This is a genomic window from Bacillus sp. JZ34 (assembly GCF_053903205.1).
Genome location: NZ_CP096403.1, coordinates 4,020,988 through 4,136,330, shown reverse-complemented (window position 1 = coordinate 4,136,330; position 115,343 = coordinate 4,020,988). Strand labels below are relative to the sequence as shown.

Annotated in this window: 114 protein-coding genes and 1 other annotated feature (2 of these 115 only partly in view); of the genes, 73 read left to right on the top strand and 41 right to left on the bottom strand. The window is 45.8% G+C overall.

The window, feature by feature from the left end; genetic code table 11:
- On the top strand, positions 1 to 66 hold the end of the coding sequence (locus M1D90_RS20875; RefSeq protein ID WP_023857728.1) for a Na/Pi cotransporter family protein. 1,569 nt of this gene lie to the left of the window's left edge; the window shows 66 of its 1,635 coding nt (coding positions 1,570–1,635); its start codon lies beyond the left edge, outside the window; its stop codon occupies positions 64 to 66.
- Positions 67 to 215: 149 nt separating this feature from the next.
- Positions 216 to 476, top strand: a complete 261-nt coding sequence (locus tag M1D90_RS20870; protein WP_020449960.1) for a YiaA/YiaB family inner membrane protein — start codon at positions 216 to 218, stop codon at positions 474 to 476.
- 32 nt (positions 477 to 508) lie between these two features.
- Here M1D90_RS20870 and M1D90_RS20865 read toward each other — a convergent pair whose 3' ends face one another.
- From M1D90_RS20865 to M1D90_RS20840, 6 genes are all read right to left on the bottom strand, one after another.
- The gene (locus M1D90_RS20865) at positions 509 to 964 is read right to left on the bottom strand and encodes a hypothetical protein (protein ID WP_025810859.1); all 456 of its coding nucleotides are present in this window, start codon (positions 962 to 964) and stop codon (positions 509 to 511) included.
- A gap of 68 nt (positions 965 to 1,032) precedes the next feature.
- On the bottom strand, positions 1,033 to 1,479 hold the full coding sequence (locus M1D90_RS20860) for a hypothetical protein (protein WP_020449962.1): 447 nt from the start codon (positions 1,477 to 1,479) through the stop codon (positions 1,033 to 1,035).
- Between the two features lie 37 nt (positions 1,480 to 1,516).
- Positions 1,517 to 1,981 carry a hypothetical protein gene (locus tag M1D90_RS20855; RefSeq protein ID WP_025810857.1) on the bottom strand — a complete coding sequence of 155 codons (465 nt, stop codon included), beginning with the start codon at positions 1,979 to 1,981 and terminating at the stop codon, positions 1,517 to 1,519.
- 295 nt (positions 1,982 to 2,276) lie between these two features.
- Positions 2,277 to 2,696, bottom strand: a complete 420-nt coding sequence (locus M1D90_RS20850; protein WP_023857733.1) for a DUF2000 domain-containing protein — start codon at positions 2,694 to 2,696, stop codon at positions 2,277 to 2,279.
- Positions 2,693 to 3,601, bottom strand: coding sequence for a DMT family transporter (locus tag M1D90_RS20845; RefSeq protein ID WP_020449965.1), 909 nt, complete (start codon positions 3,599 to 3,601; stop codon positions 2,693 to 2,695). The genes M1D90_RS20850 and M1D90_RS20845 overlap by 4 nt, the downstream gene beginning before the upstream one ends.
- Positions 3,598 to 4,434, bottom strand: coding sequence for an AraC family ligand binding domain-containing protein (locus M1D90_RS20840; protein WP_023857734.1), 837 nt, complete (start codon positions 4,432 to 4,434; stop codon positions 3,598 to 3,600). Before M1D90_RS20840 ends, M1D90_RS20845 begins: the two co-directional genes overlap by 4 nt.
- Positions 4,435 to 4,684: 250 nt before the next feature.
- Here M1D90_RS20840 and M1D90_RS20835 point away from each other — a divergent pair, with 250 nt between their 5' ends.
- Entirely contained in the window at positions 4,685 to 5,152 is a 468-nt protein-coding gene (locus tag M1D90_RS20835) for a helix-turn-helix domain-containing protein (protein ID WP_025810853.1), read from the top strand.
- Positions 5,153 to 5,274: 122 nt separating this feature from the next.
- On the opposite strand, the gene M1D90_RS20830 is transcribed toward M1D90_RS20835, so the two are convergent.
- A complete protein-coding gene (locus M1D90_RS20830; protein ID WP_456283038.1) occupies positions 5,275 to 6,321 on the bottom strand; it encodes a helix-turn-helix transcriptional regulator in 1,047 nt (348 codons plus the stop codon).
- A gap of 111 nt (positions 6,322 to 6,432) precedes the next feature.
- Between M1D90_RS20830 and M1D90_RS20825 the strand changes: the two genes are divergently transcribed.
- The 3 genes from M1D90_RS20825 (at position 6,433) to M1D90_RS20815 (ending at position 9,309) form a co-directional block, all read left to right on the top strand.
- Positions 6,433 to 7,125 carry a class I SAM-dependent methyltransferase gene (locus tag M1D90_RS20825; RefSeq protein WP_456283037.1) on the top strand — a complete coding sequence of 231 codons (693 nt, stop codon included), beginning with the start codon at positions 6,433 to 6,435 and terminating at the stop codon, positions 7,123 to 7,125.
- Positions 7,122 to 8,156, top strand: coding sequence for a saccharopine dehydrogenase family protein (locus tag M1D90_RS20820; protein ID WP_456283036.1), 1,035 nt, complete (start codon positions 7,122 to 7,124; stop codon positions 8,154 to 8,156). The genes M1D90_RS20825 and M1D90_RS20820 overlap by 4 nt, the downstream gene beginning before the upstream one ends.
- A gap of 97 nt (positions 8,157 to 8,253) precedes the next feature.
- Positions 8,254 to 9,309 carry an iron-containing alcohol dehydrogenase family protein gene (locus tag M1D90_RS20815; protein ID WP_456283035.1) on the top strand — a complete coding sequence of 352 codons (1,056 nt, stop codon included), beginning with the start codon at positions 8,254 to 8,256 and terminating at the stop codon, positions 9,307 to 9,309.
- Positions 9,310 to 9,359: 50 nt separating this feature from the next.
- On the opposite strand, the gene M1D90_RS20810 is transcribed toward M1D90_RS20815, so the two are convergent.
- Together M1D90_RS20810 and M1D90_RS20805 are read right to left on the bottom strand one after the other, a co-directional pair.
- Positions 9,360 to 10,127, bottom strand: a complete 768-nt coding sequence (locus M1D90_RS20810; protein ID WP_456283034.1) for a SurA N-terminal domain-containing protein — start codon at positions 10,125 to 10,127, stop codon at positions 9,360 to 9,362.
- A 154-nt stretch (positions 10,128 to 10,281) separates the two neighbouring features.
- A complete protein-coding gene (locus M1D90_RS20805; protein ID WP_105979362.1) occupies positions 10,282 to 11,046 on the bottom strand; it encodes a sulfotransferase family 2 domain-containing protein in 765 nt (254 codons plus the stop codon).
- Between the two features lie 342 nt (positions 11,047 to 11,388).
- Here M1D90_RS20805 and M1D90_RS20800 point away from each other — a divergent pair, with 342 nt between their 5' ends.
- Positions 11,389 to 12,276: a Vgb family protein gene (locus M1D90_RS20800; protein ID WP_079289367.1), complete on the top strand. Its 888-nt coding sequence runs from the start codon at positions 11,389 to 11,391 to the stop codon at positions 12,274 to 12,276.
- A gap of 33 nt (positions 12,277 to 12,309) precedes the next feature.
- Here M1D90_RS20800 and M1D90_RS20795 read toward each other — a convergent pair whose 3' ends face one another.
- The 3 genes from M1D90_RS20795 to mmuM are packed head-to-tail and all read right to left on the bottom strand — an operon-like array spanning position 12,310 to position 15,118.
- Positions 12,310 to 12,690 carry a DUF2512 family protein gene (locus tag M1D90_RS20795; protein ID WP_003178548.1) on the bottom strand — a complete coding sequence of 127 codons (381 nt, stop codon included), beginning with the start codon at positions 12,688 to 12,690 and terminating at the stop codon, positions 12,310 to 12,312.
- 26 nt (positions 12,691 to 12,716) lie between these two features.
- Positions 12,717 to 14,171, bottom strand: a complete 1,455-nt coding sequence (mmuP, locus tag M1D90_RS20790) for an S-methylmethionine permease (RefSeq protein ID WP_020449975.1) — start codon at positions 14,169 to 14,171, stop codon at positions 12,717 to 12,719.
- Positions 14,171 to 15,118, bottom strand: a complete 948-nt coding sequence (mmuM, locus tag M1D90_RS20785) for a homocysteine S-methyltransferase (protein ID WP_059230754.1) — start codon at positions 15,116 to 15,118, stop codon at positions 14,171 to 14,173. Before mmuM ends, mmuP begins: the two co-directional genes overlap by 1 nt.
- A gap of 211 nt (positions 15,119 to 15,329) precedes the next feature.
- Between mmuM and chbG (M1D90_RS20780) the strand changes: the two genes are divergently transcribed.
- The 3 genes from chbG (M1D90_RS20780) (at position 15,330) to M1D90_RS20770 (ending at position 18,355) form a co-directional block, all read left to right on the top strand.
- Entirely contained in the window at positions 15,330 to 16,070 is a 741-nt protein-coding gene (chbG, locus tag M1D90_RS20780; RefSeq protein ID WP_023857746.1) for a chitin disaccharide deacetylase, read from the top strand.
- Between the two features lie 13 nt (positions 16,071 to 16,083).
- Positions 16,084 to 17,457, top strand: coding sequence for a PTS transporter subunit EIIC (locus M1D90_RS20775; RefSeq protein ID WP_025810842.1), 1,374 nt, complete (start codon positions 16,084 to 16,086; stop codon positions 17,455 to 17,457).
- Between the two features lie 121 nt (positions 17,458 to 17,578).
- The gene (locus tag M1D90_RS20770; protein WP_025810841.1) at positions 17,579 to 18,355 is read left to right on the top strand and encodes a MerR family transcriptional regulator; all 777 of its coding nucleotides are present in this window, start codon (positions 17,579 to 17,581) and stop codon (positions 18,353 to 18,355) included.
- Between the two features lie 18 nt (positions 18,356 to 18,373).
- Here the strand turns inward: M1D90_RS20770 and M1D90_RS20765 are convergent, their stop codons facing one another.
- The 5 genes from M1D90_RS20765 to M1D90_RS20745 all read right to left on the bottom strand — a co-directional run bounded on the left by M1D90_RS20765 (position 18,374) and on the right by M1D90_RS20745 (position 23,675).
- A complete protein-coding gene (locus M1D90_RS20765; RefSeq protein WP_023857748.1) occupies positions 18,374 to 19,096 on the bottom strand; it encodes a DUF421 domain-containing protein in 723 nt (240 codons plus the stop codon).
- On the bottom strand, positions 19,084 to 19,794 hold the full coding sequence (locus tag M1D90_RS20760) for a gamma carbonic anhydrase family protein (RefSeq protein WP_456283033.1): 711 nt from the start codon (positions 19,792 to 19,794) through the stop codon (positions 19,084 to 19,086). The genes M1D90_RS20765 and M1D90_RS20760 overlap by 13 nt, the downstream gene beginning before the upstream one ends.
- A 912-nt stretch (positions 19,795 to 20,706) precedes the next feature.
- Positions 20,707 to 21,105, bottom strand: a complete 399-nt coding sequence (locus M1D90_RS20755) for a ribosomal maturation YjgA family protein (RefSeq protein ID WP_035337363.1) — start codon at positions 21,103 to 21,105, stop codon at positions 20,707 to 20,709.
- 132 nt (positions 21,106 to 21,237) lie between these two features.
- Positions 21,238 to 22,668, bottom strand: coding sequence for an alanine/glycine:cation symporter family protein (locus M1D90_RS20750; protein ID WP_020449985.1), 1,431 nt, complete (start codon positions 22,666 to 22,668; stop codon positions 21,238 to 21,240).
- 23 nt (positions 22,669 to 22,691) lie between these two features.
- Positions 22,692 to 23,675, bottom strand: a complete 984-nt coding sequence (locus tag M1D90_RS20745; RefSeq protein WP_020449986.1) for a glutaminase — start codon at positions 23,673 to 23,675, stop codon at positions 22,692 to 22,694.
- A 387-nt stretch (positions 23,676 to 24,062) separates the two neighbouring features.
- On the opposite strand from M1D90_RS20745, the gene M1D90_RS20740 reads away from it, so the two are divergent.
- Together M1D90_RS20740 and M1D90_RS20735 are read left to right on the top strand one after the other, a co-directional pair.
- Positions 24,063 to 25,391 carry a sensor histidine kinase gene (locus M1D90_RS20740; protein WP_031305214.1) on the top strand — a complete coding sequence of 443 codons (1,329 nt, stop codon included), beginning with the start codon at positions 24,063 to 24,065 and terminating at the stop codon, positions 25,389 to 25,391.
- 6 nt (positions 25,392 to 25,397) lie between these two features.
- Positions 25,398 to 26,333, top strand: coding sequence for a DNA-binding domain-containing protein (locus M1D90_RS20735; protein ID WP_020449988.1), 936 nt, complete (start codon positions 25,398 to 25,400; stop codon positions 26,331 to 26,333).
- A 42-nt stretch (positions 26,334 to 26,375) separates the two neighbouring features.
- Here the strand turns inward: M1D90_RS20735 and M1D90_RS20730 are convergent, their stop codons facing one another.
- From M1D90_RS20730 to M1D90_RS20720, 3 genes are all read right to left on the bottom strand, one after another.
- On the bottom strand, positions 26,376 to 26,912 hold the full coding sequence (locus tag M1D90_RS20730) for a GNAT family N-acetyltransferase (protein ID WP_020449989.1): 537 nt from the start codon (positions 26,910 to 26,912) through the stop codon (positions 26,376 to 26,378).
- Between the two features lie 93 nt (positions 26,913 to 27,005).
- Positions 27,006 to 28,811, bottom strand: a complete 1,806-nt coding sequence (locus M1D90_RS20725) for a BlaR1 family beta-lactam sensor/signal transducer (RefSeq protein ID WP_146874291.1) — start codon at positions 28,809 to 28,811, stop codon at positions 27,006 to 27,008.
- 1 nt (position 28,812) lies between these two features.
- Positions 28,813 to 29,199 (bottom strand): BlaI/MecI/CopY family transcriptional regulator, encoded by a 387-nt coding sequence (locus M1D90_RS20720; protein ID WP_020449991.1) that lies wholly within the window; start codon positions 29,197 to 29,199, stop codon positions 28,813 to 28,815.
- Positions 29,200 to 29,563: 364 nt separating this feature from the next.
- Between M1D90_RS20720 and blaP the strand changes: the two genes are divergently transcribed.
- The 21 genes from blaP to M1D90_RS20615 all read left to right on the top strand — a co-directional run bounded on the left by blaP (position 29,564) and on the right by M1D90_RS20615 (position 52,913).
- Positions 29,564 to 30,487: a class A beta-lactamase BlaP gene (gene blaP / locus M1D90_RS20715; protein ID WP_023857755.1), complete on the top strand. Its 924-nt coding sequence runs from the start codon at positions 29,564 to 29,566 to the stop codon at positions 30,485 to 30,487.
- Between the two features lie 342 nt (positions 30,488 to 30,829).
- Positions 30,830 to 32,581, top strand: coding sequence for an alkaline phosphatase D family protein (locus M1D90_RS20710; RefSeq protein ID WP_020449993.1), 1,752 nt, complete (start codon positions 30,830 to 30,832; stop codon positions 32,579 to 32,581).
- A 21-nt stretch (positions 32,582 to 32,602) separates the two neighbouring features.
- Positions 32,603 to 32,815 carry a twin-arginine translocase TatA/TatE family subunit gene (locus M1D90_RS20705; protein WP_020449994.1) on the top strand — a complete coding sequence of 71 codons (213 nt, stop codon included), beginning with the start codon at positions 32,603 to 32,605 and terminating at the stop codon, positions 32,813 to 32,815.
- Between the two features lie 75 nt (positions 32,816 to 32,890).
- Positions 32,891 to 33,625, top strand: coding sequence for a twin-arginine translocase subunit TatC (tatC, locus tag M1D90_RS20700; RefSeq protein ID WP_026580462.1), 735 nt, complete (start codon positions 32,891 to 32,893; stop codon positions 33,623 to 33,625).
- 194 nt (positions 33,626 to 33,819) lie between these two features.
- Positions 33,820 to 34,746: a 5-dehydro-4-deoxyglucarate dehydratase gene (kdgD, locus tag M1D90_RS20695; RefSeq protein ID WP_456283032.1), complete on the top strand. Its 927-nt coding sequence runs from the start codon at positions 33,820 to 33,822 to the stop codon at positions 34,744 to 34,746.
- A gap of 20 nt (positions 34,747 to 34,766) precedes the next feature.
- Positions 34,767 to 36,233, top strand: a complete 1,467-nt coding sequence (gene gucD / locus M1D90_RS20690; protein ID WP_026580463.1) for an alpha-ketoglutaric semialdehyde dehydrogenase GucD — start codon at positions 34,767 to 34,769, stop codon at positions 36,231 to 36,233.
- A gap of 40 nt (positions 36,234 to 36,273) precedes the next feature.
- A complete protein-coding gene (locus M1D90_RS20685; protein WP_025810831.1) occupies positions 36,274 to 37,650 on the top strand; it encodes an MFS transporter in 1,377 nt (458 codons plus the stop codon).
- Positions 37,651 to 37,687: 37 nt separating this feature from the next.
- The gene (gudD, locus tag M1D90_RS20680) at positions 37,688 to 39,055 is read left to right on the top strand and encodes a glucarate dehydratase (RefSeq protein ID WP_145624645.1); all 1,368 of its coding nucleotides are present in this window, start codon (positions 37,688 to 37,690) and stop codon (positions 39,053 to 39,055) included.
- A 106-nt stretch (positions 39,056 to 39,161) separates the two neighbouring features.
- Positions 39,162 to 39,863, top strand: a complete 702-nt coding sequence (locus M1D90_RS20675; RefSeq protein ID WP_154495802.1) for a FadR/GntR family transcriptional regulator — start codon at positions 39,162 to 39,164, stop codon at positions 39,861 to 39,863.
- Between the two features lie 88 nt (positions 39,864 to 39,951).
- On the top strand, positions 39,952 to 41,478 hold the full coding sequence (gene garD / locus M1D90_RS20670) for a galactarate dehydratase (protein ID WP_033155080.1): 1,527 nt from the start codon (positions 39,952 to 39,954) through the stop codon (positions 41,476 to 41,478).
- Positions 41,479 to 41,789: 311 nt separating this feature from the next.
- Positions 41,790 to 42,500, top strand: a complete 711-nt coding sequence (locus M1D90_RS20665) for a hypothetical protein (protein ID WP_020450001.1) — start codon at positions 41,790 to 41,792, stop codon at positions 42,498 to 42,500.
- 1 nt (position 42,501) lies between these two features.
- Positions 42,502 to 44,424 (top strand): DUF6792 domain-containing protein, encoded by a 1,923-nt coding sequence (locus tag M1D90_RS20660; protein WP_145624646.1) that lies wholly within the window; start codon positions 42,502 to 42,504, stop codon positions 44,422 to 44,424.
- 15 nt (positions 44,425 to 44,439) lie between these two features.
- The gene (locus M1D90_RS20655; RefSeq protein ID WP_020450003.1) at positions 44,440 to 44,793 is read left to right on the top strand and encodes a hypothetical protein; all 354 of its coding nucleotides are present in this window, start codon (positions 44,440 to 44,442) and stop codon (positions 44,791 to 44,793) included.
- Between the two features lie 252 nt (positions 44,794 to 45,045).
- Positions 45,046 to 45,723 (top strand): response regulator transcription factor, encoded by a 678-nt coding sequence (locus M1D90_RS20650; protein WP_095292866.1) that lies wholly within the window; start codon positions 45,046 to 45,048, stop codon positions 45,721 to 45,723.
- 1 nt (position 45,724) lies between these two features.
- On the top strand, positions 45,725 to 46,660 hold the full coding sequence (locus M1D90_RS20645) for a HAMP domain-containing histidine kinase (protein ID WP_039073145.1): 936 nt from the start codon (positions 45,725 to 45,727) through the stop codon (positions 46,658 to 46,660).
- A gap of 94 nt (positions 46,661 to 46,754) precedes the next feature.
- Complete coding sequence (locus M1D90_RS20640) at positions 46,755 to 47,678, top strand: ABC transporter ATP-binding protein (protein ID WP_095292799.1); 924 nt, start codon at positions 46,755 to 46,757, stop codon at positions 47,676 to 47,678.
- A gap of 14 nt (positions 47,679 to 47,692) precedes the next feature.
- On the top strand, positions 47,693 to 48,376 hold the full coding sequence (locus M1D90_RS20635) for an ABC transporter permease (protein WP_026580469.1): 684 nt from the start codon (positions 47,693 to 47,695) through the stop codon (positions 48,374 to 48,376).
- A 15-nt stretch (positions 48,377 to 48,391) separates the two neighbouring features.
- Complete coding sequence (locus M1D90_RS20630) at positions 48,392 to 49,090, top strand: ABC transporter permease (RefSeq protein ID WP_020450008.1); 699 nt, start codon at positions 48,392 to 48,394, stop codon at positions 49,088 to 49,090.
- 96 nt (positions 49,091 to 49,186) lie between these two features.
- The gene (locus M1D90_RS20625; protein WP_020450009.1) at positions 49,187 to 50,260 is read left to right on the top strand and encodes a DUF3900 domain-containing protein; all 1,074 of its coding nucleotides are present in this window, start codon (positions 49,187 to 49,189) and stop codon (positions 50,258 to 50,260) included.
- Between the two features lie 150 nt (positions 50,261 to 50,410).
- The gene (locus M1D90_RS20620; protein WP_145929794.1) at positions 50,411 to 51,583 is read left to right on the top strand and encodes a DUF4885 domain-containing protein; all 1,173 of its coding nucleotides are present in this window, start codon (positions 50,411 to 50,413) and stop codon (positions 51,581 to 51,583) included.
- Positions 51,584 to 52,001: 418 nt separating this feature from the next.
- Complete coding sequence (locus M1D90_RS20615) at positions 52,002 to 52,913, top strand: macrolide 2'-phosphotransferase (RefSeq protein ID WP_035337346.1); 912 nt, start codon at positions 52,002 to 52,004, stop codon at positions 52,911 to 52,913.
- Between the two features lie 34 nt (positions 52,914 to 52,947).
- Here the strand turns inward: M1D90_RS20615 and M1D90_RS20610 are convergent, their stop codons facing one another.
- Entirely contained in the window at positions 52,948 to 53,367 is a 420-nt protein-coding gene (locus M1D90_RS20610) for a MarR family winged helix-turn-helix transcriptional regulator (protein ID WP_020450012.1), read from the bottom strand.
- 277 nt (positions 53,368 to 53,644) lie between these two features.
- On the opposite strand from M1D90_RS20610, the gene M1D90_RS20605 reads away from it, so the two are divergent.
- The 10 genes from M1D90_RS20605 to M1D90_RS20560 all read left to right on the top strand — a co-directional run bounded on the left by M1D90_RS20605 (position 53,645) and on the right by M1D90_RS20560 (position 61,984).
- Positions 53,645 to 55,156 carry a class I adenylate-forming enzyme family protein gene (locus M1D90_RS20605; RefSeq protein ID WP_020450013.1) on the top strand — a complete coding sequence of 504 codons (1,512 nt, stop codon included), beginning with the start codon at positions 53,645 to 53,647 and terminating at the stop codon, positions 55,154 to 55,156.
- Between the two features lie 107 nt (positions 55,157 to 55,263).
- Positions 55,264 to 56,478, top strand: a complete 1,215-nt coding sequence (locus tag M1D90_RS20600) for a serpin family protein (protein ID WP_023857768.1) — start codon at positions 55,264 to 55,266, stop codon at positions 56,476 to 56,478.
- Positions 56,479 to 56,589: 111 nt separating this feature from the next.
- Complete coding sequence (locus tag M1D90_RS20595; RefSeq protein ID WP_214485231.1) at positions 56,590 to 57,417, top strand: PPC domain-containing protein; 828 nt, start codon at positions 56,590 to 56,592, stop codon at positions 57,415 to 57,417.
- Positions 57,418 to 57,480: 63 nt separating this feature from the next.
- The gene (locus M1D90_RS20590) at positions 57,481 to 58,308 is read left to right on the top strand and encodes a DUF4885 family protein (protein WP_039073150.1); all 828 of its coding nucleotides are present in this window, start codon (positions 57,481 to 57,483) and stop codon (positions 58,306 to 58,308) included.
- Positions 58,309 to 58,426: 118 nt separating this feature from the next.
- Positions 58,427 to 59,179 carry a MerR family transcriptional regulator gene (locus M1D90_RS20585; RefSeq protein ID WP_020450017.1) on the top strand — a complete coding sequence of 251 codons (753 nt, stop codon included), beginning with the start codon at positions 58,427 to 58,429 and terminating at the stop codon, positions 59,177 to 59,179.
- Between the two features lie 211 nt (positions 59,180 to 59,390).
- A complete protein-coding gene (locus M1D90_RS20580; protein ID WP_023857771.1) occupies positions 59,391 to 59,570 on the top strand; it encodes a hypothetical protein in 180 nt (59 codons plus the stop codon).
- 15 nt (positions 59,571 to 59,585) lie between these two features.
- Positions 59,586 to 59,933, top strand: a complete 348-nt coding sequence (locus M1D90_RS20575; protein ID WP_023857772.1) for a PadR family transcriptional regulator — start codon at positions 59,586 to 59,588, stop codon at positions 59,931 to 59,933.
- A complete protein-coding gene (locus tag M1D90_RS20570; RefSeq protein ID WP_020450019.1) occupies positions 59,926 to 60,441 on the top strand; it encodes a DUF2812 domain-containing protein in 516 nt (171 codons plus the stop codon). The genes M1D90_RS20575 and M1D90_RS20570 overlap by 8 nt, the downstream gene beginning before the upstream one ends.
- 58 nt (positions 60,442 to 60,499) lie before the next feature.
- Positions 60,500 to 60,758 (top strand) — a binding site (T-box leader).
- A gap of 100 nt (positions 60,759 to 60,858) precedes the next feature.
- Positions 60,859 to 61,020 carry a tryptophan RNA-binding attenuator protein inhibitory protein gene (locus M1D90_RS20565; RefSeq protein ID WP_035337337.1) on the top strand — a complete coding sequence of 54 codons (162 nt, stop codon included), beginning with the start codon at positions 60,859 to 60,861 and terminating at the stop codon, positions 61,018 to 61,020.
- Positions 61,021 to 61,039: 19 nt separating this feature from the next.
- Positions 61,040 to 61,984: a DMT family transporter gene (locus M1D90_RS20560; RefSeq protein ID WP_456283031.1), complete on the top strand. Its 945-nt coding sequence runs from the start codon at positions 61,040 to 61,042 to the stop codon at positions 61,982 to 61,984.
- A gap of 53 nt (positions 61,985 to 62,037) precedes the next feature.
- On the opposite strand, the gene M1D90_RS20555 is transcribed toward M1D90_RS20560, so the two are convergent.
- A complete protein-coding gene (locus tag M1D90_RS20555) occupies positions 62,038 to 62,193 on the bottom strand; it encodes a hypothetical protein (RefSeq protein WP_456283030.1) in 156 nt (51 codons plus the stop codon).
- Between the two features lie 430 nt (positions 62,194 to 62,623).
- Between M1D90_RS20555 and M1D90_RS20550 the strand changes: the two genes are divergently transcribed.
- The 6 genes from M1D90_RS20550 (at position 62,624) to M1D90_RS20525 (ending at position 68,099) form a co-directional block, all read left to right on the top strand.
- Complete coding sequence (locus M1D90_RS20550; protein WP_128823239.1) at positions 62,624 to 63,691, top strand: YecA family protein; 1,068 nt, start codon at positions 62,624 to 62,626, stop codon at positions 63,689 to 63,691.
- A gap of 120 nt (positions 63,692 to 63,811) precedes the next feature.
- Positions 63,812 to 64,528: a lantibiotic protection ABC transporter ATP-binding protein gene (locus M1D90_RS20545; RefSeq protein ID WP_020450024.1), complete on the top strand. Its 717-nt coding sequence runs from the start codon at positions 63,812 to 63,814 to the stop codon at positions 64,526 to 64,528.
- Positions 64,525 to 65,283, top strand: a complete 759-nt coding sequence (locus M1D90_RS20540) for a lantibiotic immunity ABC transporter MutE/EpiE family permease subunit (protein ID WP_020450025.1) — start codon at positions 64,525 to 64,527, stop codon at positions 65,281 to 65,283. The genes M1D90_RS20545 and M1D90_RS20540 overlap by 4 nt, the downstream gene beginning before the upstream one ends.
- A 1-nt stretch (position 65,284) precedes the next feature.
- Positions 65,285 to 66,055: a lantibiotic immunity ABC transporter MutG family permease subunit gene (locus M1D90_RS20535; RefSeq protein ID WP_456283029.1), complete on the top strand. Its 771-nt coding sequence runs from the start codon at positions 65,285 to 65,287 to the stop codon at positions 66,053 to 66,055.
- Between the two features lie 20 nt (positions 66,056 to 66,075).
- Positions 66,076 to 66,738, top strand: coding sequence for a response regulator transcription factor (locus M1D90_RS20530; protein ID WP_020450027.1), 663 nt, complete (start codon positions 66,076 to 66,078; stop codon positions 66,736 to 66,738).
- The gene (locus M1D90_RS20525) at positions 66,729 to 68,099 is read left to right on the top strand and encodes a sensor histidine kinase (protein ID WP_020450028.1); all 1,371 of its coding nucleotides are present in this window, start codon (positions 66,729 to 66,731) and stop codon (positions 68,097 to 68,099) included. Before M1D90_RS20530 ends, M1D90_RS20525 begins: the two co-directional genes overlap by 10 nt.
- Before the next feature lie 56 nt (positions 68,100 to 68,155).
- Here the strand turns inward: M1D90_RS20525 and M1D90_RS20520 are convergent, their stop codons facing one another.
- On the bottom strand, positions 68,156 to 69,055 hold the full coding sequence (locus M1D90_RS20520) for a LysR family transcriptional regulator (RefSeq protein ID WP_020450029.1): 900 nt from the start codon (positions 69,053 to 69,055) through the stop codon (positions 68,156 to 68,158).
- 109 nt (positions 69,056 to 69,164) lie between these two features.
- Here M1D90_RS20520 and M1D90_RS20515 point away from each other — a divergent pair, with 109 nt between their 5' ends.
- From M1D90_RS20515 to M1D90_RS20505, 3 genes are all read left to right on the top strand, one after another.
- Positions 69,165 to 69,581: a tautomerase family protein gene (locus tag M1D90_RS20515; protein WP_020450030.1), complete on the top strand. Its 417-nt coding sequence runs from the start codon at positions 69,165 to 69,167 to the stop codon at positions 69,579 to 69,581.
- Positions 69,565 to 70,305, top strand: coding sequence for an SDR family NAD(P)-dependent oxidoreductase (locus M1D90_RS20510; protein WP_026580477.1), 741 nt, complete (start codon positions 69,565 to 69,567; stop codon positions 70,303 to 70,305). The genes M1D90_RS20515 and M1D90_RS20510 overlap by 17 nt, the downstream gene beginning before the upstream one ends.
- Positions 70,306 to 70,392: 87 nt before the next feature.
- Complete coding sequence (locus M1D90_RS20505; RefSeq protein WP_456283028.1) at positions 70,393 to 72,477, top strand: class I SAM-dependent methyltransferase; 2,085 nt, start codon at positions 70,393 to 70,395, stop codon at positions 72,475 to 72,477.
- A gap of 10 nt (positions 72,478 to 72,487) precedes the next feature.
- Here the strand turns inward: M1D90_RS20505 and M1D90_RS20500 are convergent, their stop codons facing one another.
- Both M1D90_RS20500 and M1D90_RS20495 read right to left on the bottom strand, forming a co-directional pair.
- Positions 72,488 to 73,564 (bottom strand): DUF4352 domain-containing protein, encoded by a 1,077-nt coding sequence (locus M1D90_RS20500; protein WP_020450033.1) that lies wholly within the window; start codon positions 73,562 to 73,564, stop codon positions 72,488 to 72,490.
- Between the two features lie 617 nt (positions 73,565 to 74,181).
- On the bottom strand, positions 74,182 to 75,582 hold the full coding sequence (locus M1D90_RS20495) for a YfcC family protein (RefSeq protein ID WP_195536986.1): 1,401 nt from the start codon (positions 75,580 to 75,582) through the stop codon (positions 74,182 to 74,184).
- A gap of 125 nt (positions 75,583 to 75,707) precedes the next feature.
- Here M1D90_RS20495 and M1D90_RS20490 point away from each other — a divergent pair, with 125 nt between their 5' ends.
- Together M1D90_RS20490 and M1D90_RS20485 are read left to right on the top strand one after the other, a co-directional pair.
- Positions 75,708 to 76,877, top strand: coding sequence for a M20 family metallopeptidase (locus tag M1D90_RS20490; protein ID WP_020450035.1), 1,170 nt, complete (start codon positions 75,708 to 75,710; stop codon positions 76,875 to 76,877).
- Positions 76,878 to 77,050: 173 nt separating this feature from the next.
- Positions 77,051 to 78,181 (top strand): type II asparaginase, encoded by a 1,131-nt coding sequence (locus tag M1D90_RS20485; protein WP_105980685.1) that lies wholly within the window; start codon positions 77,051 to 77,053, stop codon positions 78,179 to 78,181.
- 31 nt (positions 78,182 to 78,212) lie between these two features.
- Here M1D90_RS20485 and M1D90_RS20480 read toward each other — a convergent pair whose 3' ends face one another.
- Positions 78,213 to 78,665, bottom strand: a complete 453-nt coding sequence (locus M1D90_RS20480; RefSeq protein WP_020450037.1) for a GNAT family N-acetyltransferase — start codon at positions 78,663 to 78,665, stop codon at positions 78,213 to 78,215.
- Positions 78,666 to 78,765: 100 nt separating this feature from the next.
- Here M1D90_RS20480 and M1D90_RS20475 point away from each other — a divergent pair, with 100 nt between their 5' ends.
- Positions 78,766 to 80,265, top strand: a complete 1,500-nt coding sequence (locus tag M1D90_RS20475) for an amidase (RefSeq protein WP_456283027.1) — start codon at positions 78,766 to 78,768, stop codon at positions 80,263 to 80,265.
- A 22-nt stretch (positions 80,266 to 80,287) separates the two neighbouring features.
- Here the strand turns inward: M1D90_RS20475 and pepF are convergent, their stop codons facing one another.
- Together pepF and M1D90_RS20465 are read right to left on the bottom strand one after the other, a co-directional pair.
- Positions 80,288 to 82,123: an oligoendopeptidase F gene (pepF, locus tag M1D90_RS20470; protein ID WP_145654080.1), complete on the bottom strand. Its 1,836-nt coding sequence runs from the start codon at positions 82,121 to 82,123 to the stop codon at positions 80,288 to 80,290.
- A gap of 111 nt (positions 82,124 to 82,234) precedes the next feature.
- Positions 82,235 to 82,504 (bottom strand): GlsB/YeaQ/YmgE family stress response membrane protein, encoded by a 270-nt coding sequence (locus M1D90_RS20465; RefSeq protein WP_079289375.1) that lies wholly within the window; start codon positions 82,502 to 82,504, stop codon positions 82,235 to 82,237.
- A gap of 170 nt (positions 82,505 to 82,674) precedes the next feature.
- On the opposite strand from M1D90_RS20465, the gene M1D90_RS20460 reads away from it, so the two are divergent.
- Complete coding sequence (locus tag M1D90_RS20460) at positions 82,675 to 84,390, top strand: serine hydrolase (RefSeq protein ID WP_456283026.1); 1,716 nt, start codon at positions 82,675 to 82,677, stop codon at positions 84,388 to 84,390.
- A gap of 59 nt (positions 84,391 to 84,449) precedes the next feature.
- Here the strand turns inward: M1D90_RS20460 and M1D90_RS20455 are convergent, their stop codons facing one another.
- The 6 genes from M1D90_RS20455 to M1D90_RS20430 all read right to left on the bottom strand — a co-directional run bounded on the left by M1D90_RS20455 (position 84,450) and on the right by M1D90_RS20430 (position 90,558).
- Positions 84,450 to 85,772 carry a (Fe-S)-binding protein gene (locus M1D90_RS20455; protein ID WP_103750342.1) on the bottom strand — a complete coding sequence of 441 codons (1,323 nt, stop codon included), beginning with the start codon at positions 85,770 to 85,772 and terminating at the stop codon, positions 84,450 to 84,452.
- Positions 85,769 to 87,181: a glycolate oxidase subunit GlcD gene (glcD, locus tag M1D90_RS20450; RefSeq protein ID WP_456283025.1), complete on the bottom strand. Its 1,413-nt coding sequence runs from the start codon at positions 87,179 to 87,181 to the stop codon at positions 85,769 to 85,771. The genes M1D90_RS20455 and glcD overlap by 4 nt, the downstream gene beginning before the upstream one ends.
- 121 nt (positions 87,182 to 87,302) lie before the next feature.
- Positions 87,303 to 87,605 (bottom strand): PTS sugar transporter subunit IIB, encoded by a 303-nt coding sequence (locus M1D90_RS20445; protein WP_023857786.1) that lies wholly within the window; start codon positions 87,603 to 87,605, stop codon positions 87,303 to 87,305.
- Positions 87,602 to 87,934, bottom strand: coding sequence for a PTS lactose/cellobiose transporter subunit IIA (locus tag M1D90_RS20440; RefSeq protein ID WP_020450044.1), 333 nt, complete (start codon positions 87,932 to 87,934; stop codon positions 87,602 to 87,604). The genes M1D90_RS20445 and M1D90_RS20440 overlap by 4 nt, the downstream gene beginning before the upstream one ends.
- Before the next feature lie 16 nt (positions 87,935 to 87,950).
- Entirely contained in the window at positions 87,951 to 89,237 is a 1,287-nt protein-coding gene (gene celB, locus M1D90_RS20435; RefSeq protein WP_020450045.1) for a PTS cellobiose transporter subunit IIC, read from the bottom strand.
- Positions 89,224 to 90,558: a 6-phospho-beta-glucosidase gene (locus tag M1D90_RS20430; protein ID WP_456283024.1), complete on the bottom strand. Its 1,335-nt coding sequence runs from the start codon at positions 90,556 to 90,558 to the stop codon at positions 89,224 to 89,226. The genes celB and M1D90_RS20430 overlap by 14 nt, the downstream gene beginning before the upstream one ends.
- A gap of 162 nt (positions 90,559 to 90,720) precedes the next feature.
- Here M1D90_RS20430 and M1D90_RS20425 point away from each other — a divergent pair, with 162 nt between their 5' ends.
- From M1D90_RS20425 to M1D90_RS20410, 4 genes are all read left to right on the top strand, one after another.
- Positions 90,721 to 91,455 carry a GntR family transcriptional regulator gene (locus tag M1D90_RS20425; protein ID WP_456283023.1) on the top strand — a complete coding sequence of 245 codons (735 nt, stop codon included), beginning with the start codon at positions 90,721 to 90,723 and terminating at the stop codon, positions 91,453 to 91,455.
- Positions 91,452 to 92,186, top strand: a complete 735-nt coding sequence (chbG, locus tag M1D90_RS20420; protein WP_328067004.1) for a chitin disaccharide deacetylase — start codon at positions 91,452 to 91,454, stop codon at positions 92,184 to 92,186. The genes M1D90_RS20425 and chbG (M1D90_RS20420) overlap by 4 nt, the downstream gene beginning before the upstream one ends.
- Before the next feature lie 400 nt (positions 92,187 to 92,586).
- Positions 92,587 to 94,383, top strand: a complete 1,797-nt coding sequence (locus M1D90_RS20415) for a glycosyl hydrolase family 18 protein (RefSeq protein WP_456283022.1) — start codon at positions 92,587 to 92,589, stop codon at positions 94,381 to 94,383.
- Between the two features lie 90 nt (positions 94,384 to 94,473).
- Entirely contained in the window at positions 94,474 to 96,555 is a 2,082-nt protein-coding gene (locus M1D90_RS20410; protein ID WP_456283021.1) for a glycosyl hydrolase family 18 protein, read from the top strand.
- Between the two features lie 58 nt (positions 96,556 to 96,613).
- On the opposite strand, the gene M1D90_RS20405 is transcribed toward M1D90_RS20410, so the two are convergent.
- The gene (locus M1D90_RS20405) at positions 96,614 to 97,564 is read right to left on the bottom strand and encodes a trypsin-like serine peptidase (RefSeq protein ID WP_023857791.1); all 951 of its coding nucleotides are present in this window, start codon (positions 97,562 to 97,564) and stop codon (positions 96,614 to 96,616) included.
- Positions 97,565 to 97,735: 171 nt separating this feature from the next.
- Between M1D90_RS20405 and M1D90_RS20400 the strand changes: the two genes are divergently transcribed.
- From M1D90_RS20400 to M1D90_RS20390, 3 genes are all read left to right on the top strand, one after another.
- Positions 97,736 to 98,509 (top strand): glucose 1-dehydrogenase, encoded by a 774-nt coding sequence (locus M1D90_RS20400; RefSeq protein ID WP_020450052.1) that lies wholly within the window; start codon positions 97,736 to 97,738, stop codon positions 98,507 to 98,509.
- A gap of 157 nt (positions 98,510 to 98,666) precedes the next feature.
- Positions 98,667 to 99,497, top strand: coding sequence for a DUF1835 domain-containing protein (locus tag M1D90_RS20395; RefSeq protein ID WP_095292816.1), 831 nt, complete (start codon positions 98,667 to 98,669; stop codon positions 99,495 to 99,497).
- Positions 99,498 to 99,583: 86 nt separating this feature from the next.
- Complete coding sequence (locus M1D90_RS20390; protein WP_456283020.1) at positions 99,584 to 100,981, top strand: YcdB/YcdC domain-containing protein; 1,398 nt, start codon at positions 99,584 to 99,586, stop codon at positions 100,979 to 100,981.
- Positions 100,982 to 101,034: 53 nt separating this feature from the next.
- Here M1D90_RS20390 and M1D90_RS20385 read toward each other — a convergent pair whose 3' ends face one another.
- Entirely contained in the window at positions 101,035 to 101,886 is an 852-nt protein-coding gene (locus tag M1D90_RS20385) for a sulfurtransferase (RefSeq protein ID WP_033155084.1), read from the bottom strand.
- 154 nt (positions 101,887 to 102,040) lie between these two features.
- On the opposite strand from M1D90_RS20385, the gene M1D90_RS20380 reads away from it, so the two are divergent.
- Entirely contained in the window at positions 102,041 to 102,469 is a 429-nt protein-coding gene (locus M1D90_RS20380) for a cell wall hydrolase (protein WP_023857795.1), read from the top strand.
- A 46-nt stretch (positions 102,470 to 102,515) separates the two neighbouring features.
- On the opposite strand, the gene M1D90_RS20375 is transcribed toward M1D90_RS20380, so the two are convergent.
- Positions 102,516 to 103,508 (bottom strand): LLM class flavin-dependent oxidoreductase, encoded by a 993-nt coding sequence (locus M1D90_RS20375; protein WP_283931542.1) that lies wholly within the window; start codon positions 103,506 to 103,508, stop codon positions 102,516 to 102,518.
- A 297-nt stretch (positions 103,509 to 103,805) separates the two neighbouring features.
- Here M1D90_RS20375 and M1D90_RS20370 point away from each other — a divergent pair, with 297 nt between their 5' ends.
- Entirely contained in the window at positions 103,806 to 105,164 is a 1,359-nt protein-coding gene (locus tag M1D90_RS20370) for a C40 family peptidase (RefSeq protein ID WP_456283019.1), read from the top strand.
- A 51-nt stretch (positions 105,165 to 105,215) separates the two neighbouring features.
- On the opposite strand, the gene M1D90_RS20365 is transcribed toward M1D90_RS20370, so the two are convergent.
- Together M1D90_RS20365 and M1D90_RS20360 are read right to left on the bottom strand one after the other, a co-directional pair.
- Positions 105,216 to 106,028: an ABC transporter permease subunit gene (locus M1D90_RS20365; protein ID WP_023857798.1), complete on the bottom strand. Its 813-nt coding sequence runs from the start codon at positions 106,026 to 106,028 to the stop codon at positions 105,216 to 105,218.
- On the bottom strand, positions 106,025 to 106,912 hold the full coding sequence (locus M1D90_RS20360) for an ABC transporter ATP-binding protein (RefSeq protein WP_105980689.1): 888 nt from the start codon (positions 106,910 to 106,912) through the stop codon (positions 106,025 to 106,027). Before M1D90_RS20360 ends, M1D90_RS20365 begins: the two co-directional genes overlap by 4 nt.
- A 148-nt stretch (positions 106,913 to 107,060) precedes the next feature.
- Between M1D90_RS20360 and M1D90_RS20355 the strand changes: the two genes are divergently transcribed.
- Entirely contained in the window at positions 107,061 to 107,648 is a 588-nt protein-coding gene (locus M1D90_RS20355) for a TetR/AcrR family transcriptional regulator (protein WP_023857800.1), read from the top strand.
- Positions 107,649 to 107,761: 113 nt separating this feature from the next.
- Positions 107,762 to 109,657 (top strand): DUF2207 domain-containing protein, encoded by a 1,896-nt coding sequence (locus M1D90_RS20350; protein WP_456283018.1) that lies wholly within the window; start codon positions 107,762 to 107,764, stop codon positions 109,655 to 109,657.
- Between the two features lie 44 nt (positions 109,658 to 109,701).
- On the opposite strand, the gene M1D90_RS20345 is transcribed toward M1D90_RS20350, so the two are convergent.
- Positions 109,702 to 110,190: a DUF4188 domain-containing protein gene (locus M1D90_RS20345; protein WP_456283017.1), complete on the bottom strand. Its 489-nt coding sequence runs from the start codon at positions 110,188 to 110,190 to the stop codon at positions 109,702 to 109,704.
- Positions 110,183 to 110,746 carry a PadR family transcriptional regulator gene (locus tag M1D90_RS20340; RefSeq protein WP_026580493.1) on the bottom strand — a complete coding sequence of 188 codons (564 nt, stop codon included), beginning with the start codon at positions 110,744 to 110,746 and terminating at the stop codon, positions 110,183 to 110,185. Before M1D90_RS20340 ends, M1D90_RS20345 begins: the two co-directional genes overlap by 8 nt.
- A gap of 315 nt (positions 110,747 to 111,061) precedes the next feature.
- Between M1D90_RS20340 and M1D90_RS20335 the strand changes: the two genes are divergently transcribed.
- From M1D90_RS20335 to M1D90_RS20310, 6 genes are all read left to right on the top strand, one after another.
- A complete protein-coding gene (locus tag M1D90_RS20335) occupies positions 111,062 to 111,664 on the top strand; it encodes a TerD family protein (RefSeq protein ID WP_020450063.1) in 603 nt (200 codons plus the stop codon).
- A gap of 27 nt (positions 111,665 to 111,691) precedes the next feature.
- Positions 111,692 to 112,273 carry a TerD family protein gene (locus M1D90_RS20330; protein ID WP_020450064.1) on the top strand — a complete coding sequence of 194 codons (582 nt, stop codon included), beginning with the start codon at positions 111,692 to 111,694 and terminating at the stop codon, positions 112,271 to 112,273.
- A gap of 79 nt (positions 112,274 to 112,352) precedes the next feature.
- The gene (locus M1D90_RS20325) at positions 112,353 to 112,931 is read left to right on the top strand and encodes a TerD family protein (protein WP_020450065.1); all 579 of its coding nucleotides are present in this window, start codon (positions 112,353 to 112,355) and stop codon (positions 112,929 to 112,931) included.
- Between the two features lie 65 nt (positions 112,932 to 112,996).
- Entirely contained in the window at positions 112,997 to 113,770 is a 774-nt protein-coding gene (locus M1D90_RS20320) for a TerC family protein (protein ID WP_020450066.1), read from the top strand.
- A gap of 92 nt (positions 113,771 to 113,862) precedes the next feature.
- Complete coding sequence (locus M1D90_RS20315; RefSeq protein WP_020450067.1) at positions 113,863 to 115,044, top strand: HpcH/HpaI aldolase/citrate lyase family protein; 1,182 nt, start codon at positions 113,863 to 113,865, stop codon at positions 115,042 to 115,044.
- A 150-nt stretch (positions 115,045 to 115,194) separates the two neighbouring features.
- Positions 115,195 to 115,343 carry the 5' portion of a helix-turn-helix domain-containing protein gene (locus M1D90_RS20310; RefSeq protein WP_003178729.1) on the top strand. It continues 73 nt past the right edge of the window, so only the first 149 of its 222 coding nucleotides appear in the window; the start codon lies at positions 115,195 to 115,197; its stop codon lies off the right edge, out of view.

Below are 115,343 nucleotides of genomic sequence, written 5' to 3'. Positions count from 1 at the left end.
CTGGAAAGGATCGGCGACCATGCCGTCAATATTGCAGAAGCTGTTTTAGGCGAAGAAAAGCATTAAAAACCGGGAGACATTCTCGGTTTTTTATTTTGTAGGCCTTTTTTATCACTGTGTGACATATTTACTAAATTATGTGTGGGGAGGAAGAACATTCTTCTTCTGTTGACCTAAATAAAGTATAATAGTTTTATTCTTTAGGAGGTATTAAGATGCAGAAACACAGAAGAAGAAACACAACGGCCTTTACGGTTATGTCATATTTCACATTTTTTGCGGGGGTCTTTTTGTTCGGTATCGGCCTTTACAATGCGGACAACCTGCAGCTCAATGAAAAAGGCTATTACATAGCTGTGATGATTTTAGTGGCGGTCGGCGCGATTTTGACGCAGAAAGTGACGAGAGACAACGCTGAGGACAATGAAATCATCGCGGAGCAGGAGAGAAGACAGAATTTGTCTAGTGGTGAGTAAGCATAAAAAAAGCATCTTTAGGGATGCTTTTTTCAATTTAAAATATTTTTATATTTGTTTTCCAAAACGAAGTCAATCATTCCAATAATTTTTGTATGGTTCGATTTTTTTCTAAAGTGTAAGAAGTTTTGGTCTTTGTTTCTCTGTGATTTAGTGATCGTGCCGAACACCCAGATCGAGCTGGCTAAAAGTAATATTGTTAATATCAAAGGAAAAGAATTATGCTCGATGTCATATGAAATGGAAACGACTTGACCAGAAAATATAGCAGTTATAATGCTGGCAGTGAAGGAGCTGTAAAGCGAAGCTTTGATCACGTGGCTAATTTTTAGCGTAGGACCCGAAAAATAAACTTTCAGCCGGTTTAGCGTGGATAAATCTTGTTTTTCGAGGTATGCCATCAGCTCTTCATCGTTTTCAGTTTTCGATAATAATATAGCTTCTGCTATTTGTTTTGTTTTTTCGAATAATTGTTTGTCTGTTTGCATGTCATTTGTCCTTCTTTTTTTGTTTGATTGTTAGAGAATCAAAGCAGAGGTGAATGTTCCTCTGCTTTCTAATTGAGTTCTTTTTTTAAACGTTCTTCTAAAATAAAATCAATCATACCCGTGATTCTGGAATATTCCGCTCTTTTTTGGAAATGCAGGATTGTTTGCATTGGTCCTTTTCGCGAGGTGATTAGCATTTTGACGATCCAAAGCAAAGAGAACATCAGATAGAACATGAAGCAGAATGAAAAAAACCTTGAAAGGTCATGGGTGAAGGTGGAGACTTGACCAGATAAAAAGGCCGCCATAATTACAGCAGTCATACTACTAAAAAAAATGCCTTTAATAAAATATGTTAAAGTAAAGCTGGGGTTTGAAAAATAGATTTTTAGCTGATTTAATGCAACAGAATCTTGATTTGCAAGGTATGTAAGCAGCTCTTCGTCACTTTTGTGAGATTCAAGGAGTTTGGCTGTATGTTCGGCTTTTTCAAATAATTGTTTTTCGTTTCTCATTGGATTGTCACTCCTATTTCATAAAAAACATGAGAGTTTATTGGTACGGTGTATTCAATACCTTTTGGTATTTTTGTTGTAAAACATAATCAATCATTTTTATGATACGTGCAAACTCGGCTTTCTTGGAAAAGTGGGTAATGAATTGAATCGGCTTTTTTTTCAGGATGACAAGCTGTTTAAGCACCCAGAAGATACACCCCGCAAATATGACAGCTAATATTAGAATGGAGATGCCGGAAATGAAAGGGAATATCGAAGCTGCTTGACCAGAAAGAATTGCAGTTATGAAGGTAGCCAATATTATACTGAAAAAGGCCGCACTAATGAAATAATGAAGCGCAAATGAAGGATCTGAGTAATAGACTTTCAGTTGATTTAAGGTTAATGAATCTTGTTTAGCGAGAAAGGCTAATAACTCTTCGTCACTCTTATCGCGGTAAGTTTTAAGGGTTTTGGCTGTTTTTTGCGTTTCAATGAATACTTGTTTGTCTGTGTTCAATGTAATACCTCCACGATACTTTAATTTTGAAAAACTGAATAAATACATTATAATATGTATTTATTTAGCTTTCATTAAATAAGGAAATTAATGAGATATTAGTTATCTAAATATCACAGCAGACACCGCCGTGCCAATAGCGATTTCAGATGCTGAGTTCCAGCTAATTACACCAGCTGTTGTTATGATAATTCCTCCAACTGCAACCCCAATTGTTCCTCTTTTTACTATTGACAAAAAAATACGGAAATTGACTCCTTCATTAAATGAAGCGAAGTCAATTTCCGTATTTTGTTTATCTCAACAGCCCTAAGCTTCCTGTCAGCCGCGCGACTTTTTTCTTATCGCCACAAACGCCGATTCCAAAATAGCGGTAATCGGAAGCTGCGGTGCTTTGAAATGTTTCAATAAATTCTTCATATGTATGAATGCCTTGCGCGACATCGGTGAAATCGACCGTCAGAATATCGTTGAATTCGTCGGTCAACAGCTTTTGTCTTAATTGATGAAGCAGCTCGGCGTTGCCTTTTAAAATGGGGATTGGAAGTTTGACGATACCCAAATGGTCGATTCCCGAGCCGTCCGTTACATTTTCTCCGAGCAGGCCGGGGTTGTTTTTGCCGAGTGCAGCCCCCAGGATTGCAGCTGTATTGGCAATTAGCCCGAGTGGCAGGCTTTCATCGATGATCAGTGCGCATTTTGTCTCTTCTATCAAATTTGTTCCTCCTTCAGCTGAGGTTTTGGTTTTGTTTCAGAAATATAAAGACCGGCCAATGTGAGCGCTCCTCCGCAAAAAGCAACCCATGTCAGTTTTTCTTGCAGAATGACGACGGATGCGGCAATGGTGATGACGGGTACCATATAGATATAAGCGCTCGTTTTTACCGCCCCAAGCACACCGACCGACCAGTTCCATGTCACAAAGCAAAGCGCAGAAGCGCCCGCACCTAAGAACAGGATATTCAGCCAATTGGCGGGGGAGGCGAAAGGGCTTGCGTCGAAGCGGAAATCAAACAGGAACAGAGCGGGAACCATGAATAGCAAGCCGTACAGAAAGATCCGCTGTGTGCATTGGATTGTATGATAACCGAAAGTGCTGATTTTTTTCATCAAAATCGCATATGCCGCCCAGACGAATGCAGAGGCAGCAGCAAGAATGTCGCCGAGCGGATTCAGCTTGAGCATCATTTGTCCGTTAAAGAAAATGAGCGCAAGTCCTGTAAAAGCAGCGGCGAATCCAATGAAGAATCGGGGCTCCAACTTTTCGCCCGAAAGGAAAAAATGCGCCAATACCGCGGTGATCATCGGAATAACCGCGACGATCATGCCGGCGTTTGAGGCGTAGGTAAGGGTAAGCGCGATGTTTTCCAACAGAAAATAAAGCGTCACCCCGCATAAGCCTGCTCCCGCAAACAGCGCTTCCTGCCTCCAGCTCCGGAATGTCAGCACATGCGGATGCACCATAATCAGCACGATCAATCCGATGAGAAACCGGTAAAACAATATATCTACGGGCGCAAAATCCTCGAGCAACACCTTTGTCGAGACAAAAGTGGTACCCCAGATGATGATCGTGATAACAGCTGCGAGGTGTCCGGCGGTTTCGCGTCTTGTCTTCATCCTTTGATCTCCTGCCTGTCATATTCAAAGATTTTCATATATTGTTTCGGCGTCAGCCCGACCTGCCGCTTGAAAAATTTCGTCATATGGCTCTGATCGCTGAAGCCTGTTTGGAAAGCGGCATCGATTGGTTTTACGCCTTCTTCCAACAGCTTTTTCGCATGATTGATACGGACGGTTTCCAAGTAGCTGTAGGGGGAAATTCCTTTCTGCTTCGTAAACGACCGCAGGAGGTGATACTTGCTCCAGCCTGCCAGCTTGCTTAAATGTTCAAGCGTAATGTTTTCCTGGTAATGGGATTCCAAATAACCGCACACCGCTTTGACTTCGTCGGACGGTTCAGGCGCATTTTCGAGAAACGCAACATCAGAATACGTCCGAATCAACTCCTCGAGGAGGTTGAGAAAAAGCTCCTCTTTTTTCAAGGCTTTTTCTTTCTGCAATATTTGAATGTGAAGCTCCTTCAAGCTGGCGTTCAGCTCATGACGGAACAAGACATTTTCCGTGAAATATGGGAGGCTGTCGGTTCCGGTGATCTCCTTCACAAATTTTCTCATAACGTCAGGCATCACATTTATGCAGCGATAATCGAGCGCCTTTCCGTCAATCTGCTCGCAACTGTGCGTGTCATAAGGATTGAAAAGCACGAGGTCGCCCTGATTAATGATGTATTCTTCTCCTTTGCAAAGCAAATAGCGCTGCCCCTTCTCAATAAAACCAATCACAAAGTACTCGTGAAAGTGATTCGGAAACTTCTGCATAATGCCTTTAAAGCGGTAGGCTTCAACATTTAGATCAGGGTCGAGGAAAAGCGTGCGGGTTTCATTTCGCATGTCGGGCCTCCTTGGTGTGATGATGTTTAAGTTTATCATGTTTTTGAGAAATTTCTTGTATGATGTTGCTTAATGAAAAAATCGTATTTTGTGAAAAGAATGAGCAATTTAAAGCTGTCGTGGAATGGAATCACAATGGTGAAGATCATAAGGAGAGTGTTAAACTGACAGCAATTACAGGGTCATAAAAATTGAACCATTGTAACTTTTAGTGTAATATTACACTAAAAAGAACATCGGAGGTTCCTCCATGGATAAAGAATACATAACCGAACTCATTTCATCCAAGTTAAGATTAATCCGTGCGGAAAGCGGCTATACGCAGGAGAAAATGGCGAACGTGCTCGGGATGTCGAAGAAAACGCTCGTGCAAATTGAAAAGGGCAGGTCGGCAGCGGGGTGGGCGCATGTTGTCGCGGTATGCGCGCTTTTTCGGAACAGTGAGGTGCTGCAGGCCGTGCTCGGGGATGAGCCCCTTGAGGTGGTGGAGACTGTCGCTCACCGAAGCATCGACAGACCAAAAGGGAAGACGCTCGGCGGAAAAGTGTGGTGGCGGGACATTGAGAAAAAAGGCGAGTTTCGCCTTCAGCAAAACTTGATTTCTCACCATTACCGCATTTTGGATTCGTATGACGACCTATGGTTCAGCACCTTTGAAAAACAGGATGCTGTGGCGCGTTTGGACGAGCTGTTCAATGAACAGGATGGGGTGGAATGAAGAAAAAGTTAAGTCCTCTGAATTTGCTGGTCTTCATTCCTACAAGATAAGACATAGTGAAAAACACTTCGTGTCTCGTCTGTGGAATCGGAGTTGAGAACAGTTTTCCACCCGCTTTATTTTCACTCCAGCACATCATCAAGCAGCTTCCACATCAGCTCCCTCCGGTTTCCTGCGCCCGTCTTCAAAAAAATCGATTTCAAGTGGTCTTGAACGGTGTAAGCCGATATATGCAATTCGTCTCCGATGGCTTTTGTTGAAAGTCCGCGGATGACCCGGTACACGATGTCTTTTTCCCGGTCGGACAGGTTGTAGGCTTCTGCTATCAGCGGTATGGTTTCTGCCGGTGAAGCAGGCTCGAATGAAACGGCGATCTGGCCTGATGGACCAAAGCCGTCTAAACGACTCGCTTTAATGGATAGGCAGGAATGACCCGGAATCGAGATGACCGTTTTTGCCGGATCGGCAGTTTCAGCCGCTGCCCGCGTGCAGACGGCCCGGATAGGTCTCGGCACGGCATCGCTGCCGATCCTTTCCCAGCCGCGCAAGATATTTAGCCAATGGAGGGCCGCTCGGTTGCATGACAAGGGCTGCAGGTCTTCCGACAAAATTAGAATGCCTCCGACATGTTTCATGTGAAACACGTCTTTTTTTGACAGGTGGTGTCTGAATTGCTGAAGGTGCCGGCCGATAAGCGGTGCGAGTGAAGCGAGTAAGCTCTTATCCTTTTCTGTGAATAGCGGCTGTCCTCTTTTCCTCAATAGGGTAAGGTATCCCCGGCACTCCCCCTTGCTGAGCAGAACGGCGCGCAATTCATCTTCATAGCCTGCAGGCCCAAGAATGTTGCTGTAGCGTTTGCTTTGCCGGAAGTCTCCTTTGACCGATTCACTTAATATAGCCGCTGTCTGCCGTGTCTGAATTAAGGCTTCGAATCGATTCACATCCTCCTGCGTGTACTCAAGCTCGAATAATTGCGGATGGATCGCTTCAATTTGATCGTCTGTGACGGCTCCGATGGACAGTAAGGTCTTGGGGTCTACAGCCGTGCAGCATGATGCATCAAACGGAATCGCCTGTTTTAATGCAGACAGCATGGCTTCGATATATTGGGGCGAAGAACGGGTTGTGCGCTGCAGTTCGTTCAGTATGTCTTTTAACGGCCGGTTCATGTCGGTCCTCCTCTTTAAAAATCCCAGGTTTAAGGGATGGTGGTTTGTTGAAACTCCTTTATAATTGAGAACAATTCTTAATTAATTTTACTAAAAGGAGAACGGCTTGTCATGAACATGGACTGGAATCATCCTGATGTCTATCAATACGAAAAGAAAATCCCTTTAAAAATCCCATGCTATGAAATGCTCTACGATATGATGGATCGCTTGTTGACGGTCCGGCTTTCTGAAGATGCGGCTAATGTGATGGTCGTCGGGGCCGGAGGCGGGCAGGAGCTCGTGACGCTTGCAAAAAGACACCCGAATTGGTCATTTACAGGAGTCGATCCGTCTGCCAGCATGCTCGGTTTGGCGAGAAAAAGGCTGGAGCTCGCCGGAATTCAGCCTCAAGCCGATCTGATTGAAGGAGAAGTACATCAGCTTGAGTGCGGATTTCAATATGATGCTGCGACATGCATGCTTGTGCTTCACTTTGTCCGCCATAAGCTTGAATTTTTGCAGCAGATCGCCTCAAGATTGGCGGATGGCGCTCCGTTTTTCATTGCGGCCATTCAAGGCGACATGACGTCAGAGACATTCAAGTGGCAGATGTGTGCCTGGAAGGAGCATATGCTGGCAGGCGGGATTTCTGAACAGGAATGGGAGAGCTTTTCCGCTTCAATCGGCAGCCGCTCTCATCCGGTGCCGGCTTCAGAGGTGGAGGATCTGCTCGGCAAAGCAGGCTTTACAAACGCAACGAGATTTTTCAGCGCTTATGTAATCGACGGCTGGTTTGCTGTGAAAGGAGGCGGCAAACAATGAAGAAACATATTGTCGTGATCGGCGGGTACGGTCATGTCGGCGCCCAAATCTGCCGGAGTCTCGGAGAAAAATATCCGGGCCGTGTGTATGCTGCCGGAAGAAACCTGAATCACGCCGAGCGTTTTAGTCAGGAAACGGGCGGCCAAGTGAAGCCGATGCGTTTCAACAGAGATGCACCGGCTGACTGGGATTGGCTCAAAACGACGAAGCTGGTGATCGTGTGCATCGATCAGGAAAACATTGAGTTGGCAGAGGCTTGTCTGGCGAGCGGCACGGATTATATCGACATTACGGCGAACGGTTCATTTTTGGCTCAGCTTGAACAGCTGAATGACAAAGCATGCCGCGGCACGGGATTATTAAGCGTCGGCCTGGCTCCGGGGCTTACCAATTTACTTGCGCAGAAAGCCGCCCAGGCTCTCGATGAAACGAGCCGGATTGATATTGCGATTATGCTCGGTTTAGGTGACAGCCACGGACAAGCGGCGATCGAGTGGACAGTTGACCATCTGAATACGGTGTATGATGTGAAAGAAAATGGACGCTTGATGGAAGTCAGCAGTTTTACAGACGGCCGGCGGACAAACTTCGGCGGGCGATTGGGGCGCCGGACAGCGTACCGGTTTCCTTTTTCCGATCAGGTGACATTGCCAGGCACATTAGCCGTCCCTTCTGTTTCTACCCGGCTTTGCTTTGATTCAAGGCCTGCCACTGTGCTGATTGCGGCCATGCAAAAAATCGGCGCAGTCAAGCTCTTAAACAATAAGGGAATTCGAAATCTGGCGGTCCGTATGCTGGGGGCGCTCAACATCGGATCAGCGCAATACGCGGTAAAGGTGGATGCTGAAGGATTGAAAAACGGCCGGAGCACCGGGACAGGCATCGCGCTGTTCGGCGAAAATGAACCATCATTACCGCACAGACAGCCGCTGCAGCCGCGTCAGCTTTGTATACCGGAAGCTTTCCACACGGAATATTTCATTTGGAACAGCTGTTTGAGCTTGAATGGGAAGGAAGAGAGTCTTGCTTAATTCAGAAAGAAACCGGTGACCGGTTTGTGATATCGTTTGACATCTTGTTAGAAAGTGAGATGATAAATATTAGAAAATAATAGAAGGAGTGGGAAATATGCAGCCTGAAGATATTGTCAGAAGCGGTCCGAACCAGTACGTTTGCAGAGAGGGGATCGCGAAAGAACTGCCGTCATTTGCGAATGCATTCGAACGGCCCGTCATCATTACTGGAGTCAAATCGTTTAAAGCTTTTACGAGTTATACAACGCCTCCAAACGATTGGAAAGTCGTTCAGCATACGGGCTGCAGTTCCCTAAATAAGATTAAAAAAGCAGCAGAAGCAGCAGAATCGGCAGATGTCATCATCGGGATAGGCGGGGGAACCGTCTTAGATACGGCGAAGGCAGCCGCCGATTTGTTGAACATTGAAGTCATGATGATTCCGACGATCCCGGGAACATGCGCGGCAAGCACGCCGTTAAGCGTGATCTATGATGATGACGGCAACTTTTCGGGCGTCCAATACCATAAGCGCTCAAGCTATTTGACGCTGGTCGATCCGCTGCTTCTCCTTTCTTCGCCGGTCGCTTATGTGAAAAGCGGAATCGGTGATACGCTTGCGAAATGGTATGAGGCCGAAGCGATCATCAGAAATACGGCCGATTCGCTTTCCATCATGGTTCAGGCAGGGCTGAGACAGTCTGTCTATATTCGGGATATTTTGTTGACAGAAAGTCTGAAAGCCATAGAAAGTCTTGAAAAAGGCGAAACCTCCTCATCTTTCGCAAATGTCCTCGAAGCGGTTATCGCGCTGGCTGGCACAGTAGGCGGATATGCGGGACGCTATGGCAGAATGGCCGGAGCCCATGCCATTCACAACGGCTTAACGTTCATCCCCGAAACCCATCGTGTGCTGCATGGCCAAAAGGTAGCCTACGGGATACTCGTGCAGCTTGCTTTAGAAGGACGGACAGATGAAATTGCCGAACTGATTCCCTTTTATGAAGGGCTCGGTTTTCCGAAAAGACTTAGCGATTTAGGCATTTTAGAAAACGTTGAAGAGGCAAAACGGACCGTTGCCGCTCATGCCGTGCGTCCGGATGAATCTTTATGTCTGATGGGATCTTTTCATGAAGCTGATGTGATGGCGGCGATAGAGTCGCTTGAATAAACCTGATAAATAAAACGAGTCAGCCATCCTGTAACGGATGGCTGACTTTGTTAAATTTCCACTTTCACATCGGCGCTTTTTTTCAGTTTTTCAACCTGCTGTCCGAGTTTTTCCTGTCTTTTTTGCTGTTTGAGCATGTCTTGGATTTGTTTCTTGACATCGTCAAACGCAGGTGTGTTTTTCTGTCCGCTGTCTTTTTGCTGTGCGGCAAATTGATCATAGTAATCTTTGATTTCTTTGTCTGTGACCTGTTCTGCCGGCAGTTCTTTGTCAATATATTTTTCTGTTTTGATATTGTCGGCAATGTCACTTTTCAGCGTGTTCTTGTTTAAGCCGGCTTTTTTGACAGCTTCCTCAAAATCTTGTTCATTTTTATACTGCTTTTTGCTTTCGTCCAGCTGTTTTTCAATTTCTTTCTCAGATGCTTTGTAGCCTTTTTTGTCCGCTTCTTGGGTAATTAAAGCCTGTCCGACCAGGCTGTCGATGGCCTGCTTTTTGATTTGCTGTGCCGCATCTTTTGAAGTCGGATCCTGTCCTGTTTGCTGATACTGCATTTGTGCGGTTGATAATACGCTGTTATAGTCCTTGCCTGTGATCTTTTCATCGTTAACGACAGCCACTGTTTTTGTTTCATCGACTTTTTGTTGATCAAGCTTTTTCTGCATGGCTTTCATTTGCTTTTCTTGATCCTGCTGCCCGCTTTGGGCTGTTTTTTCTTGATTGTTTGCCTTGGATTGCTGATCATCATGATTTGAAGTGCAGGCGCCCAATACGACAGCCAATAATCCAATCATGAGAGATGATATGCCTTTTTTCATAATATATCTCCTTTCTTCAAACAGAAGTGATTCTTAAAATGACCTTTAGTGGGCATTCTAAACGATCGTCTCTGAAAAAGAAACCATTTGGAATCAATTTTCCAAAATGTAATCGAATTGAAAGGAGATCGTAATGTGATGGCCGAGTTCCGGTTTACTTGATATGTTTCGGATCAAAGCCGTAGACTTCGAAGTCCTTCGCAAAAATCTCCTGCACCAGCTCTTTTGTTTCGTCATTGTAAAAGCTCTCAAAAGTCGGTAACACCCAGTCGAAGGATGACATGGTGAAAACGGTGTCCGCGAATTTTCCTTTTTTGAGCATAGTATCGGAAAGATGGTGCGGTGATTTCGACAGCTGTGATATCGGAGATTTCAATAATTTGTATTTGTTTTCAATCTCTCTGATTTGCGCGCTGAATTGCTCGAGGTAAATATAATTGGTGACAAACTCTTCTTCTCCTTCGAGATACTGAGGACCAAGGTGCCGGTCAATGGCGCTGATTTCCGGCCCCAAATCTTTTAAATGATGCAAGAATTGGGTGAAAGACAGCCCTGTATTCATGTCACTGTTGAACAGACAGATAAAATTCGGGGAGCAAATTGCCGCCAGAAAGGAACTGACTGCTCTCCGGAAAGGGTTACGCACAAGCTTGTAAGTGTCCTTTTTTCCCTCTTTTAATTCTGCCAGAAGATCCTTCACATAATCCGGCTGCTGCGTATAGATCGTATTTCTGTAGTGATGAACCTCCCCCGCGCATCTTCGGTCAACATCTTCAAGCAGTCCGTTTTGGAAAAAGAACCAGCGATTCAGCGTCGTGCAGCCGCTTTTTGGAATCCAGAACAGAATGATCGGAAAATCTTTCGCAAAAAGAGGGGTATAAAGGTAAATCAAGCGATTCAGTCTCTCATCTTCAAACATGCAGAACACATCCACTTCTTTCTTTGTTTTGGTCCGCCTGAGACAGCGGTTGCCTTTATACACAAAGTATGCCGTCACCAATGAATTGATAGGGCGATAATATGAATATATTTCAAAATGATAAGATCTGGAAGATGGTTCCTTATTGAACCATATATAGAAAAATAAGTTTATGTTTTAAAACAATCTTATGATACTAGAGCATGCCTGTACAGTTTATATTTAATGGAACTTTCTGTTTCACTGCATGCTCCGCCTGAGGTAACATGAAAATGAGAAATGCCTGGGAGCGTTCTGAAAGGTCAGATGCTCAAGGAAAATGGAATAAAGGGAGGGTCGCTCATGCAGATTCGCATGACTGAATATCACGTTCCCGACCCCGAGTCGGGTCCGTACGGGATCGCCGTATGTGCAAACGGGCGCATTTGGTTTACTGAACAAAAGGGAAACCGGATCGGTATGCTCACAGAGTCTGGAGATATTACCGAATATACGATTCCGACGAAGAGCGCAGGCGCCTCGATTATTACTCCCGGGATTAGCGGTGAGCTATGGTTTACGGAGTATAAAGCGGGGAAAATCGGAAAAATGACGCCTCAAGGGGAAATAACTGAGTATGCCCTTCCTCCAGGTACTGCCCCGTTTGGGATCACCGTAGGCTGTGACGATGCCATGTGGTATACCGATATGGCCGGACATCAAATCGGCAGGCTGTCATCTTCAGGCGAAATAACTGAATATAAACTGCCCAAACCGGGAGCCTTCCCGTCATTTATTACAAGGGGAGCAGACGATGCACTCTGGTTTACACAAAATCAAAGCGGCTCCATCGGGCGAATAACGGCAGATGGAGACATCAGCGAGTATCCGCTTCCTGGAGAACAATCCGGACCGGTCGGAATCACTGCAGGCCCGGACGGAGCTTTGTGGTTTACAGAAATAAACGGAAATCAAATTGGGAGAATTGCGGTCTCAGGGAAGATCAGCGAATACCCGCTTCCGACAGCCAATGCCCGCCCGCACGCGATTACCGCCGGCGGCGATGGTGCCCTGTGGTTTACGGAATGGGGTGCGGGTCAAATCGGCCGCATTACAGTCAACGGGGATATTACGGAATATCCAATTCCGACGGCCGAGTCTGAACCGCACGGGATAGCGGCCGGACCAGCCCAATCGATCTGGTTTGCAGAAGAGTGCGGCCGTATTGGGAAAATCTCTATTCTTGATTAAAAAACGTCCAGTTTTCTGGACGTTTTTTATATATTATTCCGTTCTCGTTTCCATTCTGCGGTTGGGAGAGCCAAGGCCTTTATTCATCAAGTAAAAATGGAAAATGTATTCACCGATTGCCATAGCGACTGCTGCAAAAAACGCGGCCAATGCAGCGGTGTTTGCAGCCGTTCCCATCGCAAGAGCCATCAGCCAAACGACAAGAAAAGCGACGCCTAAATCGGCTAAAGTGGCTGTGATGTTATTGGTCTTCGGCAAAATAAACAAATCACCCAGCAAATAGGATACCGCGCCAAGAACAATTGTGATGAAGAGGGTGTTTTCAAAACTGAAACTAAACCCGAGCCCGAGAACAAGGTACAGTATCACAATTGTCATGATGCCTTTAATGGCAAGGGCTTTCACATGTTCCATAACAATTCGCTCCTTTATACGAGATTTTAGTTTTTCTTTTCCTCGTATTCAGAAAACGAAACATGCAAACTTGCTTTTTTAACGGGCTCAGACATTTTTCCGCCATTCTTTCTGTTTCTTGCATAGTAGATGATATAGCATAACGCCATAAATGGAACACCGCAAAAAAGGGCGATTCTTTGGTTCGGATCAAAGGCAATGCCGATGCAGGATGCCAGACATAATAGAAAAGCGGCAATCGGTACTGCCGGATAAAACGGTGTCCGGTATTTTAAGCCGTCTGCGGTGTTTCCTTCAGCCAAAAAGCGTCTGCGGAACATGAACTGCGAGGCTGCAATGCTCATCCAGACGGCAACAACGGCAAAGCCTGAAATTGATACAAGAACGATATAGACGGAATCAGGTGCAAAAACACTGGAGAGCAGCGACAGAATGCCGCCGATCATACTGAAAATCAGCGCGTTCAACGGAATTCCCCGTGAAGTCAGCTTTTGAAAAACGGGGTGTAACGTTTTTTCTTTTGACAGTGACCAGAGCATCCGGGAGCAAGCATATAAGCCAGAGTTGGCTGCGGAAAGCAGAGCCGTCAGAATCACAAAATTCATAATGTCGGCCGCGTATGGAACACCGATACGGTCAAAAACGACGACGAACGGGCTTTTGATCACACCGGCTTCTTTGACCGGAATGAGGCATGAGAGCACGAAAATCGTTCCGATGAAGAAAAGCACCAGTCTCCAGAGTGTTGTCTTGATCGCTTTTGGAATGTTCTTTTCCGGTTCCGCGCTTTCTCCGGCGGCAATCCCGATCAGCTCCGTACCCGAAAACGCAAAATTCACGGAGAGCATCGCCATAAAAATTGGAAGGAAACCGTTCGGAAAGAGCCCGCCTTCTCCTGCAAAGTTTGAAAGAAGCGGTGCGGAATCTGTATTTTGTAGCGGGATGATGCCGAATATCGCCGCTCCGCCTAAAATAATAAACAATATAATGGCAAGCACTTTAATGCTCGAAAACCAAAATTCGGACTCGGCAAAAAATCTCACTGAGACAGCATTGAACACGAAAATCAGTGCAGCGAAAACCGCGCTCCACATCCACACCGAAGTATCGGGGAACCAGCGCTGCATTAATAACCCGGCAGCGGTAAATTCCGAACCCAGCGCGACAGCCCAGGTCAGCCAGTAAAGCCAGGCGACGGTGAATCCGGTGCCCGGCCCGATGAATTTGGAGGCGTACATATGAAACGATCCGGTGACAGGCATGGCGACCGATAATTCGCCGAGGCAGAGCATGACAAGGTAGACGATCAGAGCCCCGACTAAGTAGGCTAAAATCGTTCCGGCAGGACCCGCCTGTGAGATCGTATAGCCGGAACTTAAGAAAAGACCCGTGCCGATAACGCCTCCCAAGGAGAGCATGATCAGGTGTCTCGTTTGCATTTTTCTTTGAAAGTTCTGACGATTGTTGTTTGACTGTTCCATCATATCTCCAGCTTTCTCGCCCAGTCGGCGACGGCTTTTATGTCTTCAGGTGTTGTTCTGCAGCAGCCGCCGATCAGCTGTGCTCCTTGGTTGTACCAGCTGCGGGCGCTTTCTCCGAAGGAAGCTTTGCATGCCGCACCATGCCATGTTTTTGTCTCCGGATCATACTGTTCACCGGAATTCGGATAGACGATAATCGGTTTAGCTGTATGCTTTTTGATGCTGCCGATGAGCGAAGAGACATGCTCCAGCCGCGTACAGTTTACGCCAACTGCCGCAACCTGGTCATGCTGATCGAGCCATTTCGCGCATTCGCCGGCTTTCGTGCCGTCGCTGATATGACGTCCGTCTTTAGCGCTGAAACTGATCCACGCATGTGTGTCAGGGAATTCTTTCAATAAATGAACGATTGCTTTTGCTTCTGAAAGGCACGGTATTGTTTCACAGGCTAACATATCGGCGCCTGCATCGATTAAAGCGGCCATTCGCTGCCTGTGAAAATCGGCCAATTCGTCTTCTGTGACGTCATAATCCCCCCGATATTCGGAACCATCCGCTAAAAAAGCGCCGTAAGGGCCTACTGAAGCGGCTACAAACGGTTTGGGCCGGCCTTTGCGGTTTTCCGGAACCGCCCAAAATTCATCGCGTGCTTCTACAGCAAGACGTACAGACTCCCGGATAAGGTGGAGCGCTTCTTGTTCACTGAGGCCGCGTTTTGTGAAACCTTCAACCGTCGACTGATAGCTGGCTGTCATCGCGCAATCGGCGCCCGCACGGAAATAATCCAGATGCACTTGTTTGATAAGCTCGGGGTTTTCGATGAGCATTTTTGCAGACCACAGGCTGTCGTTCAAATCACAGCCGTACCGTTCAAGCTCGGTGGCCATCGCGCCGTCAAGTGTGATGATAGGAAATTGTTCTAAAATCGATTGGATCGGATTGGTCATCTCATTGTTGAGGATCTGTCGTTTGAGACCCCGGCCTCCTTTTTTAGAGTTTTTAAAAATATATGAAAAATAGTTTAAAAGACTTCAGTAGCTTTTGTCAATCTACCAAAAATCAGTTTTTACTAGTAGCTTTTGTCGTTTTCTATTTAGGGTAAAACGGTACGTCTCCGCATATTTTTTTAAAAAAAGACTGATAAGGGGTATTGGATGGATGAAAAAACTGATTATCAATGCTGATGATTTTGGATATTCAAGAGGCGTGAACTATGGAATTATTGATGCCTATAAGCTGGGGATTTTAACATCAGCGACGTTCATGACAAATATGCCGGGCGCAGGTCATGCGGCGCGGCTGGCTCGCGAATCGCCCGGGCTCGGGATCGGCGTACATTTGGTGCTGACCTGCGGAAGACCGCTTTTGTCTGATCACCGGACGATCGTCGATGCAAAGGGGAATTTTCGCAATCTCGCATTTTATCAAGGTGCTTTTACAATTGATACTGATGAAGTATACCGCGAGTGGAAAGCGCAGATTGAAACATGCATCAACATGGGCTTGGAACCCGATCATTTGGACAGCCACCATCATATCAACGCTTCCCCGGGCATCTCAGACGCATTTTTGACGCTCGCCAAAGAGTACCGTTTGCCTGTCAGGCGCAATATGGAGAGTGCTGTGATCACGGAAAAAGGAGTGAAAACAACAGACTTTTTTTCACCTGTCCTCGAAGCGGCTTTAAAGGATGAAGAAGCCGTCTCTGAACTGTTTGAAGAGCATGATACTGTGGAGGTCATGACCCACCCGGCATACCTCGATAAGGAGCTTTTGACGAACTCTTCTTATACTTATCCGAGAGTCGATGAACTTGAATTTTTAACCGATCCGGACGTTGTCATCCGTTTGAATAAGCTTACTGATGTCCAGCTCGTATCATTTAGGAATTTGACATAAGGAGAATGCCGGAATGAAACATATTTTTCAGCTGCTGGGAAAGTCTTTGCTGATTCCGATTACCGTTCTTCCGATCGCCGGCCTGCTGCTGCGTCTTTCTGCGGAAGATATGCTGAATATACCGCTTTTTCAAGCGTCAGGCGTGATATTGAACAATATGGATGTCCTGATCGCAATCGGCATCGCCATGGGCTTTGCCCGTTCAAAAGATAAAGGAATTCCTGCGCTGACAGGATATTTGGCGATTACCGTATTAAAAGAGGGGCTCGGCATCTTGAATCCTGATCTTGATATGAGCGTCTTCGGCGGGGTGCTCGCCGGCCTGATGGCGGCTTTCATTTATAACCGGTTTCAACATACGAAACTGCCAAGCATGTTTTCATTTTTTGGCGGAGAGAAGTTTCCGATTACGATGATCGTATTGGTGACGATTCCGGTGGCAGGCTTTTTTTCAATCGTCTGGCCTTATGCAGAAGCGGCGATCGACACTTTTAGCCAGTCGCTTGTAGGTCTTGGCGCTTTCGGGGTGTTTGTATTCGGATTTCTGAATCGGTTTTTGCTGCCGTTCGGCCTTCACCATGTCATGAATACGTATATTTATTTTGGGCTTGGGCGCTATGAGACGGCATCCGGCGAAGCGGTGACAGGGGAAATTACGCGGTTTTTGAATGGAGACCCGACAGCCGGCTACTTTCTCGGCGGCTTTTTTATCACGATGATGTTTGGCATTCCGGCGATCGCTTTGGCAATCGCGCATGCAGCCAGAACGAGAAAAAAGGAAACGAAAGCGCTCATGTCTTCAGGAGCAGCCACATCACTGATCACCGGGATTACGGAACCAGTTGAATTCACGTTTTTATTTACTTCGCCTTTATTGTACTTTCTTCACTCGGTCTATACGGGACTTGCCGGAGCGGTGCTCTGTTTGCTTGGGATTCGTCACGGCTTCTCATGGGGAGCAGGCGTAATCGATTATTTGCTGAACCTTAATTTATCAGACGGCGGATTATGGATCATACCCGTCGGCCTTGCCTTTTTTGCTCTCTATTATGTTACGTTTTACTTTGTGATTATAAAGCGAAACATTCCGGTGATCGGAAGGGAACAGGAAACACCTGAAGGAAACCGGCTGCATCGGTCTATGGCTGCAGGCATTCTTAAGCATATCGGCGGCCGTGAGAATGTCGTGACTTGCGAAAACTGTATAACCCGTTTGCGAATGAAATTAAAAGACACGTCCTTGGCGGATGAAGCGCAATTAAAGCAATTAGGAGCGCACGGTGTGGTCAAAATTGACCAGCATCATATCCAGATTGTGATCGGAACGGATGCTGGGAATGTGAAAAAAGATTTGCAGAACTTAATCGGGGAGACTCCGCCGGATTAAAAACTGGAGTTGATTGTCCCGTACCTTTTGGAAAAATCACGAGTCTGCGAAAAATAAGCTTGCACCTCCAGCAGCGTGAGGCGTTATGATAGGAATAAATCGTCAGTTGGAGGGGATTTTTATGGAAAATGACGGATATTATCCAATCGGTGTTTTTTCAGAAATGACAGGGACATCCATTCGGACGCTCCACTATTACGATGAAATCGGCCTGTTGAAGCCTGAAAAACAGCCGGGAACAGGCCGCCGTTTCTACACAGACAGAGATGCGAGAGAGTTGCAGAAAATCACATGTTTTAAGTTTCTCGGGTACAGTCTTGAACAAATTCGCGCTTTCATGAAGGATGCATGCTTTGATGCCGGTCTGATTGAGGCGCTGCAGGAGCAGAAAAAGGTGCTGGAGGAGAAAAAGGAACATATTGAAACAGGGCTGAAAGCGATAAACAGGACAATCGGTCTTCTGGAGGAGGAAGAGGAAATCGACAGTTCTGTTTTCATGAGCCTGCTGAACAGCATCCAGACTGAGAAGGAGCAGCGCATATGGCTTGAACAGCAGGTGTCCAAACGTTTTGCCGATGATGTATTCGGCAAATCAGAAGATGAGATGGCCAAATTGGATCAAGAGTATGTTCGTTTATCTAAGGAAGCCAAGCGGCTCATGGGAAAACCGGTTGATGACCCCGAAGTGCAGGAAATGGCGGACCGATATATGAAGACGAGTTTGGAATTTGTCGGAGAGGGCGTGCTGTCGGCTTTAGGACAGATGGAGACAATCGAATCGCAGCAGCTGGCAGAGAAGTTTTCTTCACCTTTTACAAAAGAAGAGGATGAGTGGCTGCAGCAGGTGTTCGAATATTACATGATTCACAACGATTTCTGTCCCGAAAACGGCCGATGAAAAAATCCGCCGGAGCTTTTAATGCAAAAGCTCCGGCTCAATTTTCGCCGTTTCATTATCAAGTGAAACATGCAGTTGATGGTTTTGATTAACCGAAGCGAAAAAGATTTCATCCATTCGTTCAAGCCCTTTCTTCTTCAGCTGGTTTTTGAGCCAGTTTTCCGTTACATTCAATTGGTGAAGGACAGATGTGTACACTTTCCCTTCAATGATGACCGGATATGAAAATTCGCCGCCGCTTTTTTGAATCCCCATATCTTCAGCCGTGACTTCCATTTTATTTGGCTTTTTGTATACCGTTAAATTTCCATTCGCCTCTATAAACGCCATTTCTACGTCGCTGACATTGAAAACATCTTTTTCACGAAGCATTTGCAGAACATTATCCACCGAATATCTGATTCGTTTTAAATTGCCGACAATAAACGTTCCATTTTTGATGACGATGGTCGGTTCAAATGTAATCAGACGTCCGAGTGTTCTGTTTTTGATCATGATTTTTGAAGCGAGTCTTTGCAGTAGGGCAATCGCAGCCACCGCAGCGGCGGTATGCAAATGTTCAATCCTCGGATCGGCTATGTCAGCTCCGACGACAGCCCCCAATGTAATAATGATTAAAAAATCAAATACAGGCATTTCGCCGATTGAGCGTTTTCCCATTAGCAATGTAACAGCCAATAAAAGCGGAAGGATGGTGATGATTCGCCCGTAGACAACCAAAATTTCTTTCATAGTTTCCATTTTCTCGCTTCCTTTTTATAGCCTTTTGCCAATTCAAGATTGACGGCCGTCATTTTCGAGTTGAGGTCATGATATGGATAAGAATCGCTTATTTCAGGAAGCCGGTTGGCATCCTCCTGGTTTGAAATCACACGACCCGCCGAAACAAACCGTTTTGGGGGAATTGTAACACCGATTACTGTTGCTCCCGGTTCAATCACCGTATTCTCTTGGATATAGGCATCAAAAACAAGGCTTTGCATCCCGACAAAAACATTGTTGTCAATTCGTACGGGACCGTGAATTTGACATTGCGGGGCAAGTGAGACTTTCTCGCCTATGTAAATGGAATACGATTCACGATCCTTAAAAACGGATTGTTCAGTAACTGGGCTGTTGTACTCATAGTTTTTCAATCCGTGCAAAACAACTCCGTCCTGGATATTGCAATCATGGTCGATGTAGATTTTTAATCCCGTGTCCCCTCTGATCGAAGAGAAAGGCCCGATGAAAACGTTGCGCCCGATGACCACACTGCCGATGACCGAGGCGAAATGATGGATGTATGAGGACGCATCAATATCCGGAATATCTGCTTCTTGATTAAATGACGCGGTAATATTGGGACTGACATTGTCTTGGATCAGCAGCTTTTCAAGAAACTTCCCGGCGAGTGACGAAACCGTTAACCCGAGGATGAGTTTGTTGCTTAATTTCATATGACCTGCCTCCTTTATTCAGGTAGTCTGTCTAAAAAACGGGATAATATTTATGGGCGGCGGTCTGAAACTAAAAAAGAGGATATGGGGAGATAACGGCTAATAAAGCAATGGAATAGGTTTTAGGAAGCGTTCAAGACGATTACCATTTTCATCTCTAAAAAAACAAAGGAAATGATTCATTTAGAGGAGGAAATTTACGGTCAGCTTGCCTTGGATGACTCCTCGACTTATTTTAAGGGAGGTTGAAACTTTGAATCTATCTTTGGCAGTTGCATTAGTTATATCTGTGTTTTTAAATATATTTCAGCTGGCACAACTCAAATCCAATAACCGAAAAACGCAAACTGGGAAGAGAGTACAAAAAGGCCGCTCAACCCCTTCGCTGCCATCCTATGGACTTATTTCGCCATTATCATTCTTTTAATGTTGGCTGCATTAGTAACCGTTATCATACAGCTTAACGAATAATATTAGCGCTTCTCTTCTGCTGCCGGCTTTTTATTATTGTCACAGTCATAACGAAAAATGCGCAGAAATTGCAAGGAGAAAAAACGATGAAAACGGGATCGCTCGCTTTGACACACACGGAAACGATTGCCCCGAAGAGATCTATTTTAAATGAAGAGACGTTCGAATTTGAAACTCAAAAAAGATGGGCAAATCGTAAAGCATGCGGTAGAAAATCATAAGGAAGAGACAAATACCGCAGCTCCTCCTGCCAAAAAGGATAGAGACATTGGACATGTCAAAAAAAACAGGAGGCAACCCGCTGCCGAATACAGGAAATAATCGCCTGTACCGTGCTTTACTCATTGGACCCATCCTTCTTATTATCGGACTTGCTATGTTTGTTTTAAACTGTAAAAAGACTCAAAATCAAAGTGCGTAAATATTCCCCAAAAGACAGCGTTACGGCTGTCTTTTTCGTTTGCGGAACAGCACTTCGCCCACGGCACCTGCGGAAACGCCGAGCACATAAGCCAATAAATCGCTCCACAAAAATCCATAACCGAGAATGAGTCCGCCGAGCGGAACGGCTCTGATATCATCAATCCATGGAGCGTGATACAGCTGGCTGCATTCGATTAAAAAACAAAATGCGAGCGCAATCAGCGCTACTGAAGCTGTCTTCGCGTTTTTGAACAAAAAGCCTGCGCCGAAGAAAATCATCAGCGCCCACAGCGCATCCCCTAAATAGGCATTCACGATGTCCGGCAGCATATCGGCCGCCTTTCTTGAAGCAAGCCCCGCCGCCATCGCTGCGAATATCATCGCAAGCCGGCGGATACGGCTTCTTTTCATATTCATGGCTGGACCCCTTTTCTGCCAAAGCAGGTGAAGTAAATCTTTGGAGACATGACGGATACAAGAGGAAAAACGTTTTATTATTTTGGACGGTTTAAAATGAACGAAAAAAGCCGCCGGATACGGCGGCTTGTGTTATATCGCATTTTTGCTTTCGGTTTTTTGTTCGGTGCCGGAGCGTTCCCAGCATTCGACGCCTTCATGGTTTTCAAGAACATCTTTATAAAAGACCGGATCTTTTCCAGCTTTTCGCTGTTTCACATAGTCTTTCAAGGCGGCAAATGCCACTTTTGACAGCAGGAAAATCGCGATTAAGTTGACGATGACCATCAAGCCCATGAACAAGTCGGCGAGGTCCCACACAAGCTGGACTTTTGATACCGATCCGAAGATAACCATCGCAAGCACACAGATTCTGTAAATGAAGAGCCATGCTTTGTTCGTGTGCAGGAATTCGATATTCGTTTCTCCATAGTAGTAGTTTCCGATTAAGGTGCTGAAAGAAAACAGGAACACCATAATGGCAAGAAAGCCTGAGGCCCATGCTCCGATGTGCGTGCTGAGCGATGCTTGCGTCAACTCGATTCCGCTCAGCCCCGGTTCTTGATACGCATCGGAAAACAAAATGATAAAAGCTGTGCTTGAACAAATCACCAAAGTGCTCGTGAAAACCCCTAAAGCCTGGACAAGACCCTGTTTGACAGGATGGCTCGTTGTCGCTGCGGCTGCTGCATTCGGCGCGCTGCCCATCCCGGCTTCATTCGAGAAGAGGCCGCGTTTGATTCCGTTCATCAGCGCTGCGCCGATGGCTCCGCCTGCCGCTTGTTCAAGCCCAAACGCATGACCGACAATCAAAGAGATGACGTCCGGCAGTTTCGTAATGTTCATCAACATGACAAAAACGGCGACGCCGATATATAAGACGGCGAGAAATACGACAATATATTCGGACAGCTTGGCGATCCGTTTGATACCGCCGAAGGTAATGATGCCGAAAGCAATCGTAATGATAATCCCCAGTGTAAGACGGTCTGTCCCGAATGAGTTTTCAAAAGCGACCGTTATCGTATTGGACTGGACTGCGTTAAACACGATACCGAAGGATAATGTAATCAAGACGGCAAACAGCGCACCCATCCAGCGTTTTTTCAAACCCTTTTCCATATAGTAAGCAGGGCCGCCGCGGAAGCCGTCTTTATCTTTTATTTTATAAATTTGCGCCAGCGTGCTTTCGACAAAGCTTGACGCCGAACCGATGATGGCGATGATCCACATCCAAAAGATAGCGCCGGGTCCGCCCAAGGCAATGGCGATCGCAATCCCCGTAATATTTCCTGTGCCTACTCTCGCGGCCATGCTGATGCAAAAAGCCTGAAAAGGAGAGATTCCGTTTTTGTCGGGTGCTCCTTCCTTTAAAACCCGGAACATGTCTTTCAGCAAGCGAACTTGAAAGAACTTCGATTTAAAAGTAAAAAACAGTCCCGAAGCCAGAAGCATAATAATTAATAGTTTTGACCAAAGAAAATCATTTGTGACAACAATGACTTCTTGAAGGAATTGCTGCATGCTTTCACCTCTTTTTTGTGATTTTAAAAAATACTGAGATCCCATTCACGGGCTATATGTTTTAACAGCATTCCGCCCGTCATGCTGTTGCCGTAATCGTCAATCGCCGGACCGTAGATGCCGATGCCGCATCCATGCCGAAAAGGCTGTTCTCTTTTCATGCTGGCAGGCACCGCGCACATGATTCCGCCGGAGACGCCGCTCTTTGCCGGAATGCCGACAAAGGCCGCGAATTTTCCTGAAGCATTGTACATGCCGCACGTCAGCATTAAAGCTTTTGTCAGCCTGGCGACATCCTTCGGGATCACCTGCTCTTGGCGGAGAGGGTGATATCCGTCATTTGCGAGAATCATGCCGATCAAGGCGATGTCTTCAGTGCTTCCTTCCATGGAGCATTGCTTCAAATAGACTTCAAGCGTTTCTTCGACGTCTGCTTCGAGGAAGCCGGTTTCCTTTAAATAATGGGCCAATGCTCTGTTCCGATGGGCGGTTTGCCACTCTGACCGAAATACTTCCTCATTGATTTCAAGCCGTTTTCCAATCATTTTTTCAATGACTTCATGAAGCGACTCCATTTTTTCCAGTGCCGATTCACCGGGTAGGATCGACGCAACGGTCAGCGCTCCGGCGTTGATCATCGGGTTAAATGGCTTTCCCGGCTTGTGCATTTCAAGGCGGATGATTGAATTGAACGCGTCTCCCGTCGGTTCTACATCAACACGGTCTAATACGTAAGAAATCCCTTTCGTCAAACACGCTGCGATAAAGCTGACCACCTTTGAGATGCTCTGGAGTGTGAATGATACGTCCCAAGTTCCTGCTTTGATCACCGTTTGATCAGAACCGATCACACAGATGCCGAGCTGGTTAGAGTCGATTTTTCCTAAAGCGGGAATGTATTCGGCGTTGCGTCCGCTTGCGGAAAAAGGACGGTAATGTTCAACCAAATCTTCAAGGCGGGATTGCCAGAAGCGGGCGTCATAGCGTTCTTCCAATACTTCATTCATCGAATTTCCTCCAATCTGACCTGTTAAAGCTTGCAGGTTTGCTGAAAAAATACGAGGCTCTAAAAAGCGGTGATAGGGCATGGCGGCAGAAGGCAAAGGGGTATAAGCCTCTGCCGCACAAGTTGTTTTAAAGCCTGTTCTTTCCTGGGAAAAGGGGTTTGGGTTGCGCAAGGGAGTGAGTTGCGGGAAAATATAAGCGTTTTCAAATAGAGAAAATATACATTCAATTTATAATAGAACCTACATAAACCTACAAAAAGCGACAAAAATATTTAAAAAATAAGCCAATTGATTTAAAAATCAAATCGACTGTGGGTAAAATGGGAGTTGCGGAAAACGTGCGGTTAAAGTCAAAATAAAGCAACACGTTTGTAATGGAGGATCAGCATGATGGGTGGAAATTGGGGAAGCGTGATGAAAAAGGCTGCCCGGCTTGTAAAGAAAGACGGCTATATCTTAACAGTGATGATGTTAACGGTGCCGCTCGCAGGAGAGCTGAAGTTTTATCCGTTGAACGAGACCTTCCGGGTCAGCTTCGGCGTTCCAACTTTTTTCTTTCTTTTGTTGCTGCTGCGGAATGTCCCGGCTGTGCTGTCCGGCTTTTTAACGGGAGCGGCCGTCGTCGGGTTTCGGGTGCTGCTTGATGCATTCGGCCCGGGGCAGATCGATTGGTTGTCATCCTTTTATCACCATTATCCGACTTTTTTCTTTTATTTCACATATGCGTTTCTATTCTACTTGGCAAAAGTGAAGCGATTTCAATTTCGCCCGCTCTACATCGGGTTTCTGGGCTTCGGAATTGAACTGATTGCCGATGGAGCCGAACTGGTCGTTCAATATATGATGTTCGAGTCTACCGTCACCCCGGGAAAGATCCGCGACATGATGGCGATTGCTTTTTCCCACAGCTTTATTGTGCTGAGCTTTTTTAATGTCATGAAGCTGTATGAAACGCAATCGCGGGAAAAGCAGATCCGCGAACAAAATGAGCACATGCTGATGATCGTTTCAAATTTATACGAAGAAACCGTTCATTTGAAAAAGACGTTGAAGAATACTGAAGAGATTACGAACGAATCCTATCAGCTGTACAGGCTCTTAAATAGACAGAGCGATAACAATTCCTCTGTCCGGCAGATCAGCCAGAAGGTGCTGCGGCTCGCCGGTGAAATCCACGAGGTCAAAAAAGACAACCAGCGCATCTTCGCCGGGCTTTCAAAACTAATTTCGAAAGAAAGCTTCAGAGACTACATGGCGGCAGAAGATCTGGTCCGGCTTGTGACCGGCATTAATCGAAAGTATGCCGAATCGCTCGAAAAAGACATTGACTTTCATTATTCGATAGGCGGAGAACATCCAAAATACCACGTGTATACTGTATTGTCCGTGATTAATAATATTATGGCGAATGCGGTGGAAGCGATTCAAAGACAGGGCTCCATCCGCCTCAGCCTCTATAGGCGCGCCGATGACATGCTGGAATGCCGCGTGGAAGATGACGGACCGGGCATTCCAGAGAAAGTCGGGGATGTGGTGTTTGAGCCGGGATACACGTCAAAATATGATGAATTCGGAACCCCTTCAACCGGAATCGGTTTGTCTTATGTGAAGGAAACTGTCGAGGAGCTCGGGGGGAGCATTCGATTTCAGAGTGATGCAAGCGGTGTTGTGTTTACGATCAGACTTCCGGTCCAACAATTGATTCAGAAAGGGTGAAGGCCTGTGCGTTTTTTTATTGCAGATGATGACCGTGCTGTGCGATCGATTTTAAAACAAATCATTGAAGACGAAGATTTGGGAGAAGTGGCCGGAGAAGCGGAAGACGGCTGCGATTTGGAAGGCCACGTCCTGAATTTGCAGCAAATTGATATTTTGTTTGTCGATCTTTTAATGCCGCTCCGCGACGGAATTGAGACGGTTCGTCATTTGTATGGCGCTTTCTCAGGGAAGATCATCATGATTTCCCAGGTGGAATCGAAGGAAATGATCGGTGAAGCCTATTCTTTGGGGATTGAATATTATATACATAAACCGATTAACCGCATTGAAATCTTGAACGTCATTCAAAAAGTCAAGGAGCGCATCGAGCTGGAAAGGTCGATCCATGACATACAATCTTCGCTGAACCGGCTCGTGAGTCTCGGCAGCGGACGAAAAAACGGCTTTAGGGAAAAAAGCATTCAGGAAACGGGCGAATTTCTCCTTTCTGAACTCGGAATCGTCGGGGAGAGCGGGTCCCAGGATTTACTCGCCATCCTTCAGTATTTGTTTGATGATGAACAGACTTCATTATATGAAAAGGACTTTCCGCCGCTCAAACAGATTTTTCATCAGATTGCCGAGCAAAAGCTCGGGCCGGCTGCTTCACCCGTGGAGATCAACAGGGAGATTAAAGCGTCTGAGCAGCGGATACGGCGGGCGGTCAGCCATTCGCTAAACCATTTCGCATCACTCGGTTTAACAGATTTTTCAAATCCGCGGTTTGAAAGCTATGCGTCCCGTTTTTTTGACTTTACTGTCATCAGCAAAAAAATGAAAGAGCTGCAGAAAGACTCTGCCGCCGCCTTGCCGTCCGCCCGCGTCAACACGAAGAAATTTATTCAGGTTTTCTTTTTGGAAGCCAAGCGGTTGAGCGAAAGCGCCGGAAAAAGGGGTTAAAAAGAGCTTCCTCACCTTAGAGGAAGCTCTTCTGCATGCCGGTTACCCAGCGTATTCTCTTTTCAGCAGCGAAAACATGTATACGTCAATCAGTCTTCCTTTCGCTTTCTCGTAATCTCTTAGCAGTCCTTCCTTTTGAAAGGATAACGAGTTGAGGAGTTTGATTGAAGGCGTGTTTTCGGGCTCTACCTTCGCTTCGATCCGGTTGAGGTTCAAGCTTGTAAAGCCGTAGTCGATCAGCTTTTGAACAGCTTCGGAAGCAAAGCCTTTTCCCCAATGATTTCTCCCTAAGTCATAGCCGATTTCAGCTCTGCCGTTTTCCTGGTCGATCATATTAAAACCGCACGTCCCGATGACTTCATCCGTTTCTTTCACAATGATTGAAAAGCGGTTTGCCTGCCCTTCAAGGCTTAAATCATTGATCATTTGGATCATGTCCCGCGCCTGTGAGACGTCTGTAAAAGGCGTGATATTCATATATTTTGTGACTTCCGGATCTGACCAGTATTGACAGAGGACATCTGCATCTTCCAATTCCATTTTTCTCAAAGTCAATCTTTCTGTATAAAGGGTTTCCATGTTCTTGCCTCCAAGTTCCGTATTATTAGGAATGTGAAAGGACCATTCATCGATTTGCGCATCATTCATGTTCATAGAATAAAAAGTAAACTGTTATCGGGAAACGGAGGGATAAATCCCTTTTTTATCTAAAATGGAAAGTGCAATTTCGGCAGCGGAGCTTCCGGCAGCCCGTTTTTCACCTTGAATATGAACAGCAAAGAAAAAAGTATTATCGGCAGTTTCTACATACCCGATAAACCAACCGGCATGGAGTTCCCCGTTGATTACCGAGGTTCCGGTTTTACCGGATAAAACCCTGCCATTTGATTCTTCTAAACGTATAGAATCTTTCACAGTTTCAATATTAGACTGTTTAAAATCAAATTCGTTATCATAAAACTTTTTTAATATATTGACCTGTTCAAGTGGAGAAATTTGAAGAGAGCCATCCAGCCAATAATCGGCCGGGACTGAAAAATCCTCATTTCCATAATGTATAGATTTGAGATAATGACGTAAATGATCCTCCCCAATTTGCCGGTCCAATTTTTGAAAATACCATGTTGTGGAGCTGCTCATCGCAGAGAATAAATCCTGGTCTTGATTCCATTCTTTATACGGATATTGAGTCCCATCCCAAGTCATGTGAGAGTCGTTCTTCGTGATGATCCCGGATTCCAGTGCGAGCAATGCGCTAAACACCTTGTAGGTGGAAGCAGGTGCGAATCTGGAGGTGCTTTCTTTCCTATTGTATATTGTATACTTTTTCCTATTAGAATTAAACAGGACAAAGCCCCCTGAGGCTGAAAATTTATCAAAAAAAGTGCTGTAATCTTCGTATTCTACATTGGTGCCGGGTAAAAAGCGTGTTTCTTTTTGCATGGCCAATATAGACACAGAAGGAGTACCGGCTAATATAGCCCCAAGAACAAGAGTGAACACTAAGGCGCTTTTCGCCTTTAGCAAAGGTGATGCCGTCTGAAAGTTGACAACTGTAACAATCCGTCTTTTGATATGTTTGTATGAGTTGCTGAATTCAGAAGCGGCTAACAAAGACGATGTTCTTTGCTTAATTGAAGTGAATTTTAAAATCACCTCGCCATATTTGAGGTGCAACTTTTTATCAAGCGTTTTTAATACGGCAAAGTCGCAAGAAATCTCCATCTCCGTTTTCGCTTCCTTTGATAAATACCATACGAGAGGATTAAACCAATAGACGATTTTCAACAGGCAAAGAAAATAGTTGATAAGCATATCTTTTCGTTTGCAATGGTACAGTTCATGAAGCAAAACACATTTCATTTCGTCGGCTGAAAACATTGAAATATCTTTTGGCAAGATAATATATGGACGAATGACCCCAAATGTAATGGGGGATTTTATCAATGGGGAACGGCCCAAAATGACTTTTTGATGAAAGCGTATTTCCTCTTTACATGTGTGAAAAAGGGATAATAACTCTTTGTTGTTAACAATTTGCAGGTTCTTTTTTATTTTGCCGATTTTTAGATTGCTATAAAGAGTAGCCAAAAGCATAACGGCAACGCCCAATATCCAAACTGCGAAAAAGGCTGAATCTATCATTTTGGAAGACGATTGTTCAATCGACATCGAAAAGTCCTGCACCCAGTTTACATGTTGGCCGATTGCTTCTGTCGTCTTGTCTGTGGAGTGGGTTTGGGATAAGGCCGATTGAGCTCCTCCTAAATTCAGAATCCAGTCAAAATGATGGCTTTTTAGAAAATGAAAGGGAATAAAAGGAGCGATCAATGCCAAAAGAGAAATCACGCTAATATAATAGTGGGTGCCTACAGTGATTTGAGTCCTGAGCAGTTTTTTAATGAGTATGATGATAGAAAAAAACAGAGACAATAGAATTTGACTAACCAAAAAGGGAATAAAGAAAGAACTGCTCATTTCATTCCTTCTTTCTGTTCTTATGTTCTTCTAATATTTGATACAATTCATTAATTTCTTCACCTGACAGCTGATCATTCTCCAAAAAGTTTAATACCATCGAATTAAGAGTTCCATTGTAAAACCGGTTTAAAAAACTGTGACTCTTAACCTCTATATAATCACTTTCGTCTATATTTGGTGTGTAAACGAAAACCCGTCCTTCTTTATGGTGGTTTAATGCGCCTTTTTTAATGAGGCGCAGCAGCATGGTTTGGATGGTTTTAGGGCTCCATGTACTGGTTTTGGATAACTCTTTAATTACCTCATTGGTATTGATCGAAGAATGCTTCCAGATGACTTTCATCACTTCTAATTCCGCATCAGAGATTTGAGGTATTTTTTTCATTTTAATCATCCTATACTTACAAATGTAATACTCTCATTATAGGTTTGCCATTTTAAGAAGTCAATTTAACTGGAGTGAACATGCAGTTTCTGCATTTTTAATTCCATCACTTCCCTCCGTTCATTTGTCCCCGGTGGAAACGAGGTCATCATTTCCTTCCGAAAAAACGGTTGCATTTAAATCTTACATATGTAATACTTTCAAAGACTACATTTGTAAGATTTGATGTTTGAGTCGGCTGAAAGATCGTACGTACCAATTATTGTTTCGTGATCGTTCAAGCCATAACACTGTAGGGATAGTGGAAAGAGTGCTTCATCTGGTTACGATCAATCAAATATTCAAACGGAGGGAGACGATTTTGATGAAATTATGGTTCAGTACTTTAAAACTGAAAAAGGCTGCAGCAGTGTTGCTTTTCTCTTGCGTCGCGCTTGCAGGATGCGCTAACAATCAAACGAATGCCTCGCAACCTGCCGAGAAGAATGAAAAGACGGAGATGAAAGATGATTTTGCAAAACTTGAGGAACAATTTGATGCAAAACTCGGGATCTTTGCATTGGATACAGGTACAAACCGGACGGTAGCGTATCGGCCGGATGAGCGTTTTGCTTTTGCTTCGACGATTAAGGCTTTAACTGTAGGCGTGCTTTTGCAACAGAAATCAATAGAAGATCTGAACCAGAGAATAACATATACACGTGATGATCTTGTAAACTACAACCCGATTACGGAAAAGCACGTTGATACGGGAATGACGCTCAAAGAGCTTGCGGATGCTTCGCTTCGATATAGTGACAATGCGGCACAGAATCTCATTCTTAAACAAATTGGCGGACCTGAAAGTTTGAAAAAGGAACTGAGGAAGATTGGTGATGAGGTTACAAATCCCGAACGATTCGAACCAGAGTTAAATGAAGTGAATCCGGGTGAAACTCAGGATACCAGTACAGCAAGAGCACTTGTCACAAGCCTTCGAGCCTTTGCTCTTGAAGATAAACTTCCAAGTGAAAAACGCGAGCTTTTAATCGATTGGATGAAACGAAATACCACTGGAGACGCCTTAATCCGTGCCGGTGTGCCGGACGGTTGGGAAGTGGCTGATAAAACTGGAGCGGCATCATATGGAACCCGGAATGACATTGCCATCATTTGGCCGCCAAAAGGAGATCCTGTCGTTCTTGCAGTATTATCCAGCAGGGATAAAAAGGACGCCAAGTATGATGATAAACTTATTGCAGAGGCAACAAAGGTGGTAATGAAAGCCTTAAACATGAACGGCAAATAAAAACATTGCGATGAATCCGTCAAAACATCATCTTACATAAAGTCACTTGGTGATCAAGCTCATATCATTGTCCGGCAATGGTGTGGGCTTTTTTTGTTTTCTATCTTTAAAGATCATGTGAAGAAAAACGGGAAAATCGGTCTGCGGGAAAGGACCGGGTTTTTGTCGAAATCATAGGCGAATGGGTTGGATTGTGACAAAATTCGACACATCTATTGGCGGTGCGACTTGATGGACCATCAACCGCGTCTCTCCTCCTGTTTACAATGCTTTACAGTTCATTAATAAACTCTGCCTATAATAGAACCCGATCAATCATTTGTATAGAGAGGGGTAATACGAATGACACATGAAGGACCGCTGGAGGAATGGATGAAAAAGCTGAGCGAGGAAAGCCTCAAGGACAATACGTTTGACCGCCGCCGTTTTATTCAAGGGGCCGGCAAAATAGCCGGACTTTCGCTCGGACTTGCAATTGCGCAATCGATGGGGGCAATGGAAGTCAATGCAGCACCGACATTCTCCGAATATCCGTTTACACTTGGCGTAGCATCGGGAGATCCGCTTTCTGACAGCGTCGTGTTGTGGACAAGGCTGGCGCCCGATCCGCTAAACGGGGGCGGGATGCCGAATGAAGCTGTATCCGTGAAATGGGAGGTCGCGGAAGACGAACGCTTCCGCCGTATCGTCAAACGGGGAACCGAAAAAGCGACACCGCACCTTGCACACTCGGTACATGCTGAGGTATCCGGACTGAAACCGAATCATGTGTACTATTACCGCTTTAAATGCGGCAGCCAGCTGAGCCCCGTCGGCAAGACAAAAACGCTTCCGGCGGCAGGGGCAGATGTTGCTACATTCACATTCGCTTTTGCTTCATGCCAGCAGTACGAACACGGCTATTATACCGCCTATCAGCATATGGCGAAGGAAAAGCTCGATCTTGTGTTTCATCTCGGCGACTATATTTATGAGTACGGTCCGAATGAATATGTTTCAAAAACAGGCAATGTCAGGACACACAGCGGTCCTGAAATCATGTCGCTGCTTGATTACCGAAACCGCCATGCCCAATACCGTTCAGATGCAAACTTGAAAGCCGCGCATGCCGCTTTCCCGTGGGTTGTCACATGGGACGACCATGAAGTGGAGAACAACTATGCGAATGTCATCCCTGAAAAAGGCCAGTCAGTAGAAGCGTTTATTAAACGGCGCGCCGCCGCATACCAAGCTTATTACGAGCATATGCCGCTCCGCCGCAAATCCCTGCCGAACGGTCCTGATATGCAATTGTACCGGAATTTTTCCTATGGAAATCTGGCGGACATTAGCGTGCTTGATACCCGTCAGTATCGCGATGACCAAGCCAATGGAGATGGCAATAAGCCTCCTTCTGATGAATCGAATGATCCGAAGCGGACACTGCTTGGAGCCGAACAGGAGGCTTGGCTGTTTGACAACCTGAGTCGTTCCGGGGCGCACTGGAACATCATTGCACAGCAGATTTTCTTTGCGCAATGGAACTTTGGGACAAGCGCGGCGCCGATTTACAGCATGGATTCGTGGGACGGATACCCCGCTCAGCGCAAGCGGGTGATCGACTTCATCAAATCTCAAAAACTGAACAACATCGTCGTCCTCACCGGTGATGTGCATGCCAGCTGGGCAAATAACCTGCTCGTTGACTTTGACAATCCAAAATCGGACATCTTCGGTGTGGAATTCGTCGGGACGTCGATTACATCTGGAGGAAACGGCGCTGATAAAAGAGCGGATACGGATAAGATTTTATCGAACAATCCTCATATAAAGTTTTTCAATGATTACCGCGGCTATGTGCGCTGTACGGTCACACCGGAAGAATGGCGGACAGATTACCGCGTGGTCCCATATGTGACAGAACCGGGTGCCGCGATTTCGACAAGAGCTTCCTATGTTTATCATAAAGACTACACAGGGCTGAAACGTACCGCTTCCAACATTGTGCCTGGAGGCGTGAAGAAGTCAAACGAAGTCGAAGAAGACCGTTTCCTCGCACATACAAGAGCCCATCAGAAGCAAGTGAAGCAAAAGGAGAAAAAAGTAACCCAGTAATCAATGAAAGGATGACAACAAATGCTTTCAAATATCGGTATTCCTGGTCTCATCCTGGTTCTGGTAATTGCGCTGATCATTTTCGGGCCTTCAAAGCTTCCGGAAATCGGGCGGGCTTTTGGAAAAACGCTGACCGAATTCAAAAGCGCGACAAAGTCTTTAGTATCTGCCGATGACAATGAGATCGGACAAGAGACTAATGTGAAAAAGCAAAGCGATCCATCGGCAAAATAGATGATCAATAGAGCGGGCGGGTGAACCCGTCTGTTCTTTTTTTCTGTTTAGCATGTGAAGGGGAGGAAGGCGAAGGTGAAAAAAAGGGAAACACATTTGATTGCCCATCTTGAAGAGCTGCGCCAGCGAATCATTAAAACGCTTCTGACGTTTATTCTGTTTCTCATCACCGGCTTTTTGTTTGTTCAGGACATCTATGACTGGCTGATCAGAGACCTTGATGAAAAGCTTGCTGTACTGGGGCCGGGGGATATTCTTTGGGTTTATATGATGATTGCGGGGGTGCTGGCGATCGCAGCCACCATACCGGTGGCCGCTTTTCAGACATGGCGGTTTGTGGCGCCTGCGCTGACCGACCGCGAACGGAGGGCGGCATTATTTTATATTCCGGGGCTGTTCACTTTTTTTATTTTAGGGATTGTATTCGGTTATGTTGTGCTCTTTCCGCTCGTTCTTCAGTTTTTAATCGGATTATCCGCCGGCCATTTTCAAACGATGTTTACAGCGGAGCATTATTTTCGCTTTATGATGAACCTGACACTGCCATTCGGGTTTTTGTTTGAAATGCCCCTCATCGTGATGTTTTTAACGAGCCTCGGGATTTTAAATCCGGCCAAGCTCAGTAAAATGAGAAAAATTTCTTATTTTTCGCTGATCGTTGTATCAGTTGTGATCACGCCGCCCGATTTTATCTCGGATGTGTTGGTGATCGTCCCGCTGCTTGTATTATACGAATTAAGCATCTCTTTATCGGCATTGATTTACCGGAAAAAAACCGCTGTGCAACCAGGGGCTGAGGCCCAAGGCTGAAGACGGACCGTGTCTTCAGTCTCTTTTTTTTTGCTTGAAATAAAAAAATCAGAAAATAATGATATTGACAATTTGTTTATTTGTCTTACAATTAAACAAAAAGATGAATGGAGGGGTTTTCTAAAACAGAAACATCGCATTTCAACTGAATGATAACGCTTTCTCAGGAAATGAACGACAGGGGGATGACGGAGATGAGTCAATTACGGAAGGCGCCGGAAGGCATATTAGGTTTCCCGGTGGCACCCTTCAACAAGGAAGGAAAACTGGAGGAAGAAGCACTTTACGAAAACATCCGCTTTTTATTGGATGAAGGGCTTGAGGCGGTTTTTATCGCTTGCGGCTCAGGAGAATTTCAGTCTCTCAGCGCAAAGGAATATGAGCAAATGGTCGAAATTGCCGTCTCGGCGGCGGGCGGGAAGGTGCCTGTTTACACAGGAGTGGGCGGCAACTTGAGCACCGCTTTGGAATGGGCGCGGATTTCCGAGGAAAAAGGGGCTGACGGCTATCTGATTCTCCCGCCATACTTGATACACGGAGAGCAGGAAGGCCTCTATCAGTATATGAAAACAATCATTGAAAGCACGGATTTAAACGCCATCATTTATCAGCGAGACAATGCGGTTTTGACACTTGAACAGATTCAGCGGCTGACCGATCTCGAGCAGCTTGTCGGGCTCAAAGACGGCATAGGGGATATGGCGTTGAATATCAGTTTGTCGTATACGATAGGAGACAGGCTGGGCTGGCTCAACGGAATGCCGATGGCTGAAGTCACGATGCCGGCCTATGCTCCGATTGGCTTCACGTCGTATTCTTCGGCGATATCCAATTATATTCCTCATATTTCAAGGATGTTTTATGAGGCATTATTAAACGGCAACGACCAGCTTGTCAAAGAGATTTATGAGCATGTCATCATGCCGATTAACGAGATCCGCAAACTTCGGAAGGGCTATGCCGTGTCTTTGATCAAAGCCGGTATGGAAATCATGGGCCTTCATGTGAAAAACACGGCGAGACCGCCGATCGTTCCGGTGGAAAAAGAACATTGCCGGCAGCTCGAAAACATTCTGAAAAACGCGATGGGGCGTTATCCGAAAACGACCGCTGCCCTATAAACAAAAGGAGGAATTTGAAGATGTCTGTTGCAGCTGAAAATAAAACGTATTTTAACTTTATCAACGGCCGCTGGGTGAAGGCTGAATCGGGCGGGATGGAACAGAGCTTGAACCCGGCAGATACACGGGATATCGTCGGGCTTGTGCAAAAATCTTCGATTGCGGATGTAGACCGGGCGGTTGAAGCGGCCAAGCAGGCCAAAAAGGCTTGGAGAAAGCTGTCGGGAGCGGAGCGCGGTCAATTTCTTTACAAGGCCGCTGATATCATGGAACAGCGCCTCAATGAAATTGCCGAGTGTGCGACGCGTGAAATGGGGAAAACACTGCCTGAAGCAAAAGGAGAAACAGCGCGGGGAATCGCGATTCTCAGATACTATGCCGGAGAGGGAATGAGGAAAACGGGCGATGTGATTCCCTCCACCGACACATCCGCTTTCATGTACACCGACAGGGTGCCGCTCGGTGTCGTCGGCGTCATCTCGCCTTGGAATTTTCCCGTTGCCATCCCGATTTGGAAAATGGCGCCTGCCCTCATCTATGGAAACACGGTCGTCATCAAGCCGGCTACAGAAACCGCAGTCACCTGCCTTAAAATTATCTCGTGCTTTGAAGAAGCAGGGATTCCGTCAGGCGTGGTCAATGCGGTGACAGGGCCGGGATCATCGGCCGGCCAAAGGCTTGCCGAACACCCGGATGTGAACGGAATTACATTTACAGGGTCGAACCAAACCGGAAAAATTATCGGCCGGACGGCGTTTGCAAGAGGGGCGAAGTATCAGCTTGAGATGGGCGGCAAAAACCCGGTGATCATAGCAGATGACGCCGACCTTGATAGTGCGGTTGAAGCGGTCATCAGCGGAGCGTTTCGGTCGACGGGTCAAAAGTGTACGGCGACAAGCCGCGTCATCGTCTTAAACGGTGTTTATAACCGGTTTAAAGAAAAGCTGCTTCAACAAACAAAAGAAATTACAATCGGCGACAGCTTAAAAGAAGATGTCTGGATGGGACCGATTGCGAACAAACAGCAGCTTGACAACTGCCTGTCCTATATTGAAAAAGGAAAGCAAGAAGGAGCGGACCTCATTTTCGGCGGCGATAGGCTGGCAGATGGAAAATACGAAAACGGCTATTATATCAGGCCAGCCATTTTTGACAATGTCACTTCCGGCATGACGATTGCCCAAGAAGAAATTTTCGGCCCGGTCATCGCATTAATCAAGGCGGATACACTTGAGGAAGCTTTGGAGACGGCCAATGACGTCAAATTTGGCCTGAGCGCCTCCATTTTTACGCAAAACATCGGCCGGATGCTGTCATTCATAGATGAAATTGAAGCGGGGCTCATTCGCGTCAACGCCGAAAGCGCCGGTGTCGAACTGCAGGCGCCATTCGGCGGCGTTAAACAATCGAGCTCACATTCACGGGAACAGGGGGAGGCAGCAAAAGAATTTTTTACAGCTGTGAAAACCGTATTTGTCAAACCGTAAATCAATCGTTTCGGTACAAATGAATAAAGGAGAAGATGCTATGAAAAAAAATCGTGCAGCCTCCCCCCATACCGCGGGGAAAAGAAGTTCTGTCCGCTGGTTTGTCGTGTCTATGCTGTTTCTCGTCACATCCATTAATTATGCCGACCGTGCGACACTCTCGATCGTCGGCGATTCTGTGCAGCATGAGCTTGGGCTGAGTTCGGTGGCGATGGGGTATGTCTTTTCCGCATTTGGCTGGGCGTATGTTGTCGGCCAAATTCCCGGAGGCTGGCTGCTCGACCGCTTTGGGTCGAAAATCATCATCGCCGCCAGCATCTTCTTTTGGTCATTGTTTACCCTTTTGCAGGGAACGCTTGGCTTTTTCGCCGCGGGAACGGCCGTTATCCTTTTATTTGCGCTCCGGTTTCTCGTCGGTCTGTCAGAAGCGCCGTCCTTCCCGGGCAACGGCCGGGTGGTGGCTTCCTGGTTTCCAAGCTCTGAACGCGGAACAGCATCGGCGATCTTCAACTCGGCGCAGTACTTTGCACTTGTCATTTTTTCACCGCTGATGGGGTGGCTCGCCCACTCATTCAGCTGGCATACGGTTTTTGTCATTATGGGTGCTCTGGGGATTGCGATGTCGTTTATTTGGCTGAAAACGATTTACGAACCCAAAAAACACCCGAGAATCAATGCCGCCGAACTGGCGTACATCGAAGAAGGCGGCGCGCTTGTCTCGATGGATGAGGGAAAGAACGCGGAAAAGAAGGAAAAGGAGTCCCAATGGCCTTACATTAAGCAGCTTTTAAGAAGCCGGATGCTGCTCGGGGTGTATATCGCCCAATACTGCATCACAACGTTGACCTATTTCTTTCTGACCTGGTTTCCGGTCTATCTCGTTCAGGCACGCGGTATGTCGATCCTTGAAGCGGGTTTTGTCGCATCGCTTCCTGCAATCTGCGGATTTTTAGGAGGATTGCTGGGCGGGTTCGTGTCAGACTTCCTTTTGAAAAAGGGCTGCTCGATAACGGTTGCCAGAAAAACACCGATCATCCTCGGCATGCTGATGTCCTGCTCGATGATCGTATGCAACTATGCAGATTCATCTTGGCTGGTCGTTTCCATCATGTCGCTTGCCTTTTTCGGAAAAGGATTTGGCGCGCTGGGCTGGGCGGTTGTGTCAGATACCTCGCCAAAGGAGTGTGCCGGCTTGAGCGGCGGCATCTTCAACACCTTTGGAAATATTGCGTCCATCACGACACCGATTATCATCGGATATATCGTGAATGCGACAGGCTCATTTAACGGAGCGCTTGTGTTTGTCGGTGCCAATGCGATTGCCGCGGTATTAAGTTATCTGTTTCTCGTCGGGCCGATCAAGCGCATCGAACTGCAGAAAGAGGAAGACCATGCGGACACCACTTTATCCATATGAAATGTAAGCGCTTTAATAAGAGGGAGGCTAAATCGATATGAATACAAACATTCATCAGCATGTAAAAGAGGAGAAAGCATCGCAAACACCGTCAATTGCTGATATGAAGGTCATACCCGTGGCAGGGCGCGACAGTATGCTTTTGAATTTAAGCGGAGCTCACGGCCCCTTTTTCACACGGAATATCGTAATTTTAAAAGATTCATCAGGCGCTCTCGGTGTCGGCGAAGTTCCGGGCGGCGAACGGATCCGCCAGACGCTGGAGCAGGCGAAGCCGCTTGTCATCGGTCAGCCGCTCGGCGCTGTTCAATCGATTTTGCAGTCTGTCAGGCGTCGTTTTAAAGACCGGGATGCCGGAGGACGCGGGGTGCAGACCTTTGACCAGCGGACGACAATACACGCAGTGACCGCATTGGAAGCGGCTTTGCTCGATTTGCTCGGGAAATTTCTCGGCGTCCCTGTAGCGTCGCTCTTGGGGGAAGGCCAGCAGCGGGAAAAAGTGAAGATGCTCGGCTATTTGTTTTACATCGGCGACCGAAAGCGCACAACGCTTCCCTATATTAGTGAGCAAGAGGCAAGTGACGATTGGTTCCGCCTCCGCCGCGAAGAAGCGTTGACACCCGGGGCGATCGTCCGTCTTGCTGAAGCAGCTCAAGAACGATACGGTTTTCAAGATTTTAAATTAAAAGGCGGCGTCCTTTCGGGAGAAGAAGAAATCGAGGCGGCATCCGCTTTGGCAAAACGGTTTCCCGAGGCGAGAATCACCCTTGACCCGAATGGCGCGTGGTCATTGGAAGAAGCGATTGCGCTTTGTAAGGGAAAACGGGATGTGCTCGCCTACGCGGAAGACCCTTGCGGAGCGGAAGCCGGATACTCGGGTCGGGAAATCATGGCCGAATTCCGCCGTGCGACAAGCATTCCGACAGCGACGAATATGATTGCGACAGACTGGCGGCAAATGGGGCACGCGATACAACTGCACGCTGTTGATATACCGCTGGCAGATCCGCATTTCTGGACGATGCAGGGATCTGTCCGCGTTGCCCAAATGTGCCATGAATGGGGGCTGACGTGGGGTTCTCACTCCAATAACCATTTTGACGTCTCATTGGCCATGTTCACCCACGTTGCCGCAGCAGCTCCCGGCGACATCACGGCGATTGATACGCATTGGATTTGGCAGGATGGACAGCGTCTGACAAAACAGCCTTTTTCAATTGCTGACGGATATGTCCAAGTTCCTGATCAGCCGGGGCTCGGCATTGAAATCGACATGGAACAGGTGGAAAAAGCAAATGAACGGTATGAGAAAATGAAAGCAGGCGAGCGGAATGATGCCGTTGCCATGCAGTTTTTGATTGAAAATTGGCGTTTCGACCCTAAACGTCCTTGTCTTGTTCGTTAATTGCGGAAACAGCGGTTTGAGAGGCCCCTAGCCGACATTGTCATACGCGATATTTTGTCTTACAATATGAACAACTGAAAGGGGGCCCACAGTCGTGGAAGAAGATATGGAAACATTGCAGGTCGAATCAGTCAATCGCAAGACATTGGCGAAACAGGTTGTAGAACGAATCGTCCATTTATTATCAAGCGGCCAATTGAAACCGGGGGACAAACTGCCGACGGAGATCGAGCTCATGGAAAAACTGAATGTGAGCAGACCCGTTCTCCGCGAAGCTTTAATATCACTCGAAACGCTCGGAATTATTAAAAGAAAAACCCGGGACGGCACGTATTTTAATGATAAAATTGGCATCCAGCCGTTTTCTGTCATGCTAGCTTTGGCGGTTGATAATTTGCCGGCCATTATTGAAGCGAGGATGGCGCTGGAACTCGGGCTTGTCACGATCGCCGCAGAAAAGATCAATGACAGTCAGCTGGAAAGGCTGCAGGAAACGATCGATATCATTGCAAACAGCACGGATAATCATTATGGAGAAGCAGATAAAGAATTTCACCGGATTATCGCTTTGAGTGCGAACAACCCGGTGCTTGAGGGCATGATTCAATCACTCTTGATCACACACGCCAAAATCGACAGCCAGATTCCATACAGGGAAAGGGACCGGACTGTCGAATATCATACGAATATTTTGAAAGCCCTTCAACAAAGGGACCCATATCAAGCCTATCACCATATGTATGAGCACTTAAAATTTGTACGTGACAAAATACTGAATGGTCTTCGTGATGAAAAAAACAATCATTAAGTTGTTTGACAGCGCTTTCTAACATGTGCCGCAGCGGGAGAAGGGCTGTGGAAAGGCGCTGATCGAAAAGGGGAGTTGATCAATACTTATGCTTGTCAATCAAACTGAAACCCCGCTGTACATTAAGGTGAACGAAAAAGACAATACCGCAATCATCGTCAATGCCGGCGGACTGCCGAAAGGGACGGTGTTTCCTTGCGGGCTTAAACTGCAGGAACGGATACCTCAAGGTCATAAAGTGGCTTTAACAAACATTACACAGGGCGGAGCCGTTATTCGCTACGGTGAGGTTATCGGCTATGCCGTCAAACCAATCGAAAAAGGTGGGGGGATTTCCGAGTCGCATATCATGCTTCCGGAAGCTCCGCCGCTCGATGAACTGCCCATCGCCAACAAAGTTCCAAAACCCGCTCCCCCTCTTGAAGGGTACACATTTGAAGGATACCGGAATGAAGACGGGAGCGTCGGCACGAGAAACGTGCTTGGCATTATGACAAGCGTGCAATGCGTCGCAGGCGTTCTCGATTACGCGGTTAAACGAATTAAAGAGGAACTGCTTCCAAAATATCCGAACGTTGACGGTGTCGCTGCATTAAATCATCAGTACGGCTGCGGTGTGGCGATTAATGCACCGGAAGCCAAAATCCCGATCCGAACGATTCAAAATATCGCCAGACACCCTAATTTCGGCGGGGAAGCGATGGTGATCGGACTCGGCTGCGAGAAGCTCCTTCCGACGAGGATAGAGCCGGAAGGAGACGCTGAAAACATTCTTTCATTGCAGGAACGGCGAGGGTTTGAGCAAATGATACAATCGATTATGGAAATGGCCGAAGAGCGCTTAAAAAGGCTGAATGAACGGAAGCGGACAACATGTCCCGCTTCAGACCTGGTGATTGGCCTTCAGTGCGGTGGCAGCGACGCTTTCTCAGGAGTGACCGCAAACCCCGCGGCGGGATATGCGGCCGACTTACTCGTCCGGGCAGGGGCCACGGTTTTATTTTCGGAAGTCACCGAAGTCCGCGATGCCGTTCATCTCTTAACACCGCGCGCTGTCAATGAAGAAGTCGGCCGCGCCCTGATTCGGGAAATGGCTTGGTATGACCGCTATCTGGAAAGAGGCGAATCAGACCGAAGCGCCAATCCGTCGCCAGGGAACAAAAGGGGCGGGCTGGCAAACGTGGTTGAGAAATCGCTCGGCTCGATCGCGAAATCGGGAAGCAGCCCGATCAATGCCGTACTCGCGCCAGGTGAAAGGGCTGTACAGAAGGGACTCACTTTTGCAGCGACACCTGCAAGCGATTTTGTATGCGGCACCCTGCAACTGGCTTCGGGCATGCATTTGCAAGTATTTACAACCGGAAGAGGAACGCCGTACGGCCTTGAAATGGCTCCGGTTATGAAAGTGGCAACCCGGCAGTCATTATCAGAAGATTGGCGCGATTTAATCGACGTTAACGCCGGACGGATCGCAACAGGTGAAGCTTCAATAGAAGAAGTCGGCTGGGAAATTTTCAGGACGATCCTTAACGTCGCAAGCGGAAGGAAAACATGGGCGGAACATTGGGGACTCTCCAATGACTTGTGTTTGTTCAACCCCGCGCCTGTGACTTGATCGAAAAGCACCTTGATAAGGTGCTTTTTTAATTGTGAACTCGTTTTTAACAAGAAGTATAAAGTGGTTCTTTTTTCATATTTCCTCTTTGGTAAACTAAACCGCAGTACCTTTCGGAATCTTGGCGCATCAACCATACTGCCTGTTTTTTCAGAGGGCCGGCATACGATTTGCAGGGTGGTGATTCTTATTTCCTATTTATCTAATTTATTCCATGTTGTAACATAAAAAAGTATCATTTTCAAGCATGTCATTCGCATTAAAATGAAGTGCTTGCAGCTTAACTTAAAAGCCCTTGGAGGTTTAATAAAATGAAAAAGATGATGATATTGTGTTTTTCTATAATACTAATCTTTACAGGAGGATGCAGTATGAACGACAGCCAAAACGGCAAGAACGGCAATCAAGAAGAAGCGGTCAAGCCGAAAGATATGGACCCGAAAGACCTCCCGCAGGTTCCGGCGTTCCAGGATGAGAAAACAAGAGAATACATGGCATCAACAAAGGAAGTCGAGCCGGGCTATTATTTGCTTGAGTCTAAACTGAAAGGGTTTACGATGTTGTTTCCGGAGGATGGGAAATATGATGACAATTTATCCTCTCTCGGAAAAGATGAAGAGATAATCTCTTTTTATAGCTACGATGAAAAAACGAATGTTTCTCTTAATGCTTCTGTAGAATATTACCTAAATCAATCTTTCATCAATAATCCAAATGAAATGTTAGAACAAGTGAGGGAGGAAAATGGATATAAAGGACAATTTGAAAAGTTCCAGGAAAAAGATAAGGATATTTATTTTGCGTATATGAAAACTGTTCACGACGATACAAATCAAAAAAATAATGAGACTCATTCCTATATTGGTTATATAAATAAACAGAATTATGTTGGTATACAATTTACATTTGACTTTACTTGTCTAAAAAGTTCTAAACCTTGTTCACTTGATGTTGATTCTGCTGAAAAGAAAGCTAAGAAGTTAGTTAAATCCATCGTATTTTTAACTGGTAAGGAGAAATAGGATGGCAACTAAAAATATATTTGAAAATGAAAATGTGAAACTTCGTATAATAAACCTGGAATACAGCTATAAAAATAGGTTTGCTTCAAATAATCCAAATGAAGTGAAAAAAGCTAAAGATAATTTCGAGGCAGATGTTCGCAGAATTTATAAAGAGGAAACAAATCATGAACTTAAAGAAAATATTGAGATTTTTACGTCAAAAGAAATTCTAGAACATAGTAAGGATAAAACAATCAGTCAATCAGGCTATGATGGAACAGCTATTCATCTAAAGGATAAGACAAAACATATCGATCAGCTCCACATTATTTCCGAGGGCAGCGCCGATAATGAAGATTGGAAATATAATTTCTTTGGATTGTTTTTGGGAATGGATAACAGACAATATAAGGCTACAAGGGAGTTTTCAAGGGCCTCCAAGAGAAAGGTCGGTAACTCTAAAGAGTTAAAAACTTATGCTATGGGCCATTCTCTCGCAAACAATAACCAAGTTTTAGTGCAGTTAGTTAATGGTGAATTTGATGAGGTTTATGGTGTAAATGGGGCCCAAATAAGTGTAGATCACTTATTGTTGATTGATAAGAAAATGGCAAGGGAACTAAGAAAGAAGTATCAAGTAAACGATTTATCAACAATCCCAAAAGACAGACTCAAAAAAGCCATCATCAAATACTACAACGACAAAGGCGTCACAGCCAACATCACCCAGCGCATTTCCAGTAACGATCCGCTCTACGGTGTCAGCGGGAAGGCTGATTTTATTACGTTCGGCGATGTGAAGATGACGAACACACACCCGGATATAAAAGGATTCCGAAGTGTCATTGATCATATTCCTGATGAAGATGTGAGCAAACTGAAAGGGTACTTTCAAAAATATGCTGCTGATTATCGAAAGGGCGGCATTCAGGGTTTTGCTATGGAAGCAATCGGCGTAGATATGGATTTTTTAAACGGAATAATGAATGAAGAGGGTACAGCTCAGCAAATAGCATATTGCTTGAAACATCCGGCCCGCCTCTTGAATATGGTGGGTGCACTTGATAAAAAGCTGCCAGAGTTTAAAGTATTTTTTGCGAAAGTCAAGGCCTACAGCGGCCCTGTTCTCAATCAGCTTGAAGCAAACGGTTATATTGATGAAGCGAAAAAAAAGACCATTCAAAAAGACGTTGCCGAAGTAGAGCGACTGACAGGAAGGCTTGACGTTTTATATGAAAAGATCAAATTTCTTGTCGACTGGAAGACTGTCATATTTACTCTAAATAATAGACAACTCTCTCAATCACTAATGAAAAATTTAATCGAATTTTATTCAACTTATAAAGCATTGGAAGAAGCCTTAGGCAAACTGGATCAAGACACAAAAGACCTTCTCAATCTTATTGGCGAAGGCCACAGCATCACCCCGCTTCTAAACGCCCTATCCAAAAAGAAAGGCATCAGCTACAAAGGAGGAGACATCTATTTTTCTAAGAAAGGCAAGGACGGAAAAGAGATAAAGGTCAATCTGTCATCTGCCATCAGGATTTACCAGGCGGGGATGGCTGCCATTTCAAAGATTGAGGCTGAAATTGAACGCTACCAACGTGTTTTCCACCATGAAATCCACGATCATTTCGCAATTAAAAAATCTGAGTTGACAAAAGCCATTCATGACATGGAAGCCAATCCTTCCCGCTACCAATTCGACATTCAGTTCAAGCTCGCCTCAGGCTTCGCCGGATCAAACGGAAAGCTGAATAAAATCGTCGTCCACGACTCGTACCACACGGCCCCGCTTCCTCAGTGCGACGGCGTCGTCAGCGAATTAAAAAAACAAACCTCCAGCAAAAAGAAATTTGTAAAAAGCATTCGCGCCAGCATTGAAAAATTGTTCGATGAAGATGAGCAAATTTCGGCGCTGTTTGATTTTAAGGCATAGGGGAGGGGGATTAAGATGGTAAAACCGTTATTGGAGGAAACTGAAACAGTTTCAGCGACATATATGTTTTTAAGCAGTATTTCAGCAAAGGATAAAGCGGCCCGGCTGAACGCGCCGCTGAAAAGCGTTTTAAAAGAACTGAAAGAATTTGATAAAGTGCTAAAAAGCGAAATCGAAGGGCAAAAAGGTATGATGATCACGAAAATTAAAGAAGAATTAGATCACAAAAGTGAAAACCGCAAAACCGTCATCACCCGGATGAAATCAGACAACGAGCAGTTTGCAAACAGTTATCATGACATGATTGAAACTTTGCGGAAGCAAAACGTAACACTTTACTATAAAAAGAATAAGCCCCTTGATCAATAAAAGATGACCCCTGACATCAGAGGTCATTTTTTTGTTCCAATGACTTGTGTTTGTACAACCCCGCGCCTGTGACTTGATCCGTGTTAGTGGGAAAGTAGATTGGTATCCGTCAATAGATCCGGAAGCTACAAGAGGATTCAACTAGAAATATAAATAATTTTTGTAAAAAACACACGTTTTTCAATTACAATGAGTGTAATTGCACGTGTGTTTTTATGTTGAAAAGGATAGGTGAACAAGATGCAGCGCATATTGCTTATTGAAGATGATCATTCGATCAGTGAAATGGTCGATCATTATTTAACAAAAGAAGGGTTTGAGGTCGTGCTTGCTTTTGACGGAGAAGAGGGCGTTCGCTTGTTTCAGCAGGGCAATTATGATGTGATTCTGCTCGACATCATGCTTCCTAAACTGAACGGGATGGATTTTCTGAAATTGATCCGTGAACAGAGCAAGGTCCCGGTTTTAATGATTTCTGCAAAAGACGGGGATGTCGATAAAGCGCTGGGGCTGGGTTTTGGTGCGGATGATTATATTGCCAAGCCGTTTTCGATGATCGAACTGACCGCAAGAATAAAAGCCGCCATTCGGCGCGCAACGCAGTATTCCGCCAGTGAGCCGGCAAATCAAAAACTACGTATTCACAAGCTTACGATTGATATAGAAAATGTATCCGTACAAAAAAATGGTGAACCGCTTCAGCTGACATCAACGGAATGGAAGATGCTGACCTTGTTTGTGACAAACCCTAAAAAAGTATTCACTAAAGAACAAATCTATCGTTCGGTTTGGAATGAGGATTATTTTGGCGATCAAAATATTATTAACGTCCATATGAGGCGCTTGAGGGAAAAGATAGAGGATGATCCTTCCTCTCCGCAATATATTAAAACACTTTGGGGCATCGGTTATAAATTAGGAGAGTTTTAGCATGATAATGTTATGGATTGGCATGCTGATGATTTTGGCTTCTCTCAATATCGTTCAATATAAAATGAAAAAACAGCGGGACCAAAACTTGAAGTACATCACGGAAAAGCTCAGTATGATGCTAAATGAGCAGGCGGCTGATCAAATTTTATTAGGAACGGATGATAAAGTACTGCGGGATCTGCTCGTGCAAATGAACCTGTTTGTTGAGGAGCGTCAACGCATAACAGCCCGCTTTGCAAAAACGGAGCAGTCAATGAAACGAATGCTGACCAATATGTCCCATGATCTGAAAACCCCGCTGACTGTTGTGCTCGGATATATCGAGGCGATTCAAAATGACTCGGATATGGCGGAAGAAGAGCGTGAAAGGCTGCTGGAAAAACTTTATCAAAAAACAGGAGAAATCATTCAGCTGATGAATTCTTTCTTCGACTTGGCCAAACTCGAATCAGAAGATAAGCAAATACTGCTCACGAAAATACATATCAACGAAATATGCAGAAAAAACATTCTCCAACACTATGATGCCGTTCAGGCAAAAGGTTTTAAAGCTGTCATCGACATCCCGGATACCCCGGTTTATGCACATGGAAATGAAGAAGCGCTTGACCGGGTTCTGCAAAACCTTTTATCAAATGCGATTCAATATGGTGCAGATGGAAAGCTGATCGGATTGTCCCTTACATATGATGACACGCAGATTGTTATTACGGTTTGGGACCGTGGGAAAGGGATTGGCGAGTATGATCAGCAGCGGGTGTTCGAAAGGCTGTACACCCTTGAGGAATCGAGAAATAAAGCGTTCCAGGGAAGCGGGCTCGGCTTAACAATTACAAAAAGGCTCATTGAGAAAATGGGAGGGGGCATCTCTCTCCAAAGCAAGCCGTATGAACGGACAGCGTTTTCCATCACGCTAAAACGAATGACCTATTAGCAAACGTAAGAATTTCTTAAGAAACAAGAAATAAAAAAGACAGCGTCCATCGCTACAATAGACACATAGCAAAGACAGGAAAGGGGAAACAGAGTTGACTTACATCGTACAAACAAGCGGGCTTACCAAGACATTCAAAGGTCAAGAAGTTGTGTCAAATGTAAGCATGCATATACGAAAGGGAGAAATATACGGTTTTCTCGGCCCGAACGGAGCCGGGAAAACGACCGTCATGAAGATGCTGACGAGCCTCGTAAAACCGACAAGCGGGGAAATCAATATTCTCGGGCATAAGCTGACAAATCAATCATACGAGATTCTCGGCAAAATAGGCAGCATGATCGAATACCCGATTTTTTATGAAAATCTGACAGCCAATGAAAATTTAAATCTGCACTGTGAGTATATGGGATATCACAATAAAGCCAAGATTCAGGAAGTGCTGGACATGGTGAATTTAAAAAATATCGACAGCAAACCTGTCAAAACATTCTCGCTTGGTATGAAGCAGCGTCTTGGAATCGCGCGTGCCATTCTTACCAAACCCGACTTGCTCATCTTAGATGAACCGATTAATGGCCTTGATCCCATCGGGATTAAAGAAATCAGAAACTTATTTCAAGTATTGAGCAAAGAATATGGAATGACATTGCTCATCTCAAGCCATATCCTGAACGAAGTAGAGCAGATTGCAGATACAATCGGAGTGATTCGGGACGGCAGGCTTGTTGAAGAAGTATCGATGGAAAGCGTAAGAGGCCGGAACACAGAGTACATTGAACTCGTGACCCCGAATCAATTGCGGGCTTGCTTTGTGCTTGAACATGAGCTTCAGATTGCTAATTTTAAAATACTAAATGATAAAACGATCCGAATTTATGATGCCGAAGCTTCTCAAACAGCCATTTCTAAAGCTCTGATTTTGAATGATATAGAAATTGAGTCCATGAATAAAAAGCATACTTCGCTTGAGGACTACTTCCTCAGCTTAATCAACGGCAATGCGGCCAGCGCATAAGGAGGCGGAGACACTTGCTGAATTTATTGAAAATCGAAATGAAAAAGATGAAGCTTGGCTGGTATGTACGCGGAGCCGCCTTTGCCAATTTCATCATCCTCGGTTTTCTGTGGATGGTGACCTTCACAGAAGGCAAGGATACGTTCCAAACGATTGATGAAACATTTCTTGTGATCGGCACTTTCGTCAGAGCGGTTTTTATCATTTTCGGAGCCGTGCTGATTTCAAAATTAATCATTTCAGAGTTTAAAAACAAGACAATACTTGTGATGTTTACGTACCCGATCAACCGAAAAAAACTGCTGGCTGCTAAACTGCTGATCGCAGCCGGGCTGACTTTCATTACGATATTGATATCAAATGCATGCGTTGCCGCTGCTTTTTTTCTGCTGAATTCAATCTATGGGGTCATCCCCGGCGAATTAACAGCTTCTATGGTTTCTCAGCAGGCTCTGAAAATGATCGTTTTTGCTTTTGGCGCCGCAGGAACGAGTTTAGTGCCCATCTTTTTCGGAATGCGGAAGCACTCCGCTGCGGCAACGATCATTTCGTCTGTCGTGATCAGCATGTTGATCAGTTCCACAAGCCCGGACTTTTCCATTTCTTCAATTGTTTATATTCCTTTATCTCTGGCCGCTGTCGGTCTGATTTTTTCCTTTTTGGCAGTAAGGCGGATCGAAAAAATAGATGTATTTTAACGGAGTTGAAGTTCAATGCTGAATTTAATTAAATTGGAGTTTAAAAAAACGAAACTAGGGTGGTATTACAAAGGTGCAGTGATTGCAAATCTATGTATACTCGGTTTTTTATGCCTGATCGGATCGGAGGAAAAAAATCTTACTCAAGACCAAATGGCGATGGCTGACGCGGGATCCACGCTGTTGCTTCTCGGAACTTTTGTAAGGTCTGTGTTTATTGTCTTTGCAGGCGTGCTGATTGCCAAACTGATCATCGGAGAGTATAAAAACAGAACCATCACGGTCATGTTTACATATCCGGTCAGCCGAAAAAAACTGATCGCCGCAAAACTGCTGCTCACCGGCGGATTGACCTTCTTGACAATGATCGTGTCCGAACTGATTCTTGCGTTTATTTTCTCGCAGCTCAATGATGTCTATCAGTTCAGCCCGGAAAAACTGACGCTGCAAGCCATTGGAAATGAGATTGGCAGTATGCTCATTTACGCTGCTTCTTCGACAGGGTTGAGTTTTATTCCATTATACTTTGGGATGCGCAAACAATCCGTTCCTGCCACTATTGTGACATCCTGCATTTTGATTGCGCTGATCGGTCAGCAAAGTCCTGGATTTTCAATTGCTTCTATTATTTATATTCCTGTTTCATTGGCTGTAATCGGGATTGTTATTGCGTTTTGGTCGATCCGAAAAATTGACCGGGAAGATGTATTATAATGGATCAATTATATAGTGAAGGTGCAAATTGACGGATTCCAGGCATTTACCTATACTTGAAGAACTGAAACAACAAGGAAAACGGGTGAACATGTCATGGAATTTGAAATTCGCTATATTTCTTTTTACGTCATTCAGGTCGACGGCAAGGATGAGCAGGCCAACAAGCAATATAAACATTTTCAGACGCTGGATACAGAGGAATTTGAAACCAGCGAACTGAAGGATTTCTTAGACGGGGAATTGAAAAAAATCGTGAAGCGGAAAGCCGAACGCCATCCGAAATCAGAGCAGGTGCCGACGAAAATCGGCCGCTTCATCACAGAGCCGGGGCATGAGCTTGATTCTAATCCGAACTACAATCTGTTTCACAAAACAAAACTGGCGGAGACAAAGGAAGAATTCAATGAGCTGAGCGAACAGTTCGTCCGCACATACCTCGACACGAGCGCCGTCAGGGGAGGCGTTTTTTTGGTGGCGACAGCCGTACCGCGCAAATACTTCGATGATACATTTGTCTTTGTCATGAAGTGCGACTTTGAACCGAAGGTCGCTTCGATCGCCGATGAATCATCGCTGATCCGCAAGGTCGAAATGGCGATCACGACGAAAAACATGAAATCGATCCAGTATCCGCACATGCCTGAAGAGGGCATGACAGAGGAAAGCGAAGTGAAAATCCACCAGGCCTCGCACGCCCGCTACTTTGAAGACTTCTTAAAATTCGTCGAGTACGGGGAGTCGATGCCGGAAATCATGAAGTCCCAAGTGATGAACATGGTGCAGGAGCATGTGTACGAAGCATTTGAAGACAAAAGCGAAGAACTCCAGCAGTTTGAACATGATCTCGAAATCTGGGAAGCGAGCGAAAAGCGGGAGATTCAGGAACGCCTCGACACCCATCAAGTCATCGAAGCCTCCGCCCAGATCGTTGAGCATATGCCTGAGGCAGAGCTGAAAATGAAGCTGGGAGCAACCGAGATTAAAGGACTGCTGGCTGAATTCGGAGATTCGATCCACCTTGCCAAGGTAAACGGGCGCTATGTCGCGCTGATAGAAGCCGAGACGATTTCCTTTGAAAAGGGCAGTTCTCCGGTGGAATTTTATAAACCTGAGGGACTGCACGAGGTGATTGAGCGGATACGGAATAAAAGTGACAGGGAAGATTAGAAATAAGGAATGGCATCCGTTTTTTCGGATGCCTTTTGATTTTTCATCCAAATTGATGAGGGTGCTATGTAAATTACTGTTTAATAAGGTTAATATAAACATAATCAAGCCGATATAGGGATTATAGAAACAATTGAGGAGAGGTACCCAATGCGTCTCAATCGTCAATACATCCGTACACAGCTGATGATTCAGAATATGTTGAAAAGGAATGCGGCTGATCCAACTGTAAAAAATGTCTCTTCCGATATCACTGCCTTTGCGAAGAAGGCCAGCAGTCAAGCGGGAAGACCATCGAAGGAAAGTTTGAGTAAGCTGAACTACTCAAAGGACAGTATTGTGAATCATGCCGAAGCTTTCAGGCGGGCATACGAAGCAGCAAATGATCAAACTGTGGAAGAAACGAAGATCAATGCCCAAAACCCCTATGAGTCAGAAAGTGATATCAGGAAAAAAATCTTAGATGAAAAATACAGCAAAATCAATGCAATGAACAAAACGAAACCTGATCCTTTAGGCTATATTAAGGATAAATACAAAAATTCCAATTCCCCTTATTTCAGAAATGACCTGTCGGCAGCAGAAAGACAAGCTGCATATGACAATGAAACTGAGTGGCTGTTCAAAGGAAAAGCGCAAAACTATAATATGCAGGATGCCGCGTTTCGAAATGTGAATTTTAATGGGGAAGTAGAGGCGGAGAATGAGAAAATATATCAGCGCAGCCAAGTCAACAAACAGCTTCAAGCGCTGCTGGATCAATATCATATTGCCATTCCTGCGGATACGGCGCTCACCTTTACAATTTCCCCGATTGATTATCAAGTAAAAGTGAGCGGAACAGATGATGAGCAGCTCATCCATCAACTTGAACATATATTGCAATCAGGAGAAAACAGCAAACAGTTATTTCTGCATATCATGAAAAGCTTGAGCAGCGATTCAGCCCAATATTCCAAAGAAGCGCAGCAAAAATATCACACGGTTCGCGAGATATATGAGGTGACAGGCTATCACCTGAAGGACTTGGAAGTGGTTGATGGCCGATATGTAACACCTGACGGCCGTGATTTGTTAGATGTGTATAAAGAAGAGCTGGAGAAGGACCCTGTCCAAAAGAAAACGGCTCATTTCGCAATCGCTCATTATGGAGCAGAGCTGAACAGACTTGCAGAAGCCGGATATGATTCTGTTCCGGATTTTATCTTATCTATTGACTACAGCAACGGATCTTTGCGGGATACAGGGCAAAAGAAAAGCTATGGAACCGGGGATACGGCTTGGCTAAGAGAATTAAAGCGCCGAACGGGTGTTAATTATTAGTTAGGCAGGAACATATGGGTTTCCTCTATCAGGTTGATTTTCTTAATAATTGAATTTTGCGTTGCGGGTCACCCTGCCACCTGTTAAAATAAGGATAACTTTAAAGAACGGAGGGATTTCCCAAATGGCATACATCAGATTCCGATTGAACTTTGTCCTCGCTAACTAAATCGTGAACAAAGTCTCTGCCTGTGTGCAGGGTAATCGGGATCAGTCTGCCTGTTTTTAGGGGACCCTTTATGCAATAACAGAGGGAGAGGCGCGGATTCCAGCGCCTCTTTTTTTGCCTTTAAAAATAGCTTATCTGAAGCTTGCCTTCAGTTTATTTGTCATATCTTTTTCCGTTTACTTTCCAGCGCAGGCAGACGACCTGTGCTTTTTTTTTATTAAAAACCTTCAGTAAAGGGGAAAATCGTATATGACAATTGTAAATGAACAAATTGAACAAATATTAAAACTTGCGGAAAAACACGGCCTTCGGCTGAAACGAAAGCATGCGGAAATCAACGAGTCCGGCATGGATTTTCAAGTCGTCTTTGCCGAAGATGAAGCAGGCAAGAGATGGGTCTTGAGAAAACCGCGGCGCGACGATGTGATTGAAAGAGCAGTGTATGAAGGGAAAGTGCTGAAGCTGCTGCAAAACCATCTTCCCGCCGCTGTGCCGGATTGGCGCATTCATACTCCCGAACTGATTGCATATCCGGAGCTTCCGGGGGTTCCTGCCGCGGTCATTGACATGGAGGTGAAGAATTACGTATGGAACATGGATCATGAGCCTCCGGCTGAAGCCTTTGTCAAGTCATTGGCGAAAACGCTCGCGCTATTGCACAGCATTGATCATAAAGCCGCAGAAGAAGCGGGCATGCATGTGATGAATCCGGATGGCGTCAGGCGGTCAAAAGCAGAGCAGATGGAACAGATCAAAAGAGAGCTCGGGGTCAGCGGCGAGCTCTGGGATAGATGGCAAAAGTGGCTGTCCGACGACTCGTATTGGCCTGAACATACTGCGTTTATCCACGGCGACTTGCATCCCCCGCATATTTTAATTGACCAGCATCAGAGCATAACTGGGCTGTTGGATTGGACGGAAGCGAAAATCGCCGACCCGGCAAAAGACTTTCTTTTATACGAGACGATTTTAGGAGAAGCCGAAACCGCCCGGCTCATCTCTTATTATGAAAAAGAAGGGGGCCGGGTCTGGCCGCGGATGAAAGAGCATATTACAGAATTGCAGGCCGCCTACGGCATCGAAATCGGCATGTTCGCCCTGCAGACAAAACAAGAAGAGCACTTGAAGATGGCGCTGGACGCGCTTGGGGTCAGACAATAAAAAAAGGGCTGTCGATTTCGATCGACGGCCCGTTTCACATCATAATTTTTTCAATTATAGCAAAAAAAACCTTTTTTTCTTCCTCTGACAATTTGCCGAAGAGCTTGTCGATCAAGGCTTGGCGGTTTTCCACCATTTGTGCGGCGATCCTCGTTCCTTCTTGCGACAGTTCGATCCAGACGGTGCGCCGGTCATCGTTATTTCTCGATCTGATCACAAAGCCCTCTTTCTCCAAATGGTTCAGAGCTGTTGTCGTTGCTGATGGAGACAGGGCGACCTCCTGTAAAATCTCCTTTATCGTACATGTTCCGTGTCTGTAAATGATACGCAAAATAAACCCTTTGCCGCTCGTGATACTTTTCGGAATCGTTTCTTCGTCCAATTTCTTTGAAGACCGCAAATATTTCGTGAAAGCATGATCCAATAGATTCGCTTCAATCCGATGGTGATTCATGAAGGTTTCCTCATTTCCGACATCGTGTAGTAGATCAGCAATTTTATGCTGGTCAAACAAACATAGGTCTATTTTATCATAAGCGAATGCTCCGCAAAAAACGATTTTATGAATTTTAACATGAGTCATTTAATTTCTTTTGTTATCAATTCATAAAGATAATAATTCTATTATGAAATAGTTTTACAATGGATATATTTTGTTTTAGAATGAATTTGTGCGTCACATAATCTCACCAGGTTTTGTGAGAAACAATGAAAATTTGGAGATGAAAATTTTGAGTACACTTCAGCAATTAATCAATCATCATATGGAAACGTCAGATGGGTTGGAAGCATTGTCCGGAGGAGATCGAACGTTTACGTTCAAAGCGTATCATCAACGGGTGAACCAGCTGGCTCATTATCTGCTGGAGGAGGGTGTTCAAAAAGGAGACCACATCGCGGTTTTATGTAAAAATAATCATCATTTTCCCGTCATTTTGCTGGCGTCTCTTAAAATCGGGGCGACAGTCGTGCCGTTAAGCTGGCAGCTGACATCGTATGAATTAAAAGGAATCTTGAATAACTGCCGGCCGAAGGTGATGTTTTATGACTTGGAATTTGCCGATATACTAACGCCGCTCCGCGAACAGCTTCAGTTCTGCCTGATGATTGAAGCGGGTGCGGGAATGAACACGACTGAACAGTTTGAGAGCCTATTTAAAAACAGGCCGCTGGAGGTGGAGGCCGACCAGGTGACCGAGCATGATTTGGCTTTAATGCTGTTCACCTCGGGCACGACCGGAAATCCGAAAGGCTGTATGGTCAACCACGGCAGTCTGGCCGCATACTTGACAGAGGTGAACGTGAAATCGAAACAGCTGAAAGGCATGCGCTTTTTAGCGAGCCATCCGCTTTATCATATGAGCTCGCTCAACCATGTTTTTCAGGCGGCTTTTGAAGGAATTGGGCTTCATTTCTTATGGGACCCCGAACCGTTTGAAATCCTGCAGGAGATCGAGAAGAAACACATTCATATGATGATGGCGTTTCCTTCCGTCTACACTTACATGCTGGAGGAAATGAAAAGACATCCATTCGACCTGTCGTCTGTGAAAATGCTTGTCTCCGGCGGCACCAAGGTGCCGGCGCGGCTGATTAAGGAGTACAATGACATGGGAATCCTGATGGTGCAGGGGTATGGCAGCACAGAAGCATGGACGGTTAGCGTATGGCGGCCTGACATGGGCTGGGATAAAGTCAATTCAGCCGGCAAGCCGATTCCGCAAGTCAGCATAAAAATCGAAGACCCTGATACACATGAAGAGCTGCCAAGGGGCGAAGTCGGAGAAGTCGTCGTCAAAAGCCCGTATGTTTTTGAAGGGTATTACCAAAATCCTTCCGCCACGCAAAAGGTGCTGAAAGACGGCTGGTTTTATATGGGGGACTCCGGCAAACTTGATGAAGACGGATTTTTATATATTACCGGCCGGTATAAAGACGTCATTGTCTACGGAGGCGACAACATTTATCCTGACCAGGTGGAGGAGATCATCGATCAAGTGCCCGGAGTCGTCGAATCGGCCGTCATCGGCGTCCCGGATGAAATGTACGGGGAAGTTCCGAGGGCGTATGTGGTGAAAAACGAAAGCTCCGGCCTTAAGAAGGAGGACATTATCGCGTATTGCAAAGAGCGCCTGTCCGACTATAAAATTCCTGAAATCGTTTTTACCGACAGCCTTCCGAAAAACAGGCTCGGCAAAATCGTCAAAAAAGATTTGCGCGAACTGGCTGTTAAAGGACAGTGAGCGCAGTAACAGAAAGCTTATCCAGCATTGGATAAGCTTTTTTTGCTGCCGTTTTTTGTAACGTTTTCCAATGCTAAACCCACTACAACAGTAGGAGGTGTTGACAATTGAAATCGAAATGGAGTGCGATGGTGATATGGACCGGTCTTTTATTGTTGGCCGGATGCGGAGTGCACAAGGAGGCCGATCCCCCGCCCGTCAGATCCGCGCAAAAAACGGACGCCTCGTTATCTGAAGCTGAACAGCGGTTTGCGCTCGCATTGTTTCAAGACATGATAAAAGAGGAAGGAAGCCGGAAAAACATCTTCCTCTCGCCTTACAGTATTCACCAGGCACTTGTGATGACGGCAAACGGTGCCGCGGGAGACAGCAGAAAGGAACTGCTCGGCACTTTAAACCTCAACCAGACGGATATGACATCGATCAACAGGATGTCACAATCTGTGAATCGTTCGCTAGAAACGCTGCCTCACGGCGAATTTTCATCGGCCAATTCGATATGGTCCAAAAGGGAGCTGAAAGAAAGCTTTCAAGACGCGATCAAAGGCCTTGGCGACGCCTATCAGCTTCATGATGATCCAAATCGGGCAGCAGAAGAAATCAACGGCTGGGTCAAAAAGAAAACGAAAGACCGCATTGATCAGATCGTTGACAAGGTCTCGTCGAATACGATTGCCTACATCATTAATGCCGTCTATTTTAGAGAAAGCTGGAAGCATCCATTTGATCCTCACATGACAGCGGAACAGCCATTTTATTCTGCGGACGGCTCCGCAAAAAAACACCCCATGATGACGCAGACAAACCGCTTTCCTTATCTGGAAAACAAACATTTTCAAGCCGTCAAGCTTCCTTTTCAAGACGAAGGTCTGTCATTGGCTGTTTTTCTGCCGAAAAAAGCGGCAAATCTTGAACAGCTTCTAGCTGGCATGACGTATGATCAATGGCGCGCCTTGCATAAGGGCTGGACGATGAAACAGGTGGAGCTCAAGCTGCCGCGCTTCTCATTTCAAACAGACTACATGTTAAATGAACCGCTTAAACGGCTTGGAATGAAAACCGTGTTTAGCAGCGCGGATTTTTCAAATATGTTTGCCGGAGAAGGCGCCGCTCAAATTGATAAAGTCAGACATAAAACATTTATCAAAGTAGATGAAGCGGGTACCGAAGCATCCGCGGCAACGGCGGTTGAGATCATCGAATCAGCTCCCGTCCCTGAAGTGACGATGACTGCAGACCACCCGTTTTATTTCGCGATTGTTGATGAAACATCCGGAATGAACCTTTTTGTGGGCAGTGTGGCAGAGCCGTCGGATGAGTAAACTTGGAAAAATTCTATTATTTTATAAAATATTCATTAAACTTCCAATTCAATTACCGATATAAGGAAGGGAGTTCCTTTATGGTGATGAATAAACGGGAGGCAATGACAAATGAAAAAAAGTTTGTTTCTTTTCGTGTTCAGTGTGTTTTTGATGGCGATTCCAGCATTTTCGGCTTCGGCAAATGTTTACGAAGATGAGTATGAACCCAACAATTCTTTCGCTGAGGCTTATGATTTAGGATTGTGGAAATACAAGACGATTTCGGCGACGATTCACAGCGAAAGCGATAAAGATTATTACAAATTTTACGCGACAAAGGGAGAACAGCTTGCCATTCACCTAAAGAACATCCCAGCAAATACAGACTATGATCTTTACTTATTTAAAGATGCTTACGGCTATCCTGCAGTAGGATCTTCTGAAAGAACGGGAAACCAAAATGAAATCATCCGCTTGGATGTTCCGGAGACAGGCCGGTACATTGCGGTCGTCACGTCTAAAGACGGTTCATATGACGGTTGGGGATTTTACAGACTTGAATTTATCGACAGAATGAAGAGCGGTGCTTATACGGCGAATTTGTCTCCATCATCCATCTCAAGCCCGGGACAGGGAGTCGTTTCTCCGGTTGCCGCCGTCAATCTTGCCAATGTCTCGGCCATTCCCGAAGGAGCGACTGTGAAAAGCGTTTCCGCCGAGGGAACCATTTCTCCGAGCCTCGGACACACCTACAGGGAAGTTCTGAACAAGGAAGAAGGCGTTTGGCACACATCGGTTTCCGGCGGCACACTGTTTCCGGATCTAAAGCCTGAACTTGCGCTTCCGGTCAAAACGATATGGAATGTGAGATACTATTCGCTCGCTTGGAGCAGTTCAACATGGAGATCGCCGCAGCTGAAGATCAATTATCAATATGATTCAACATACGGCTGGTAAACAGATCCAAATTCCGTCCGATATAAAAAGTAATCGAATGTAATTGGCATGAAAGGAGCTCCCATGAATATTAGAGACAGGGTAAAACTTTCGCTTTATTCCGAGCAGCTGATGAAGCCTGCCGCCGCGGAGATGCCGGCTAAGACTACAGGTTCCAAGAGAATGGTCGGCAGCCAAACAGACACCCTCTCCATCAGCAAACAGGCTGAAGCGGCTCAAAAAAATGCACCGTCATTACGATCACAAATGAACGGCGTTCAATTTGAGATCTATAATCTTTATGTGGACAGGCAGCGTTTGAACAGCCAGATCGATGAGACGCTGCGCGAGAGCGGAATTTCTCTTTCCGAGAGTGAACATCTGACATTGCATGTAGACGGAAATAACCGGATTATAGTTGAAGGCATCGAAGATGAACAAAAAAGAACCCGGATCGAAGCCGTTTTAAATAACAGTGATAAACGGTTTGGCGCCCGTCTGTTGAGCCATGCGGAATTGATCGGTGAACAAAATGGAACGCCGCTGGATAAAGAAGCTTATGAAAAATGGCATGTGAATGAGTTTTTGAAAACGATTGCCGGTCTGTCTTTGGCTGATGTCAGTTTGGATGAAAAAGGAGAGCTTGAAGGCGGAAATGAGAGGCTCATCAGAGTGATTGACTCTGCCAAAGACCCGAAAAGCGACTTGGAGAAGAGCTTTCAAAACATGCTGAAGAAGCTGAAGAATGTTCTGGCGAAAGGGCCGGACACCATTGCGGACAGATCGGCTTCTTTCGGATATGCCGGCGGAACGCTCATCGATCTCAATGTATCAAAAGGATTCTCCGCGGGCCAGCTGAACGAGTGGCTGGATGATCCGTTTCTTAAAGAAGTCTTGCTGAACAATTCTTAAAAGACCTGGCGAAGCAATTTTGCCGGGTTTTTTGTTTGTATAAAAAAAATTTCAAATTTCGCATTGACCCTCACGTTGCGGGATACTTTATAGTCGATATTGAAGGGAGGTCAGATAAATGAAAATGAAAGTAAAGGAAGTGGCCGACTTAGTCGGCATCAGTGTGCGCACACTGCATCATTATGATGAAATCGGATTATTAGCTCCGTCGGAGACGACCGAAGCCGGGTATCGGCTGTATTCAGATGACGATCTGGAAAAGCTGCAGCAAATCCTGTTTTTCAGAGAGCTTGACTTCCCTTTAAAAAAGATTAAAAGCATTCTTGAGAACCCTTCATTTGACAGGAATGAGGCGCTTCAGCTCCATCGCAAAGCGCTGCTGGAGAAAAGAAGCCGGCTTGACCAAATGATTGCGACAATCGATAAAACGATCCAATTCGCGAAAGGAGAAATCAACATGACAAACGAGGAAAAATTCGCGGGATTTGATTTCAGTCAAAACCCGTATGAGGAAGAAGCGCGGGAACGCTGGGGCGATGAAGCCGTCGACAGATCGAAGGCCTATATCGAATCCATGCCCGAAGGTGAACGGAAAAAGATGGAACAGCAATATGATGCCATTTACAGAAAAATCGCCGCCCTCAGAAAAGGCGCCTCAGACTCAGAGGAAGCACAGGCGGCTATAAAGGAATGGTACGACTTTCTGAACAATAACACCGGCCACAGCTATTCGCTCGAAGCTTTCAAAGGTCTGGGACAAATGTATGTCGCTGACGAGCGCTTTACGAAAAACATTGATCAATACGGCGCCGGCTTGGCAAAGTTCATGTGCGACGCCATGACGGTGTTTGCTGACAGGAATAAGGAATAATCGCTGGAAACCGCCTGATAAGGTCGTGAAATGACCTTTTAGGCGGTTTTTTTAATTTTAATGTGAGCTATTCCTTTTGGGCAATAGCCTGTGCTCACTTATTTGATTTGCAGGGTAAATGCTGTGTTTGATTTGTGTCGAATCTTCTAATATGTTATTATATCGTCAGTCGATATATCGTAAGGCGATGTAAAATAAGGAGGCGAATGATTTGAATACACACTTTACCGGGATGTTATTTGTTTTGAGCGGAATTTTTTTATTAAATTTAGCGATTTTATCAGGAATAAACGGTGTATGGTGGGGACTAGCTCTTGGCGGCAGCATCATTTTCAATCTAATAGGTGTTGTACTGCTCATGAGATATATAAATGAAAAACGCCATACTTAAAATGAGGTGCGAAAAGTGAAGAAAAAAACGGCGGAAAGCTATTTACCGCTTACGCAGGCTACGTATTACATATTATTGTCATTAACTCAACCATTACATGGCTACGGCATTATGCAAAGGGTTGAGAGCATGAGTGAGGGTGAGGTCAAACTAGGGCCTGGCACTCTTTATGGTGCACTAAGCAAACTCGAAAAGCAGGGGCTGATTAGAAAGGAAGGCGAATCCGGCGATAATCGGCGAAAGCAGTATATTTTAACGAATGAAGGATGGCAGGTGATTGAACTCGAATTTAAACGCCTATCCAAATTAGTGACGATCAGTCAATCTATTTTTCAAAAAGAGGGAGATACAAGTCATGAGTAAAAAAAGAAAGCGTAAATTCCGTTTTTTTCTTGCTTGGCAAGACCGGAAGGAGGAGAACTGGCTGAATGAAATGGCAAAACAGGGGTGGATGTTAAAGTCCTTCTTTTTATTTATCTATATATTTGAAAAGACAAAACCAAGCAATACAGTATATCGGCTCGACTATAAGACAACATCAAACCTGGATCAGGAAGAATATATTCATATATACGAGGATGCAGGCTGGAAGCATGTGACACAGTTTTTAAATTGGCATTACTTTGCGGCTGATCCCAGTCAAGTTCAAACAAATGCGATTTATACAGACCGCGAATCTGAAGCAGAAAAATATAATGGCTTACTAAAAGTGCTGTATGCTGCATTTGCCAGTGTATTTCTCAGCTTGGGACTACCGCTTCTCGTCATAGGCATCCCTGGATATTTTTATTGGATAGCAGCATTCAATCTCCTTGTTTTGTGTCTGTTGACCGTGTGTATATTAAAGGTTCGTAAAAAAACAAGAATTTAATGCTGATTGACACATGCTAATTTTCAGAGTAATATATTTTTTACAAATCATGTACGGTTAAACGATATTGAGGAAGAGCAAGTACGTGTCAGAGCATGGGTTTAAGAGAGTCGGTGGCTGGTGTGAACCGATGCCCTTCTGACGCCGAATGGGCTTCTGAATCGCTTCGCTGAAACGGACAGTAGGCGAAGCCGGGATAGTTCTCTCCGTTATCAAGAGAAGCGTATCGAAAGGGCTGACTGTTCCCTTTCCGTATGTTCCAAGCGAATCGTTGATGCGATTAATAAAGGTGGTACCGCGAGACCCTCGTCCTTTTGTGACGGGGGTTTTTTGTATTTTTAAGGAGGTGGTGGCCATGGAGGAAGGCTGGCCGGAGTGGCCGCATCATATTAAACGGAAACGGAGGTGTGATGGTAAATGGTGATTGCAACGGACGATTTGGAAACGACATGTCCAAATTGCAATGGAAGCGGAAGAGAAGAGCCGGAGCCTTGTCCAAAATGTTCGGGAAAAGGTGTGATTTTGACGGCCCAGGGAAGCACATTGCTCCATTTTATAAAAAAACATATCCACGAATAAAAAGGACGGGTGTTGAAAGTTGAGTCGAGAAGAGAAGAGTACAGCTGAGCAGAGCGGCCATATTCAAAGCGGCGTTCGAAAAGCGGCCGGGGTCGTTTTTATGGTCTTTGGGACGATGTGTTTTGCTTCAAAATCCATTTTTGTCAAATGGGCTTATGAACAAGGTGCACAGCCGGAAGCGGTGCTGTTGTACCGGCAATTATTTGCGGCGCCGCTGTTTTGGCTGATTTTTGTTATGTATCGTTCAAAGCTTCCGGCTAAACCAGAAAAAGCGGAGATTTTTAAAGCTTATGCGGCCGGATTGCTTTGTTTTTTTCTGTCGCCATTGCTTGATTTTATCGGCCTTCATGATGTTTCGGCAATCGTTGAACGGATGATTGTGATGAGCTATCCCATGTTCGTATTGATCATCACTGCCTTTGTAAATAAAAAAATGATCTCGGGTCAAACGTTTGCTGCCATCTTGCTTGTGAATGCCGGGCTGTTCTTGGCTGTCGGCGGATGGGATGTGCAAGCATTTGAAGCGAACCTGTCAGGAGCTTTTTTGATCTTATTGTCCGCTGTCGCCTATGCGGTTTATCTTGTTGTGGCGGGAGGCCTTGTCCGTCAAATCGGCGGGATTCGGATGAATGCCTATGGAATGTCGGCGGCAAGTCTTGCGATGGCCGGTTATGCGCTGTTTCGCGCAACAGGAAAACAGCCGGGAATCCTGCTTTCTTATCCTCCCGCAATGTATGTTTTTTTTATGATCATTGCAGCAGTGACGACGGTCATTCCTTTTTTATTCATGCTGGAAGGCATGAAGCGGATAGGAGCGGAGCGGGGAGCCGTCATTTCTATGATCGGCCCCGTTCTTACCATCTTCGGAGGTGTTTTGTTTTTAAACGAACGTTTAACATCCATTCAGTGGCTGGGGTGCTTCTTTGTGCTCCTGACCATCAGTCTGCTGGAATACCGGAAATAGAAAAAGGGATTCATATCCCTTTTTCTGTATGCACTTAAATACATAAAGATCGTTTACTCAGTGTCGCCTGTTTTCATAACATAAGTTCTAGCCGCAAAATCGTGGACAGCTTGTTTCGTTTCTGAAAAAACGACGGTTAAATACAGCAGACCGAAAGCAATATGCACCCATGAGACGATGTAGTGCACGAAAGCCTGCCATAGCTTCATCCGTCGGCCTGTATCATCAGAAATAATGCGAATTCTAAAAAGTGCTTTTCCAATGTGCATCGGAGCTTTGTCAGCGGCATCAAAAGCGGATACAAAACGAATACCAGCAGTGCTGTTGCACCGACCTCAGGAGATCCGTCTCCAAATCAATGCGGATGAAAAGTGTAATCCGACCGCCAATACGCAATCGATCAACAATCCACCCGCTCTAACCCAAAAACCAGCGTATTGCAAAATGTATAACACCCTCTGTCATAAATGGATGATAAAAACGCAGAACTAACCATTTTATAGTCTTTTTTTCTATTTGACCCCTTTTATAAAATTTTACTTTTCAGCTAAATCATACTGATTTTCATTATCGGATTTCCCCCTCCTGAAAGTTTTGATAAAATAAATAAGTTGTAGTATAAGATACGGAGGTTTAAACGTGGGAAAAGTAAAGAGAAATATGCCTTGCCCCTGCGGCAGCGGGCTGAAATATAAAAAATGCTGCGGCAAAGCGGAGGGAGCGTTTCCGGCTGTCGCGGTGCAGGAATTGAAACAAATCCAGAAAGACGTCATGGAATTCGCTTTTACGGAACATAAAGACACAATCGATCAATTTCTTAATCAGTATTCTTTTCTGTCAGACTTGGAACAGTCTGCACAAAAGATATGTGTTTTTAATCTGGGCGTGTGGGGAGTATTTTCCCGGCCGTTGGCAGACGGAGGATTGACGATTTTCGAAGACTTTTTACAGAAAAAGGGTTCCTCGATTCTCAGATCGCAGACTAAGGAGGCCGTTCAATCGTGGAAAGACCTCTCCCCTGCGCTGCTGCGTGTGAAACATATAACAGATGGCGGCATTCGCTTTGAGGATGCTGTAACAAATGAAGAGCTCACTATAAGGATGAATGTGAAGCGGGAAGGGCCTTTTGTAGGCGAGTACGTGCTCGGCTTTCCGATCAAGATCGGAAGCCATACCGAGTTCTTCTTACAATTCACCATCTATCCTGCAAAAATGGCGGATGCTCTCAAAGACAGGTTAAACGATGCTTTAAGCCGTTTCACAGAAGAAGGCGGAACAAAAGAACAGCTGATGAGAGATGATTTTCATCATGTGTTAATGCAGCTTTGCCGTCAGGAAGAGAGTGCACCGTCTGAACAAGGGTCGGAAGACATCGAATGGGCCAATGAGATGGAGAAAGAAACAGCGCTTGTCTTTGAGAAAGGTATGCTTGACGAAGGACATTCTGAATCATTTGTCTCCTGGGCGGTCGGCCTTTGGAAATCGTATTGTGTTAAAAAAGCGCCGGTCATCAAGAAAACAGAAGCCTTTGCAGCTGCTTTGGAGTATTTTATCAATACGATCTCCAAATCGGAAAAATCGTTATCCCAGGCGAAGCTTGCAAAAAAATACGGTGTCAGCGCTTCGACCGTATCGAATCGTTTTAAAGATATTGAAGCCGTCCTGCAGGACGAACTGGATCATCATCTTGAGCTTATGCCTTCTTAAGGCAAAGGCCGCTAAACCTTTCGGGGAACCGGAAGGTTTTTTGTGTTTGATTCTGATTAAATCTTGAGAAAGGTATTTTAAGATATCGGTACCGATCAGATCAAACAAGGAGAGATTAAGATGAGTACAATTCTATTGGAAACAAGGCATCTTCAAAAAAAGTTTGGAAGGTCGCAAGCGGTCTCAGACGTCTCATTGTCAGTTAAAAAGAACAGTATTTACGGTCTGCTTGGACCGAATGGAGCAGGAAAATCAACGACTTTAAAACTTTTAACCGGAATCTTAAACCCGACTGCCGGGGACATTTTGGTTGAGGGGCGGAAATGGAAAAGGTCTGTATTAAAAGACATCGGTTCTTTAATAGAATCCCCGCCTCTGTATGATAATTTAACAGCCTACGAGAATGCCAAGGTGCATGCCACATTATTGGGTCTTCCTGATGCGAGAATAACAGAGGTGCTTAAAACTGTTGATATGCATCATGCCGGAAAGAAAAAAGCGGGGCAGTTTTCTATGGGGATGAGACAGAGGCTGGGAATCGCCATCGCTCTTTTAAATCGCCCTAAATTACTCATACTTGATGAGCCTACGAACGGTCTCGACCCGATCGGTATACAAGAGTTAAGGGAACTGATCAGGTCATTTCCAAAGCAAGGGATGACGGTCATCTTATCAAGCCACATTTTGTCGGAAGTCGAGCAGATCGCAGACCATATCGGGATTATCAGCGGAGGATACCTCGGATATCAGGGGAAAATCAATAAGGGGGACGATCTCGAGCGGCTTTTTATGGATGTTGTCAAATCAACGCGGGGGAAAGAAGGCGGAGAACAATGATCGGATATTATGCAAAAGCGGAAAACCTGAAGTTTAAAAGAACATTTTCGAGAAAGATGATCTTCATTGTGCCTTTGATTAATATTTGCTTCGCCTTTTTAATGAATCCGGGATTCTTTGTAGCAGGTACGTATAATTGGTGGTCTGTCATCTTGATGCCGGTCATGATCGCCTTGCTTTGTGCATTATCACACCAGAAAGAAATGAAAGCGTCGAATTATAACGGCATTTTTTCTTCTCCCGTACATTTACATATGATCTGGTCTGCAAAAATAAGCGTCATTGCGCTCTATTCTTTAGCGTCTCAAGCTGTTTTTTTAGGGTTCATGGTTGTGATGCAGTTTGTCATTCCTCAATTTTCGAGCATTCATTTGACAGTCATTTCCGCGAATCTGCTGCTTTGGCTTACGACACTGTGGGAGATCCCCATCTGTTTATGGATAGCGCGAAAATTTGGGTTTATATCTGCCGTTTTGTTCAATATGCTGGGCAGTATCGTGTTGGGCATCATGTCGGCATCAAGTCCTTTTTGGTGGCTGAATCCGTGGAGCTGGCCGATCAGGGTCATGTGTCCGACAATTGGCATCCATCCAAACGGTGTGCCTCTTGAAAATGGCGATCCTTTAACAAGCTGGGCAGTCGTTCCTCCGGCTGTTGTTCTATCTGTTGTTTTATTTGCTATTTTGGCGCGTCTGACCAGGCGGTCATTTTCCCCTGCCGTTGATCGCAAATCGATAAAACGGGAGGCGGTTTGATTTGTTGCTATTTTTCAGATGCCTTGCGGCTGATTTTCAAAAAACAAAGCGCACATCTTTTATTTGGCTTCACTTGACCGTTCCGGTTATCTGTGCGAGTGTTTTTCTGCTTTATTTCTATAACAGAGATCATGATCCATATCAATTATACCGCACGTATTTTGAGGCAATTGCGATTGCCCTGCCGCTTCTGATTGGAATAGTGTGCGGAATGACGGCTTCATTAGAGGAGCGGGCAGGCCGTTTTCAAGTGCTGTTGGGCGGCACGGCGCCCAAATTAACGGCTTATTTAAGCAAAGTCACACTGCTTCTGTTCATGAACTTGTGTGCGGTATTCTTGGCTATTGGACTCTATGTATTGGGGCTCAAAGTTCTATTTCATGTGCCGAACCTGACAATCGCCCTTTTTTTAGAGGCTGGGGCATGGCTGGCAGCCGGAAGTGTCACACTTTATTTCATTTATTTTCTGATCAGCTGCATATTTGGAATGGGGGCTTCGATTTTAATAGGCGGGGCAGGTCTTTTGATGACAGCACTGATGAATACGGGATTGGGCGATGTCATTTGGAAATATAATCCCTGGGCATGGGGAATCAGGCTGACAGGGTATAAGGGGATTGACCGATTTGTCCAAATTAATCCGTCTCTGCGTTCTGTTCTAGACGGGGAAATCAAGCAGGGGGCTTTCATCATGGTGTTTGCTATAATAGCTGTATTCGCTCTAAGCATCTTTTGGTTTATCCGCTGGGAAGGAAGAAAAGCTTATGAATAATGAAAAAGGGTGGTCAGCAAGTGGCGAACATTTTGGCAGTAGATGATGAGAAAGATATTCTTGTACTCATACAAAATATTTTGCGCCGCGATCAGCATCAAGTTCATACATTGAGTCAAGTTAACGCCGAATCTCTCGACGTGTTTTCAGGGTATGATTTAATTTTGCTTGATGTGATGATGCCGGGGATGGACGGATTTGAATTATGCGAGAAAATCCGGCCGCTGGTAGATTGTCCGATCCTGTTTCTCACCGCTAAGACAGAGGAAGAGGCCATCGTTAAGGGCCTCCTGACTGGGGGAGACGACTATATTTCAAAACCCTTCGGCGTTCTTGAGCTCAGTGCGAGAGTAAATGCACACTTGAGAAGGGAAAAAAGAGAGAAACACGAAACTAAACGTGTGATTTCCGGTTTTTTATTTCACTTTGACAGCAAAGAAGTATTTATTCATGATCAAAAGCTGAATTTAACAAAAAATGAATTTAAAATATGTGAGCTGTTGGCTCAGCATAAAGGACGAACTTTTACACGAGAAGAAATTTATGATTATGTATACGGGCTGGAAGGCAATGCATTATACTCCACGATAACCGAATTTATCCGCACGATCCGAAAAAAATGCAAAGAACACGAAAGAGATCCGATCAAAACGGTATGGGGCGTAGGGTACAGATGGGAATAATCCGTAAAAAAAAGACGCTGCGCAGAGAACTGATCAAATATATGCTCACTTTGAGTTTCAGCCTGATCGCGATCACGGCTGTATATGTTTTGATCAATATGATCGGAATGAATGCAGGGCTGTTTTATCCTGCCAATTACAATGAAATCGAAGCTGAAAAGCTTAAGCCCAAGCTTCAATCGGCTGAACGGATAACGGAAGACATGATACCTGATACGATGCTGTATGCCATATTGGATAAAAAGTCGAAACAAAAGACAGCGGGAAACATGAAAGAAACGAATCTTTCCATTGTACGGAAAAAAATTGAGAGCAGGCCGTATGTCACCTTAAGTCAAAAAGGCTATATGATCATCGAACGCAAAGACGAGTATTGTGTGTTGGAGTATCCTTTGCGCGCTGAGTTTCGGTCTCCCCTGCTGAGACGGTTTCTCCCGAACTATGAGCTGACAAGCTTATGCATCATCATTCTGCTTCTAATTACGGTCGTTTTTGCGGTAACAACCCGATTTGCAAACAGGTTAAAAGATCATTTTCAAACATTAAACACCATCGCTGAGCAAATTAAAAAACAAAATTTAAATTTCACTCCGGAGTTTTCGAATATTAAGGAATTTGATCATGTGATCAGTTCCCTGATAGACATGAGGAATGCCCTTCAAGCCTCCCTCCGCGCGCAGTGGCACTTAGAGAAAACGAAAAAAGAACAGATCGGCGCATTGGCTCATGACATTAAAATTCCAATGACCATTATTAAAGGTAATGCGGAATTGCTGAGCTTATCACCGCAAAATCAAGAGCAGTCGGAATATATCAGATACATACTTGATGCGGGGCAAAAAATCGATCAGTACATTGACCAATTAATCCATTTGTCAAAAACGGAGGAAGCATTAAATATCGATTATAGAGAAAGTGCTGTGAAACCGTTAGTCGAAAGTGTTCTCAATGACACTGAAGCATACATAGGGAACAAATCGGTTGACATTGTGCTGAAGGAACAGAACCTTGAAGATAAAAAAGCACTGTTGGACAAACAGCTGCTTCATCGAGCGTTGATGAACATCATGACGAACGCTGCAGATCACACACCAGAAGGCGGGAGAATCGATTTTGAAGCTGTGTGTACGGATGATCAATTGATTTTCACAATCACTGACAGCGGAAAAGGATTTTCTCAAGAAGGCCTGCAGAAAGCTGCCGAGCTTTTCTATATGGAAGATAAAAGCCGGACATCGAATGGGCATTACGGTATGGGACTTACCTTTGCGCTTCGTGTTGTCAAGCTTCATCAAGGCGATTTATCGATTAAAAACGGTGAAGCGGGGGGCGGACAGGTGCAAGTAACCATCCCCCTCTGAGACCAGATCATCATCATTCAATGTCCCATTATGTCATCATCCCAAACCTTCCGACATCAGCCGGAAGGTTTTTTCGGTTCTCCCAGTTCCTGTTTCAAATATTGGTAAAGCTTTGCGTCCGCTTGTTTCAGCGGGAAAGACGCGGTTTTGCAAAGGATGCCGAAGGTTACGCTGATCGGGTCATCGCCGATAAACCGGACAATCGTTCCGGGAGGAGGAGGGGAGACGATGCTTTTCGGAATCAGGGCAACGCCGAGTCCAGCGGCAACATAATTTTTCAAAGCGGTCATGCTTCCAATCTCCATCGTGTTCATTTGGCTTCCCGGCAGCTCTTGAAACGCGATTTCGACTTTCTTCCGGTAGGTGCAATTGTTGGCTGTGATCAGTAGACGGTGCTCCCTAAGATCTTTCAGATGGATGTGTTCATTGTTTCCGGCGGGGTGTCCTTCAGGAAGCAGCACTACGAGCTCTTCAGCATATAGCGGTTCAAAATAAAGATCAGTTCCCATTGCCGGAGTCGAACAGACGGCAAGGTCCAGGCTGCCTTGAACCAGCCTTTCCCCCAATGTCGATGAGTTGGCGATATCTACGGAAACCCGGATCTTCGGATAATCCGCTAAAAATCTCCCCAACATCCGCGGCAAATCACAGCTCGCGATTGGTTCGACCGCTCCTAGACGGATATTTCCCGCTTCGCCAAGCAATAAGTCGGCCATATGATGTTGAAGGTGATCCATATTCTTGACAATATGGCTGCTTTCTTCAAAAAAAAGCCTGCCGGCTTCAGTCAGTCGGAATGTTTTCCCCCGCTCGAGCAATCGGATGCCGAGGTCTTCTTCGAGTTTTTTGATTTGCATTGTGACTGTGGACTGCGCATAATTCAGTTCTTCAGCCGCGCGGTTAAAGCTTCCGCAAGCCACGATTTTATGAAACGTCTTTAACGTTTTGAAATCCATCCCATCACCTCAAGTTCAATAAAATTGAATGAATCCTTCAAATGATTCAATTATACAAAATGATATAACCGTTATACACTATTAAACAATACAAAGGAGGAATAAATATATGCCATTTGTCAGGATGGATCTTTTAAAAGGAAGATCAAACGAAGAGCTTCGACGGATTAGCAGAACGGTTCACAAGGCGATGACGGAGACGATCGATGTTCCGGAAGATGATTATTTTCAGGTCATCACCCAGCACGATGAGGAAGAATTCTTTTTCGATCCCGGCTATATGAATATCGAACGGACGAAGGATTTGATCTATATTCACATCACAATGAAAGAGAGACCGGTCGAAAAAAAGCTGGCGCTGTATCAACGCATTGCAGAATGTTTACAAAAAAACGCCGGCATCCGCCAAGAGGACGTCATGATCATTGCGGCCGAAAACGTGAAAGAGAACTGGTCGTTTGGGAATGGAACAGCACAGCTTGCATCAGTTGAAAAGGGAGTGATGAAAAATGGAAATGAAAAATAAAACAGCCCTTGTCACAGGAGGCGGCACTGGGATCGGCAGAGCGGTATCGCTCGCTTTGGCAAACCGCGGCGCAGCGGTTATTGTCAACTATTCGCGTTCCGAAGCGGAGGCGCAAGAGACGGTTGGGATGATTGAAAATCAAGGCGGCCGCGCGCTCGCGATTAAAGCCGATGTTTCTAAGGTCAATGAAGTTCAAGGCATGTTTGATCGGGCGGCCCGTGAGTTCGGCACCGTCGATCTGCTCGTCAACAATGCAAGCATCACCAGGCATATCGAGCTTGATGACTTGGATGGAGCTTCTGAAGAAGTCTGGGATGAACTGTATGCGGTAAATGTCAAAGGGATGTTTTATTGCGCGAGAGCGGCGGCATCTTTAATGAAGCAAAATAAGCAAGGCGCCATCGTAAATGTCGGCAGCATCGCAGGACTGACGGGCTCAGGTTCTTCGCTCCCCTATGCCGTATCAAAAGCGGCGGTCCACGGACTGACGAAATCATTGGCGCATGCGCTCGCTCCGGATATCAGGGTCAGCTGTGTGGCACCTGGCGCTGTATCGACGAGATGGTGGGAGGGGAATGAAGAGAAAATGAAGCGGCTCAGCCAAAAGCTACCGCTTGAACGGATCGCAAAGCCGGAAGATATCGCCTTGCTCATTTGCGCGCTGCTCGAACAAGAAACGGTTACTGGTCAAATCTTAACGGCGGACTGCGGCCAAACATTATAGCGGTTATAAGTCTATTGTCCTATTTCTATATGAAACCATTTACCTTATGATTAGTCATATCGAAATAGAAAAAAGAGGGAAGAACGTATGAGGCGTTTACAATCGTTAGAAGCCATTGAAAAAGTGAAAAGCGGGGATTATCATGTTTTGCGTGATGCTGAATGGCTCAAGTATCTTGTTTTAACTGAAGAACAAAATGTCAATCTGGAGCGGATATCTTCGCTGGAGAACATGCCTCAGAATCCCGTGTTTCTTTATGTGGAACAGACGCTCTCCATCTTGGAGAAAGCGGACATTCCTGAGCGGGAAAAAGAAATCATTGAAGAGGTTCTTATATGGAGTGAAACGGCTAAGTGCGGCCAGCCTCATAAAAGAAAGGAATGGCGTGAGAAAGGCTTTCAGCTTGCGATCCATAATATCGGGTCGGCGCAGATTTATGCTGATCGAAGACAGGCGTATATGCCGGAGCGGCAGGATATTGAGGAACTCATCTATATTTTGATTTTGACGCATGGACTCGTCGGGCAGTATATCCGCGGAGAATCAAGGTATCGCCAATTCACTCCTCTTATCGATTGGATTGAAGCATCCGAACTTCAGCACATCGACATCAGGCGGGTTCTGTACGTTCTGAACAAATGTATCATTGAAGGGGTTTCGCCGGCGCTTTGGGAATCGATTGAACAAGACGTGAACCGGATAATCGGCCAAATCTGCACAGGAGAAAGAAACAAAGATTGGCCGTTTGCGGAAAGGATCAGAAAACTGCGGGGACAGGCGCTCGATTCCGGCGAAGACAGCAGCCGGTACGAGCGGTTTTTGAGGGAACATGCGGCGGAAGATGCGCTGAGACGCTTCTTTCAGCGGATCGATTTATGGTATGTGGAATCCGCCTTGTCATCGTTCAGTTTTGAAGAGTTTGTCAAAATCTTTTTGCTAGTGCTTCGTTCTGTCAATCCTTTATCAGTCAAGCATATCAGCTTTGAGCCGCTGATGAAGGACATGTACCGTGATTACCAGGGTGTGCGTCATACGAATGTTTATAAAAAACGGATTATCGAAGCGTGCTTAAAAGAGATGTCGATCAGCGATTTGCTTTTCGGCGGGGTGCATGTAAATGAACACGTTTCGCTTGCTGTTCAGCCGTTTGATCAGGCTTCCGAGATTGTCGGCGTCACGTTTTCGTTTTCGCAGGCCGGACTGAAGCTGATTGAATTTTGCCAGGAAGCGGAGAAATCGCCTTTATATGAACGGGCGATCGTGCTGCTTTATGATTTTTTTGAGTTTCGCAAGGATTCGTTTGACCGGCTGCAAAATGAAGCGGCTTATCTGTCTGACATGAACGGTGCGGAAGATTATAAAAAGAAGATTGCCGATTATGCTGTTGGAGAAAGAATGCTCGACATCGGAGCCGGAGGCGGCGTGATGCTTGATTTGCTGACGAACCAGCATCCTGAAGCAGAGGTCATCGGCATCGACCTTTCCGTCAATGTCATTGAGGAGCTCCAAAAAAGAAAAGTGCGCGAACATAAGCCGTGGCATGTGAAACAGGCTGATGCGTTGGATCTTCCTGAGTACTTCGAACAGAAAAGCGTCGACACGATTGTATTTTCATCGATATTGCACGAATTGTTTTCATACATTCCGTATGAAGGAAAACGATTTAATCATCTCGTCATTGCCCAAGCGTTAAAAAGTTCCTTTGATATTCTGAAGCGGGGAGGCAGAATCATCATCAGGGACGGAATCATGACCGAAAACAAAGAGGAAACGCGGCGGATTCGCTTTAAAGACCCGGATGGAATGGATTTCTTGAAACGGTATGTCCATGATTTTAAAGGGAGAAAGGTGCAAATTCTTGAGGCTGAGAAGGATGCGGCCGTACTGTTTGTGAATGACGCGATGGAATTCCTCTATACATATACTTGGGGAGAAGAAGCCTATCCGCACGAAGTGAAGGAGCAGTTCGGCTATTTTACGCCGACTGAATTCCGGCGCTGTATTGAGAAAGAGTTGGGGGAACGCGCGAACATTCTTGTGTTCGAACACTATGTACAGGAAGGGTATGAAGAACACCTTAACCCTAAAATCGAGCTGACAGACCGGCTCGGCCGACGCGTGCCGCTGCCGGACAGCACTTGTTTTATTGTAATTGAAAAAAAGCACCACTAGGGTGCTTTTTTTAGTTGTTGCTTTTAAGGAAGCTTGAGAAGTATTGTTCGGTCTTGTAATTATCAGCATCCATTTTCCATTTGTCATTTTTTGATTTTTCAAGCTTAACTTCAACTGTTTTCTCACTTGAAGTCGCCTGTGCTTTTTTGATTTCTTCACTCATGATGTCAATCGCAGGATTGATCAATTCATCTCTGGACATGAAGTTTTTGCCGCTGTCTTTCACATAGTCTTCCAGTCTTTTCTTCACTTTCTTTTGGACATCCGTATTATCGATTGGTGTAACGGTTGCTTCAACAGTTGCTTCATCGCCTGAAATTGATTTTGTAACTGCTTTGACTTGAGATTTTTCTTGATAAGCGTTTTGGATGGCGCTGATCAGTTTATTCAATTTCTTTTTATCGACATCTTCTTCATCATAATATCCTAAAGAGCGAACGATTGATTTTTGAGCGCCTTCAAGGTAATCGGTAACGACTTCACGTTTATTTTCGTCGACCAGTTTATCAAAGTTATCATTATCTTTGCCGAAAATCGTTACATCTGTGTAAGCCAGCAAAGCTTTGGCCGGATCTTCAAGTTTTTTGGCTGTTTTCAGCAAATCGTCGCTGCCGCCGTCGATCTCGAATTTGACAGGATCGGCTTTGTTTTCACCGTACATGTCAGGTGTGTATTCAAGCTGAAACTTTTTGCCCTTTTCAACGATGTAATAGATATTTCCGTCGACTTCCTTGTCAGAATTCAGCGTGGAAGAACGAAGTCTCTTGTTTCTTTCATCATATACGCTGACGTCCGACATTTTTGAGTCGCCTTCGTAAAGGCTGAATTGGCTTTTATCAACCATCAATGGTTCTTTTCCTGTATTTTTAACGGAAACATTGATCTTTAGTATAAGTTCATTTTCGTGCAGGTTTGTTGATGAATCATCCGGAAGCGTATATTCGGAGCTTAGTATTTTAACTTCTGCATTATCTGCTTTTTTCGTATCTTCTTTCTCTCCGCTCGCACTTTTGCTGCCTCCGCAGGCTGTTGACACGACTGCTACAATCATCAAAAGCATCATTAGAAAAAACTTTTTACTTCGCATGGTCTGTCTCCTTTTTTATTATTATTTTTTCAATGTTATGTAAATGAAAAGAATGGGGTGGTTAGGGTAAAAAGGCCCTTCATCGGGACAAATCTTACTCAAGTCCCGGTCATTTCATTTATCTAACAGTGAAAATTTGATTATAATTCTTCCTTTTTCCTTAGTTTCTTTAAAAAAACAGAAACAACATCACTCATTTTAAGGTTTGAAGAATCAATAATAAATAGGTGTTAAATACTAATTTTGGTCAATGTTTTGCAAGATTAGGCATGTTTTCAAACTTTGGGTAGTATGAATAGACTAAAACTAATGACTTACAAAACGGTGCATTTAATTGAGATTGATCCATTTTCCAGCTTAGCCATGACAAGGCAGAACAGGTGAAAAATATAAGTGTTTTGTTTAGAATCCGCCACTTTGTTGATGAATTTTGAAATTGGACTATGGTGGATAAAAAGTCCCGTTTTCGGGTTTTCTTAACCTGAGCTTAAAATTTAGTAGATCAATCGTCTCAGAAACGCCGGTTTTGATGGTTTAGCTTCTCTATGGTCAGGGAGACGGAGACATGTATGAGGAATGCAGCCGGGGGCTCCGGCTGCATATTGTGGACCGGATGTTTACTTAATACCGATGATCATGGCGATAACAATTGCGGCGGCGCCGATGAAAATCCAGCCTGCGACCAGCTTCCAGACAAACTTGACCCAGCGTTCGTAAGTGACGCCTGCGATTGAAAGCGAAGCCATCAGTACACCGGAGGTCGGGATGATGGAGTTGGTGATTCCGTCTCCGTATTGATACGCGAATACGGCAATCTGGCGTTCGAATCCCAATAAATCGGCCAGCGGCGCCATAAGCGGCATCGTTGTGGCTGCCTGTCCGCTTCCGGATGGAATAAATGTGTTGATCACGATTTGCACGGCGAACATGCCAATGGCGCTGATTTCGTTCGGAAGTGAGCTGATGGCTGAAGCAAGGCTGTTGATGATCGTATCGATAATCTGTCCGTTTTCCAATACGATGACAATGGCACGGGCGAAGCCGACAATCAGCGCTCCGTATACAACCTGTTTCATACCGTCGACAAATGAATGGAAGGTGTTGTTGATGCCGAGTCCTCCCGCAAGGCCGGCGGCAAAGCCGATGATGAGAAAGCCGGCCGACAACTCGCTTAAAAACCACCCCCATTGAAATACACCGAACATATTGATGCCGAAGCCCAATGCTGTAATCAGCAGGACGAGGCCGTGTCTTCCAGTGAAGGAAAGATCAGCTTGTCCTGCGGCTGTCTCTTCATTCATCTCTGTTTCGCTTCCATACATCAAACCGGTATTTGGGTGCGCTTTGACTTTTTCGGCGTACCGCATGACATAAAAAATGGAGAAACCGAGCATGGCGGCATAAACGGCCAATCTATAACCGAGGGCGCTAAACACCGGGACTTCCGCAATTGTCTGTGCGATTCCGACTGTGAACGGGTTCAACATGCCGCCGGTGAACCCTGCAGCCGCGCCAAGGGAAATCATCGCCAGCCCGGTCATTGAATCATAGCCAAGCGCTCTTGCAACAGCGATGCCGATCGGAATAAAAATAATCGTCTCTTCAGATAAACCGATCGTTGCGCCTCCGATGGAAAAGACGAACATGGTGACGGGAATCAGGAGGAAACCGCGTTTCTTCAAGCGCTGCACGAGCACATGAACACCTGCACGAATCATCCCGGTCTGATGGATGATGCCGAAAGCTCCGCCTATTAAAAAGATGTAAAAAATAATATCCGCCGATTGAATCATGCCTTCCGGTATGGCTTTAAACATCTCGAAAAAACCGACCGGACCGGCGTCAGTCTGTGTGTAGCTCCCTTGTACGATAACCGTTCGGCCGTCTTCTTCAACCCGTTCAAATTCTCCTGATGGAATGAAGTATGAAGCCAGTGCAGCTAAAATGATAATGAAAAAAATCAAAGCATAAGTATGAGGGAAGTGCAGTTTTATTTTCTGGGGGGTGCCATTGCTCATTCCGTTCGTCTCCTTTATAATGTATTAATATTCATATAATTATATATTTAATCATTTTGAGGATATGAGCTTTACTTTGTCAACCCTGGAAAAGAACTTCCGGTAATGGAGAAGGGAGAACCGTTATGAAAAAACAAATTGAGAAAGAGATCGAACATATTCGTGAAGAGCTGCTGCATATCAGCCAGTATATAGGCAATCACCCTGAACTGGGGCATGAAGAATTCAAAGCTTCAAAGATTCTGTCCGAGGAGCTGAAAAAACACGGTTTTCAGGTGGAGTTAGGAACATGCGGCCTTGCGACGGCGTTTACGGCCGAATTTGACAGCGGCCGTCCCGGCCCTGCCATCGGGTTTATGGCTGAATATGATGCATTACCTGACCTTGGCCATGCCTGCGGGCACAATTTGATCGGCACGATGGCGGTCGGCGCCGCAATCGGCGTCAGCAAAGTCATCGCATCATGCGGAGGGAAAGTGTATGTTTACGGAACGCCTGCGGAAGAAACGAAAGGCGGAAAAGTAACCATGGCCGAACAAGGGGTTTTTGATCACTTGGACGCCGCTATGATGGTTCATCCGTATTGCAGGCATGAAAAAAGCGGAACATCGCTGGCGATGGATGCGATTCAATTCGAATTCTTCGGAAAGGCCTCGCATGCGGCGGGAGCGCCTCACGAAGGAATCAATGCGCTCGATGCCGTCATTCAGACATTCAACGGCATTAATGCGCTCAGACAGCATATTCTCCCTGATGCCCGGATTCATGGGATTATCCCGGAGGGAGGGAAAGCGGCAAATGTTGTGCCGGATTATGCGGTTGCCCAGTTTTATGTCAGAGGAACGGAACGTGCTTATGTCAATGAATTGCTTGATAAAGTAAAAAATTGTGCAAAAGCAGCCGCACTTGCGACTGGCGCCCGACTTGAGAGCTCTTTTTACGAGCTGTCTTACGATGATTTGAAAACAAATGAAACGCTGTCAGACGCCTTTACACAAAACATGATTGAGTTGGGCGTCGATCCCGATTCGATTCATGAAAAAGCGGACGGAGGAGGTTCAGTTGATATGGGGAATGTCAGCCAGATCGCACCTTCCATTCATCCTTATGTACAAATTTGCGATGAACCGTACGCGTGCCACACACCCGAGTTTCGGGAGGCAGCCATGAGCAGCCAAGGGTTCGAAGGCTTAATGCTCGGCGCAAAATCTATGGCATTCACCGCCTATGATGTGCTCACCAATGAAGAGTTGTTGAGAAAAATAAAGGAAGAATTCAGCTTTTTAAAACAATAGAAGGTCTGAAGAGGGAAACGAGGTTTCCCTTTTTTTAATGCAAAAAAACGCAGAAGAAAATCTAACATATAAATAGACAGCGTATAAATGCATTTTAAACTGGTATGAAAGAGAGGAGGAAAGAGAAAATACATATATAATTAGCGGACTTCGCAGCAGGGAGAGATCAAAACATGACGAAAAAACGAATGTTATTTATTGTGTTAGGCTTATTGCTTTTGATCAATGCCGGGTGCTCCGGTTCAAACGAATCTCGAAATGAAACAAAGGCCCGGGCGAAGACGGAAACTGCTTCTGTTAAGACTGCCCAAGGAAATGACCGTCTGCCCAACATAAGAATTTTGGCTACAGGGGGGACAATTGCCGGGGCGAATCAGTCCAAAACGTCGACGACCAATTATAAAGCGGGTGCAGTCGGGATTGATACGCTCATTGAAGCCGTTCCGGAAATGAAGGATATCGCGAATATCAGCGGAGAACAAGTGGCAAACATCGGAAGCCAGAATATGACTAATAAAACGCTCCTGAAATTGAGCAAACGCGCAGCGAAGCTTTTAGCTTCAGATGATGTCGATGGAATTGTCGTCACTCACGGAACGGACACCTTGGAAGAAACGGCTTATTTTTTAAATCTCGTCCTCAAAAGCGATAAACCCGTCGTTGTGGTCGGATCTATGCGGCCTTCCACAGCGATTGGAGCCGACGGGCCTGCCAACTTGTACAATGCTGTAAAGGTCGCTGCGAGCAAGGAAGCTTACGGGAAAGGAACCATGGTGGTGCTGAATGACCGGATTGCTGCGGCAAGATATGTGACGAAAACCCATACGACAGCTCCTGACACTTTCAAGTCGGAAGAAATGGGGTACCTCGGCAATATTGCCGACGGCATCTATTTTCATAATGACATCACAAAAAAGCATACGAAAGATACCGATTTTAATATTTCCAAGATCAATCTGCTTCCTCAAGTCGACATCATATACGGGTATCAAAACGACGGGCGCTATCTGTTTGACGCTGCAATCAAGGCGGGAGCGAAAGGCATTATCTATGCGGGAAGCGGAAACGGTTCAGTCTCTGACGAGGCGAAAAAAGGGGCAGTCGCAGCGGTGAAAAAAGGGGCGGCAGTCGTGCGTTCTACACGCACCGGCAGCGGGGTTGTTACGCCCAATCCTGATCTTGAAAAGGAAAACATATTGGCTTCCAACTCTTTGAACCCGCAGAAAGCCCGGATTTTGCTGATGCTGGCGCTGACCAAAACAGATGATCCGAAAAAGATCCAGTCCTATTTTGATGAATATTGACGAGAATCCGCCGGGGAGCCCGGCGGATTTTTTAAAGATCGAGCGCTAAGCGAACCATATCGATGCAGCGCATGCCGTTTTCGTATATCGGTTTCTCGTAATGCCTCAAGAAAAAGTCGCGGTCGATGCCGGTGATTCTAAATCCGCATTTTTGATAGAGCGCAAGCTGGCCGATGCTTGAATTCCCGGTTCCGATTTCAATTGTCTTAAATCCTTGTGATTTTGCCGTTTCAATCGCATGCATAACCAATTGTCTGCCGATTCCTTTTCCCTGCAGATCTTCTTTGACGGCGATATTGACGAGCTCTGCTGTTTCTGGTCTCGTCGGCAGCAGCACATAGACACCTACAATCCGGCGGTCGATTTCTGCTGTATAGCATTGTCCCCGTTTGAGATAATCGATAACCAGTTTTTCGGAAGGGTCTGCCGTCAACAGTAAATCAAGCGGCGGCTCATGTTCTGGGTGTAACCTTCGAATATTCATTTCACTCATCTCCTTTTTGATCTAAACTGAAAACATTGAAATCCTCAAAAGGCTCATGCACAATAGTAAACACAAGCGAACAGTAAAGTGAGGTACTGATATGAATATATCTGACTATATGAAGCATGACGCAGTTGCTTTATCTAAGCTTATCAAACATGGGGAAGTAACGGTGAACGAATTAATCGATGCTGCTTTTTCCCGCCTTGAAGAAGTCAATCCAGAACTGAATGCGGTCGTTCGGACGAGAAAAGAACAGGTCAAACATGAATGCAGACAGCTCGATATCAGACAGCAGCCGTTTGCCGGGGTGCCGATCCTTTTAAAGGACATTTCCCAAGCGTTGAAAGGGGAGCCTCTTACAGCCGGCGCCAAGCTACTTTCATCTTATCAACCAAAGCGCGATTCGAATTTCGTTGCTAAATTGCGCGGCGCCGGCTTTTTATTTCTCGGCCAAACGAATACGCCCGAATACGGATTGAAAAATATTTCTGAGCCTGAATTATACGGGCCGTCGCGAAATCCCTGGAACACCGATTATTCACCCGGCGGTTCAAGCGGCGGTTCCGCTGCAGCGGTGGCGGCCGGAATCGTTCCCTTTGCAGGAGCTAGTGACGGGGGGGGCTCCATTAGGATCCCCGCTTCATTTACCGGGCTATTCGGTTTGAAGCCGACCCGGGGCAGAACGCCTGTAGGACCGGGCGTCGGGCGGCAATGGCAGGGAGCATCGATCGATTTTGCGCTGTCCCGTACGGTCAGGGACAGCGCTGCGCTCCTTGATATCCTGCAAACCGTTCAGCCTGAAGCCGCTTTTCAAACGCCTTTATTTCCGGGCCATTATGAAGAGGATATGAAAAAAGGGCTGGAGCGCCCGTTGAATATCGCATTTTCTGTAGAATCACCCGTCGGAACGCCTGTCAGTGATGAAGCCAAACAAGCCGTCCACCGCACCGTTAAATGGCTGGAAGCGCAGGGACACCGCGTCGAAGAGCAGGCGAACGGCGTTGATGGACTCCGGTTAATGGAGAACTACTACTTAATGAACAGCGGTGAAATTTCCGCGATGATTCTAGGAATGGAAAAAACGCTTGGAAGAGCGATCACTGTTCAGGATGTTGAAATTGTCACATGGGTGCTTAATGAAGCAGGCAAAAAAGTGTCGGCAGCCGAATTTACGGCAAGCCTTGCTTCCTGGGATCAAGCAGCTGCACAAATGGCGGCGTTTCATGAGACCTATGATCTGTATGTGACCCCTGCAACGGCTTACCCCGCTCCAAAGGTCGGCGAGCTTACTCATACCGAAAAAGAAGCCGAAGCGCTCCTGAAAGTGAGTGAGCTGGAAAAAAATGAGCAGCAGTCGTTGATTTATCAAATGTTTTTGAAAAGCTTGACATATACACCATTCACACAGCTTGCCAACTTAACCGGACAGCCTGCGATGAGCGTCCCGGTCCACCTCACAAATGAAGGTTTACCGCTCGGCGTTCAAGTGACGGCACCGAAAGGAAAGGAACATTGGCTGCTTCGCACCGCACATTTATTAGAGCAATCAGACTTATGGATCGGAATGAAAGGCAATCCGATGTTCGGCAGTCTGTAACAGAATAAAAGAAGACCGGCTGTTAATCAGGCCGGTCTTCTTTTGGATCATACAGTTTTTCGAGCTCGTCAACCAATGTTCCGACATACGCAACTGCCTGGCGTATCGGTTGATCCGTCGACATGTCAACACCCGCGTGTTTCAACAGGTCCAGCGGTTTCATTGTACCGCCTGTTTTTAAAACGTTCAGCCATCTCTCGACGGCAGGGCGGCCTTCTTCTTTAATTTGCTGCGAGACGATCGTCGATGCTGTCAGCCCGGCTGAATAGGTGTAAGGGTATAACCCCATGTAGTAGTGCGGCTGACGCATCCATGTTAAACCTGCCCCTTCATCAAGCTTCACTCCGCTGCCCCAGAATTCGGACAGCACGGCGGTGGTTTGTTCAGACAGTACGGAAGCGGTAAGTGCGCACCCTTGTTCGGCGAGTTCGTAGACTCTCCGCTGATATTCCCCTTCAAGCAGATGGGTGACGAAATTGTGGTAATACGTGCCCATCAATTGGTTGATGACCCAGCGCTTCATTTTCGGGTCATTTGTTTTGGAAAACAAATGCTGGGCGAGAAGCATTTCGTTCATTGTAGAAGGCGCTTCGATGAAATATAGAGACGGTCTGACATTCATGATGCGCTGCTTGCGGTTTGCCAAGTAGAAATGACCGGCATGACCGAGTTCATGGGCAAGGGTAAAGGCGTCCCGCATCGTATCCGTCCATGTCATCAAAATGAAGGGATGCACTCCGTACGGACTTGAACAAAACGCACCCGTGGATTTGCCGATGTTGTCAGCGAGATCAACCCACCGCTCAGTCAATGCGGTTTCCATGACTTCCGCGTACTCGGGTCCCATCACTTGTAAAGCGTCCAAGATCATCCGGCCGGCCTGTTCGTAAGTCGTCTTTGGACTGAAGTCGTGATCAAGCGGAGCCTGCAAATCGCAGAAGCGCATGTCGTCGAGGTCTAATACGCGTTTTTTCAAGGCGGCATACTTGCGCATATGAGGTGCAAGTTCGTTTTTAATCACATCAAGCTGGTTGTGGTACATTTCGAGCGTGACGCTTTGCGGCTGAAGAAGCATATCGGTGGCGGATTGATATCCGCGAAGCCTTGACATGCCGACCTGTTTTTTGACTTCTGTTTCATAGACGGCGGCGATGGTATTTTTGTATGTTTGCAGGGTATTTGTAAAGGAGGCAAAGGCGGTTCTGCGAATATGCGTATCAGGAGAGAACATGTATTTTCCTTCATATAACGCGAACGAATTGGCCAACTCATTGCCGTTCCGGTCCTGAATCGGTGAAAATTGCATATCTGCAAGCTTCGCCATCCCGAAAATTTTGTACGGTGCATCATGCACTTCGCCTAAAACGGCTAACGCTTCCTCTGTTTCGGGAGCAAGCTTATACGGCTTGCGCTCCATTATCTCGGACAGCATTTTGCTGAAAGGCTCCAGTCCTTTCTCATTTTTTATGTACGTCTCCACTTGATTTTCGGGGAATTCGAGAATTTCCGATTGGATAAATGAAAGCCCGGCGTTTAGTTTTGCTTGAAGTGCGGCCATCCTTGAAGCGTCGGCTTGGTTGACGGGGTTTGTCAAATCTTCGGACTTTCTGAGGTGAGTATAGGCGGCGGCCCGGACTAGGCGCTCTAGCAGTTTTTCCTGCAGCATTAAACAATCGAGCAACACGTCAGCTCCTTCGTGAAGCCTTCCTTTAAATGAGCCGATGGATACGAGATCTTCCTCAATTTTCACAAGTGCGTCTTCCCAAGCTTCATAAGAAGAAAATAAATCAGTAAGATTCCAAGTCAGTTCCTGCGGCACCTCAGAGCGCTTCGGTCTTTTTTCTGCCACTTTTTCCAATGTACAGCCTCCCCTTGAAAATATTTCGTGTTTCTAATTAATTATATAAAAGACGGCAGCAGAATGAAATAAAAAACGACGGTTTCTAATGAAACCGTCGTAAATCATCCATTATTGAGCATTGCGGTTTCGTCCGCTCATACTTCTCATGACAAGACTGACGATGAAAATCAAAATGATCGCACCGATCAGAGCCGGAATGATATTAAATCCGCCGATCATCGGACCCCAGCGTCCCAAAATCATGGAGCCGAGCCATGAACCGATAAATCCTGCGATAATATTTCCAATGATTCCTCCGGGTACATCACGTCTGATAATGAGGCCGGCCAGCCAGCCTAAAATTCCGCCGATGATCAATGACCAAATAAATCCAAACATTGAACAAAACCTCCTTGTTTTTTAGACATTTTCAGCCTTATACCTATCTTTTGGAATTCGTGAATAAATATACAAATTTTCTCTAAATGAAACCATTCGGGCGAACAAACGTATGGAATACGGACACCTGGAACAGGCATAAGACGCTTAGATCAAGAGAGGAGAGTAAAATGAGACAGCCTATAAAGGAATTAAAAGGCTTTCGGGCATTTGCCCTGGAAAAAATGAAGGAGTGGAACGTTCCCGGAGCCGCTGTTGCAGTCATTAAGGAAGACGAGATCATCATGGCGGAAGGGTTTGGATTCAGGGATAAAGAACGGAAATTAAAAGTGAACCCGGAAACGGTATTTGCGATCGGTTCCGCTTCCAAGGCATTTACAACGGCGGCGATGGCGGTTTTGGCTGATGAAGGGAAAATGGAATGGGACAAGCCGGTAAGGGAATACCTCCCGGAGTTTAAGATGTATGATCCGGTGGCAACCGAACGGATGACTCCCCGTGATCTGGCGTGCCATCGTTCGGGTCTCCCAAGACACGAAATGATGTGGTACAATTCCTCCTTTTCAAGGGAAGAGCTTTTCAGACGGCTCCGCTACCTTGAGCCGAATCTGGATTTTCGATCAAAATGGCAGTATCAGAACCTGATGTACATGACGGCCGGTTATCTTGCAGGAAGAATAGCGGGAACGACATGGGAGGAGTTTGTTCATGAGCGGATTTTCAAACCCTTGCACATGACATCCAGCAGCTTCTCGGTCGAAGATATGCAAAAGCTTTCCGATTTTGCCTTTCCATATCAAGAGAAAAACGGAACAGTTGAAAAAATTCCTTTTCGCAATATCGATGTGATCGGGCCGGCTGGATCGATCAATTCCAATGCCTTGGATATGGCAAATTGGGTGCTGCTTCAGCTTGGTAGCGACAAATTCAGCGGTGTTCTATCAGAGGGAAGCCTTCATGAGCTGCATACGCCTTGCATTTCCTGCGACTCCATTCTTAAAGCGAAGGAACTCCCTGTCTGCAGCTATGGGCTCGGCTGGTTTGTTGAACCGTACCGTGGCCGTCATATGATTCATCATGGCGGAAATATTGACGGTTTTTCATCGCTTGTTGCTTTCATGCCTTATGAAAAGATCGGGATTGCCATTTTGACAAATATGAACGGCAGCTTTCTCCCAAATGTTCTGGCGTACAATATTTTTGACCGCTTGCTTGGATTGGAAGAGATCGATTGGAACGGCCGGCTGAAAGGCGAAGCGGAAAAAATAATGAAAGCGGCTTTAGGGGTGGATCGAACCGCGGATCTTACCAAAATTGAAGGAACGAAGCCTTCTCATGACCTGAAGGACTACACAGGTGTATACGAGCACCCTGGCTACGGTGAAATCAAAATAGAGTGTAAAGACGGTATGTTACAGGCGCTCTTCAATTCGTTTGTGATGCCTTTGAAGCATTATCATTACAATATATTCGAGATGAAAATGCCGCTCACGGAGATGGCGATGCTCTCATCTTTCAGCGCTGATATACACGGACATATCAGCCGCCTTTCCGTACCGTTTGAAATGGCGGAAGGCGCTGGAGAAATCGAATTTGTCAGGAAGCCGGATCAGCGGTTGTACGATCCTGGATTTCTTGCTTCTTTAACGGGCGAATATGCATTGGAAGCCGGAACAGATGTCGTTGTGTCTTTCAGAAACAACCGGACGCTCTGGGTTTCATTGCCCGGTCAGCCTGATTACGAACTTGAGCCTTACCGTGAGTTGACATTTCAAATCAAAAACCTGCCGGGTTTCAGCGTCCGGTTCGAAGCCGGCGATTCCGGACAGGTAACAGGTTTGCGCTTCATCCAGCCGAATGGAGAATTTCCTGCTGTCCGGAAATAGCAGCAGAAGACATATTTCGATTTATTTCCCGAGAAATATACCAAGTGTGAGCCGCCTAGTCACTCCTGGACGGCTTCCAGCAGTAAATCCGCCAGATGAACAGCTCTCACTTGGTTTGTAAGCCCCGCTCGTTCAATGCCGAGCTTCATTTGCAGCAGACATCCGGGATTAGCTGTAACGATCGTAGCGGCCCGGGTCGCTGCTGCTGCTTCCATTTTTGTATCGAGAATTTTCATCGACATTTCGGATTCGACAATGTTATAAATACCGGCTGATCCACAGCAGCTTTCGGCATTTTTCATTTCCTTGAATTCAATGCCGTTGATGCTGCGAATAAGGTATCTCGGCTCAGCGGAGGTGTTCATGACATTTCGCAAATGGCACGAATCTTGGTAGGTGACGATTTGCTGCGGCAGTTCAAGGGATCGCTGATCAAAGTTCAGCTCCAACAGGACGGAAGAAAAGTCTTTCAGTTTCCCTGTAAAAACCGCTGCCCGTTTCCGCCATTCAGAGTCATCTTTCAGGAGATGATCATATTCCTTTAAAAATGCTCCGCATCCCCCTGCATTTGTCACGATAAAGTCCGCGTTTGAATCCTCGAATGCCTGAATATTTCGTTTTGCGAGCAGGACGGCCTCAGACTTTTCGCCGCTGTGTCCGTGGAGGGCACCACAGCAGGTCTGCTGTTCGGGAATGATGATCTCGCAGCCGGCCAGCCGCAGCAGCTCGATGGTTGCCATATTCGTATCTAAAAACAACGTATCCATGAGGCAGCCCGAGAAAAAGGCGGCCCGTTTTTTTCTCTCTCCGATCGCAGGGAGCAGGTGCGGCCGTTTTTTCAGCTGTTTCATATCGGGAACTTTCGGCAAAACAGCCTCCATTTTCGCGAGATGGTCCGGCAAAAGACGAAGTAAGCCCGATTTGCGAATCACATTTTGCATGCCGGAACGCTGATACACGCCGAGTATTCCAGTCAGCGCCCTGATTCTGTTTTGGTGGGGGAAAAGCCCTTTGAATACCGCGCGGCGAAGCACTTTAACCGGAAGGGTGTGTTTTTTGTTCTGCTGAATAATATCCCTCGCTTCTTCAAGCAAGCGCCCGTAGTTTACGCCTGAAGGACATACAGGTTCACACGCCCGGCAGCCGAGGCAAAGCTCCAGTGACCGTTCGACATCCTCATCAGGCTCAATCGCCCCATCGACGACCGCTTTCATGAGCGCGATGCGTCCGCGCGGTGAATGGCTTTCCTGAAAACCGGATTCGATATAGGTGGGGCATGACGGCAGACAAAAGCCGCAGCGCATGCAATTCAGCAGCTCTTCCTCGTCCATTCTTTGTTTAAACTGCTGTTCAATGACCTTTCTTTCGTTAGCTGTCGTCATTTTGTCACCACCACCCGCTTGCGGGAGTCTTTCGCAAATATCTTCCCGGGATTCATGATGCTGTTAGGATCCAGCGCCTGTTTTACCGTCTTCATGGCGGCGATTCCCGCTTTGCCCAGCTTCAGTTCCAGATAAGGAGCTTTCATTTCGCCGACCCCATGTTCTCCGGTGATTGTTCCTCCCAGCTCAACCGCTTTTTTAAAGATGTCTTCAAAAGCCTGTTCGACCCGTTTCATTTCTTCACTGTTTCTGACATCTGTCGTACAGGTCGGATGAAGGTTGCCGTCGCCTGCGTGCCCGAATGTACAAATCGATATTTTGTGCTTTTCGGCGATCGTATTAATTGCTTTTACCATTTCGGCAATTTCAGAGCGCGGTACCGTGGCATCCTCCAGAATGGTCGTCGGCTTTAAACGGGCTAAAGCGGAAAGTGCGGTGCGGCGGGCCTCCCGAAGATTTTCCGCTTCAGCTTCTGTTTGCGCGGTTTGAACGGACACAGCATTTCCTTTTGTGCAAATCTCTTCAATCAGGGCAATGTCACGGCGGACTGCTTCCTCGGTGCCGTCCTGTTCGATCAGGAGAACCGCTTTGGCATGGACGGGAAGGCCGATTTTCGCGAAGTCTTCGATCACCTGAATCGTGGGCTGATCGAGAAATTCGAGCGTCGTCGGAATGATTTTGTGTGCGATGATATTTGAAACCGTTTGGGCTGCAGAGTCGATATCTTGATAGAGGGCGAGGACGGTTTTTTTTGTTTCGGGTGCCGGGATAAGTTTTAATGTTGCTTCAGTAATGATGCCGAGCGTTCCTTCAGAACCGACGAAAAGACGCGTCAAATCATAGCCGGCAACGTCTTTGGCGAGTTTGCCGCCAGTGCGGATGATATCCCCGTTTGCGAGAACGACTTCAAGCGCCATGACATAATCGCGTGTCACTCCGTATTTCAGCCCGCGGAGGCCGCCCGAGTTTTCATTGATGTTGCCGCCGATTGTCGAGATCTTCATCGAGCTCGGATCGGGCGGATAAAATAATCCCTTTTCTTCAGCGGCGTGAATTAAATCAAGCGTGATCACGCCGGGCTGAACGGTTATCGTTAAGTTTTCTTCATCGATTTCTAAAATTCGATTCATATGCTTAAACAGGAGGACAATTCCTCCTTCAGTCGGGCATGTGCCGGCGCAAAGGTTTGTACCTGAACCTCTCGGCACAATCGGAATGCGGTGCGTGTTGCAGATTTTCACGATTTGCGATACTTCTTCTGTGCTGCGCGGGGCTATGACCGCGTCAGGCATCGATTGAAACTGGGGTGTCGCATCATAAGAATAGACGAGCCGTCCGGCGTTCGAATCGTCATAATTGACAGAGCCGACAATTTCAATCAACTGGGATTTCACTTGTGAGGAAATCATGTATGATCACATCCTTTACCAATTATTATACAAAAACAAACGCTTTCAAAAAATCATTCTTTTAAACTTCAAAAAAAAAAGAACCCGTTTTCAAAGAAAACGCGGTTCTTTGCAGGAGGCATCAGGTTGCAAGGCTGATTGCCTGATTCAGCACTTTTGCTCCGTCCATCATTCCATAAGCCATTTGATCAATGACGGCCACGGGCGTATGATAAGGCTCGGCGCGCTCTGTCATTTGCCCTTTTAAATACCGGACCTGCGGACCAATCAGTATCACATCAATTTCATCCAGATGACTTGGCAAATCTGCCTCCGCATATGCATTAATTTCGGCCTTCAATGAACGGTTTTTCGCTTCTTCCCTCATTTTTTTGACCAGTATACTCGTAGACATTCCGGCTGAACATACAAGTGCGATCTTCATTTTTCTCTTCCTTTCTGAAGCTCTTGATATAAATGAATCAATTCTTTCGCCAAATCTTTTACAGTCATGGCTGTCATTAAATGGTCCTGCGCATGGATTAATAATAGATTGGGTGAAAGGCCTTCGCCTTGTGCTTCTTTTTGCAGAAGGCGGGTTTGCGCCTGATGAGCTTGGCTCAGCTCCGATTCTGCTTCTTGTATTTTTTGATATCCGGTTTCCCATTCGTGTTGTTTCACAAGCTGCAATGCTTCCATTGCAGAAGAACGCGCATTTCCGGCGTGAAGAATGATTTCAAATGAGACCTGTTCCAATTGTAGTGTATCTGCCATAACATTCACTCCTTACTTATTCGTTTTCTGTCTGGTGCAAGGCGGAACGTTCTGCTGCTTTTATAAACGGGAGGTAGAGCAGGGTGGCCAGCACCAGGTTGAAGATTTGCAATAAGACTCCCCGGACTGATCCTCCGGTGACGAGATACCCGCTGACAATCGGCGGCGTTGTCCACGGAAGGATCGCGACAGTTTTCGGGACGAGACCGGAAGCCAAAGCGACATATGACGTAATCGTTAAAATTAATGGAATCAAGATAAACGGAATGAACATGATCGGGTTTAATACAATAGGAAGTCCGAACAGAACGGGCTCATTGATGTTAAAAAGGCCGGGTGCGAGAGACACCTTCCCGATCGTTTTGTAGTGCTTCGATTTCACGGCAATTAAAATGCCGGCAAGCAGAGCCAATGTCGTTCCCGATCCCCCCATAAATACGTAAGAATCGAAGAAAGGCTTTGTCACAATATACGGCACTTCAAAAGCGCTCATTCCTTGCGAGAATAAGTGTTGATTTTCCTGAATAAGCGGGAGGTAGACGGATTCCATGATCGGCCCGAGGATATTTGTTCCATGCAATCCAAAGAACCAGAGCAAATGATTCAAGAAAGTGAAAATCAAGGCTGACCCAACCGTGTTGGAAAGACCTTGAAGCGGCTCTTGAATCGTGCTGAAAACAAGCTCATGGATGCTTTGTCCCGAATAATGAACAATCAGAGCATTACATAGCCCGGCAGTGGATAAGATGACGGCAGCCGGCAATAGAGCATTCAAGGATTTTGTGACGCCGTCAGGCACTCCTTCAGGCATTTTGATTTTCCATTTCTCATTTTGTGAAAACAGCCGGAAGACTTCCGTCGACAGCAAAGCCACGATTAAGCCGACGAACAGGCCTTGTGCTCCCAGCCAAGTCATTGAAAAGCCAAAGTCTTCAGTGGTCGGCGTAAGCACGGCGAATGCGCCAATCCCGATTAATGCGGCAGACAGGCCATCTGTGTGATAGGACTCGGCCAGCTTAAAGCTGACAGCCGCAACGGCTAAAAGGCTCAACAGAGCAAAAGAGCCATTCCATATCGCCCCGCCGACAGCAGTCCATCCCTCTCCGAACAGGCCGGTCATAAAGTTTTGAAACGCCGGTATTGGAAAATTATTAACCAGGATGGCGAGGGAACCGATGATAATAAGAGGCATAATGGCGATGAATCCGTCGCGTATTGCAATCAGGTGTCTTTGGGAACCGATCTTTCCGGCGATCGGCATGATGTTTGCTTCGATGAATGCCATCATTTTATTTTGTTTCATGTTCACAGACCTCCTCAAAAAATTGCGGGAGGTAACGTTTATGCGCCTCGAGCATTTCATCCAGTACCTTTTGAGCTTTGTGATCAGAGGAGACCAACGGATTGGTGATCATGGCTGAATATGCCGTATTGTAGTCGCCGGTGACCGCAGCTTCAATCACTAATTGTTCAAATTTTTTCATCAGGCAGATCGGCCCGCAAATGGCAGCAGGCAGTTTTCCGACGGTCAGAGGAATCGGTCCGCTTTTTGTAATGACACTGTTGACTTCGATCACCGCATCATCGGGAAGGTCTGGTATGCTTCCTTTATTCAGTGTGTTCACGGTCTGAATATCCATTGAATGATGATAAAGCGAGTTCATTAATGAGCAGGCTGATTCACTATAGTAAGCCCCGCCGCGGCCTTCCAGTTCTTTAGGCTTCTCATGGATCTCGGCGTCTTTGTATTTCTCAAACAGCTGCCGCTCCACTTCCATGACGGTTTCCGCTCGTGTTCCGTTGTTATTGTACGCTTCGATATCTTTTGCGAGCGCATCTTCATGTTGATAATAGTACTGATGGTACGGGCTCGGAAGCATACGTAAAGACCGCAGAAATTGGCGATTCCACGGCAACGCCGCAATATTGGAGGGCGAGTAGCCGAGGTGATCATTCAACAGATGCTCAATCGTCTCTTCTGTCCGGTCGATGCCGTCGATCCATACCCTTTTTCCGAAAACAAAATGGTTGAGGCCTGCGCATTCAATCATGACGCGGTTCACATCCACGCCGAATATTTCTGCAATGCTATTTTTCATGTTGTAAGGAATATTGCATACCCCGACGACCTTTTGATGAGGTCCGTGCTTCAGCAAAGCTTCCGTCACGATGCCGGCCGGATTGGTAAAGTTGATCAGCCATGCTTCGGGACAAATCTTTTGGATATCGCGAGCGATATCCAGCATGACAGGAATTGTGCGGAAAGCTTTAAACATACCGCCGGCTCCGTTTGTTTCCTGCCCGATTAGGCCGTGGCTGAGCGGAATTTTTTCGTCTAAAGCTCTCGCCTTCAGTCCGCCGACTCTGATTTGAACCGTGACGAAATCGGCACCTTGCAACGCTTCTGCCCGATCTATTGTATGGCTCAGTTCGATGGGAACCCCCGCATGCCTGATCATTCGCTTCGCGAGTTCTGAGACGATGCGAAGTTTTTCTTTGCCCTCCTCGATATCAACAAGTGCAATCTCATTCACCGGAAATTGATGCTGCCGTTTGATGATGCCTTCAATAATTTCCGGTGTGTAGCTGGACCCTCCGCCTATAACAACTACTTTCAGCGCCATAATCCCCCTCCTTCATTCTCTTTATATGAAAGCGCTTCACACAATTGAAACTTAACATGTCATAACAAATTTGTCCATACATATTTGTTATGACAAATTGTTTTTTTTAGGAACCTTTTGTGTTATTCTATAATTACGAACACACCCCAAAGGAGAACATGTATGGCGAAACAACCACAGCTCCACAGTCAAATTAAACAAGATATTGTAGATAAGATTGAAAGCGGTTATTATCCGCCTGGTAGCCTGCTGCCGACGGAGTCCGAGTTTTGCAAACTGTATGATGTCAGCCGGACGACGCTGCGGACCGCGCTGAATCATTTGCTTATGGAAGGGGCCATTTACCGAAAGCAGGGAAAAGGGACATTTGTCGCCAAAGGAAAAGTAAAGCAGATCTTGAGCTCCAGCAGCCTCCGTTATGCAGAGCAATTGAAGGCTCAAGGCTTTAAACCGAAAATCAAAGTTGTTGATTTGCAAAAAATAAAGCCGTCTGAAAAAACCCAAACCCTCCTCGGAATCGACGCTGAACAAATGGTCTATCAAATCAAAAGAATCCGCTATGCGGACGATGAAGAAATCCAGTTTGAAACAGCCTATATCAGAACGGATCTCGTCCCCGAAGTAACGGAAGAAATGGCGAATATTTCACTTTACCAGTGCATCAGCAGGCAAGGAAACAACATAAAAAGAACAGAGGAACAAATCAAAATTGTGATTTCTGATGAGGAGATTGCACAACATTTAAATATTACACAAGGCACACCTTGCTTCCAGATATCGACGCAAACATTTTTGGCGTCGGAAGAAGTCGTCGAGTATTCTATGGCCTATTTTCGCGGTGACCGTGTTGAGTTCTTCATTGAACGTGATTATGAACAAAGGGGGAATGAAAGGTGAAATCTCTAATCATAAATGCGGATGATTTTGGATTTTCAAGGGGAGTCAACCTTGGAATCATTGAAGCTTTCCAGCACGGGGTGCTCACATCGACTACGCTCATGGTCAATATGCAAGAAGCGGAGCATGCCGTCGAACTCGCACGGCAAAATCGTGAACTCGGAGTCGGCGTCCACTTGACATTGACGGCCGGGCGCCCGATTCTCGGCGGACTGCATACGATAACGGATGAAGAAGGGAATTTTCGCAAGCTTTTGTACTACCAGGGTTTCTTCGACATTGACCTTGATGAAGTATACCGAGAGTGGAAAGCGCAAATAGAGAAAGCTTTGTCTTTCGGTTTAAATCCGACACATATCGACAGCCATCATCATATTCATACATACGGAAATCTCCCTGAGGTGTTTGTAAAGCTTGCGAAAGAGTATGACCTGCCATGCAGAAAGGTCAATCATGATCATCCTTCACTGTGGAAGGGTGTAAGGTCGAACGATGCTTTTGAGCTGAAAGTCGATCGATTGAAGGATCTTTCGAGCATCCTTCGTGATTATCAAGACGCAGCAGTGATTGAAGTGATGTGCCATCCGGCTTACGTCGATAAATGTCTGCTTGAAAAATCGTCTTTCCATTATCCTCGGGTATTTGAACTTTCACTGCTGACGGAACCTTCTCTTAAATCGGCTTTGCAACAATGTCCGGATATTCGTCTTACGTCTTACGCTAGTCTATGAAGAGGCTAGAGGCGCCGCTTTTATTCCTTAAATGGAGTAGAAAGCGGCGGTTGTGTAGTCAATGTCTTCAAGTTGACAGTTCAGAAAATTCTGATTAATATAGATTTGTCATAACAAATTCAGCAACCCTTCGCCATTAAAAAGTCTTCTTTTATACGCAAATGTATAGACATCTATACGTGTTTCACCCTCAGCACAACCAGCTTTTCCAAACGAACACACCCGAAATTTTAATGAAATCATGATGTCAATCTCATTTATGTAAGCGTTTTCCCTTGTTGGCTTCTGTGCAGCTGCAGCTATTAGATGACAAGGAAAAATATAAAACAAACAAAAAAGGCGGTGAGGAATAGGAGATTTCTAGTTTCATAGTTTGTCAAAAAAATTGGATGAAAAGGAGATGAACATCGTGTTGGTCAACAAAAGCAAAAAGTTTTTCGTTTTTTCTTTCATTTTTGTCATGTTGCTGAGCTTGTCATTTGTAAATGGGGAAGTTGCAAAGGCCGATTCCGGAAAAAACTATAAAATCATCGGCTACTATCCATCATGGGGTGCTTACGGAAGGAATTTTCAAGTTTGGGATATGGACGTTTCAAAAGTCAGCCACATTAATTATGCTTTTGCTGATATTTGCTGGGAAGGAAGGCACGGGAACCCCGATCCGACAGGCCCCAATCCCCAAACATGGTCATGTCAGGATGAAAAAGGAGTGATCGACGCGCCAAATGGAACAATCGTAATGGGCGATCCCTGGATTGATGCACAAAAGTCAAATCCCGGGGATGTCTGGGATGAACCGATCCGCGGCAACTTTAAACAATTGCTGAAGCTGAAAAAGAGCCACCCTCATTTGAAAACGTTCATATCGATCGGCGGATGGACTTGGTCTAACCGCTTTTCAGATGTCGCAGCAGATCCTGTGGCAAGGGGGAATTTCGCCGCTTCGGCCGTTGAATTTTTAAGGAAATACGGGTTTGACGGGGTCGATCTTGACTGGGAATACCCGGTCAGCGGAGGATTGCCGGGGAATAGCACACGGCCGGAAGATAAAAGAAATTACACGCTGCTCCTGCAAGAGGTGCGTAAAAAACTTGATGCTGCAGAAGCAAAGGACGGCAAGGAATACTTGCTGACGATCGCATCCGGCGCAAGTCCGGAGTATGTGAGCAACACTGAGCTTGATAAAATTGCTCAAACCGTGGATTGGATTAACATCATGACCTATGACTTTAATGGCGGATGGCAAAGCATAAGCGCCCATAATGCGCCGCTGTTCTATGATCCAAAAGCAAAAGAAGCAGGCGTTCCAAATGCTGAGACCTACAACATTGAAAACACTGTGAAACGCTATAAGGAAGCCGGTGTCAAAGGGGACAAGATAGTGCTTGGAACACCGTTCTACGGAAGGGGCTGGAGCGGTTGTGAGTCCGGCGGCCACGGAGAATATCAGAAGTGCGGACCGGCGAAAGAAGGGACATGGGAAAATGGAGTATTCGACTTTTCAGATCTTGAAAAGAATTATGTAAATCAAAACGGCTATAAAAGGTATTGGAACGATCAAGCGAAAGTGCCGTTTTTGTATAACGCGGAAAATGGCAATTTCATCACTTATGATGATGAACAATCATTCGGCCACAAAACGGATTTTATTAAAGCAAACGGATTAAGCGGAGCGATGTTCTGGGATTTCAGCGGCGATTCCAATCGGACGCTTCTCAATAAATTGGCAGCCGATTTAGATTTTGCACCGGACGGAGGCAATCCGGAGCCGCCTTCATCGGCACCTGTGAATGTGCGTGTAACCGGAAAAACTGCTACAAGTGTCAACCTGGCTTGGGATGCGCCGAGCAGCGGAGCAAACATTACGGAATATGTCGTGTCATTTGAAAACCGGTCGATATCTGTAAAAGAAACATCAGCGGAAATCGGCAACTTGAAGCCGGGTATGGCCTACTCATTTACAGTTTCAGCAAAGGATGCCGATGGAGAACTCCATACCGGACCAACAGTAAAGGTCACGACGAATTCTGACCAGGCATGTTCATATGACGAATGGAAAGAGACGAACGCATACACGGGCGGAGAGCGGGTTGCATTTAACGGAAAAGTGTATGAAGCGAAATGGTGGACGAAAGGCGACCGGCCGGATCAATCCGGTGAATGGGGCGTATGGCGGCTGGTCGGAGGCTGCGAATAACAGAAAGTCAAATGGATAGAAAACGATAAAGAGAGATTTGGGAAAAAGCTTCTCACGTCTCTCTTTATGGACAAAGGAGTCTGAATAAACATGAAGATAGCCGCATCATCTATTTTATCCTGTGTGCTGCTCCTTGCGCTTTTTATCCCGAACCGGCACATTTCTGCAGAGACTTCAAATGAACAACCGGACTGCCGTCCGGAAGGGCTTTGGGACTCAGGCGTTGAACATGTGCCGTACTGCGATGTATACGACCGGGACGGCCGTGAAAAGCTTGCCAATCAGTTAGACCGGAGAATCATCGGGTACTTTACAAGCTGGCGTACTGGAAAAGGCAATCAAGATCGTTATTTAGTAAATGATATCCCCTGGAAGTACTTGAGCCACATTAATTATGCGTTTGCCCACATCGGGGAAGATCATCGGATTTCAGTCGGAGATGAGACAGATGAGAACAACCCGTCCATCGGGATGACCTGGCCGGAGCATTCCGATGTAAAAATGGATCAAACCTTGCCGTATAAGGGGCATTTTAACCTTATCCATCAATATAAAGAGAAATACCCGAATGTAAAAGTTTTGGCGGCTGTCGGCGGTTGGGCCGAAACCGGCGGTTATGTTGACAGGGACGGGAAGCGGATTCCAAGCGGCGGCTTTTATTCGATGACAACGAATGGAGACGGATCTGTAAACCACAAGGGTATTCACACCTTTGCGGAGTCGGTCGTTGCGTTTCTCAGAAAATACGAGATCGATGGAATCGATATTGACTATGAGTACCCTACATCAATGCAGGATGCAGGGAATCCTGCAGATTGGAACATCGCCAATCCGCGGCGCAACGGGTTAAATAAAAGCTTTGAGGCATTGATGAAAATATTAAGAGAAAAGCTTGATCAAGCGTCCGCTGAAGATGGAAAGTACTACATGCTGACCATTGCAGCGCCATCATCGGCATATTTACTGAGAGGGATGGAAACGTTTAAGCCGCTTCGATATGTCGATTATGTCAATATTATGTCCTATGATCTTCATGGAGCCTGGAATGAGTTTGTCGGACCGAACGCTTCTTTATTCGATAACGGCGAAGATGCCGAACTCAAGCATTCCAACATATATACTACGCCGGAATACGAAGGGATCGGATATTTAAATACGGACTGGGCTTACCATTATTTTAGAGGAGCTATGGAATCGGGGCGAATCAATATCGGTGTTCCTTATTATACGAGAGGCTGGAAGAATGTGAACGGCGGAGTAAACGGGCTGTGGGGAACATCCAAAAGCGCAGATTGTCCTCAGGGACTCAGGCAATGCGGTGACGGAGCAACCGGAATCGATAATATTTGGCACGATAAAGATGAGCAGGGGAATGAAATTGGAGCAGGGGCAAACCCGATGTGGCACGCCAAAAACCTTGAAAAGGGCATTGCCGGTTCTTATCTGGAAAGGTATGGATTGAGCAAGGCTGATTTGACAGGCGCTTATCAAAGGCATTATGACGCGGGGCTGGCAGCGCCTTGGCTTTGGAATCCAGAAAAGAAAGTGTTTCTATCGACAGAGGATGAGGAATCGATCAAAACGAAGGCGGATTATGTCGTTGATAAAGGAATCGGGGGTGTCATGTTTTGGGATTTGAGCGGTGATTATGACTGGTATCCCGAACGAAACGGCAATAAAGGAGAATACGATATTGGCAATACTTTAACGAGCACGCTGTATCACAAATTCTCGGATACAACACCATACGATAACCGGCTCAGCACATCGCCTTTTCCTGATGAATCATTGGATGTAGACATAGAGCTGACGAACTTTCCATTAGGAGATCAAAATTACCCGATCCACCCGGTAATGAAGCTGATCAATAACAGCGATGTCACGATTACGGGAGGTTCTGTTATCGAATTTGATGTGCCGACATCCACTTCCCCTCGGTTTGGAAGCTGGACCGGCGATCAAGTTGAAGTGATTGCTAAAGGGCATACGGGACCGAACATTGGCGGACTGACGGGAGATTTCCACCGCATCGGAGTGACTCTATCAAGCTGGAAAACGATTAAACCTGGTGAGGCGGCGGAGTTTCAGCTTGTTTATTATTTGCCGATCAGCGGCCCTTCAAATTTCACGATATCAATAGATGGAAAAAAGTACAGGCTTAAAGTGAAGTAAGTGTGCAGCCGTTAGATATAACAGCCCGTTCCAAAAGGAGGCGGGCTGTCTTCGTGTGTTATTGGGCGCTGTTTTTCCAGTTGCTCAAATTGTCAAACACTTCTTTTGTAATCCGGGTGCCTCTGTTGTACGAAGAGCCGCCGTATACTCCATTTGTGTGGACGGCAAGCGAGCATGGACCGCTGCAGTTCGTTCTTGAACTGCTTTGTTCGAATACCGGTGAACCGCTCTGGCCTCCGTACGTGTCCATTGCATACTGCAATTTATACGTTTCGGAGATGGCAATCGGTCCTGAATGCTGCCATTGTGTGCCTGTTGTTTTATCGCCTGGATAACCGCTGATAGTAACAGTTGTCCCGACAAGTGATGAAGTGGTGTACGAGTATCCGAAGTATCCGACAGTATTGCCGATTGGTTCGCTTAGTTCGATTGCACCGTAATCGTAATTGGTGTTACCGCTTCTCCATCCTGACGGAATAAAGTAGCGCGTCGATTTAACAGAGCCGTAAGGGTAGCTTGTCCCGTTCCGTCCCGGCGAAACAGTAGCTGTCCCGGCAAATGAACCGCTTGATGTGTCATAGATGCAATGTCCGGCTGTTGCGACGGTTTTCGGACCGATCATCCATCCGGTGCACGAACCGATGCTGCTTGAAATATGAACGATCGCTCTGTACGGATATGCGCTTGTGTTGGTCACCCTTGTCCGATCATCAGAACCAATCACCGATTTAATGCTGTAAGGAGCTTTGGCGGAGGACTCTTTTGCCGTTTTTTCCTTTGTTTCATTCACTTTGCCGGTGCCTGTAAATGCCTTTGAATACGAGCCGTATTGATCGCTTTTCATGTTTGGATCATAGGTAACCGATGTTTCCGCTTTGTATGAAGGATCGCTTGAAACAGGAGAATGAGGCGATGGTGCGGCTTGGGCCGGGTGGATACCTAAAGAATAAATAGAAATACCAATGAGACCTGTGATCAAACCTCGTTTAACACTCTTTTTACTAACCAAATCGTATCACTTCCTTATTTTGTTGTAAGTTCAAGTTAGATATTAACAAAATAATTCTGAATTTTCCATATGTTTAAAAAAGATCATACTAGAGGCATGTATTCACATTTTGTTTGATCATATTGATACCGGGTAATGTACATGAAGAAAAGAAATTGAGGGGGGTTTAAGTTGTACAGTGATTTAAAAGGAAAAACAGCAATTGTGACCGGTTCTTCAAAAGGTATAGGCAAGGCGGTTGCAGAACGGTTTGGAAAAGAAAAGATGAATGTGGTTGTCAATTATCACAGCGATCCCGGAGGCGCACGGGAAGCCGTCGACAATATTCAAGCAGCGGGCGGAAACGCCCTTGCGGTAGAAGCTGACGTGTCTTCTGAAGAGGATATAAAAAAGCTGATTAAATCAGCAGTTGAACATTTCGGCTCACTTGATGTCATGGTCAATAATTCAGGATTTAACGGCGCAGAAGCCCTCCCGCACGAACTTGAACTTGGTGAATGGCAGAAAGTGATCGACGTTAATTTAACCGGTACCTTTCTCGGCGCACGGGAAGCCTTAAGATATATGGCGGACCGCCACATGAAAGGGAGCATACTCAATATATCAAGCGTTCATCAGCAAATTCCGAGGCCGAAAAATGTTCATTACTCCGCTTCAAAAGGCGGAATGAAGCTTTTGACAGAAACGCTTGCCCTTGATTATGCGGACAAAGGAATCCGCGTCAATTCGATCGCGCCGGGAACGATCGCAACCGAAAGCAATGAAGACTTGGAGGGAAGCCACAAGTCGGCACAGCTGAAAAAGATACCGATGAACGAATTTGGCGAGCCTGAACAAGTGGCTTCCGCAGCGGCATGGCTTGTATCGAAAGAAGCCGCCTATGTAACGGGCGCGACTTTGTTCGTTGACGGCGGCATGACGCTTTACCCGTCACAGCTGGAATAGCAAGTGCATTTTTCAGCTCCCGTTCTGCCTTTTTCGAATGGCGGAATGGGGGTTTTTTATTGCGTCACCTTTTATATCCTGTTTTTGTATATAATAGTTAAAAAGATGAGTTTAATAGCTTTAATGCTATTACAACTTAACTAACAAGGAGATTATAATGCAAAACAATGTCGTTCACATTGCCTTCGGCGAATCTGCCGGCGGCAGTATCAACATGATGCTCAAACAGTCGGGAGGAACCCAGGAAAAGAGTCTGATCGTCCTTCCTGAATTATTTTCCATCGGGCCGCTTCAAAACCTGGAAATTAAAGAAGGCAGGGTCAATCGTTATGAATGGTTGAAAACATATCTCAATGACCGATTTCACGAGCTTGGAGAGATATACAGCCGTTTTGAAGATGCGGTTTCTGCATTAAGCCGTATTCAGGAGCAAGCCTCCGTCTTTATGTGGACGGGCGATCATGCACACGAACAAACGGGCCTGAGATTTGTACATCATATCCTTCGGCAAATGAACCTGGCTGTTTTCCATCTGAATACGTCGAAGTACTTTCCCTATACCCGAAGTTCTGGTGAATTGAATGATGAAAAACTGAGATTCATTTATGAACAAGGGGATCAGTCGGCTTTGACAGCCGCTGAAAGACGGGGCCTTGCGGAGGAATGGACAGCGCTGTCTCAGCAGACAAGCGTGTTGCGAGTATGGGAAGACGGCAGAATTAAAAGCGTGAAAGAAGACTTTTATGATTCGTTCATCATCGGCAAGCTCGCACAGCTTCAAAAAAACCGTTCAACCAATACCTTTATCAACTGTCCCCGCCTGATCGGCGAAGTCATTGGCCATCTGAAGGAGAACATCGGAGATGAATTCATCGAGTACCGCATTTTAGAGCTGATCCGCAAAGGCATTTTTGAGATGGAAGGCGTACCAAAAGGAATGAGATATTTTAGCATAAGGTTAAAATCGCCATGTAAGTTCACCATTTAAATCCAATTATCTCAATTTTCATGAAACGATTAATGGTATATTTCGTATACATAAGGAGACGAAAATGAAAGAGAGGTAGACAGGATTTGGTTCGTGAACAGTTAAAACAAAAAGCGCAGTCCATCAGTAAGGTTCCCTCACATTATCAGCTCATGATCGAAGATTACGGAGAAAAGGACGAAAAAGAGAGGCCGGTTTTTTTCGTCTGGCAGGATATTGAAGAGCCGGATCAGGACATATCGGTAGAGTTAGATCATCACGGCCGCTTAATCAGTTTGACAAAAGAGTATGAACCGGCGGTCGAGGAATCTCTTCCGGAGGAAAGGCTGCTGAAAATCGCCCTTCAGTTTACAGAACAGCATTACCCGAGTGCGTTTCATGAATTTGTTTACCATGAAAAGAAGGAAACAGAACAATTCGTCCGTTTTACTTATGTTCAGACTGTCCTTGATCTTCCGCTGCCGCAAACAGGCTTTTACGTCAAGGTCGCCAAGAACGGAGAGGTGATGGAGTTTCGCTATAACGGTGGAACAAGCTCTTTCTCCATTCCAAAGCAGATCGCTGATAAGGAATCGGTGACAGCCGATTATCTTAAACATATTCAATTCGAATTGGCGGTCGAAAAAGTCCGCAGTGAGCTTTATGAAGGGGGAGATGATCGCCCGCATCTCATTTACGAAGCAGACTTACCGTTTTTCAGCTATCCTGCCGATATCACGGAAAAATGCCATATGAAGCCTGCGGCGGATGAAGAGGAAGAGGAGAAAACATTGCCGCTCCCTTTGCTGCCTGAGGCTGACCGTCATGCTGATATCGATGACATGATCGGCTATACTCCTTCGATGCGGAAAATCCGTGAAACCGATATGGGAGAGTCAATTGGAACGGTATGGCGCCTGGGAAACGATCCTGAGCCAAGAGACCGGAGTATAGCCGGCTACTTCGAAACATGGAACAAAAATACGTTGAAAATCATGAAAGATAAAAAGTCAGGGAAGCTCAAAGGGGTAGCTTCTTTCATCAAATCAGAAGGACACCTTTCCTTGAGCGTGGAAGACTGCTTGAAACGGGCGCTGCAATTTTTGTACAAGCTTTATCCCGGCGCAGATCAGCTTTTTCGAATGCATCCGGCGGAAAATGACGGGGACAGGCAAAACGCTTTTTTTCAATTTGATCTTCAATACAAAGAGGTGCCGTTAAGGCTTGGCTCTGCCAATATCAGTATCAGTCGGACAACCGGCAGGGTCGTCGGTTATAACGGTCCGGAAATCGAGCCGGGAGCGCTGGCCGATCTGAGTCCTTCGCCATCTATTTCAGAGGAAGAAGCGAAAGCGGTTTTTGCAGCGGCATTTGATGTGAAGCTGCAATGGGAAAGGGATTACAGTCGGGAAAAGGATGACTTCTACAGGCTTATTTACCGGCCGGTCTACCCGTACTTTATCGATGCCCATGACGGAAAGGCGTTTATGAGCAAAAACATGTAATAAACGGCGGCTGGCTAAGGCACAAAGGCCCCCGGCCGCCGTCTCTTGTAAGATCAGGTGTCGTCCTCTGTCCCAGTGGAGATCGGATGGTCGGGGTAGCTGATCCAATCGCTCCAGCTGCCGGCATACAGCTTCACATTTTCAAATCCGGCTTCTTTCAGGCCGAGCACATTTGGGCAGGCTGATACGCCCGATCCGCAATAGACGACAATTTCACTGTCCGGGTCTAAAACAGCATAGTGCTGTCTGAGTTGTTCTTTGCTTTTCCATAATCCGCTTTCGGTCAGATTGCCTTTCCAAAAAAAGTTTTTGGCTCCGGGAATATGGCCGGCCCGGTGATCGAGTGGCTCGTTTTCCCCTGTGTATCGGGAAGGATCACGCGCATCAATCAGGATGGAGCTTTTTCTGCCGATTCGCTTCAGCACGTCTCCGGCATCAAGGAGTTCGTTTTCTCTGAGCGCCGGCTTAAACTCGCGCTGGATAGGACGGGGAACCTCGGCGGTCATCGCATAGCCCGATTTGATCCAGTTGGACAGACCCCCATCCATAATATAGACGCTGTCATGCCCGAGGTAGTGAAGCTGCCACCAAAAGCGCGCTGCAAACATGCCGCCGCTGTCATCATAAACAATGACATCTGTTTCCCGGTCAATGCCGATTTTCCCAAGCTTTGCGGCCAGACGGTCAGGGTCTTGAAGCGGATGTCTGCCGCCGTGCACTTCCGCATTACGCGACAGATCCTCTTTTAAATCAATGTAAACGGCTCTCGGCACATGGCTTTTCGTATACGTTTTCCGGCCTTCGTCCGGTTTTGTCAAATGAAACCTCACATCGACAATAACCGTTTGGTCCGGATTTTCCCTTAATCGTTTGTATACCCATTCAGGGCTTTTCAATACTGACAATCCGATCCCTCCGCTCCCCTTTGTTTTTTCTCGGGTTCTGATAATAGAAGAATAGCTTTCTTTCAAGGGGAATGTCAAAGATAAATCCCGAAATCGTCATCACCTAAATGAAACAGAATATGATAAAGGTGACGACATCATGGGGGTGACTAATATGGCAGTAGTTAAGGCTTCTTCTAAAGATATCAATCTTTTGGCCAGACTTTTGAGAGCGGAGGCTGAAGGCGAAGGCGTGCAAGGAATGCTGATGGTCGGAAATGTCGGAATCAACCGCATCAGGGCAAACTGTTCCGACTTTGTGGGACTTCGCACCATTCCGCAGATGATCCATCAGCCGCATGCGTTTGAAGCCGTGACGCACGGTTATTTCTATCAAAGGGCACGGGAAAGCGAAAGGCGCTTGGCGCGCAGGGCGATCAACGGAGAGCGGCTCTGGCCGGCAAAATTCAGTTTGTGGTATTTCAGACCGGCAGGGGCGTGTCCCGCACAGTGGTATAATCAGCCGCATGTCGGCCGCTTTAAAGCGCATTGTTTTTATGAGCCGACAGCGGAAGAGTGTGAGAATGTCTATAATACGTTTTAATAAAAACATCCCTTTTCAACGGATTTTGAAAAGGGATGTTTTTTGATCAAAATAACTCTGCAAGTCTTTCGTAAGACTGCTTCTTATCTTCAAACCGGTAAACGTTCGTCAAAACCATAAACTCATCTGTTTGATATCGGTCAGAGAGCTCGAGCAGTTTTCTTTTGACCGTTCGAGGAGACCCGATCACCATACGGCTGCGGTTGTGGGCAAGCTTTTTTTTATCGGCAGCGGTGTAAGTGGCAGATCTTGCCTCCTCAATGCTTGGGACAAGACTGTCCAATCCTTTTTCAACTCTTAGAAGCCATAAATCCTGGCTCAAGCAAAGCTCTTCAGCTTTTTCATCGGATTCCGCACAAACGACGAAAACGGCGGCCAAAGATTGGGGGCGCTTAAAGAAAGGAGAAGGCCGAAAGCTTTCCCGATATAATTGAAAGGCGTTCCTCCCTCTTGCGGAATTGATGAAATGTCCGAATACGTATCCCGCTCCCATGTCACCGGCCAATTTCGCGCTGTTTTCTCCAAGCCCTAAAAGCCACACCTCCGGCGGCGAATCCGTCAAAGGGGCCGCTTTGATTCCGAAATAATCGTGTCCGGAAGGGACGGAATCAGTCAAAAAGCCCAACAAGTCTTGAAGCTGTCTCGGGAATTCGTCCAGGCTTTTATGAACCCCGTCTGTCAGCGCCAGCCTCGTTTTGGCTGTGCCTCCCGGAGAGCGGCCGATCCCCAGGTCAATCCTCCCGGGATAAAGGGCTTCAAGCTGCCGAAAGCTTTCAGCCACTTTAAAGGGACTGTATTGAGGAAGCAGAACACCGCCCGAACCGACGCGAATGTTTGCAGTTTTTGCCGCAATGTGTGCGATCATGATTTCGGGAGCGGTACTGGCAAGTCCGCGTGTGCTGTGATGCTCGGCAAACCAATACCTTTTGTACCCCCATTGATCCGCGAGCTCTGCCAGCTCTGCAGAATGCTTCAAGGCTGAATACGCATCTGAGCCTTTTGATATTGGAACCTGGTCAAGAACACTGAGCTGCATCATTTGTCACCGGCCTTCCTTTTCAGTAAGACAAGCATATGAAAAACAGCAGGAAGGGTCAAATCGAAGAGAATACGAGAGTTAAAACAAGATGAGTCAAAACATGACACTACTGAAACAAAAACGAAATATAAATGTAATATAAATTGACGCCTATTGTCGAAAATAGATGGTATAATAACGTCTGTACATCGGTAACGGATATATTAATCATAGGTCATAAGATTCATTTTTTAATAATGTTCAAGCGAATTTACATAATGAAAAAACAAGAATACATAAAGGAAAGAGGAGTAGAAAGTGAAAAAAAAGGTTTATACTTTTGGTTTAGCGTCGATTCTCGGAACAGCTAGTCTATTTACCCCCTTTATGAACAACACGGCATCGGCAGAAACCTCTCAGCAAAAACAAGAAATTCAGCAAAAGCGTTCTGAAGTGAATTCAGGCATCGAGGGCAAGCGGAAAGAAATCGCCAAGCTGCAAGACGAGCAGAAAAAGCTTGAAGCCAAAATCCAAGAGCTTGATAAAAAAGCACTTGAAACAAGCAACAAAATCGAAGACAAAGAAAAAGAAAACAAAAAAACCAAAAAAGAAGTGGAAGCTCTGAAAAAAGAAATCAAAGAAACTGAAAAGCGGATTGAAGAGCGTTCAAAAGTGATTAAAAATCGCGTGCGCAGCCTGCAGGAAAACGGCGGATCCCAAAACTATCTGAATGTCCTTCTGGGCGCACAAAGCTTCGGAGATTTTATCACTCGTGCAACGGCTGTTTCAACAATTGTTGACGCGGATAAAGACCTGCTTGACGAGCAGGAAAAAGATAAAAACAAGCTTGAAAAAGCAATGTCTGACTTAAATACAAAACTGGATGAAATCCAAAAAACTTTAGCCGATTTAAAAACGCTTAAATCGGATCTTGATAAACAGCTGAAAGAACAGGCGAACCTTTCTAAGCAGCTGCAAACGAAACAGGCGGCAGCAGAATCAGAGCTGAGCGATCTGAAAAAAGAAGCGGGCTCACTGACAAAAGAAGAAGCCGCTCTTGAACAAAAACTTAAAGAAGAAAGAGCTGCAGCGGCTGCAGCAGCAAAAGCGAAAGAAGAATCTGCTACGGCTGAAAAATCAGACTCAGGATCAACCTCAGGATCAACCTCAGGTTCAGTCAGCAAATCCAACGGATCGTCCAACAGCGGTTCTTCAAGCAGCAAGAAAAGCAGCAGCCCGTCAAGAAACTACTCTTCCGGTTCTGTTGTCAGCAGCAATGGAAACGCGATTGAAGCTGCCATCAGCACAGGTTCAAGCATCGTCGGCAGATCTCCGTACGTATGGGGAGGCGGACGTTCTCAAGCTGATATCGACAACCGTCGTTTTGACTGCTCATCATTCGTGCGCTGGGCTTATGCATCAGCAGGCGTAGAGCTTGGCTTCGGTGCGACAACAAGCACGCTTGTTGGCAAAGGACGAGCTGTGAGCGCGTCTGAAATGAAGCGTGGAGACTTGGTCTTCTTTGACACATACAAAACGAACGGTCACGTGGGTATTTATCTTGGCAATGGCACATTCTTGAACGATAACAGCTCACGCGGGGTATCCGTCGATTCTATGAGCAACCCGTATTGGAAGAAAGCCTTCAGCGGAGTTGTCAGACGGGTCGTTGAATAAAATATCATACAGAAACAAACGCCGTTCCTGATCGGGAGCGGCGTTTTTATATTACAGCGGCAAGTCGCGCTTTTTAAAGATGAGAATGCTGAGTGCGAAGGCGGCAAAACCGACCGCGGCAAGAACAAGAGACACTTGAGCGATATCGGCGCTCCCGTTTACAATATCGCCAGGTCTGAATAAAGAGAAAACCGACAGGCTCCTCATCCATTCCGTCTTTTCGCTTAGTTTGCCGAGCAAGTCGAAGCTGAAGAATAAAAACGTGATGCCTCCGGAAAGTCCGAGGGCTCTTTTTTCGTCATTTGAAATGGCCGAAAAGAGGAACGAGATGCCGCCGACGGCAAAGAAGAGCAGAAAGCCGAGCAAGTTCAGAACGAGAAACCTTGACACATTAAAATCGTAATCACCGCCCAGCATCAAATGGTAGCCAGCCAGCCCGGCCGCTGTCGTCACGGCCATAATGATCAAAAGACCTGTCGTTAAAACGGCTGCTTGGGTGAAAGCCACTTTGCCGCGCGTTGTCGGCGCAGACAGAATATAGGCCATTGACCCTTGATCCACGAGCTTTGCCAAAAGCTTAGTCGACAGCATGACAGAGAAGATCGACAAAATCACGATAAAGATTAAACCGTAATACTCTCCAGACATAAAATCTTCAAGATTCCCCAGTCCGTTTTCAAACCCAAAAGCATTGAGAAAGCCTTCCGGCATTGATTTGATCATTTTCTCAATATCCTCCGCATTGCCCGCGATGCTTGGATAAATGCCCAGTATCAAAAGAATATAGAAAGCGGAGCCTGCCCCGTAGCTTATGATTCCTTTCATGTTTGTTCTCATCATTTGTTTGTACAGGGAGAAGTTCATTTCACTGTCCCCTTTCTGTCATAGTAGTTCATGAAAATCTCTTCCAGGCTTTGTGAAGAAGAATCAATGTGCCGAATGTGATATTTGGCGGTTTCTTTAATAAATTGATCATGGTTCCCTAAAACGGCCACTTTGACACGATTGTCCGTCCGGGATTCGATTTGCAGATCCGAATTCATGAAGGCGGGAATGTCGCCCTTGTTTTCAAATGTAACTTCGAATACCTTTCGCTGCATCGACTGCAGTTCATGGATATCTTTGACGGCAATGATGATGCCGTCTTTTATAATGGCGGCTCTGTCACAGGTTCGTTCGATTTCAGGAAAGCTGTGGGAAGACATTAAAAACGTCGTTCCTCTCGCTTTTTCTTCGAGCACGATTTCAATAAACACTTTTTGCATCAGCGGATCGAGGCCTGAGGTCGGTTCATCAAGAATGATGACTTCAGGGCTGTGCATAAAGGAAGCGACAATCCCGACTTTTTGCTTCATTCCTTTCGACATTTTTCTGATCGGCGTATGAACATCGAATTGGAGCCGTTCGATGAGTTCATTGCGCTTAGCTGTATCTTTTAAACCATGCATGTTTGCCATGAAATCGAGAAATTGTTTTCCCGTCATTCCTTCGATAAATGCAATCTCTCCGGGAAGATAGCCGATATGCCGCTGAATGTCGCCTTGATGATTCCGGATGTTCATTCCGTTTACTTTGATATCGCCTTGATCAGGCTTCATAAACCCCATGATATGTCGAATGGTTGTTGATTTTCCAGCTCCGTTTGGACCTAAAAATCCAAACACTTCACCTTTTTGAACATGAAATGAAACATCAAATATACCTTTGCCATTGGAAAACTTTTTCGTAAGACGTTCAACTGTCAGCATGTGACACCTCCAAAATGAAAATTATGAAATAATAGTGATTAATAATTACAAAACTAATTTTACGTTCTTATGAACTTTTTTGTCAACGGAATTAGTGAAATATTTTTATGTTATAATTTCATTAAGAAAGATATGTAAGGATGGTTATATGAACGGATTTGAAAAAAGGGCTTTGCTGATTAAAGAGAAAATCAAAAAGACGGCTTTGGATATGCTCAAAACATGGGAGCCAAAGCGCATCCGGATAACCGATATCGCAAAAGCGGCAAATGTTTCGCAGGTGACGATCTATAATTACTTTGGAAGCAAAGAAGCGCTCCTGAAAGAGGTTTTCAAAGACTATATCGATCAGTCCATCAGCGATTTTGAAGAATATATGAACAAAGATATTTCCGTTAAAGAAAAGATCGAATTGATGATTTTGCAGAAAAGGGAAGCCAATAATCAAAAATTTGCTCTAACGGTCGTCAAAGAGGTGATGATCGAAGACAGTGAAATAATGGATTATGTAAAGCGGCAATACGATGAAAAAATCATTCCCCTTATGCTCCAAATGATTGAAAAAGGTCATCGGTCAGGCGAAATCTCTCCCAAGATCACCGCGGAAAGCTTTCTCATCTTTATGAATATGATCATTGAACATTCAAAAACTCTGGGTGAAGCCTTTGAAAAAAACAGACAGTTTACAGAGGAAATGATGCATATTTTCTTTTATGGCTTGTGCGGCAGACCGTAGATGTGCTTTTATAATAAAATTGTCATCTCTGTCATTTCTGTGAACCGCTGAAACAATTTCCTTGCTTTTCCGTATATAAGGCAGATACAAAAAACGAAAGGATTTACTAAACGATGAAGCACTCCTTTTTCTTTTTTATGTTCATTGCCTTTTTTCTCGTCACAGGCTTTTCTGAAGCAGGCAAATCCTTTTCGATCGAGCGGGCTGATATACGCGCGACAGTAAAAGAAAACGGTAATTTAAGCGTAGAGGAAGTTTACACATACGATTTTAAAGGCTCTTTCGAAGGGGCGACAAGATCGTTCAGCGAAGAAACCGCGAGCCGCTTGAAGAATTTTAAAGCCTATCTGCTTCCCAATCATCAAAAAAAAGGCGATCAAGCCATCCCGTTGAAGACAAAGAAAGAAGACGGGACTTATTATGCTTATTCGGCATCAAAGGATGAAACAAAAAAAGTGATGTTTCGCTATGTGATCGAAGATGCCGCCCAAAAGTTTGAAGACACGTCGATTTTGATTCATTCATTTTACCAAAAGGCAAATACGGATTTCGGCCGGGTAAAGATTGAAGTGCATCTGCCTGATTCGGTAAAGGCACGTGATATTCATGCGTTTTTGCGTGAAAAAGGAAACGGAAAGATTACGAAGGTGAACGATTCATCAGTCATCTACGAGACAGGACTCTATCGCGCAGGCACGGGCTCGGAACTGAGGATATATTTTCCGCAGAGCGCCTTGAAAGAGGCGGTCCGGCACCCTTCTTATCAGACAAAGGATGAGCTGCTGAAGGAGGAGAAAGACGAGGCGAAACGCTACGCCGATCGGGATGAACGGATTGCCGGCGCAGACAGGATGATTTGGATATTTTCGGGGATTGTCGGGTTCATGGTCATCATGGCTGTCATGCTTTCGTTTTTGAAGAAGAGACGCCGTGCCATGCTTTCGCTTGCAGAACTCGAGTCCTTAGATCCTGTACTTGTCGCTTTTCTTTACAAAAAAGGCCGTTTCACAGACCGTGATCTCCTGGCCGGCATGCTTTCGCTTTATCAACGGGGATTGGTCACTATGCGGAAGGTACAGGCGGAAGAAAGGTTTCTTGACGATCCTGAGGCGCCTGATGACACATACCAATTCGAATTTTCCGGGAGCAAGGCGGATTTGCCAAAGCCTGATCAGCTCTTAATTGAAAAACTTTTTGAGCAAACGGGCAGCGATACCTATATGTTCAGGCTGGATTCCCTCAGCGGGCCGACTGAGGAAGAATGCAAGCATAAGGAACAGCTGGGCAAATATGAACGAAAGAGGATCATTCTTCAAAACGTGGTTCAAAAATGGACGGAAAGTGTCAGACAAGCGCCTGAATTCAAGGAGCTGTTTCAAGAAAACCGCTGGCTGAGAATGCTGTCGCTTTCACTGCTTTCGGTCCATACCGGACTCCTGCTCTTTATCCTGTATGCAGACGTGGTGCATCAGGCCGGATTCATGGCGGCTTGCGTCATATTTGGCTTTGCACTGTCGGCGGGCATTGTTCTTGCAAAATCAAAGCTGTATACGATTTTGTTTTTGGCCGGCTTGTTTTTAGCATCTGTGTTTATCGACAGCATCCATACCATTTTGTATTACGGCATATGCGTCGGGCTGTCTATCTTATTGATTGCCTTCATTCCGGCCGTAAGAGAGAGCAGGTACGCTTCCATCTGCCGAAGATCGATTCTTTCTTGGAGAAACCATCTGAGAAAAGAAGATTTGTTTTCAGGGAGAAGCCTGTCTCAAAACGAAAAGACGATGATCTATGCAATTGTGCTTGAAGTTGAGGATGAATCTGCAGGATGGTTTAATCAATCAGCAAGCAGGCTTGATTACGCTTCCCCTGTCCTGGGTATGGCCGCAGCAGGCTGTTTGCATTATCCGTTTTACAGCTGGCAGCTGCCGTCTTCACAGGAGCACGCCGGGGCATATGATGCGGGCGGTCCCGGAGCGGGCGGAGGCGACGGGGCAGGAGCTTTTTAAGCAGAAAAGGAGCCTATCGGGTAACCGATAAGGCTCCTTTCTGCTTATTTCCCCGCTATATCTGATCCCCGCATTCGCTGCTCAGCGGTTTTGATTCTGCTGGTGACAGGTTGATGTCCGTACGCTTTTGCCAAGCCGAACAACGGCATGTTATGGTAAAAAGCCTCATAGCGCCCTTTTGGAACTGTATACGTTTCATGATAGATGCCAACGGCTCCTGATGCGGCAGTTTTCTGATAAAAACGGCGCCAAGCCGCCATATGTTTATCAGCCTTTGCATATGCTGTCAAATCTTCGAAAGAACGCCAATATTGAATGAGAAAAATCGTCCTGAAATTGATGGATGATTCCGTTGCCAGAAAGCCGAGGTCTTTGTTTTGATGAAGCTCTTTTATCATAGGGGCCATGGCGGTAAAAACCGGCCACAATTTATGAACAGCATGCCACTTGTTTATTCTCATCCCGATCACAAATACAACGACTTCATCTTCAGGGGCGGCAGTAAAAGGCTTGTTGATGATCGTTTTACCCATTGGTCCCTTCCTTTCCATTCAGCCGGTTGATTGTGGCTTCACACCATTCAATTCCGGCCGAGGTGGTGCGTTTTCCATAATCCAAAGTGAAAAGCCAGTACTCTCTGTCCTTTGAATGGGAGCTGCATGAAAGAATTGACTGCTCGATTGCTTGATATGCCTCAAGCCGTTCTTCAAGCTTTCGTTGGTACTCCTTGACTTTCAAAGCGGTTTTCTCCCGCTCTTCTTCCTTGCTGAAAAACAGCTTCAGCAAAAATTCGTTTTTTTCTGAGGCGATGCCATTGATCGGTTCTTCAAGCCAGCTATGCAGCGCTTTTTGACCTTCATCGGTAATCAGGTACTCTTTTCTGTCCGGCTTTTTGTCCGAGAGCGTCGGAGATGCAGCGACCCAGCCTGCTTCTGTTAATTGGCGCAGCGCGGGATAAATTTGGCCGTAGCTGATTTTCCAAAAATGATTCAAACTTTGGTCGATCATTCGTTTCATTTCGTAACCCGTCCGGTAGCCGGCCGTAATCAATCCAAGGAGAGCGTAAGTCGTGTGATTTCTTTTTGTCATACATACCGCCTTCTGTATCTTTTTGATATATATCTTTTAGATATACTATACCAAACACGATGACTTCGTGCAATCGCTACTATTGTCGTCTCTCTTTTGGCCAGGATGAAAAGATGATAAAAAAATATCGAAAAACCGCGAAACTTTCCCCTGAATCTTTCCGTATATATAGTTAAGCAGGTTAAATAAAGATTCATTGGTCTTGTAGTTGTGAAGATATGAATCACGCTGGCGTGATAATTGGATCTATCAAACTCTTATTCTCATCCAGCACTGTGATCTTGAAAGTCATGATTCAACGGAGGAGTGAACAGTTTGGCTATTTCTTTAGAGAAAGGTCAGCGGATTGATTTAACAAAAGGGAAAGCGGGGCTTTCGAAGATTTTGGTCGGTCTCGGCTGGGACCCGGTAGCATCCGGAAGCGGCGGTTTTTTTGGAAAGCTGTTTGGAGGAGGAGCCCCGAATATTGACTGTGACGCATCCGTGCTGATGCTGGAAAACGGAAGAGTCACAGAGAACAAGAACGTCATTTATTTCGGAAACTTGAAGAGCAGATGCGGCAGCATCGAACATACCGGAGATAATCTGACAGGGGAAGGCAGCGGAGATGATGAACAAATCATCGTAGATTTGCAAAAAGTTCCTTCGCATATTCATAAGCTTGTCTTTGTCGTGAATATATACGATTGCGTGAAACGAAGCCAGCATTTCGGAATGATTGAAAATGCCTTCATACGCATCGTTAATATGAACGATCGCGTGGAGATGGTCAAATACAATCTGCGGGACGATTATTCTGGACGGACAAGCCTGATCGCGGGCGAGATTTACCGTGACGGCGCCGAGTGGAAATTCACCGCTGTCGGAGAAGGCACAAACGATACGAGCATTACGGAAATCGTCAAACGCTACGCCTGACATTCATAAAAGAAATGGGGAGATAACATGGCAATTTCATTAGCGAAAGGACAAAAGATCGATTTAACAAAAACAAATCCCGGATTGTCGAAAGTCGTCGTGGGCCTTGGCTGGGACGTCAATCAATATGACGGCGGCGCTGATTTTGACCTGGATGCGAGCGTGTTTCTGCTCAATGCAGAAGGCAAATGCGCTTCTGAAAAGGACTTTATTTTCTATAATCAGACCGAAGGCGCAGGCGGAGCTGTCATACATACAGGCGATAATCGAACAGGTGAAGGCGAAGGAGACGATGAGCAGGTAAAAATCAATTTGAATGCAGTGCCTGCCGACATTCAAAAGATTTCTTTTGTGATTACGATTCATGAAGCGGAAGCGCGCCGCCAAAACTTTGGACAGGTGTCAAATGCTTATGTTCGCGTGATCAATGAAGACTCGAATGAAGAGTTAATCCGCTATGATCTGGGTGAAGATTTCTCGATTGAAACAGCGCTGATCACGGGAGAGCTGTACCGTCACGGAGAAGAATGGAAATTCTCAGCGATCGGCTCAGGCTATCAAGGCGGACTGGCGAGGATCGCCACCGATTTCGGCCTGCAGGTCGGCTGATTTTGACGATCCGGACAGCAGTCGCCGCCCTGGCGTCCGTTTGTCCGGTCCCTGACATTTCTTAAAGGAGGTCCTATCGATGGCGATTCAATTATCTAAAGGGCAAAGGATCGATTTAACGAAAACGAACCCCGGTTTGACGAAAGCGCTGATCGGTTTAGGTTGGGATACAAACAAATATACCGGCGGCGCCGATTTTGATTTGGATGCGTCGGCTTTTCTTGTCGATCAGAACGATCGTTGCATCAATGAACGCGACTTCGTCTTTTACAACAACCTCGAGCATCCGAGCGGCGCCGTGATCCATACGGGTGACAACCGGACAGGAGAAGGTGAAGGCGATGACGAGCAAATCATCGTCGATTTCTCAAAAATACCCGACCATGTTGAAAAGATCGGCATCACGGTGACGATTCACGAGGCGGAAAGCCGCAGCCAAAACTTTGGACAAGTCTCAAATGCGTTTGTCCGGCTCGTTGATGAATCAACAAATGAGGAGCTGCTTCGCTTTGACTTGGGAGAGGATTTTTCGATTGAGACAGCGGTTGTTGTTTGCGAATTGTACCGTCACGGAGCCGATTGGAAATTCAATGCGATCGGCAGCGGATTTTCCGGCGGATTGGCATCGCTTTGCCGCAACTACGGCCTGCAAGTCTAGTTTTGCCGGCTGAATCACGTTTGCGTGGTTCAGTCTTGCTTTTTCATCATTAGGAGGTAACCAAAGTGGATTTATTTCATCATATTATGTCAGTTTACGCCTCATTTTTCGATTGGGAAATGTGGGTGGAAGTATTAACGGACCCCGTTTCCTGGGGGCTGATCGGCTCGCTGGTCGTGCTGGAAGGGCTTTTATCGGCGGATAACGCTCTCGTTCTCGCCGTCATGGTAAAGCACCTACCGGAAAAACAGCGCAAAAAAGCGTTGACGTACGGTTTAATCGGAGCCTACTTCTTTAGGTTTCTATTCATTGGACTTGGTATGATCCTGATTAAATTCTGGTGGATCAAACTGCTCGGAGCCGCATATCTGGCATGGCTCGTCATCAAGCACTTCTTCATCGGTGAGGGCGATGATGAATCAAACGCCATCAAAAAAGACAGCTGGATGGTACGCGTTTTCGGGGTCTTCTGGGCGACTGTCATTTCGGTAGAACTCATGGATCTCGCATTTTCGGTGGACAGCATCCTGGCGGCATTTGCCGTATCTGAAAAGGTATGGGTGCTTCTGATCGGCGGCATGCTCGGCATCTTAATGATGAGAACCGTTGCGAAATTCTTCCTGACGCTGATTGACAAAGTGCCTGAACTTGAAGCAACGGCCTTTGTTTTAATCGGGATCATCGCACTGAAAATGGCTGCGAGTGTATGGCATATTGAAATGCCGCACAGCGTCTTCTTTATCATTCTGATTATCGCTTTTGCCGTGACATTCATCATTCACTATATGAACAAGCAAAAAGCTGTGAAAGAGCAAACGGCGGCGTCAAAGGAAGAATAACAAACTGCAAAACATAAAGGGGGGAGTATATCTGCTCCGCCCTTTTTTACATCAAAGGGGTGTATGATTCTTATTCAAAGAAGGTGACCCATATGCAATACTTTGATTTTTTATCCGCCTCTCAAAAAGAAGATGTCTTTTTCAAACTGCCGGGTTCGGTTACTAAAGACTCTCCGAAGCACATTCTGGAGCATGCGCTTGGAGCTGCGCTTTATGTTCCGGGGAACCGAAAAGATATAGCAGATGTCATGATCAATAACAAGTATCCTGAGCTGTGCTCGGTCGTTTTTTGCCTTGAAGATTCGATCGGCGATTGTGAGGTTCTCCAGGCTGAAAACAATCTTGTCAGTCAGGCCGACATGATTTACCAGGCGCAAAAACTGCAGAACATCAGCGGCGATGTGCTGCCGCTGATGTTTATCCGGGTGCGGGAACCTGAGCAAATGCTCGAATTGGGCAACAAGCTCGGCCGCGCGCTTCACTTGTTTACCGGATTCGTATTTCCGAAGTTTTCGATGCTGAATGCGGAGCACTATCTTGATACTTTAACGAAATTGTCGCAAGAATCCGGCATTGTGCTGTACGGAATGCCGATCTTTGAGACACCCGACCTGCTGGCAATGGAAACGAGGGCAAAGGCGCTTCAAGAATTAAAATCAACGCTGGGCTTTTATCAAGATATCGTTCTGAATATTAGGATCGGCGCGACTGATTTGTGCGGTCTGTATGGGATAAGAAGAAAACCGGAAACGCCGATTTATGACGTTTTGGTCATCTCTGATTTCATCAAAGATATCGTCAATTATTTCGGCTTGCAATTTGTGATTTCGGGGCCTGTCTGGGAGTACTTTGAAGATGCTTCGCGAACAGTTCAGACTTTTGGGCCGAATTGGGCTGATGCGGGGGAATCTTCGCTTGTGATCAATCGGTATATAGACGGATTGATCAATGAAACGCTTCTTGATCTGGCCAACGGCATTCACGGCAAGAGCGTGATTCATCCGTCACAAATAAAAGCGGTCCAAAGCCTGCACGTTATATCAATGGAAGATTATCTGGATGCCCTGAGCATCGTCGAAAGTGCCGACGGCACCCGAGGCGTTGTGAAAAGCTCTTTTTCAAATAAAATGATCGAAATCAAGCCGTACCTCAGCTGGGCCAAAAAAATATTATTAAAGGCTGAAATCTACGGTGTATATCATGAAAACCGCAGCTATACAGACATACTTAGAGCGTCCAAACCGCTTTCAAATCTTGGATCGTTCGGAAGTTAGGCCGGGCCGGGTGTTGAGAAATGGGCAAAGCGCCTTTGCTGTATAAATGCCGCACCATCACTCCGGTCTCAAAAATAAGAGCCGCAGACGGCAATCATATATTGTGAATATTCTCAGGAGAAAACAAATGAATGTTTAGGATGAACAGCCATGATGAAAATAGTCGATCTCACGAGCAGCGAGATTCTCAGTTCCCAGCAGGCTTGTGAAGAGTGGGGGATTGATTCGTCTACGCTCCGAAAGAGAGCGCATGATTTTCCTGCAGGAACAATCCGAAAGTTCGGGACAACCTATGCCGT

Bases quoted from the DNA above. Each gene is read 5' to 3' on its own strand.
- M1D90_RS20870 (WP_020449960.1), top strand. From the start codon at position 216: ATGCAGAAACACAGAAGAAGAAACACAACGGCCTTTACGGTTATGTCA.
- M1D90_RS20865 (WP_025810859.1), bottom strand. From the start codon at position 964: ATGCAAACAGACAAACAATTATTCGAAAAAACAAAACAAATAGCAGAA.
- M1D90_RS20860 (WP_020449962.1), bottom strand. From the start codon at position 1,479: ATGAGAAACGAAAAACAATTATTTGAAAAAGCCGAACATACAGCCAAA.
- M1D90_RS20845 (WP_020449965.1), bottom strand. From the start codon at position 3,601: ATGAAGACAAGACGCGAAACCGCCGGACACCTCGCAGCTGTTATCACG.
- M1D90_RS20840 (WP_023857734.1), bottom strand. From the start codon at position 4,434: ATGCGAAATGAAACCCGCACGCTTTTCCTCGACCCTGATCTAAATGTT.
- M1D90_RS20835 (WP_025810853.1), top strand. From the start codon at position 4,685: ATGGATAAAGAATACATAACCGAACTCATTTCATCCAAGTTAAGATTA.
- M1D90_RS20830 (WP_456283038.1), bottom strand. From the start codon at position 6,321: ATGAACCGGCCGTTAAAAGACATACTGAACGAACTGCAGCGCACAACC.
- M1D90_RS20825 (WP_456283037.1), top strand. From the start codon at position 6,433: ATGAACATGGACTGGAATCATCCTGATGTCTATCAATACGAAAAGAAA.
- M1D90_RS20820 (WP_456283036.1), top strand. From the start codon at position 7,122: ATGAAGAAACATATTGTCGTGATCGGCGGGTACGGTCATGTCGGCGCC.
- M1D90_RS20815 (WP_456283035.1), top strand. From the start codon at position 8,254: ATGCAGCCTGAAGATATTGTCAGAAGCGGTCCGAACCAGTACGTTTGC.
- M1D90_RS20810 (WP_456283034.1), bottom strand. From the start codon at position 10,127: ATGAAAAAAGGCATATCATCTCTCATGATTGGATTATTGGCTGTCGTA.
- M1D90_RS20805 (WP_105979362.1), bottom strand. From the start codon at position 11,046: ATGTTTGAAGATGAGAGACTGAATCGCTTGATTTACCTTTATACCCCT.
- M1D90_RS20800 (WP_079289367.1), top strand. From the start codon at position 11,389: ATGCAGATTCGCATGACTGAATATCACGTTCCCGACCCCGAGTCGGGT.
- M1D90_RS20795 (WP_003178548.1), bottom strand. From the start codon at position 12,690: ATGGAACATGTGAAAGCCCTTGCCATTAAAGGCATCATGACAATTGTG.
- mmuP (WP_020449975.1), bottom strand. From the start codon at position 14,171: ATGGAACAGTCAAACAACAATCGTCAGAACTTTCAAAGAAAAATGCAA.
- mmuM (WP_059230754.1), bottom strand. From the start codon at position 15,118: ATGACCAATCCGATCCAATCGATTTTAGAACAATTTCCTATCATCACA.
- chbG (WP_023857746.1), top strand. From the start codon at position 15,330: ATGAAAAAACTGATTATCAATGCTGATGATTTTGGATATTCAAGAGGC.
- M1D90_RS20775 (WP_025810842.1), top strand. From the start codon at position 16,084: ATGAAACATATTTTTCAGCTGCTGGGAAAGTCTTTGCTGATTCCGATT.
- M1D90_RS20770 (WP_025810841.1), top strand. From the start codon at position 17,579: ATGGAAAATGACGGATATTATCCAATCGGTGTTTTTTCAGAAATGACA.
- M1D90_RS20765 (WP_023857748.1), bottom strand. From the start codon at position 19,096: ATGGAAACTATGAAAGAAATTTTGGTTGTCTACGGGCGAATCATCACC.
- M1D90_RS20760 (WP_456283033.1), bottom strand. From the start codon at position 19,794: ATGAAATTAAGCAACAAACTCATCCTCGGGTTAACGGTTTCGTCACTC.
- M1D90_RS20755 (WP_035337363.1), bottom strand. From the start codon at position 21,105: ATGAATATGAAAAGAAGCCGTATCCGCCGGCTTGCGATGATATTCGCA.
- M1D90_RS20750 (WP_020449985.1), bottom strand. From the start codon at position 22,668: ATGCAGCAATTCCTTCAAGAAGTCATTGTTGTCACAAATGATTTTCTT.
- M1D90_RS20745 (WP_020449986.1), bottom strand. From the start codon at position 23,675: ATGAATGAAGTATTGGAAGAACGCTATGACGCCCGCTTCTGGCAATCC.
- M1D90_RS20740 (WP_031305214.1), top strand. From the start codon at position 24,063: ATGATGGGTGGAAATTGGGGAAGCGTGATGAAAAAGGCTGCCCGGCTT.
- M1D90_RS20730 (WP_020449989.1), bottom strand. From the start codon at position 26,912: ATGGAAACCCTTTATACAGAAAGATTGACTTTGAGAAAAATGGAATTG.
- M1D90_RS20725 (WP_146874291.1), bottom strand. From the start codon at position 28,811: ATGAGCAGTTCTTTCTTTATTCCCTTTTTGGTTAGTCAAATTCTATTG.
- M1D90_RS20720 (WP_020449991.1), bottom strand. From the start codon at position 29,199: ATGAAAAAAATACCTCAAATCTCTGATGCGGAATTAGAAGTGATGAAA.
- blaP (WP_023857755.1), top strand. From the start codon at position 29,564: ATGAAATTATGGTTCAGTACTTTAAAACTGAAAAAGGCTGCAGCAGTG.
- M1D90_RS20710 (WP_020449993.1), top strand. From the start codon at position 30,830: ATGACACATGAAGGACCGCTGGAGGAATGGATGAAAAAGCTGAGCGAG.
- M1D90_RS20705 (WP_020449994.1), top strand. From the start codon at position 32,603: ATGCTTTCAAATATCGGTATTCCTGGTCTCATCCTGGTTCTGGTAATT.
- kdgD (WP_456283032.1), top strand. From the start codon at position 33,820: ATGAGTCAATTACGGAAGGCGCCGGAAGGCATATTAGGTTTCCCGGTG.
- gucD (WP_026580463.1), top strand. From the start codon at position 34,767: ATGTCTGTTGCAGCTGAAAATAAAACGTATTTTAACTTTATCAACGGC.
- M1D90_RS20685 (WP_025810831.1), top strand. From the start codon at position 36,274: ATGAAAAAAAATCGTGCAGCCTCCCCCCATACCGCGGGGAAAAGAAGT.
- gudD (WP_145624645.1), top strand. From the start codon at position 37,688: ATGAATACAAACATTCATCAGCATGTAAAAGAGGAGAAAGCATCGCAA.
- M1D90_RS20675 (WP_154495802.1), top strand. From the start codon at position 39,162: ATGGAAACATTGCAGGTCGAATCAGTCAATCGCAAGACATTGGCGAAA.
- garD (WP_033155080.1), top strand. From the start codon at position 39,952: ATGCTTGTCAATCAAACTGAAACCCCGCTGTACATTAAGGTGAACGAA.
- M1D90_RS20665 (WP_020450001.1), top strand. From the start codon at position 41,790: ATGAAAAAGATGATGATATTGTGTTTTTCTATAATACTAATCTTTACA.
- M1D90_RS20660 (WP_145624646.1), top strand. From the start codon at position 42,502: ATGGCAACTAAAAATATATTTGAAAATGAAAATGTGAAACTTCGTATA.
- M1D90_RS20655 (WP_020450003.1), top strand. From the start codon at position 44,440: ATGGTAAAACCGTTATTGGAGGAAACTGAAACAGTTTCAGCGACATAT.
- M1D90_RS20645 (WP_039073145.1), top strand. From the start codon at position 45,725: ATGATAATGTTATGGATTGGCATGCTGATGATTTTGGCTTCTCTCAAT.
- M1D90_RS20630 (WP_020450008.1), top strand. From the start codon at position 48,392: ATGCTGAATTTAATTAAATTGGAGTTTAAAAAAACGAAACTAGGGTGG.
- M1D90_RS20625 (WP_020450009.1), top strand. From the start codon at position 49,187: ATGGAATTTGAAATTCGCTATATTTCTTTTTACGTCATTCAGGTCGAC.
- M1D90_RS20620 (WP_145929794.1), top strand. From the start codon at position 50,411: ATGCGTCTCAATCGTCAATACATCCGTACACAGCTGATGATTCAGAAT.
- M1D90_RS20615 (WP_035337346.1), top strand. From the start codon at position 52,002: ATGACAATTGTAAATGAACAAATTGAACAAATATTAAAACTTGCGGAA.
- M1D90_RS20610 (WP_020450012.1), bottom strand. From the start codon at position 53,367: ATGAATCACCATCGGATTGAAGCGAATCTATTGGATCATGCTTTCACG.
- M1D90_RS20595 (WP_214485231.1), top strand. From the start codon at position 56,590: ATGAAAAAAAGTTTGTTTCTTTTCGTGTTCAGTGTGTTTTTGATGGCG.
- M1D90_RS20590 (WP_039073150.1), top strand. From the start codon at position 57,481: ATGAATATTAGAGACAGGGTAAAACTTTCGCTTTATTCCGAGCAGCTG.
- M1D90_RS20585 (WP_020450017.1), top strand. From the start codon at position 58,427: ATGAAAATGAAAGTAAAGGAAGTGGCCGACTTAGTCGGCATCAGTGTG.
- M1D90_RS20570 (WP_020450019.1), top strand. From the start codon at position 59,926: ATGAGTAAAAAAAGAAAGCGTAAATTCCGTTTTTTTCTTGCTTGGCAA.
- M1D90_RS20565 (WP_035337337.1), top strand. From the start codon at position 60,859: ATGGTGATTGCAACGGACGATTTGGAAACGACATGTCCAAATTGCAAT.
- M1D90_RS20555 (WP_456283030.1), bottom strand. From the start codon at position 62,193: ATGAAGCTATGGCAGGCTTTCGTGCACTACATCGTCTCATGGGTGCAT.
- M1D90_RS20545 (WP_020450024.1), top strand. From the start codon at position 63,812: ATGAGTACAATTCTATTGGAAACAAGGCATCTTCAAAAAAAGTTTGGA.
- M1D90_RS20540 (WP_020450025.1), top strand. From the start codon at position 64,525: ATGATCGGATATTATGCAAAAGCGGAAAACCTGAAGTTTAAAAGAACA.
- M1D90_RS20525 (WP_020450028.1), top strand. From the start codon at position 66,729: ATGGGAATAATCCGTAAAAAAAAGACGCTGCGCAGAGAACTGATCAAA.
- M1D90_RS20520 (WP_020450029.1), bottom strand. From the start codon at position 69,055: ATGGATTTCAAAACGTTAAAGACGTTTCATAAAATCGTGGCTTGCGGA.
- M1D90_RS20515 (WP_020450030.1), top strand. From the start codon at position 69,165: ATGCCATTTGTCAGGATGGATCTTTTAAAAGGAAGATCAAACGAAGAG.
- M1D90_RS20510 (WP_026580477.1), top strand. From the start codon at position 69,565: ATGGAAATGAAAAATAAAACAGCCCTTGTCACAGGAGGCGGCACTGGG.
- M1D90_RS20505 (WP_456283028.1), top strand. From the start codon at position 70,393: ATGAGGCGTTTACAATCGTTAGAAGCCATTGAAAAAGTGAAAAGCGGG.
- M1D90_RS20500 (WP_020450033.1), bottom strand. From the start codon at position 73,564: ATGCGAAGTAAAAAGTTTTTTCTAATGATGCTTTTGATGATTGTAGCA.
- M1D90_RS20495 (WP_195536986.1), bottom strand. From the start codon at position 75,582: ATGAGCAATGGCACCCCCCAGAAAATAAAACTGCACTTCCCTCATACT.
- M1D90_RS20490 (WP_020450035.1), top strand. From the start codon at position 75,708: ATGAAAAAACAAATTGAGAAAGAGATCGAACATATTCGTGAAGAGCTG.
- M1D90_RS20485 (WP_105980685.1), top strand. From the start codon at position 77,051: ATGACGAAAAAACGAATGTTATTTATTGTGTTAGGCTTATTGCTTTTG.
- M1D90_RS20480 (WP_020450037.1), bottom strand. From the start codon at position 78,665: ATGAATATTCGAAGGTTACACCCAGAACATGAGCCGCCGCTTGATTTA.
- M1D90_RS20475 (WP_456283027.1), top strand. From the start codon at position 78,766: ATGAATATATCTGACTATATGAAGCATGACGCAGTTGCTTTATCTAAG.
- M1D90_RS20465 (WP_079289375.1), bottom strand. From the start codon at position 82,504: ATGTTTGGATTTATTTGGTCATTGATCATCGGCGGAATTTTAGGCTGG.
- M1D90_RS20460 (WP_456283026.1), top strand. From the start codon at position 82,675: ATGAGACAGCCTATAAAGGAATTAAAAGGCTTTCGGGCATTTGCCCTG.
- M1D90_RS20455 (WP_103750342.1), bottom strand. From the start codon at position 85,772: ATGACGACAGCTAACGAAAGAAAGGTCATTGAACAGCAGTTTAAACAA.
- glcD (WP_456283025.1), bottom strand. From the start codon at position 87,181: ATGATTTCCTCACAAGTGAAATCCCAGTTGATTGAAATTGTCGGCTCT.
- M1D90_RS20445 (WP_023857786.1), bottom strand. From the start codon at position 87,605: ATGAAGATCGCACTTGTATGTTCAGCCGGAATGTCTACGAGTATACTG.
- M1D90_RS20440 (WP_020450044.1), bottom strand. From the start codon at position 87,934: ATGGCAGATACACTACAATTGGAACAGGTCTCATTTGAAATCATTCTT.
- celB (WP_020450045.1), bottom strand. From the start codon at position 89,237: ATGAAACAAAATAAAATGATGGCATTCATCGAAGCAAACATCATGCCG.
- M1D90_RS20430 (WP_456283024.1), bottom strand. From the start codon at position 90,558: ATGGCGCTGAAAGTAGTTGTTATAGGCGGAGGGTCCAGCTACACACCG.
- M1D90_RS20425 (WP_456283023.1), top strand. From the start codon at position 90,721: ATGGCGAAACAACCACAGCTCCACAGTCAAATTAAACAAGATATTGTA.
- M1D90_RS20415 (WP_456283022.1), top strand. From the start codon at position 92,587: ATGAACATCGTGTTGGTCAACAAAAGCAAAAAGTTTTTCGTTTTTTCT.
- M1D90_RS20410 (WP_456283021.1), top strand. From the start codon at position 94,474: ATGAAGATAGCCGCATCATCTATTTTATCCTGTGTGCTGCTCCTTGCG.
- M1D90_RS20395 (WP_095292816.1), top strand. From the start codon at position 98,667: ATGCAAAACAATGTCGTTCACATTGCCTTCGGCGAATCTGCCGGCGGC.
- M1D90_RS20380 (WP_023857795.1), top strand. From the start codon at position 102,041: ATGGCAGTAGTTAAGGCTTCTTCTAAAGATATCAATCTTTTGGCCAGA.
- M1D90_RS20375 (WP_283931542.1), bottom strand. From the start codon at position 103,508: ATGATGCAGCTCAGTGTTCTTGACCAGGTTCCAATATCAAAAGGCTCA.
- M1D90_RS20365 (WP_023857798.1), bottom strand. From the start codon at position 106,028: ATGAACTTCTCCCTGTACAAACAAATGATGAGAACAAACATGAAAGGA.
- M1D90_RS20360 (WP_105980689.1), bottom strand. From the start codon at position 106,912: ATGCTGACAGTTGAACGTCTTACGAAAAAGTTTTCCAATGGCAAAGGT.
- M1D90_RS20355 (WP_023857800.1), top strand. From the start codon at position 107,061: ATGAACGGATTTGAAAAAAGGGCTTTGCTGATTAAAGAGAAAATCAAA.
- M1D90_RS20350 (WP_456283018.1), top strand. From the start codon at position 107,762: ATGAAGCACTCCTTTTTCTTTTTTATGTTCATTGCCTTTTTTCTCGTC.
- M1D90_RS20345 (WP_456283017.1), bottom strand. From the start codon at position 110,190: ATGGGTAAAACGATCATCAACAAGCCTTTTACTGCCGCCCCTGAAGAT.
- M1D90_RS20340 (WP_026580493.1), bottom strand. From the start codon at position 110,746: ATGACAAAAAGAAATCACACGACTTACGCTCTCCTTGGATTGATTACG.
- M1D90_RS20330 (WP_020450064.1), top strand. From the start codon at position 111,692: ATGGCAATTTCATTAGCGAAAGGACAAAAGATCGATTTAACAAAAACA.
- M1D90_RS20325 (WP_020450065.1), top strand. From the start codon at position 112,353: ATGGCGATTCAATTATCTAAAGGGCAAAGGATCGATTTAACGAAAACG.
- M1D90_RS20315 (WP_020450067.1), top strand. From the start codon at position 113,863: ATGCAATACTTTGATTTTTTATCCGCCTCTCAAAAAGAAGATGTCTTT.